This window comes from Pseudoduganella namucuonensis (assembly GCF_900116645.1).
GTDB lineage: Bacteria > Pseudomonadota > Gammaproteobacteria > Burkholderiales > Burkholderiaceae_D > Rugamonas > Rugamonas namucuonensis.
In genome coordinates, this window is record NZ_FPBO01000003.1 from 1 (window position 1) to 111,967 (window position 111,967).

The 111,967-nt window shown below is 67.6% G+C and carries 109 protein-coding genes, 1 tRNA gene and 1 pseudogene (1 of these 111 cut by a window edge); 51 read left to right on the forward strand and 60 right to left on the reverse strand.

Annotated elements, in window-relative coordinates; all coding sequences use genetic code 11:
• From BM436_RS03900 to BM436_RS03940, 9 genes are all read left to right on the forward strand, one after another.
• The coding region (locus BM436_RS03900) for a carboxyl transferase domain-containing protein (protein WP_307664207.1) at positions 1-930 on the forward strand (930 nt) is incomplete at its 5' end.
• Between the two features lie 12 nt (positions 931-942).
• Positions 943-1,728 carry an enoyl-CoA hydratase/isomerase family protein gene (locus BM436_RS03905; RefSeq protein WP_093553756.1) on the forward strand — a complete coding sequence of 262 codons (786 nt, stop codon included), beginning with the start codon at positions 943-945 and terminating at the stop codon, positions 1,726-1,728.
• A 34-nt stretch (positions 1,729-1,762) separates the two neighbouring features.
• Positions 1,763-3,112, forward strand: a complete 1,350-nt coding sequence (gene bioA / locus BM436_RS03910; RefSeq protein WP_093553759.1) for an adenosylmethionine--8-amino-7-oxononanoate transaminase — start codon at positions 1,763-1,765, stop codon at positions 3,110-3,112.
• A gap of 3 nt (positions 3,113-3,115) precedes the next feature.
• Complete coding sequence (bioF, locus tag BM436_RS03915) at positions 3,116-4,312, forward strand: 8-amino-7-oxononanoate synthase (protein ID WP_093553761.1); 1,197 nt, start codon at positions 3,116-3,118, stop codon at positions 4,310-4,312.
• Positions 4,302-5,168 carry a dethiobiotin synthase gene (bioD, locus tag BM436_RS03920; RefSeq protein ID WP_093553763.1) on the forward strand — a complete coding sequence of 289 codons (867 nt, stop codon included), beginning with the start codon at positions 4,302-4,304 and terminating at the stop codon, positions 5,166-5,168. Before bioF ends, bioD begins: the two co-directional genes overlap by 11 nt.
• 18 nt (positions 5,169-5,186) lie before the next feature.
• Positions 5,187-6,236 carry a biotin synthase BioB gene (gene bioB, locus BM436_RS03925; protein WP_093553765.1) on the forward strand — a complete coding sequence of 350 codons (1,050 nt, stop codon included), beginning with the start codon at positions 5,187-5,189 and terminating at the stop codon, positions 6,234-6,236.
• Positions 6,237-6,311: 75 nt separating this feature from the next.
• Positions 6,312-8,366, forward strand: coding sequence for an acetyl/propionyl/methylcrotonyl-CoA carboxylase subunit alpha (locus BM436_RS03930; RefSeq protein ID WP_093553767.1), 2,055 nt, complete (start codon positions 6,312-6,314; stop codon positions 8,364-8,366).
• Between the two features lie 10 nt (positions 8,367-8,376).
• The gene (locus tag BM436_RS03935; RefSeq protein ID WP_093553769.1) at positions 8,377-9,309 is read left to right on the forward strand and encodes a 2-hydroxyacid dehydrogenase; all 933 of its coding nucleotides are present in this window, start codon (positions 8,377-8,379) and stop codon (positions 9,307-9,309) included.
• Between the two features lies 1 nt (position 9,310).
• Positions 9,311-10,222, forward strand: coding sequence for a hydroxymethylglutaryl-CoA lyase (locus BM436_RS03940; protein ID WP_093553771.1), 912 nt, complete (start codon positions 9,311-9,313; stop codon positions 10,220-10,222).
• 15 nt (positions 10,223-10,237) lie between these two features.
• Here BM436_RS03940 and BM436_RS03945 read toward each other — a convergent pair whose 3' ends face one another.
• The 3 genes from BM436_RS03945 to BM436_RS03955 form a co-directional block, all read right to left on the reverse strand.
• The gene (locus tag BM436_RS03945) at positions 10,238-12,661 is read right to left on the reverse strand and encodes an ABC transporter permease (protein WP_229488974.1); all 2,424 of its coding nucleotides are present in this window, start codon (positions 12,659-12,661) and stop codon (positions 10,238-10,240) included.
• A gap of 121 nt (positions 12,662-12,782) precedes the next feature.
• Positions 12,783-14,066 (reverse strand): efflux RND transporter periplasmic adaptor subunit, encoded by a 1,284-nt coding sequence (locus BM436_RS03950; protein ID WP_229488976.1) that lies wholly within the window; start codon positions 14,064-14,066, stop codon positions 12,783-12,785.
• A 182-nt stretch (positions 14,067-14,248) separates the two neighbouring features.
• Positions 14,249-14,325: transfer RNA gene (locus tag BM436_RS03955), tRNA-Pro, on the reverse strand.
• 120 nt (positions 14,326-14,445) lie between these two features.
• On the opposite strand from BM436_RS03955, the gene BM436_RS03960 reads away from it, so the two are divergent.
• Positions 14,446-15,144, forward strand: a complete 699-nt coding sequence (locus tag BM436_RS03960; protein WP_093553773.1) for a hypothetical protein — start codon at positions 14,446-14,448, stop codon at positions 15,142-15,144.
• Positions 15,145-15,147: 3 nt separating this feature from the next.
• Here BM436_RS03960 and rsmI read toward each other — a convergent pair whose 3' ends face one another.
• Positions 15,148-16,053: a 16S rRNA (cytidine(1402)-2'-O)-methyltransferase gene (gene rsmI, locus BM436_RS03965; protein WP_093553775.1), complete on the reverse strand. Its 906-nt coding sequence runs from the start codon at positions 16,051-16,053 to the stop codon at positions 15,148-15,150.
• A gap of 10 nt (positions 16,054-16,063) precedes the next feature.
• Here rsmI and BM436_RS03970 point away from each other — a divergent pair, with 10 nt between their 5' ends.
• The 5 genes from BM436_RS03970 (at position 16,064) to BM436_RS03990 (ending at position 19,772) form a co-directional block, all read left to right on the forward strand.
• On the forward strand, positions 16,064-17,518 hold the full coding sequence (locus BM436_RS03970; protein WP_229488989.1) for a penicillin-binding protein activator: 1,455 nt from the start codon (positions 16,064-16,066) through the stop codon (positions 17,516-17,518).
• A gap of 21 nt (positions 17,519-17,539) precedes the next feature.
• Positions 17,540-17,890 (forward strand): YraN family protein, encoded by a 351-nt coding sequence (locus BM436_RS03975; protein ID WP_093553777.1) that lies wholly within the window; start codon positions 17,540-17,542, stop codon positions 17,888-17,890.
• 69 nt (positions 17,891-17,959) lie between these two features.
• Complete coding sequence (locus tag BM436_RS03980) at positions 17,960-18,556, forward strand: phosphoheptose isomerase (RefSeq protein WP_093553779.1); 597 nt, start codon at positions 17,960-17,962, stop codon at positions 18,554-18,556.
• Positions 18,549-19,181 carry a BON domain-containing protein gene (locus tag BM436_RS03985; protein ID WP_093553781.1) on the forward strand — a complete coding sequence of 211 codons (633 nt, stop codon included), beginning with the start codon at positions 18,549-18,551 and terminating at the stop codon, positions 19,179-19,181. Before BM436_RS03980 ends, BM436_RS03985 begins: the two co-directional genes overlap by 8 nt.
• Positions 19,182-19,253: 72 nt before the next feature.
• The gene (locus BM436_RS03990; RefSeq protein WP_093553783.1) at positions 19,254-19,772 is read left to right on the forward strand and encodes a TlpA disulfide reductase family protein; all 519 of its coding nucleotides are present in this window, start codon (positions 19,254-19,256) and stop codon (positions 19,770-19,772) included.
• A 39-nt stretch (positions 19,773-19,811) separates the two neighbouring features.
• Here the strand turns inward: BM436_RS03990 and BM436_RS03995 are convergent, their stop codons facing one another.
• The 7 genes from BM436_RS03995 to yfcF all read right to left on the reverse strand — a co-directional run bounded on the left by BM436_RS03995 (position 19,812) and on the right by yfcF (position 24,898).
• Positions 19,812-20,696, reverse strand: coding sequence for a DUF3034 family protein (locus tag BM436_RS03995; RefSeq protein WP_093553785.1), 885 nt, complete (start codon positions 20,694-20,696; stop codon positions 19,812-19,814).
• A 14-nt stretch (positions 20,697-20,710) separates the two neighbouring features.
• On the reverse strand, positions 20,711-21,184 hold the full coding sequence (locus BM436_RS04000) for a group I truncated hemoglobin (protein ID WP_093553787.1): 474 nt from the start codon (positions 21,182-21,184) through the stop codon (positions 20,711-20,713).
• Positions 21,185-21,273: 89 nt separating this feature from the next.
• Positions 21,274-21,696 carry a PaaI family thioesterase gene (locus BM436_RS04005; protein WP_093553789.1) on the reverse strand — a complete coding sequence of 141 codons (423 nt, stop codon included), beginning with the start codon at positions 21,694-21,696 and terminating at the stop codon, positions 21,274-21,276.
• 75 nt (positions 21,697-21,771) lie between these two features.
• On the reverse strand, positions 21,772-22,437 hold the full coding sequence (locus BM436_RS04010) for a uracil-DNA glycosylase (RefSeq protein ID WP_093553791.1): 666 nt from the start codon (positions 22,435-22,437) through the stop codon (positions 21,772-21,774).
• Between the two features lie 14 nt (positions 22,438-22,451).
• A complete protein-coding gene (lipA, locus tag BM436_RS04015) occupies positions 22,452-23,438 on the reverse strand; it encodes a lipoyl synthase (protein ID WP_093553793.1) in 987 nt (328 codons plus the stop codon).
• Complete coding sequence (lipB, locus tag BM436_RS04020; RefSeq protein ID WP_093553795.1) at positions 23,435-24,145, reverse strand: lipoyl(octanoyl) transferase LipB; 711 nt, start codon at positions 24,143-24,145, stop codon at positions 23,435-23,437. The genes lipA and lipB overlap by 4 nt, the downstream gene beginning before the upstream one ends.
• A gap of 126 nt (positions 24,146-24,271) precedes the next feature.
• The gene (gene yfcF / locus BM436_RS04025; protein WP_093553797.1) at positions 24,272-24,898 is read right to left on the reverse strand and encodes a glutathione transferase; all 627 of its coding nucleotides are present in this window, start codon (positions 24,896-24,898) and stop codon (positions 24,272-24,274) included.
• 100 nt (positions 24,899-24,998) lie between these two features.
• On the opposite strand from yfcF, the gene gcvA reads away from it, so the two are divergent.
• Positions 24,999-25,892, forward strand: a complete 894-nt coding sequence (gene gcvA / locus BM436_RS04030) for a transcriptional regulator GcvA (RefSeq protein ID WP_093553799.1) — start codon at positions 24,999-25,001, stop codon at positions 25,890-25,892.
• A gap of 53 nt (positions 25,893-25,945) precedes the next feature.
• Here the strand turns inward: gcvA and BM436_RS04035 are convergent, their stop codons facing one another.
• From BM436_RS04035 to BM436_RS04055, 5 genes are read right to left on the reverse strand one after another with little or no spacing between them, the layout of a single operon-like run.
• Positions 25,946-26,224: a DUF493 family protein gene (locus BM436_RS04035; RefSeq protein ID WP_093553801.1), complete on the reverse strand. Its 279-nt coding sequence runs from the start codon at positions 26,222-26,224 to the stop codon at positions 25,946-25,948.
• 31 nt (positions 26,225-26,255) lie between these two features.
• Complete coding sequence (locus BM436_RS04040) at positions 26,256-27,371, reverse strand: maleylacetate reductase (RefSeq protein WP_093553803.1); 1,116 nt, start codon at positions 27,369-27,371, stop codon at positions 26,256-26,258.
• A gap of 25 nt (positions 27,372-27,396) precedes the next feature.
• Positions 27,397-27,696, reverse strand: a complete 300-nt coding sequence (locus BM436_RS04045) for a Dabb family protein (RefSeq protein WP_093553805.1) — start codon at positions 27,694-27,696, stop codon at positions 27,397-27,399.
• Positions 27,693-28,580, reverse strand: coding sequence for an intradiol ring-cleavage dioxygenase (locus BM436_RS04050; RefSeq protein WP_093553807.1), 888 nt, complete (start codon positions 28,578-28,580; stop codon positions 27,693-27,695). Before BM436_RS04050 ends, BM436_RS04045 begins: the two co-directional genes overlap by 4 nt.
• 14 nt (positions 28,581-28,594) lie before the next feature.
• A complete protein-coding gene (locus BM436_RS04055) occupies positions 28,595-30,247 on the reverse strand; it encodes an FAD-dependent oxidoreductase (protein ID WP_093553809.1) in 1,653 nt (550 codons plus the stop codon).
• Between the two features lie 187 nt (positions 30,248-30,434).
• On the opposite strand from BM436_RS04055, the gene BM436_RS04060 reads away from it, so the two are divergent.
• Complete coding sequence (locus BM436_RS04060) at positions 30,435-30,947, forward strand: MarR family winged helix-turn-helix transcriptional regulator (protein ID WP_229489027.1); 513 nt, start codon at positions 30,435-30,437, stop codon at positions 30,945-30,947.
• 5 nt (positions 30,948-30,952) lie between these two features.
• On the opposite strand, the gene BM436_RS04065 is transcribed toward BM436_RS04060, so the two are convergent.
• The 17 genes from BM436_RS04065 to BM436_RS04145 form a co-directional block, all read right to left on the reverse strand.
• Complete coding sequence (locus BM436_RS04065; RefSeq protein ID WP_093553813.1) at positions 30,953-31,672, reverse strand: ABC transporter ATP-binding protein; 720 nt, start codon at positions 31,670-31,672, stop codon at positions 30,953-30,955.
• Positions 31,669-32,436, reverse strand: a complete 768-nt coding sequence (locus tag BM436_RS04070; protein WP_093553815.1) for an ABC transporter ATP-binding protein — start codon at positions 32,434-32,436, stop codon at positions 31,669-31,671. Before BM436_RS04070 ends, BM436_RS04065 begins: the two co-directional genes overlap by 4 nt.
• Positions 32,433-33,446: a branched-chain amino acid ABC transporter permease gene (locus BM436_RS04075; RefSeq protein ID WP_443094101.1), complete on the reverse strand. Its 1,014-nt coding sequence runs from the start codon at positions 33,444-33,446 to the stop codon at positions 32,433-32,435. Before BM436_RS04075 ends, BM436_RS04070 begins: the two co-directional genes overlap by 4 nt.
• Positions 33,446-34,369 carry a branched-chain amino acid ABC transporter permease gene (locus BM436_RS04080; RefSeq protein WP_093553819.1) on the reverse strand — a complete coding sequence of 308 codons (924 nt, stop codon included), beginning with the start codon at positions 34,367-34,369 and terminating at the stop codon, positions 33,446-33,448. Before BM436_RS04080 ends, BM436_RS04075 begins: the two co-directional genes overlap by 1 nt.
• Positions 34,370-34,378: 9 nt before the next feature.
• A complete protein-coding gene (locus BM436_RS04085; RefSeq protein ID WP_093553821.1) occupies positions 34,379-34,975 on the reverse strand; it encodes a flavodoxin family protein in 597 nt (198 codons plus the stop codon).
• 80 nt (positions 34,976-35,055) lie between these two features.
• A complete protein-coding gene (locus tag BM436_RS04090) occupies positions 35,056-35,811 on the reverse strand; it encodes a c-type cytochrome (RefSeq protein WP_093553823.1) in 756 nt (251 codons plus the stop codon).
• 3 nt (positions 35,812-35,814) lie between these two features.
• Positions 35,815-36,258: a DoxX family protein gene (locus BM436_RS04095; protein WP_093553825.1), complete on the reverse strand. Its 444-nt coding sequence runs from the start codon at positions 36,256-36,258 to the stop codon at positions 35,815-35,817.
• A 34-nt stretch (positions 36,259-36,292) separates the two neighbouring features.
• Positions 36,293-38,140, reverse strand: coding sequence for an amidohydrolase (locus tag BM436_RS04100; protein ID WP_093554356.1), 1,848 nt, complete (start codon positions 38,138-38,140; stop codon positions 36,293-36,295).
• Between the two features lie 108 nt (positions 38,141-38,248).
• The gene (locus tag BM436_RS04105) at positions 38,249-38,848 is read right to left on the reverse strand and encodes a nuclear transport factor 2 family protein (protein ID WP_093553827.1); all 600 of its coding nucleotides are present in this window, start codon (positions 38,846-38,848) and stop codon (positions 38,249-38,251) included.
• A gap of 28 nt (positions 38,849-38,876) precedes the next feature.
• Positions 38,877-39,869, reverse strand: coding sequence for an ABC transporter substrate-binding protein (locus tag BM436_RS04110; RefSeq protein WP_093553829.1), 993 nt, complete (start codon positions 39,867-39,869; stop codon positions 38,877-38,879).
• 43 nt (positions 39,870-39,912) lie between these two features.
• On the reverse strand, positions 39,913-41,010 hold the full coding sequence (locus BM436_RS04115; protein WP_093553831.1) for a porin: 1,098 nt from the start codon (positions 41,008-41,010) through the stop codon (positions 39,913-39,915).
• A gap of 102 nt (positions 41,011-41,112) precedes the next feature.
• Positions 41,113-42,282 (reverse strand): ABC transporter substrate-binding protein, encoded by a 1,170-nt coding sequence (locus BM436_RS04120; RefSeq protein ID WP_093553833.1) that lies wholly within the window; start codon positions 42,280-42,282, stop codon positions 41,113-41,115.
• A gap of 32 nt (positions 42,283-42,314) precedes the next feature.
• On the reverse strand, positions 42,315-43,262 hold the full coding sequence (locus BM436_RS04125) for a fumarylacetoacetate hydrolase family protein (protein WP_093553835.1): 948 nt from the start codon (positions 43,260-43,262) through the stop codon (positions 42,315-42,317).
• Between the two features lie 9 nt (positions 43,263-43,271).
• Complete coding sequence (locus BM436_RS04130; protein WP_093553837.1) at positions 43,272-43,649, reverse strand: YciI family protein; 378 nt, start codon at positions 43,647-43,649, stop codon at positions 43,272-43,274.
• Between the two features lies 1 nt (position 43,650).
• A complete protein-coding gene (locus BM436_RS04135; protein WP_093553839.1) occupies positions 43,651-44,577 on the reverse strand; it encodes a VOC family protein in 927 nt (308 codons plus the stop codon).
• A 12-nt stretch (positions 44,578-44,589) separates the two neighbouring features.
• Complete coding sequence (locus tag BM436_RS04140) at positions 44,590-44,904, reverse strand: NIPSNAP family protein (RefSeq protein WP_093553841.1); 315 nt, start codon at positions 44,902-44,904, stop codon at positions 44,590-44,592.
• Between the two features lies 1 nt (position 44,905).
• Positions 44,906-45,808, reverse strand: a complete 903-nt coding sequence (locus BM436_RS04145) for an NAD(P)-dependent oxidoreductase (protein WP_229489043.1) — start codon at positions 45,806-45,808, stop codon at positions 44,906-44,908.
• 126 nt (positions 45,809-45,934) lie between these two features.
• Between BM436_RS04145 and BM436_RS04150 the strand changes: the two genes are divergently transcribed.
• On the forward strand, positions 45,935-46,843 hold the full coding sequence (locus BM436_RS04150; RefSeq protein WP_093554358.1) for a LysR family transcriptional regulator: 909 nt from the start codon (positions 45,935-45,937) through the stop codon (positions 46,841-46,843).
• Positions 46,844-46,889: 46 nt separating this feature from the next.
• On the opposite strand, the gene BM436_RS04155 is transcribed toward BM436_RS04150, so the two are convergent.
• The 3 genes from BM436_RS04155 to BM436_RS04165 all read right to left on the reverse strand — a co-directional run bounded on the left by BM436_RS04155 (position 46,890) and on the right by BM436_RS04165 (position 49,381).
• Positions 46,890-47,654 carry a hypothetical protein gene (locus tag BM436_RS04155; RefSeq protein WP_093553845.1) on the reverse strand — a complete coding sequence of 255 codons (765 nt, stop codon included), beginning with the start codon at positions 47,652-47,654 and terminating at the stop codon, positions 46,890-46,892.
• 67 nt (positions 47,655-47,721) lie between these two features.
• Positions 47,722-48,504 carry a DUF2491 family protein gene (locus BM436_RS04160; protein ID WP_093553847.1) on the reverse strand — a complete coding sequence of 261 codons (783 nt, stop codon included), beginning with the start codon at positions 48,502-48,504 and terminating at the stop codon, positions 47,722-47,724.
• Position 48,505: 1 nt separating this feature from the next.
• Positions 48,506-49,381, reverse strand: coding sequence for a hypothetical protein (locus BM436_RS04165; protein ID WP_143132953.1), 876 nt, complete (start codon positions 49,379-49,381; stop codon positions 48,506-48,508).
• Positions 49,382-49,498: 117 nt separating this feature from the next.
• Here BM436_RS04165 and BM436_RS04170 point away from each other — a divergent pair, with 117 nt between their 5' ends.
• Positions 49,499-49,963 (forward strand): phage regulatory CII family protein, encoded by a 465-nt coding sequence (locus BM436_RS04170; RefSeq protein ID WP_229489045.1) that lies wholly within the window; start codon positions 49,499-49,501, stop codon positions 49,961-49,963.
• Between the two features lie 184 nt (positions 49,964-50,147).
• On the opposite strand, the gene BM436_RS04175 is transcribed toward BM436_RS04170, so the two are convergent.
• Positions 50,148-52,256 carry a DUF6600 domain-containing protein gene (locus tag BM436_RS04175; protein ID WP_177306947.1) on the reverse strand — a complete coding sequence of 703 codons (2,109 nt, stop codon included), beginning with the start codon at positions 52,254-52,256 and terminating at the stop codon, positions 50,148-50,150.
• A 136-nt stretch (positions 52,257-52,392) separates the two neighbouring features.
• Here BM436_RS04175 and blaOXA point away from each other — a divergent pair, with 136 nt between their 5' ends.
• Positions 52,393-53,199, forward strand: a complete 807-nt coding sequence (gene blaOXA / locus BM436_RS04180; protein WP_093553853.1) for a class D beta-lactamase — start codon at positions 52,393-52,395, stop codon at positions 53,197-53,199.
• Between the two features lie 9 nt (positions 53,200-53,208).
• Here the strand turns inward: blaOXA and BM436_RS04185 are convergent, their stop codons facing one another.
• On the reverse strand, positions 53,209-53,856 hold the full coding sequence (locus BM436_RS04185; protein WP_093553855.1) for a LysE family transporter: 648 nt from the start codon (positions 53,854-53,856) through the stop codon (positions 53,209-53,211).
• Positions 53,857-54,051: 195 nt separating this feature from the next.
• On the opposite strand from BM436_RS04185, the gene BM436_RS04190 reads away from it, so the two are divergent.
• Both BM436_RS04190 and yiaA read left to right on the forward strand, forming a co-directional pair.
• Positions 54,052-54,999: a DUF808 domain-containing protein gene (locus BM436_RS04190; RefSeq protein ID WP_093553857.1), complete on the forward strand. Its 948-nt coding sequence runs from the start codon at positions 54,052-54,054 to the stop codon at positions 54,997-54,999.
• 13 nt (positions 55,000-55,012) lie between these two features.
• Positions 55,013-55,435, forward strand: coding sequence for an inner membrane protein YiaA (gene yiaA / locus BM436_RS04195; protein WP_093553859.1), 423 nt, complete (start codon positions 55,013-55,015; stop codon positions 55,433-55,435).
• On the opposite strand, the gene BM436_RS04200 is transcribed toward yiaA, so the two are convergent.
• Positions 55,436-55,765, reverse strand: coding sequence for a TfoX/Sxy family protein (locus BM436_RS04200; RefSeq protein WP_093553861.1), 330 nt, complete (start codon positions 55,763-55,765; stop codon positions 55,436-55,438).
• Positions 55,766-55,870: 105 nt separating this feature from the next.
• On the opposite strand from BM436_RS04200, the gene BM436_RS04205 reads away from it, so the two are divergent.
• From BM436_RS04205 to BM436_RS04260, 12 genes are all read left to right on the forward strand, one after another.
• Entirely contained in the window at positions 55,871-57,958 is a 2,088-nt protein-coding gene (locus BM436_RS04205) for an EAL domain-containing protein (protein WP_093553863.1), read from the forward strand.
• A gap of 124 nt (positions 57,959-58,082) precedes the next feature.
• A complete protein-coding gene (locus BM436_RS04210) occupies positions 58,083-59,738 on the forward strand; it encodes a methyl-accepting chemotaxis protein (protein ID WP_093553865.1) in 1,656 nt (551 codons plus the stop codon).
• A gap of 20 nt (positions 59,739-59,758) precedes the next feature.
• Positions 59,759-61,195: an oxygen-independent coproporphyrinogen III oxidase gene (gene hemN / locus BM436_RS04215; protein ID WP_093553867.1), complete on the forward strand. Its 1,437-nt coding sequence runs from the start codon at positions 59,759-59,761 to the stop codon at positions 61,193-61,195.
• Between the two features lie 41 nt (positions 61,196-61,236).
• Positions 61,237-62,061, forward strand: a complete 825-nt coding sequence (locus BM436_RS04220; RefSeq protein WP_093553869.1) for a sulfite exporter TauE/SafE family protein — start codon at positions 61,237-61,239, stop codon at positions 62,059-62,061.
• Positions 62,058-64,727: a heavy metal translocating P-type ATPase gene (locus BM436_RS04225; RefSeq protein WP_093553871.1), complete on the forward strand. Its 2,670-nt coding sequence runs from the start codon at positions 62,058-62,060 to the stop codon at positions 64,725-64,727. The genes BM436_RS04220 and BM436_RS04225 overlap by 4 nt, the downstream gene beginning before the upstream one ends.
• A gap of 2 nt (positions 64,728-64,729) precedes the next feature.
• Entirely contained in the window at positions 64,730-64,888 is a 159-nt protein-coding gene (gene ccoS, locus BM436_RS04230) for a cbb3-type cytochrome oxidase assembly protein CcoS (RefSeq protein WP_093553873.1), read from the forward strand.
• 86 nt (positions 64,889-64,974) lie between these two features.
• A complete protein-coding gene (ccoN, locus tag BM436_RS04235; RefSeq protein ID WP_093554360.1) occupies positions 64,975-66,399 on the forward strand; it encodes a cytochrome-c oxidase, cbb3-type subunit I in 1,425 nt (474 codons plus the stop codon).
• Between the two features lie 15 nt (positions 66,400-66,414).
• Positions 66,415-67,029 (forward strand): cytochrome-c oxidase, cbb3-type subunit II, encoded by a 615-nt coding sequence (gene ccoO, locus BM436_RS04240; protein ID WP_093553875.1) that lies wholly within the window; start codon positions 66,415-66,417, stop codon positions 67,027-67,029.
• 1 nt (position 67,030) lies between these two features.
• Positions 67,031-67,201, forward strand: coding sequence for a cbb3-type cytochrome oxidase subunit 3 (locus BM436_RS04245; protein ID WP_093553877.1), 171 nt, complete (start codon positions 67,031-67,033; stop codon positions 67,199-67,201).
• On the forward strand, positions 67,194-68,162 hold the full coding sequence (ccoP, locus tag BM436_RS04250) for a cytochrome-c oxidase, cbb3-type subunit III (protein WP_093553879.1): 969 nt from the start codon (positions 67,194-67,196) through the stop codon (positions 68,160-68,162). Before BM436_RS04245 ends, ccoP begins: the two co-directional genes overlap by 8 nt.
• Positions 68,137-69,510: a cytochrome c oxidase accessory protein CcoG gene (ccoG, locus tag BM436_RS04255; RefSeq protein WP_093553881.1), complete on the forward strand. Its 1,374-nt coding sequence runs from the start codon at positions 68,137-68,139 to the stop codon at positions 69,508-69,510. The genes ccoP and ccoG overlap by 26 nt, the downstream gene beginning before the upstream one ends.
• 20 nt (positions 69,511-69,530) lie before the next feature.
• The gene (locus tag BM436_RS04260; RefSeq protein ID WP_093553883.1) at positions 69,531-70,064 is read left to right on the forward strand and encodes a FixH family protein; all 534 of its coding nucleotides are present in this window, start codon (positions 69,531-69,533) and stop codon (positions 70,062-70,064) included.
• Between the two features lie 16 nt (positions 70,065-70,080).
• On the opposite strand, the gene BM436_RS04265 is transcribed toward BM436_RS04260, so the two are convergent.
• Together BM436_RS04265 and BM436_RS04270 are read right to left on the reverse strand one after the other, a co-directional pair.
• Positions 70,081-70,599, reverse strand: coding sequence for an RNA polymerase sigma factor (locus BM436_RS04265; RefSeq protein WP_093553885.1), 519 nt, complete (start codon positions 70,597-70,599; stop codon positions 70,081-70,083).
• Positions 70,586-70,807, reverse strand: a complete 222-nt coding sequence (locus BM436_RS04270) for a YgaP family membrane protein (protein ID WP_093553887.1) — start codon at positions 70,805-70,807, stop codon at positions 70,586-70,588. The genes BM436_RS04265 and BM436_RS04270 overlap by 14 nt, the downstream gene beginning before the upstream one ends.
• Before the next feature lie 165 nt (positions 70,808-70,972).
• Here BM436_RS04270 and BM436_RS04275 point away from each other — a divergent pair, with 165 nt between their 5' ends.
• From BM436_RS04275 to BM436_RS04285, 3 genes are all read left to right on the forward strand, one after another.
• Positions 70,973-74,482, forward strand: coding sequence for a response regulator (locus tag BM436_RS04275; protein ID WP_093553889.1), 3,510 nt, complete (start codon positions 70,973-70,975; stop codon positions 74,480-74,482).
• 88 nt (positions 74,483-74,570) lie between these two features.
• The gene (locus BM436_RS04280) at positions 74,571-76,691 is read left to right on the forward strand and encodes a TonB-dependent receptor plug domain-containing protein (protein WP_229489049.1); all 2,121 of its coding nucleotides are present in this window, start codon (positions 74,571-74,573) and stop codon (positions 76,689-76,691) included.
• A gap of 181 nt (positions 76,692-76,872) precedes the next feature.
• Positions 76,873-77,817 (forward strand): LysR substrate-binding domain-containing protein, encoded by a 945-nt coding sequence (locus tag BM436_RS04285; RefSeq protein WP_093553891.1) that lies wholly within the window; start codon positions 76,873-76,875, stop codon positions 77,815-77,817.
• Here BM436_RS04285 and BM436_RS36925 read toward each other — a convergent pair.
• A complete protein-coding gene (locus BM436_RS36925) occupies positions 77,773-78,117 on the reverse strand; it encodes a DUF2917 domain-containing protein (RefSeq protein ID WP_177306949.1) in 345 nt (114 codons plus the stop codon). The two genes, BM436_RS04285 and BM436_RS36925, sit on opposite strands and share 45 nt — an antisense overlap.
• 178 nt (positions 78,118-78,295) lie before the next feature.
• Here BM436_RS36925 and BM436_RS04295 point away from each other — a divergent pair, with 178 nt between their 5' ends.
• Both BM436_RS04295 and BM436_RS38315 read left to right on the forward strand, forming a co-directional pair.
• Positions 78,296-79,501 carry an MFS transporter gene (locus BM436_RS04295; protein WP_093553893.1) on the forward strand — a complete coding sequence of 402 codons (1,206 nt, stop codon included), beginning with the start codon at positions 78,296-78,298 and terminating at the stop codon, positions 79,499-79,501.
• Positions 79,498-79,620: a hypothetical protein gene (locus BM436_RS38315; RefSeq protein WP_259741424.1), complete on the forward strand. Its 123-nt coding sequence runs from the start codon at positions 79,498-79,500 to the stop codon at positions 79,618-79,620. Before BM436_RS04295 ends, BM436_RS38315 begins: the two co-directional genes overlap by 4 nt.
• Before the next feature lie 25 nt (positions 79,621-79,645).
• On the opposite strand, the gene BM436_RS04300 is transcribed toward BM436_RS38315, so the two are convergent.
• The 7 genes from BM436_RS04300 to BM436_RS04330 all read right to left on the reverse strand — a co-directional run bounded on the left by BM436_RS04300 (position 79,646) and on the right by BM436_RS04330 (position 83,681).
• A complete protein-coding gene (locus BM436_RS04300) occupies positions 79,646-80,224 on the reverse strand; it encodes a nitrogen fixation protein NifQ (RefSeq protein WP_143132956.1) in 579 nt (192 codons plus the stop codon).
• A gap of 147 nt (positions 80,225-80,371) precedes the next feature.
• Positions 80,372-80,872 carry an arsinothricin resistance N-acetyltransferase ArsN1 family B gene (locus tag BM436_RS04305; RefSeq protein WP_093553897.1) on the reverse strand — a complete coding sequence of 167 codons (501 nt, stop codon included), beginning with the start codon at positions 80,870-80,872 and terminating at the stop codon, positions 80,372-80,374.
• Positions 80,873-80,880: 8 nt separating this feature from the next.
• The gene (gene arsN2, locus BM436_RS04310; RefSeq protein WP_093553899.1) at positions 80,881-81,357 is read right to left on the reverse strand and encodes an arsenic resistance N-acetyltransferase ArsN2; all 477 of its coding nucleotides are present in this window, start codon (positions 81,355-81,357) and stop codon (positions 80,881-80,883) included.
• Positions 81,358-81,416: 59 nt separating this feature from the next.
• Positions 81,417-82,130, reverse strand: a complete 714-nt coding sequence (gene arsH, locus BM436_RS04315; protein WP_093553901.1) for an arsenical resistance protein ArsH — start codon at positions 82,128-82,130, stop codon at positions 81,417-81,419.
• Entirely contained in the window at positions 82,127-82,861 is a 735-nt protein-coding gene (locus tag BM436_RS04320) for an aquaporin (RefSeq protein WP_093553903.1), read from the reverse strand. The genes arsH and BM436_RS04320 overlap by 4 nt, the downstream gene beginning before the upstream one ends.
• Positions 82,858-83,349: an arsenate reductase ArsC gene (locus BM436_RS04325; RefSeq protein ID WP_093553905.1), complete on the reverse strand. Its 492-nt coding sequence runs from the start codon at positions 83,347-83,349 to the stop codon at positions 82,858-82,860. Before BM436_RS04325 ends, BM436_RS04320 begins: the two co-directional genes overlap by 4 nt.
• Positions 83,346-83,681 carry an ArsR/SmtB family transcription factor gene (locus BM436_RS04330; RefSeq protein WP_093553907.1) on the reverse strand — a complete coding sequence of 112 codons (336 nt, stop codon included), beginning with the start codon at positions 83,679-83,681 and terminating at the stop codon, positions 83,346-83,348. Before BM436_RS04330 ends, BM436_RS04325 begins: the two co-directional genes overlap by 4 nt.
• Before the next feature lie 132 nt (positions 83,682-83,813).
• Here BM436_RS04330 and BM436_RS04335 point away from each other — a divergent pair, with 132 nt between their 5' ends.
• The 5 genes from BM436_RS04335 to BM436_RS04355 all read left to right on the forward strand — a co-directional run bounded on the left by BM436_RS04335 (position 83,814) and on the right by BM436_RS04355 (position 89,947).
• A complete protein-coding gene (locus tag BM436_RS04335) occupies positions 83,814-84,689 on the forward strand; it encodes a substrate-binding periplasmic protein (protein ID WP_093553909.1) in 876 nt (291 codons plus the stop codon).
• 239 nt (positions 84,690-84,928) lie between these two features.
• Positions 84,929-85,609, forward strand: coding sequence for an ABC transporter ATP-binding protein (locus tag BM436_RS04340; protein WP_093553911.1), 681 nt, complete (start codon positions 84,929-84,931; stop codon positions 85,607-85,609).
• A gap of 13 nt (positions 85,610-85,622) precedes the next feature.
• Positions 85,623-88,064: an FtsX-like permease family protein gene (locus tag BM436_RS04345; RefSeq protein ID WP_093553913.1), complete on the forward strand. Its 2,442-nt coding sequence runs from the start codon at positions 85,623-85,625 to the stop codon at positions 88,062-88,064.
• A gap of 176 nt (positions 88,065-88,240) precedes the next feature.
• The gene (locus BM436_RS04350; protein WP_143132960.1) at positions 88,241-88,606 is read left to right on the forward strand and encodes a hypothetical protein; all 366 of its coding nucleotides are present in this window, start codon (positions 88,241-88,243) and stop codon (positions 88,604-88,606) included.
• A 96-nt stretch (positions 88,607-88,702) separates the two neighbouring features.
• Positions 88,703-89,947 (forward strand): XylR family transcriptional regulator, encoded by a 1,245-nt coding sequence (locus tag BM436_RS04355; protein ID WP_093553917.1) that lies wholly within the window; start codon positions 88,703-88,705, stop codon positions 89,945-89,947.
• On the opposite strand, the gene BM436_RS04360 is transcribed toward BM436_RS04355, so the two are convergent.
• On the reverse strand, positions 89,863-90,819 hold the full coding sequence (locus tag BM436_RS04360) for a DMT family transporter (protein WP_093553919.1): 957 nt from the start codon (positions 90,817-90,819) through the stop codon (positions 89,863-89,865). The genes BM436_RS04355 and BM436_RS04360 overlap by 85 nt on opposite strands.
• Positions 90,820-90,913: 94 nt before the next feature.
• Between BM436_RS04360 and BM436_RS04365 the strand changes: the two genes are divergently transcribed.
• Positions 90,914-91,822 carry a LysR substrate-binding domain-containing protein gene (locus BM436_RS04365; RefSeq protein ID WP_093553921.1) on the forward strand — a complete coding sequence of 303 codons (909 nt, stop codon included), beginning with the start codon at positions 90,914-90,916 and terminating at the stop codon, positions 91,820-91,822.
• A 97-nt stretch (positions 91,823-91,919) separates the two neighbouring features.
• Here the strand turns inward: BM436_RS04365 and BM436_RS04370 are convergent, their stop codons facing one another.
• On the reverse strand, positions 91,920-92,966 hold the full coding sequence (locus tag BM436_RS04370) for an RNA-guided endonuclease InsQ/TnpB family protein (protein WP_093553923.1): 1,047 nt from the start codon (positions 92,964-92,966) through the stop codon (positions 91,920-91,922).
• Between the two features lie 155 nt (positions 92,967-93,121).
• On the opposite strand from BM436_RS04370, the gene BM436_RS04375 reads away from it, so the two are divergent.
• Positions 93,122-93,970: a 3-keto-disaccharide hydrolase gene (locus BM436_RS04375; RefSeq protein ID WP_093553925.1), complete on the forward strand. Its 849-nt coding sequence runs from the start codon at positions 93,122-93,124 to the stop codon at positions 93,968-93,970.
• A gap of 46 nt (positions 93,971-94,016) precedes the next feature.
• Here the strand turns inward: BM436_RS04375 and BM436_RS04380 are convergent, their stop codons facing one another.
• The gene (locus BM436_RS04380) at positions 94,017-95,570 is read right to left on the reverse strand and encodes a winged helix-turn-helix domain-containing tetratricopeptide repeat protein (protein ID WP_093553927.1); all 1,554 of its coding nucleotides are present in this window, start codon (positions 95,568-95,570) and stop codon (positions 94,017-94,019) included.
• A gap of 147 nt (positions 95,571-95,717) precedes the next feature.
• Between BM436_RS04380 and BM436_RS04385 the strand changes: the two genes are divergently transcribed.
• The 4 genes and pseudogenes from BM436_RS04385 to BM436_RS38790 form a co-directional block, all read left to right on the forward strand.
• A complete protein-coding gene (locus BM436_RS04385; protein WP_093553929.1) occupies positions 95,718-96,473 on the forward strand; it encodes an SDR family oxidoreductase in 756 nt (251 codons plus the stop codon).
• Positions 96,474-96,536: 63 nt separating this feature from the next.
• Positions 96,537-97,016 (forward strand): carboxymuconolactone decarboxylase family protein, encoded by a 480-nt coding sequence (locus tag BM436_RS04390; protein ID WP_093553931.1) that lies wholly within the window; start codon positions 96,537-96,539, stop codon positions 97,014-97,016.
• 464 nt (positions 97,017-97,480) lie between these two features.
• Complete coding sequence (locus BM436_RS04395) at positions 97,481-99,754, forward strand: nitric-oxide reductase large subunit (protein ID WP_093553933.1); 2,274 nt, start codon at positions 97,481-97,483, stop codon at positions 99,752-99,754.
• Positions 99,735-99,821, forward strand: a pseudogene (locus tag BM436_RS38790) (hypothetical protein); the annotation flags it as partial. The gene BM436_RS04395 and the pseudogene BM436_RS38790, both read left to right, overlap by 20 nt.
• A gap of 155 nt (positions 99,822-99,976) precedes the next feature.
• On the opposite strand, the gene BM436_RS04405 reads toward BM436_RS38790, so the two are convergent.
• From BM436_RS04405 to glmS, 8 genes are all read right to left on the reverse strand, one after another.
• Entirely contained in the window at positions 99,977-100,816 is an 840-nt protein-coding gene (locus tag BM436_RS04405) for a CPBP family intramembrane glutamic endopeptidase (protein WP_093554366.1), read from the reverse strand.
• 29 nt (positions 100,817-100,845) lie between these two features.
• Entirely contained in the window at positions 100,846-101,319 is a 474-nt protein-coding gene (locus BM436_RS04410; RefSeq protein WP_093553935.1) for a MarR family winged helix-turn-helix transcriptional regulator, read from the reverse strand.
• Positions 101,320-101,473: 154 nt separating this feature from the next.
• The gene (locus tag BM436_RS38660) at positions 101,474-101,719 is read right to left on the reverse strand and encodes a cation-transporting P-type ATPase (RefSeq protein WP_093553937.1); all 246 of its coding nucleotides are present in this window, start codon (positions 101,717-101,719) and stop codon (positions 101,474-101,476) included.
• A complete protein-coding gene (locus BM436_RS04420; protein ID WP_177306953.1) occupies positions 101,640-102,836 on the reverse strand; it encodes a ricin-type beta-trefoil lectin domain protein in 1,197 nt (398 codons plus the stop codon). The genes BM436_RS38660 and BM436_RS04420 overlap by 80 nt, the downstream gene beginning before the upstream one ends.
• Complete coding sequence (locus tag BM436_RS35950) at positions 102,763-103,203, reverse strand: alpha-amylase family protein (RefSeq protein ID WP_143132966.1); 441 nt, start codon at positions 103,201-103,203, stop codon at positions 102,763-102,765. The genes BM436_RS04420 and BM436_RS35950 overlap by 74 nt, the downstream gene beginning before the upstream one ends.
• Before the next feature lie 33 nt (positions 103,204-103,236).
• Positions 103,237-103,794, reverse strand: a complete 558-nt coding sequence (locus BM436_RS04430; protein ID WP_093553943.1) for an alpha-galactosidase — start codon at positions 103,792-103,794, stop codon at positions 103,237-103,239.
• A gap of 80 nt (positions 103,795-103,874) precedes the next feature.
• Positions 103,875-109,526 carry a discoidin domain-containing protein gene (locus tag BM436_RS04435; protein ID WP_093553945.1) on the reverse strand — a complete coding sequence of 1,884 codons (5,652 nt, stop codon included), beginning with the start codon at positions 109,524-109,526 and terminating at the stop codon, positions 103,875-103,877.
• Between the two features lie 388 nt (positions 109,527-109,914).
• Positions 109,915-111,744: a glutamine--fructose-6-phosphate transaminase (isomerizing) gene (gene glmS / locus BM436_RS04440; protein WP_093553947.1), complete on the reverse strand. Its 1,830-nt coding sequence runs from the start codon at positions 111,742-111,744 to the stop codon at positions 109,915-109,917.
• Positions 111,745-111,900: 156 nt separating this feature from the next.
• Between glmS and BM436_RS04445 the strand changes: the two genes are divergently transcribed.
• Positions 111,901-111,967: the start of an Lrp/AsnC family transcriptional regulator gene (locus BM436_RS04445; protein ID WP_093553949.1), read on the forward strand. The gene runs 407 nt beyond the window's last position; only the first 67 of its 474 coding nucleotides appear in the window; it begins with the start codon at positions 111,901-111,903; the stop codon falls past the right edge of the window.

Sequence of the window (111,967 nt, forward strand, 5' to 3'; positions counted from 1 at the left end):
GTGACGGCCGAGGACCTGGGCGGCGGCGACGTGCACACGCGCCTGTCCGGCGTGGCCGACCACCTGGCGCAGAACGACCTGCACGCGCTGTCGCTGGCGCGCACCATCGTCTCCAACCTGAACCGCGTCAAGCCCCAACAGGGCGCCTTGCGGGAGGCTGTGGAGCCGAGGTATCCGACCCAGGAGCTGTACGGCGTGATCCCGGTCGACACGCGCAAGCCCTTCGACATCCGCGAGGTGATCGCCCGCATCGTCGACGGCAGCGAGTTCGACGAGTTCAAGGCGCGCTACGGCGCCACGCTGGTGTGCGGCTTCGCCCACATCTACGGCATGAAGGTCGGCATCATCGCCAACAACGGCATCCTGTTCTCCGAATCCGCACTCAAGGGCGCGCACTTCATCGAGCTGTGCGCGCAGCGCAAGATCCCGCTGGTGTTCCTGCAGAACATCACCGGCTTCATGGTGGGCCGCAAGTACGAGAACGAGGGCATCGCCCGCAACGGCGCCAAGATGGTGACCGCCGTGGCCACCGCCGCCGTGCCCAAATTCACCGTCATCATCGGCGGCAGCTTCGGCGCCGGCAACTACGGCATGTGCGGCCGGGCCTACTCGCCGCGCTTCATGTGGATGTGGCCCAACGCGCGCATCTCGGTGATGGGCGGCGACCAGGCGGCCTCCGTGCTGGCGACCGTGAAGCGCGACGGCATCGAGGGCAAGGGCGGCCAGTGGTCGGCCGACGAGGAGGCGGCGTTCAAGCAGCCGATCAAGGACCAGTACGAGCACCAGGGCCACCCCTACTACGCCACCGCGCGCCTGTGGGACGACGGCGTGATCGACCCCGCCGACACCCGCATGGTGCTGGGCCTGGGCCTGTCCGCCGCGCTCAACGCCGAGATCCCGGACACGAAGTTCGGCGTGTTCCGCATGTAAGGAGAGACGACCATGACCTATGAAACCCTGCGGATCTCCATCGAAGGCAAACTGGCCACCGTGACGCTGAACCGTCCGGAAGTGCGCAACGCCTTCAACGAAAAAACCATCAACGAAATCACGCTGGCATTCGATGAACTGGGCGCCAGCGACGAGGTGCGCGCCATCGTGCTGGCGGCGAACGGCGCCGCCTTCTGCGCCGGCGGCGACTTGAACTGGATGAAGGCCATGGCCGGCTACACGGACGCGGAGAACACCGCCGACGCGATGCAACTGGCCGACATGCTGCGCACCATCTACCTGTGCCCCAAGCCGGTGGTGGCCAGGGTGCACGGCGACTGCTACGCCGGCGGCATGGGCCTGGTGGCCGCGTGCGACGTGGTGGTGGCGGCCGAGGCGGCCAATTTCTGCCTGAGCGAAGTGAAACTGGGACTGATTCCGGCTACCATTTCACCTTATGTGATCAAAGCCATGGGCGAAAACGCCGCGCGGCGCTACTTCCTGACCGCCGAGCGTTTCACGGCGGCGGAGGCGCACCGCGTCGGTTTCGCGCACGAGGTGGTGCCGGCGGCCGATATCGACGCGAAGGTCGCGGAGATCGTGAAGGCCCTGCTGGCCAACAGCCCGAACGCGGTCAAGGAGGCGAAGACGCTGGTGCGCGACGTGGCCGGCAAGCCGGTCGACGACGCCATGCTGGCCGACACGGCGCGGCGCATCGCGCAGATCCGCGCCTCCGAACAGGGCCGCGAGGGCGTGCGCTCCTTCCTGGAGAAGCGCAAGCCCTCCTGGCTGAATTAGCCGGCGAACCCGTGGCATAACGAATGGAGTACTTTTGGAACCGAACCGACAAAGCGATTGGGTAGCACGCAGCCTGCGTAGTGTGTGGCACCCGTGCACGCAGATGCAGCACCACGCCCAGGGGGACAACCATGTGCCGCTGATCCCGGTCAGCCACGGCCGCGGCGCCTGGCTGTACGACCACGAGGGCCGGCGCTACCTGGACGCGATCAGCTCCTGGTGGGTGAACCTGTTCGGCCACGCCAACCCGCGCATCAACGCCGCGCTGAAGGACCAGCTGGACCGGCTGGAGCACGCGATGCTGGCCGGTTTCACGCACGAGCCGGTGATCCAGCTGTCCGAGCGCCTGGCGGCGCTGACGGGCCACCAGCTGGGCCACGCGTTCTACGCCTCGGACGGCGCCTCCGCCGTGGAAATCGCCTTGAAGATGAGCTTCCATTCCTGGCGCAACAACGGCCGGGGCGACAAGCAGGAATTCGTCTGCCTCAAGGGCAGCTACCACGGCGAGACCATCGGCGCGCTGGCCGTGACGGACGTGGCGCTGTTCAAGGACGCCTACGGCCCGCTGCTGCGCGCCACGCAGACGGTGATGTCGCCGGACGCGCGCCAGGCCGCCGAGGGCGAGACCGCGCAGGACGTGGCCCGCCGCGCCGCCGCCGACGTCGAGCGCCTGTTCAATGAACGCGGCGACAAGATCGCCGCCATCATCATCGAACCGCTGGTGCAGTGCGCCACCGGCATGGCGATGCACGACCCGCTGTACCTGCGGCTGGTGCGCGACCTGTGCGACCGTCATTCGGTGCACTTGATCCTGGACGAGATCGCGGTCGGCTGCGGCCGCACCGGCACCTTCTTCGCCTGCGAGCAGGCCGGCGTGTGGCCGGACTTCCTGTGCCTGTCCAAGGGCATCAGCGGCGGCTACCTGCCGCTGTCGCTGGTGCTGTCGCGCGAGGAGGTCTACCAGGCCTTCTACAGCAACGATGTGACGCGCGGCTTCCTGCACTCGCACTCCTACACCGGCAACCCGCTGGCCTGCCGCGCCGCGCTGGCCACGCTGGACATCTTCGAGGAGGACAATGTGCTGGTGAACAACCGCGCGCGCGCCGGTCGCCTGGGCAAGGCCCTGGCGCCGCTGGCCGGCCACGAGCGCATCCGCAACGCGCGCAACCGGGGCATGATCTGGGCCTTCGACGCCGTCGGCGTGGACAGCGCCTTCTCGCGCCGCTACTTCGCCGAGGCCACGCGCCAGGAACTGCTGCTGCGCCCCATCGGCTCCACCATCTACCTGATGCCGCCCTACATCCTCGACGACGAGGAAATCGACGGCCTGGCGGCGCGCACGCTGGCCGTGTTCGAGGCGACGCTCGCGGGCCAGGGGGGATAGGCGATGGAACTGCTGGCCAAACTGCAAACACAACTGGACGACCTCGAGGCGCGCAGCCTGATACGCAAGCGCCGCACGGTCGAAACGCCCTGCGGCCCGCGGCTGCGGGTGGACGGCCGCGACATGCTGTGCTTCAGCAGCAACGACTACCTGAGCCTGGCGGGCCATCCGCGCGTGGCGGAGGCGCTGCGCGAGGGCGTGTCGCTGTACGGCGCCGGCAGCGGCGCCTCGCACCTGATCAGCGGCCATAGCCGCGCGCACGCCGAGCTGGAGGAGCGCCTGGCGGACTTCGTCGGCCCCTACCTGGAGTCGCCGCGGGCGCTGTACTTCTGCACCGGCTACATGGCCAACCTGGGCGTGTTGAACGGCCTGGCGGCCGGCGACAAGAACACCGAGATCTTCTCCGAGTCGCTCAACCACGCCTCGCTGATCGACGGCGCGCGCCTGTCGCGCACCGCCTTGAAGGTGTATCCGCACGCGGACGTGGCGGCGCTGGCCGTGCTGCTGGCCGACAGCACCGCGACCAACAAGATCGTCGTCACCGACAGCGTGTTCAGCATGGATGGCGACCTGGCGCCGCTGCCCGAGCTGCTGGCCCTGTGCGAACGGCACGGCGCCTGGCTGGTGGTGGACGACGCGCACGGCTTCGGCACGCTGGGCGAGAGCGGCCGCGGCGCGCTGGAGCACTTCGACCTGCGCTCGCCCCACCTGGTCTACATGGGCACCCTGGGCAAGGCGGCCGGCGTGGGCGGCGCCTTCGTCGCGGCGCACAAGGTGGTGATCGAAACGCTGATACAGAAATCGCGCCCCTACATCTTCACCACCGGCGCGCCGCCGGCGCTGGCGCACGCGCTGCTGGCCAGCGTCGACATCATCGCCGGCGACGAGGGGCGGGAACGGCGCGCGCACCTGCAGGCGCTGGTGGGCCAAATGGAACGCGGCCTGCAACTGGAGCGCTGGCGGCTGCTGCCGTCGCGCACGGCGATCCAGCCGGTCGTCATCGGCGAGAACGCCGAGACCATGCGCGCGGCCACCGCGCTGTACGCGCAGGGCCTGTGGGTGGGTGGCATCCGTCCACCCACCGTGCCGGTTGGCACGGCGCGCCTGCGCGTGGCGCTGGCGGCCGGCCACACCGCCGCCGAGGTCGGGCAACTGATCGCCGCTTTGAACGCACTGGAAAGGACCAACCATGAGTCTTGATGACATCACCTCCGCGGCCATCGCGCCCCACGCGGACGCGCCGGACGTGCTGGTGGCCGACGCCACCGGTGGCGCCGCCGCCGTCGGCGGGGTTGTGCCGGCGGCGCCGGCCACCGCGCCCGCCGCCGCCGCGGCGCCCGCCGGCTGGCCGCCGCGCTTCTGCTGCTTCGTGACGGGCACCGACACCGAGATCGGCAAGACGCTGGTCTCGTCCGCGTTGCTGCACGCGCTGGTGCAGCAGGGCGTGCGCGCCTGCGGCATGAAGCCGGTGGCCGCCGGCGCGGAATTGCGCGACGGCGCGCTGCGCAACGACGACGCCGACCAGCTGATCGCGGCCGGCAACGTCACCATGCCGCAATCGCTGACCACGCCCTACATGCTGAGGGAGCCGGCCGCGCCGCACATCGCCGCCGCCCTGGAGGGCGTGACCATCGATCCGGTGCCCATCCTGGCCGCCTACCTGGAAATCGCCGCCGCGTCCGACGCGGTGGTGGTGGAGGGCGTGGGCGGCTTCCGCGTGCCCCTGAACGACACCTTCGACACCGCCGACCTGGCGCAGCAATTGAACCTGCCGGTGATCCTGGTGGTAGGCTTGCGGCTGGGCTGCATCAGCCACGCCTTGCTGACGGTGGAAGCCATCGCCGCGCGCGGACTGAAGCTGGCGGGCTGGGTCGCCAACGAAACGCAAGCCGAAATGAACTTCGCCGACGAGAACGTCGACGCGCTGAAGCAGCGCATCGACGCACCGCTGCTGGGCCGGATACCGCGCCTGGCGCAGCCTGGCGCTGCCGCCGCCGCCGAATACCTGAATCTGGCCGGGCTGCCGAACTGGCCGTCCCGCCGCAACACCATTTGAATACAACGAGGAATCAACATGTCGCAAGCGAATCTGCAAGAACCGAAAGCCGTCGAACTGCACCGTCCCGCCAAGGCCATCACGCTGCCGGAGGCCGCCACCTGGCCACTGGACGACGTGATGGCGCTGTTCGAGCTGCCCTTCAATGAGCTGATGTTCCGCGCCCAGCAAACCCACCGGGCCAACTTCCCGGACGGCGACGTGGAACTGGCCACGCTGCTGTCGATCAAGACCGGCGGCTGCGAGGAGGATTGCGGCTACTGCCCGCAGGCCGCGCGCTACGACACCGGCGTGGAGGCCAAGAAGATCCTGGACCTGGACACGGTGCTCGACGCCGCCCGCCAGGCCAAGGACAACGGCGCGACCCGCTTCTGCATGGGCGCCGCCTGGCGCAGCCCGAAGGATCGCGACATGGACAAGGTGGAAACCATGGTGCGCGAGGTGAAGGCCCTGGGCCTGGAAACCTGCGCCACGCTGGGCATGCTGGAGGAGCAGCAGGCCGAGCGCCTGAAGGCCGCCGGCCTGGACTACTACAACCACAACCTGGACACCGCGCCCGAGTTCTACAACAACGTGATCTCCACCCGCGAATACCAGGACCGCCTGGACACGCTGGGCCACGTGCGCAACGCCGGCCTGAAGGTCTGCTGCGGCGGCATCGTGGGCATGGGCGAGACGCGTCTGCAGCGCGCCGGCCTGATCGCGCAGCTGGCCAACCTGAACCCCTATCCCGAGTCGGTGCCGGTCAACCACCTGGTGCAGGTGGAGGGCACGCCGCTGCACGGCATGGACCCGCTGGACCCGTTCGAATTCGTGCGCACCATCGCGGTGGCGCGCATCACGATGCCGAAGGCGCGCGTGCGCCTGTCCGCCGGCCGCCGCCAGATGGGCGAGGCGGTGCAAGCCATGTGCTTCCTGGCCGGCGCCAACTCCATCTTCTACGGCGACAAGCTGCTCACCACCGACAACCCGGAGGCGAACGACGACCGCGCGCTGCTGGCCAAGCTGGGCCTCTCCACCCGCGCCAACACGCTGGAGTCGGTGCAGAAGGAAAGCTGCGCCTGCTAAGGACGCGGCGGTGACGGGAAACACCGCACGAACACTCATAAAAAATACCGGCCACGAGCTGAATAGAGAGAGACCATGTTCAAGAAAATCCTGATCGCCAACCGTGGCGAGATCGCCTGCCGGGTGGCCGCCACCGCGCGCCGCCTGGGCATCAAGACCGTCGCCGTCTACTCCGAGGCGGACGCCAGCGCCAAGCACGTCGCCGTCTGCGACGAGGCGGTGCTGATCGGTTCCGCCGCCGCCAAGGAAAGCTATCTGCGCGGCGACAGGATCATCGCCGCGGCCCAGGCCACCGGCGCCCAGGCCATCCACCCCGGCTACGGCTTCCTGTCCGAGAACGCCGGCTTCGCGGACGCCTGCGCCGAGGCGGGCCTGGTGTTCATCGGTCCGCCGGCTTCGGCGATGCGCGCGATGGGCTCCAAGTCCGCCGCCAAGTCGCTGATGGAAAAGGCCGGCGTGCCGCTGGTGCCGGGCTACCACGGCGACGACCAGGACGCCGACTTCCTGCACGGCCAGGCCGACCGCATCGGCTATCCGGTGCTGCTGAAGGCCTCGGCCGGCGGCGGCGGCAAGGGCATGCGCGTGGTCGAGGACACGGCCGCGTTCAAGGACGCGCTGGCCTCGTGCAAGCGCGAGGCGATCAGCTCCTTCGGCGACGACAAGGTGCTGGCCGAGAAGTACCTGCAGCGCCCGCGCCACATCGAGATCCAGGTGTTCGCGGACACGCTGGGTAACTGCATCCACCTGTTCGAGCGCGACTGCTCGGTGCAGCGCCGCCACCAGAAGGTGCTGGAGGAGGCGCCCGCGCCGAACATGACGGACGAGCGCCGCGCCGCCATGGGCGCGGCCGCCGTGGCGGCCGCGAAGGCGGTGGGCTACGTGGGCGCCGGCACGGTGGAATTCATCGCAAACCAGGACGGCTCCTTCTACTTCATGGAGATGAACACCCGCTTGCAGGTGGAGCATCCGGTGACCGAGATGATCACCGGCACCGACCTGGTGGAATGGCAGCTGCGCGTGGCCGCCGGCGAGCCGCTGCCGAAACGGCAGGACGAGCTGGCGATACACGGCCACGCCATCGAGGCGCGCATTTACGCGGAGAACCCGGAGAAGGGCTTCCTGCCGTCGATCGGCACGCTGCGCCACCTGGAGACGCCGGACGCGGTCAATTTCGAACTGGGCGGGGTCCCGGGCCACCCTTCCGGCGTGCGCATCGATTCCGGCGTGCGCGAGGGCGACGCCATCTCGCCCTACTACGACCCGATGATCGCCAAGCTGATCGTCTGGGGCGCGGACCGCAAGCAGGCGCTGGCCCGCATGTCGCAGGCGCTGTCGCAATACCGGATCGTCGGCCTGGCGGCCAACATCGCCTTCCTGAAACGCCTGGTGGAGGGCGAGGCCTTCGCCACGGCGGACCTGGACACGGGCCTGATCGAGCGCCACCACGACACGCTGTTCCCGCCGCCGCGCCCCGCCGCCGAGGGCGCGCTGGCGCTGGCCGCCGTGGCGCTGATCGAGGCCGAGAAGGACGCGTCGGCCGCGCAGTCCGGCGCCAACGCCGGCGACCCGTGGGGGCAGGCGCTGGGCTGGCGCATGAACAACGCCTACACGCGCGGCCTGTCGTTCAGCGACGACTACGCGGCGGCCCTGCCGGCCAAGGCCTACGACGTGCGCGTCACCTACGACGGAGCGGACTGGCGCTTCGAACTGCCGGCCCGCCCCGGCCACGCGCCGCGCGCCTTGAGCCTGATGTCGCGCCAGGGCACGGACTTCAGCATCAAGCTCGGCGACACGGCCGTGCATGGCGGTGTGCGCCGCGACGGGGACGTGTTCCACGTCTTCACCGGCGGCGCGCACTACGCGCTGGACTACAACGACCCCATGGCCCACGCGGGCGAGACCGAGGCCGAGGGCGGCCGCCTGACCGCGCCCATGCCCGGCAAGGTGGTGGCCGTGCTGGCCGCGAAGGGCCAGGAAGTGAAGAAGGGCGACCCGCTGGTCATCATGGAGGCGATGAAGATGGAACACACCATCTCCGCTCCGCATGACGGCGTGGTCGAGGATGTGCTGTACGCGGTCGGGGACCAGGTGGGCGACGGCGCCCCGCTACTGGCCTTCAAGGCCGCCTGAGGAGGACGGGATGCGTATTTTGCTGCACAGGGCGGATGGCTCGCACGAGCCCTGGATCAAGGACTTCGGACGCCATCTGCCGGAGGCCGAGGTGCATGTCTGGAAGGAGGGCGAGCGCGCGCCACGCTGCGACTACGCGGTGCTGTGGGCGCCGCCGGAGGCGATGCTGCGCGACCTGGCCGAGGTGAAGGCCATCCTGCTCACCGGCGCCGGCGCGGACGCCATCATGAAACACGAGGCCCGGCTGCCCAGGCACATCCCCATCGTCCGCCTGGGCGACGCGGGCATGGGCATGCAGATGGCGGAGTACGTGACGCACGCGGTGCTGCGCTACTTCCGCCGCATGCACGAATACGAGGCGCAGGCGCGCGTGGGCGACTGGCTGCAGCTGCCCTACGGCCACAAGGAGGATTTCGCGGTGGGCGTGCTGGGCATGGGCGTGCTGGGCACCCGCGTGCTGGAGGCGTTGAAGACCTTCGGCTTCCCGCTGCGCGCCTGGAGCCGCACCGAGAAGTCCATGGAGGGCGTGCAGTGCTTCCATGGCGAGAGCGGCCTGGACACCTTCCTGCGCGGCTCGCGCGTGGCCGTGTGCATGCTGCCGCTGACGGCGGAGACCGGCAACATCCTCAACCGCGCCAACATGAGCAAGCTGCCGCAGGGCGCCTTCGTGATCAACGTGGCGCGCGGCGCCCACCTGGCCGAGCCGGACCTGCTGACGCTGGTAAAGTCCGGCCACATCGCCGCCGCCACGCTGGACGTGTTCCGCAACGAGCCGCTGCCGGCGCAGCACCCGTTCTGGCAAGAGCCCCGCATCACCATCACGCCGCACATCTCGGCCCTGACCTTGCGCCGCGAAAGCGTGCTGCAGATCGCCGGGAAGATCCGCCTGCTCGAGCTGGGGCGGCCGGTCGCGGACACCATCAACCGAGAGCAAGGATATTGAAATGAGCAGTCTGCCCAAGCAAGTGAAGATCGTCGAAGTGGGCCCGCGCGACGGCCTGCAGAACGAGAAGGAAACCATCTCCGCCGAGGTGAAGACCGAACTGGTGAACCGCCTCACCAGCGCCGGCTTCGCCAACATCGAGGCGGCGTCGTTCGTGTCGCCCAAGTGGGTGCCGCAGATGGCCACCAGCAAGGAGGTGATGGCCGCGATCGCGCGCAAGCCCGGCACCATCTATTCCGCGCTGACGCCGAACATGCAGGGCTTCGAGGCGGCGCTGGCCGCCAGGGCGGACGAGGTGGTGATCTTCGGCTCGGCCTCGGAGGCGTTCTCGCAAAAGAACATCAACTGCTCGATCGCGGAATCGATCGCGCGCTTCGTCGACGTGGCCAAGGCGGCCAAGGACAACGGCCTGCGCCTGCGCGGCTCGGTCAGCTGCGCGTTCGGCTGCCCCTACCAGGGCGAGGTGCCGCTGGACGCGGTGGCGGACGTGGTGGGCCGCATGCGCGACCTGGGCTGCGACGAGATCGACATGGCCGACACCATCGGCGTGGCCACGCCGCGCAAGACGCAGGCGGTGATGGAACGCGCCGCCGGCGTGTTCCGGCTGGATGGCCTGTCCGGCCACTTCCACGACACCTACGGCCAGGCGCTGGCCAACATCTACGCCAGCCTGGAGGTGGGGATCGCGATCTACCACTCGTCCGTGTCGGGCCTGGGCGGCTGCCCCTACGCCAAGGGCGCGACCGGCAACGTGGCCACCGAGGACGTGCTGTACATGCTGAACGGGCTGGGCATCGAAACCGGCATCGACCTCGACATCGTGGTGGACGCCGGCCAGTACATCTCCAGCGTGCTGGGCCGCAAAGGCTCCAGCCGCGCCGGCAACGCCCTGGCCGCCAAGCGCGCGGGCTAGGCACCCAAGCCGAGCTTAGTCGCGCAGCGCGCGCGCCGGCGCGATGCGCATCGCCGCCAGCGTATGGCGCGCGGTCGCCGCGGCCACCACCAGCGATGTCAGCGCCAGCGCCACCACCGGCGCCCACCCGCCCAGCGCCGAGCGCTCGGCGAACGGCGCCAGGTAGCGCTGTATCGCCAGCCACGCCGGGGGCAGCCCGGCCACCGCGGCGGCGGCCGTCAGCAGCAGGAATTCGCGTCCGACCAGCGCGCCGATGGCCCTGCGGCCCGCGCCATGCAGCTTGCGCAGCACGATCTCGCGCTCGCGCCGCTGCACGCTGTGCGCGGCCAGCACATGGATGCCGAAGGCCGCCAGCGCAAACACCACCACCGTCGCGCAGGCCAGCAGCCTGGCCAGGCGCACATCGTCGGCATAGGCGCGCCGGTAGTAACCGGCGGCGGCTTGCATCAGCGGTTCGCGGTCCGGGTAATAGCGGCTCCACGCGGCGGCGATGTCGCGCTGCAGCGAGGCCGGCGCGTCGGCGCGCATCCGCACGGTGAGCAGCCTGCTGTCGCGCGCCAGATCGTAGACGATGGGCCGCGCCGGATCGCGCAAGGTCTCCCAACGCAGGTCCGGCGCGATGCCGATGACGCGCTGCCGGGTGCCGTCGATGCGCTGGCCCAGCGCCTGCTGCGCCGATTGCCAGCCCAGCGCGCGCAGCGCCGCCATGTTGATCATCACGTTCTGCTCGCCGTCCTCCGCCAGCCGGTCCACGGCCGGATCGAAGCCGCGCCCGGCCAAGGCCCGCAGGCCGTAGACGCGGAAGAAATCCGGGCCGACCATCTGCACCGACAGCGCGACCTCGCTGCCGTCGACGCGCCTGGCGCTCTCGCTGCCGCGCGTGCCGGTGCCGTTGTCGCGTCCCGGCACCTCCCGGCTGTCCGCCACGCCCTCGACGCCCGGCAGTCGCGCCACCGCGTCGCGGAAGGCGGCGGCGACGGGCTCCGTCGCGCTCTCATGCAACTCCACCACCAGCAGCGGCGCCGGATCGAAGCCGGGCGGCGCGGCGGCGGCGAACCGCGTCTGCCACAGGATGGCCAGGGCCACGCTGGCCATCGCCATCGCGGCGGCGAACTGGGCGGCCGTCAGCAGGCGCCGCGTCCAGGCGCCCCCCGCGGTCTCGCCGCCGCGGTGCGCCAGCGTCTCGCGCACGTCGACGCCGCGCGCCAGCCAGCCCGGATACAGGCCGGCCGCGGCGCCGACCAGCACGCCGAACAGCAGGCCGGCGGCGGTCGCCTCCGGCGTGAACATGCCGGCCAGCTGGCGCTCCAGCAATTCGGACGCCAGCGGCAGCAGCAGCCAGGCCATCAGCAAGCCCAAGGCGGCGGCGGCCAGCGACAGCAGCACCGCCTCGGCCATGAACTGCCGCAGCAACTGGCTGGTGGTGGCGCCGAGCACCCGGCGCACGACGATTTCGCGCTGGCGCCGCAGCGTGCGCACCGTCGCCAGGTTGACGTAGTTGACCACCGCCAGCAGCAGGACCAGCAGCCCGGCCGCGCCGATCGCCAGCACCATGGCCCGGTCGCCGCGCTGGCCGGTGCCCATCGTATTGGCGACGCTGCGGTCGAAATAGGCGTCGGCCAGCGGGCCGAGGCCGATGTCGACCATCTTGCGGCCGCCCAGCGCGAGCTTCATTTCCGGCGCCGACAGATTCTGCCAGGGCGCGCGGTCGACCGCGTCCTGCAGCGCGGTTTGCAAGGCTCGCGGCGTCACGGTGGCGCCGGTCTTGACGTAGATGCGCCCGCCGATGCCCATCCAGTTGGACAGCGCGTCGAGGCGCTCGCGCTCCGGCCACAGCGCGCTGCCGGTTCCCACCAGGGCCGTGAACTGCACGGTACTGTTGGATGGACGGTCGGCCAGCACGGCGCGCACTTGCAGCGGCTGCCGGTCGATCTCCACGGTACGGCCCAAAGCGGCGGCCTCGCCGAACAGCCGCAACGCGGTTTGCCGTGTCAGCGCCAGGCCGTCCGGCCGGGTCAGGGCCTGCCGCAAATCGCCTTCCACGGCATGCAAGCCGGCGATGTCCTGGAAGGCGGGATCGACGGCGGTGACGTCGAACTCCAGCGGGCGGCCCCGCAGTTGCAGCGTGGCCTTGCGCGGCCACCATGCGCTTACCTGCAGCGGCAATCCGCTTTGCAGCGCCACGCCGCGCAGCGCGAACGGTGTGTACTCCATCCACTGCGGTTGCGGGATGAAGTTGAGGCGGTGCTTGATCACGAATACGCGCTCGCGGTCCGGCACGTCGCTGTCGTAGCTGAAGGAATAGTGGACAAATCCCAGCAGCAGGAAACAGACCGCAAAGCCGGTCGCCAGGCCGAGGATCTCCACCGCGGAATGCAGCGGCTGACGCAGCAGCAGGCGCCAGCCGACGCGAAAGTCGCACAGGTTCATGGCGTTCATGCCGCTTGCGGCGCGCGCGATCGCCACCCGCCGCCGCTGGCCAGGATATCCCCTGCCCGATGGATTTTGCCGATGCCGACGAATTTGAGCATGTGCGTCCCTTGTTGGTTGTGGTGTGAATTTACTGCGTAATTTGCAGCCTGGGCGAATTTCCGTAGGCCGCGTAGCTGGACAGGATGACCCGGTCGCCCGCGGCCAAGCCCTCCAGCACTTCGATCTGGCTGTTGCTGCGGCGGCCGACGCGCACCGCGCGCCGCTGCGCGCCGCGGCCCGTGGCGTCGAGCACATAGACCCACGCGCCGCCGCTGTCGTTGATGAAGGCGCCGTTGGGCAGCAGCAGCGCCCGTGCCGGCTCGCCCAGCGTGATGCGCGCGTCGAGGCTCTGGCCGGGATTGAGCACCGGCGGCTGGCCGTCCTTGAACACCAGTTCGATCCCGAAGCGGCCTTCCTTGATCTGCGGGTAGATGGCGCCAATGGCGACGGCATAGCCACGCTCGTCCTGTTTGACGCTGCCGGTGCGGCCGACGGCCATGCGGTTCAGGTAGTACTCGTCCACGCTGGCCGAAAGCTTGAAGCGCCGCGGATCGTCGATGCGCCCGATGTTCTTGCCGGTGGCGATGGATTCGCCCACCTGCAGGCGGAAGTTGGTCAGCCGGCCTTCGGCCGGCGCGCGCACGGCCAGCGCGTCAACGGTGGCGGAGACCAGCTTCAGGCCGGAACTCAGGCCGCGTATCGCGCCCTCCAGCTGCCGCTCGGCTTCGCGCCGCACGTCCGTCTCGGCGGCGGCCGCCTGCCGCTCCCGCGCCAGCGCGCGCTGCTGCTGGGCGAGCCTGTCCGCCGATTCCTCCAGCGCGACTTCGGAGATGTAGCCTTGCGCCGCCAGCCTGGCGTTGCGCGCGTGCTGCTTGCCCACCTGGTCGAGCGCGAACCGCAGGTCGTCCAGCCGCCGCCGGTGCTCGCTGACGCTGGCTTCCTGCGCGACGCGCAAATTGGAGAGGTTGAAAATGCTGACCGCGTGCTCGGACTGGCGCGCCAGCAGCTCCAGGTTGCGCTGCGGGTTGGAGATGCGGAATAGCAGCTGGCCTTTTTTCACCAACGCCCCGTCGGTCGCGAAGACTTCCTCCACGCGCCCCGATTCCACCGCGTCGAGGATCACGGCGTTGAGCGGTTCGGCGCTGGCGCGCACCACGATCTCGTCGACGAACACGCCCTGCGCCGCCTGGCCGATACGCAGGCCGGCGCCTTCGACCCGCAGCCCGCGCGGCATCCACGCCCACAGCGCGCAAGCGCAAACCGCCGTCGCCGCCAACGCGGCAAGCGCGATGGCGACGCCTTTGCCGCGTCGCCGCGGCAAAGCCGTGTCCATCGCCGCGCCGCTGGGGGGAATGTTTTTTTTGATGTGCATGCAGGCCTTACCGCAAAGGCCGTGCCATGCCGGAAACGGGATCGTCCGGGGGCGCGCGGACCGCCGGTGTTCATTTCCGGACGGTGGCGCATGTTCGCAAGCGGACAGTCGCCGCCCGGGCATCCGGGCGGCGGAATGGAAAAAGCCCGTGTGACGTTGCCATCACACGGGCTTTTAAATTTTGGTCGGAGTACAAGGATTCGAACCTTGGACCCCCTGGTCCCAAACCAGGTGCGCTACCGGGCTGCGCTACACTCCGAAGAAGCAAGATAATACTAGCCGGGTTTACCATCGTCAAGGGTTGGCCGGAAAAAACTTCGGAAAACCCGCTTTTTCCGGTTTGTGCGACACTATATGCAACATATTTAAGCAAAGCATCATGTCCGCGCTGAATTCAACCGTCCGCTATGGCGTGGCCAGGCCGTCCGGCATCACGACGGGCCTGCTGATCTCGCTGCTGCTGCACGCCATGCTGATCTATGGCTACCGTCTGGGCGGAACGTCCAGGGCGCCGGCGCTCGCGCCGCCGGAAACGATGACCGTGTGGCTGCGTCCGCCGCCGCCCGCCCCCCGGGAATTGCCGCCGCCTCCGCCTCCGCTGGCGGCACGGCCGGAACAGCCCGCGCCCGCGCCCGCCAAGCCGCGCAGGAAACCCGCCGACAGACCGGAAACGGCGGCGCCGGCCAGGCAGTCCGCGACGATGACCCTGGTGATGCCGCCGGCGCCGGCCGCGCGGGATCAGGAGCGGGAACGGGAAGAGAAACCGGACGCGAAACCGGACACCGCCGCGCGCGGCGACCCGCCCGATCCCTTCGCCGAGCCGGCGCCTCCGGCCGGCGGGAAATTCGATATCGAGGCCGCGCGCCGCACGGCGCGCAAGGTGGCCAACGAGCGCGACCCGGCCAAGGCGGGCACGGCGGTGAGCCAGTTCCCGGAAAAGCCTCTGGCCAGCGAGACCCCGCTGGCGCGCAGCATGGGCAAGGCCGCGCGCGCCGACTGCAAGGACGGCCTGCCGGGCGGCCTGCTGGCGCCGCTGCTGCTGTTGATGGACAAGAAGGACAGCGGCTGCAAATGGTAGCCGCTACGCGCCCGCTTTCAGTTGCAGCGCGCGGTCGTACAGCGCGTTCTTCTTGCGGCCGGTGATCTGCGCGGCCAGCGCGGCCGCCTGCTTGACGGGCAGCTCGGCCAGCAGGATGGACAATACCCGCTCGGCCTCCACGTCCTGTTCCTGCTCCGCCTCGGGCGCGCCCTCCAGCAGCAGCACGTACTCGCCCTTTTCCCGGTGCGCGTCCGCCGCCAGCCACCCGGCCGCCTCGGACAGGGGACAGCGGTGGATCTCCTCGAACAGCTTGGTCAGCTCGCGCGCGAACACCACCTGCCGCGCCGGTTCGAACGCCGCGGCCAGCGCGGCCACGCAGTCGACGATGCGGTGCGGCGCCTCGTAGAACACCATGGTCGCCGTCATGGCGCGCAGGCGCTGCAGCACGCCTTCGCGCTGCTTGGCCTTGGACGGCAGGAAGCCGACAAACAGGAACTGGTCGTTCACCAGGCCGCTGGCGGACAGCGCGGTCACGGCCGCCGACGGTCCCGGCAGCGGCATCACCCGCAGGCCGGCGGCGCGCACCGCGTCCACGATGCGCGCGCCCGGATCGGAGACGGCGGGCGTGCCCGCGTCCGACACCAGCGCGATACGCTCGCCCGCCCGCAAGCGCGCGATCAGCGTCTCGGCCACCTCGCGCTCGTTGTGCTGGTGGGCGGCGATCAGCGGCTTGTTCAGGCCGAAGCGGGTCAGCAGATGCGCGGTGTTGCGCGTGTCCTCGCAGGCCACCGCGTCGACCAGACTTAACACATGCAAGGCCCTCAGGCTTATATCCGCCACGTTGCCGATCGGGGTCGCCACTACATACAATGTTGCGATAGGATAGGTCTGACTGGCGGTCTCGCCCAGGACGGGCAGGGAGGCGATGCTGGTGGCTTGTGCTGTCATTGGAGGTAGGATGCTGCCTAAAAATGTGAAATTGCTGCTCGCGTGCCTGGCCGCCGGTTTCATCGGCGGCTGCGGCACGCCCTGCGGCGCGCCCGGCAGATTGTGCGCCCCCGTCACGTCAAACACAAGCACGCCCGCCCCCGCCCACCGCCAGGCGCCCGCCGCGGCGGATATGGCCGAGCCCGCATCAACCGCGCAAACCCACGCCATCGCCATGCCCGGCACGGCGGCCGGCGCGGGCATGTGGTCCGCCGGCCAATCCGGCACGCAGCCAACCGCCCAGGGCGGGGGCGCGCCGGACCCCGCCGCTCCTGCCGCCCCCGCATCCGCCGCTGCCGTGCCCGCCGCCTCCGCGGGCACGGGCGCCCAAGCTTCCGGCCAGCCCGGCCCGGCCGCCCCCGCCGCGCCGGCCGACGGCGCGGCGCCCTACCGCATCGGCCTGCTGCTGCCGCTGCGCTCGGAGACCCTGCGCCTGCCCGCCGAGGCCTTGCGCGCCGGCTTCATGGCGGGCTGGGAACGCGACCGCGAGGGCTACACCGTCACCGTGATCGAGACCGGCGACGCCGCGCCGGACGTGCTGTCGGCCTACGTCGCCGCGCTGGCGCAGCAGGACATGATCGTCGGCCCGCTGTCCCGCTCGGCCGTGACCGCCATCGCCGGCAGCGCGCTGGTGAACAAGCCCACCATCGCGCTCAACCATCCGGACGCCCGCGGCGAAACCGTGCTGCCGGCGCAGATGATGGTGATCGGCCTGTCCATCGAGGACGAGGCGCGCCAGACCGCCGAGTGGGCCGCGCGCGAACAGCCGGGCGCGGTCGCCTACGTGCTGGCCGGCAGCGCGCAATGGCAGCGCCGCAGCGCCAGCGCCTTCGCCGCGCAGTGGCAGAAGCTGGGCCACGCGGCGAAGGCGGTCGACCTGCAGGTGCTGAACGGCTACCTGAACGACGCCGAACTGGTGCAGCTGCGCGCCCGCCTGCAGGGCGAGTCGCTGATGATGCTGTTCGCCGCGCTGGACCCGGACCAGAGCCGCCAGTTGCGCGTGGCGCTGGCCGCGCCGCCGCTGGGCGACATTCCCATCTACGGCACCTCGTCGCTCAATCCCGGCAAGGCCAAGCTGGTGCCCGGCCCGGAAATGGACGGCGTGCGCCTGATGGACCTGCCCTGGCAGCTGCAGCGCGACCATCCGGCCGTGATGGTCTATCCCCGCTTGCAGGGCGGCGCGGACCGCAAGCCGGACGCCGACATGGAACGCCTGTACGCGCTGGGCATCGACGCCTTCCGCGTGGCGCGCGAGGTGGCGCGCGGCGCCGTCAAGCACGAGCCCGCCAAGTTCAAGCTGGACGGCGTGACCGGCCAGCTCAGCGTGCAGTTCGGCGACGGCCCGGCCCGTTTCGAGCGGCGCGCCCTGCCCGCCGTCTACAAGAACGGCGTGCCGGTGCCGGTGACCGCCCTGGTCCAGCCCTGAGAGGCTGAGAGGACGCCGCCCGTGCCGCAAACCCGCCACCAGCGCGACGGCCAGTCCGGCGAGGACGAGGCGCTGGACCATCTCCGATTGCACGGCCTGAGCCTGGTCGAGCGCAATTTCCGCTGCAAGGTGGGCGAGATCGACCTCGTCATGCAAGACGGCGACGGCCTGGTGTTCGTCGAGGTGCGGCGCCGCGCCGGCCTCAGCCACGGCGGAGCGGCGGCCAGCGTCACGCCGGCCAAGCAACGGCGCATGCTACGCGCCGCCCAGTTCTACCTGCTGCGCTACCGCCAACCGCCGCGCTGCCGTTTCGACGTGGTGGCCATCGACGGGCCGAATCTGAGCTGGCTGCGCAATGTGCTCGACGCCTAAGCCCAAGTGTAAGCATATTTAACAGCGCTTGTCCGGCCCGGCGGGGGACTGCACTATAATCCCCACACTATGAATACTCAACGCATCCTCTCCCACTTCCACGAAAGTGCCGAAATCAAGATCCAGTCCGCCACCGTGCTGGCGCAGCCGATAGGCCAGGCGATCGAACTGATGTTTTCGGCGTTGTCCAACGGTAACAAGATCCTGGCGTGCGGCAACGGCGGTTCCGCCGCCGACGCGCAGCACTTCGCGGCGGAACTGGTGGGGCGCTTCGAGCGCGAGCGCTTCCCGCTGCCGGCCATTTCGCTGGCGACCGACACCTCCATCCTGACGGCGGTGGCGAACGACTACAGCTACCGCGAAATCTTTTCCAAGCAGGTGCAGGCCTTCGGCCAGGCCGGCGACATCCTGCTGGCCATCTCCACGTCCGGCAACTCGGCCAACGTGATGGCCGCCATCGAGGCGGCGCTGGAGCGCGAGATGCGCGTGATCGCGCTGACCGGCAAGGGCGGCGGCGCCATCGGCAAGATGCTGACCGACGCCGACGTGCACATCTGCGTGCCGGCCGAGCGCACCGCTCGCATCCAGGAAGTGCACCTGGTGACCATCCATGCTTTGTGCGACGGCATCGACGTCGCATTGTTCGGAGGAGATGTGAATGAATAAAAATCGTGCAGTGTGGGTCCGCCCCGTGCTGATGGCTGTCGCGGGCGCGACGCTGCTGACCTCGCTGTCCGGCTGTGTCGGGCTGGTGGTGGGCGGCGCCGTGGCCGGCACCGTCGCCGCGTCCGACCGCCGCACGTTCGGCGCGCAGACCGAGGACAAGGCGATCGCCGTCAAGACCGAGCTCAAGCTGCCCAACCTGGTCGGCGACGCCGGCCACGTGAACGTGGCCAGCTTCAACCGCCGCGTGCTGCTGACCGGCGAGGTGCGCGACCAGGCCATGAAGGACCAGCTGGAAAGCGAAGTGCGCGCCATCGAGGGCGTGCTGTCGGTGACCAACGAGCTGGAAATCGCCGGCCCCGCCAGCTACACCTCGCGCTCGAACGACGCGCTGATCACCACCAAGGTGAAGGCCAGCCTGGTGGACGCCAAGGACATCTCGGCCAACTCCTTCAAGGTGGTGACCGAGCGCGGCAACGTCTACCTGATGGGCCGCGTGACCCAGCGCGAGGGCGCCCAGGCGGCCGAGATCGCGCGCGGCGTGGGCGGCGTGGCGAAAGTGGTCAAGGTGTTCGAGTACATCTCGGAAGACGAGTGGAAGCAATACCAGCCCAAGCCCCAGGGCTGAGGCCAGCCCGCTGCGGCGATCGGTGCGGCGTCATATAATGACCGCACCGTTTCGTCAGGGACCCGACACACCATGAGCACATCGACCTCCTCCACCGCCTGGATCAAGCCCGCGCTGGCCGCCGCCGTCATCGCCGGCTTGGGCGTGACCGCGTATTTCTCGTTGAACAGCCACAGCAGCGCGCCGGAGGTGACCTTCATCGGCATCAAGGGCGAGCGCATCACGCCGGCCAGCCTGCGCGGCAAGGTGGTGATGGTGAACTTCTGGGCCACCTCCTGCGCCACCTGCGTGAAGGAAATGCCGCAGATGGTGGAAACGTACAACAAGTACAAGGCCCAGGGCCTGGAATTCGTGGCCGTGGCGATGAAGGAGGACCCGCCGAACTACGTGGTGAACTTCGCCGAGACGCGCCAGTTGCCGTTCAAGGTGGCGCTGGACGTGAAGGGCGAGGCGGCCAAGGCCTACGGCAATGTGCAGATGACGCCGACCACCTTCGTCATCGACAAGGAAGGCCGCATCATCAAGCGCTACGTCGGCGAGCCGGAGTTCGCGGCGCTGCACAAGCTGCTTGAAAAGGCGCTGCAGGGATGAAACAAGGGACGCCGCGGCGTCCCTTTCCACATCCGGCCGTCAGAAGCCGGCCTGCAGCGACAGGTACCATCCCTTCTGCTTCTTCGGATTGAACACCGTGATGTCGCCCAGCGCCGCGTAGGCGGCCGTGAGCGACAGGTTGCGGTTGGGGAACCACGCCACGAAGGCGTCGTAATAGGCTTTTTCGTGGTCCACGCCCAGGTTGTGCGGCTTGTGGCGGTACTCGGCGCCCACGGCCAGCTTGCGCGTGAGCAGATAGGCCACCGAGGCCTCCGGCATCAGCTTCATGTTGTCGCCCTGGTCGCCGCCGAAGCCCAGGATGCCCATCTGGTTGGCCCGGGTGGCGCGCAGCGTGCCGTTCACCAGCAGGCTGTATTCGAACAGGATCTTGGTGGCGGACACGTAATAGTCGTAGCCGCTGTCGTCCTTGGCGCCCAGCTGCGTCACATTGCTCACGCCCAGCGCGCCCAGTCCGCCTATGCCCTTGTTTTTCTTGTACATGACGCCGACCGCCACCTGCGGCACCCACGTGTCCTGCTCGTAGACCGCGTCGCCCAGCAGGCGCACTTTCAGGCCGACGATGTCCTGCTTGATGCGCAGCTGGTCCAGTGGCGCCAGGTCGCCCTTGAAGTCCTGGCGCGCCAGCGACAGCTCCAGCCGGTCCGCGATGCCCACCGCCACGCCCCGCGTGGCCAGCGAATAGTCCTGCGTCTGGATGTGCGTGTAGTGCGCGTTGGCGCCCCAGCTGTCGCGCGAGCCGTAGCCGGCGATCAGCGCCCACGGCGTGAGGCCGCCGCCGCCCGCCCCCTCCACCTGGCTGACGCCGCCGGTGGCGATGAACTTGCCCATGTCCTGCCCGGACGCGGCGCCCGCCGTCATCAACGCGCACAGGACCGCCGCCAGCGTGCTTGCTGTTCTTTTCATGGTCGCATCCCGCTCTATTTGGTGACTATGTCGCGTTGCATCGGCGCGAGCTTGGCGATCAGCTTGTTCGACACGCTGGTCGGCACATGGTGCCGTTCCATCGCGATCTGCAAGTCCTCGGCCAGCGCGTTGAACTGGGCGTTGGTGATCTTCAGGTCGATGTGCACGGACTTCATGTCGCGCACGGTGCCCACGCCGTCCATGGTCTTGTCGCGGTATTTGCCGGTGTACTTGCACGGGCCGCCGCTGAACTCGCAGAACTGCTCCCGCAGCCGCAGGTTCAGCTGTTTCATGTCGAAGTCGGCGAAGGATTCCTTGATGCGGGGATCGGCCAGGACCAGCGTGATGAAGGTGTCGACGATCTTGCCGATACCCTCCTGGCCGCCGAGGCCGCGGTAGGTGGAGTCCTCGGTGTAGGGGGTTTGCGCCGTCGCCAATGCCGAGGCCAGCAGCAGCGCGAGCCCGGCGGTTTGGATGGTTTTCCTCATGTTGCTCCTTTGGAAAGGCCGTTCGTCATGGACAGAACCGCCCGCCAAATTTAACAGATCGCTCCGCGAAGCAACAATCGCCGCGCCGCTTATTTCGGATACAGGATCATTTGTGTGCAGCGGAACAACGCAATCGGCTTGCCGGTCGCCTGGTTGATCACGGTCGCGTCCCACACCTGGGTGGTGCGGCCCAGGTGCACCGCCTTGGCCGTCACCGCCACCACGCCGTCGCGCACGGTGCCCAGGTGGTTCGATTTGAGCTCGATGGTGGTGAAGTTTTCCGCTCCCTCGGGCATGTGGGCGTAGCAGGCGTAGCCGCAGGCCGTGTCCGCCAGCGTCACCACGCTGCCGGCGTGCAGGAAGCCGTTCGGCGCCAAGTGGTGGGGCGCCACCTCGAATTGCGCATCCAGTTCGCCTTCGCGGAGGGACAGGATCTGGATGCCCAGGTGGCCGGGCAGCTTGCCCTGGCCGCGCTGGTTCAGTTCGTCGACGGTGACTTTCGGAGTTTGCATGGTCGGTCTCTCAAGAAGGGGGAGCGACGATGATATCAATTTTTGCACGATCGTTCAGAAAGCCCTGCCGCGGGGTCAGGCCCAGGCGATCGGGGTCTTGCCTTTGGCGGACAGGTAGGCGTTGGCGCGGGAGAAGGGCTTGCTGCCGAAGAAGCCGCGATGGGCGGACAGCGGCGACGGGTGCGGCGAGGTGATCACGTGGTGCTTGCGGGTGTCGATCAGCGCCTTCTTGGCGATCGCGTAGCTGCCCCACAGGATGAACACCAGCTGGTCCCGCTCCCGCGACAGCGTGCGGATGGCGCTGTCGGTGAAGTGCTCCCAGCCTTTGCCGGCGTGCGATCCGGCCGTGTGGGCGCGCACGGTCAGCACGCTGTTGAGCAGGAACACGCCCTGCTCGGCCCAGTCGGACAGGTCGGTGCGGGTGCGCGCGGCACCGACGTCGTCGGCCAGTTCCTGGAAGATGTTTTGCAGGCTGGGCTGGGGACGGTTGCCGTCCGGGACCGAGAAGCAGAAGCCCATCGCCGCGCCGGGCGTGTGGTAGGGGTCCTGCCCCAGGATGACGACCTTGACGGCGTCGAAGGGCGTGAGGTCGAAGGCGCGGAAGATGTGCTTGCCGGGCGGGCAGCAGCGGCCCGCCGCGTACTCGGTCCGGACGAAGGACGTCAGGTTTTCCCAGTACGGCTGCTCGAATTCATCCTGGAGCCTGAGCTTCCAGGACGGTTCGATGCGGACCTCGGCCATGCGCGGCGCCGACCTTAGGCGTTTTCCAGGACCTTGTGCGCCTGTTCGTCCGCGTGGTACGACGAGCGCACCATGGCGCCGACGGCGGCGTGCTTGAAGCCCATCTTGTAGGCCTCCTCCTCGAACATCTTGAACACGTCCGGGTGCACGTAGCGGCGCACCGGCAGGTGGCTGTTGGACGGCGCCAGGTACTGGCCGATGGTCAGCATGTCGATGTCGTGCTCGCGCATGTCGCGCATCACCTGCAGGATTTCCTCGTCGGTCTCGCCCAGGCCGACCATGATGCCGGACTTGGTCTTCACGCCAGGGTACATGGCCTTGAAGTCCTTCAGCAGCTTCAGCGAGTGCATATAGTCCGAACCTGGGCGCGCCTCCTTGTACAGGCGGGGCACGGTTTCCAGGTTGTGGTTCATCACGTCCGGCAGGCCGGCGGCGAAGAGGTCCAGCGCCTTTTGCAGGCGGCCGCGGAAGTCCGGCACCAGCACTTCGATCTGGGTGTTCGGCGACAGTTCCTTGGTCTTGGTGATGCACTCGACGAAGTGCTGGGCGCCGCCGTCGCGCAGGTCGTCGCGGTCCACCGAGGTGATCACCACGTAGCTCAGGCGCAGCTTGGCGATGGTGTTGGCCAGGTTTTGCGGCTCGTCGACGTCCAGCGGGTCCGGGCGGCCGTGGCCGACGTCGCAGAACGGGCAGCGGCGGGTGCACTTGTCGCCCATGATCATGAAGGTCGCGGTGCCCTTGCCGAAGCATTCGCCGATGTTGGGGCAGCTGGCCTCCTCGCACACGGTGACCAGCTTGTTCTCGCGCAGGATGTCCTTGATCTCGTAGAAACGGGTCGAGGTGGAGGCGGCCTTGACGCGGATCCAGTCCGGCTTCTTCAGGCGCTCGATCTGCTCGATCGGCGTGATCTTGATCGGAATGCGCGAGGTCTTGCTGGCGCCTTTTTGCTTTTCGCTGGCGTTGTAAGCTGGGGCGGTGCTGGAGGTGGTCTCGGAGGTCATAGGCTGCTTGCCCTGGCGGGCTCTAAAGTTGATACGGTTGATGCGGCGTCCGGCTCGGTTGCGTGAAGCAGGTGTGCCAATTCGTTGGCCAGCGCCAGCTGCACATCGGCCAGCGGCGCCTCCACGCCCATAGAACGCATGTCTATGGTTTCCAGTCCGGCATAGCCGCAGGGATTAATCCAGGAGAACGGCGCAAGATCCATGCCCACGTTCAGCGACACCCCGTGGTAGGTGCAGCCGTTGCCGCGCACTTTCAGGCCCAGCGCGGCGATTTTCGCGCCCTTTTTCGGTCCGCCGGCGATGTAGATGCCCGGCGCGCCGTCCACGCGCTCACCGTCGAGATTATACGCCCGCAAGACGTTGATGATCGCCTGCTCGATTTTATGGACGAACTGGCGGGCGTACAGCTTGCCGCCCGGCTTGTTGCGGCGCAGGTCCATCAGCAGGTAGATCACGACTTGGCCTGGGCCGTGGAAGGTGACCTCGCCGCCGCGGTCGGTCTGCACCACGGGGATGCTGCTGGCGCCGGCCAGCAGGTGGCCGCGGTCGGCGCCCAGGCCCAGCGTGAAGACGGGCGGATGCTCGACGATCCACAGTTCATCGGGCGTATCGGCGGCGCGCGCGTCGGTGAACGCGCGCATCGCCGCGAAGATGGGTTCGTACTCGGCAAGGCCAAGCTGGCGTATCAGCGCCGGGGCAGTAGACATGGGCGGGACAGGGTTGGACAACCCCGCCATTATAAGTCAGTCCCGAATTACTTTCCCACCGTGCCTATTTTCTCAGCAGAACTGGCGAAAATTACCCCAGGGGTGTTTTCCGAAAATACCCCTGGGTTAATTTTGTGTTTTTAGCAGCTTCAGCCAGGATTGGACGGGGTCGCGCTGCCATTGGCCGGCGGCGTAGTCCTTCAGCTTTTGCGGGACCTCGTCGCCGTTCATGATGAGGCGGTTGAGCATCAGCGCCAGGTCGGTGTCGGCGATGCACCAGCGGGTGAACAGGTTGGGGCCGTCCACCAGCCTGTCCGCCGCGCGGATCAGCTTGTCGGCGGCGGCGCGCGCCTCGGCGCTGAGCGGCCCCGTGGCCTGGCCATAAAACACGCTCATGGTGCTGCGCTCGGCGCGGATCGGCATCAGGTCGCTGCGCAGCCAGGCCTGGATCTGCCTGGCTTGCGCGCGGCGCTGCGAGTTGCGGGGATAGACGGCGTGGTATTCGGGCGCGGGGAACACCTCGTCCAGGTATTCGCTGATGGCGCTTGATTCGGTCAGCACGAAACCGTCATGCACCAGCGCCGGCACGCGCGCCGTCAGCGCCAGGTCGCGGTAGGGCTGCGCCAGGTTGTGGCCGGCTTCCAGATCGATAGTCTCCAGCTCGAACGGCAGCCCTTTTTCCTTCAGGGTGACGAAAACGGACATGGCGTAGGGACTGCCGTGCAGGCTGTCGACGTAGAGTTTGAGGGTCATGGCTGCGCTCCGGCGTGAGTTGAAATCTGCTCACATGGTAATGCTTGTCGCAGTGCCATCATAACGATATATTTTGACTGTCCTTGTTAGTTCCATTCACATGAAACTGCCTAATTTTTCAGCGTTGCGCGCCTTCGAGGCGGCGGCGCGGCACCAGAACTTCTCGCGCGCCGCCGACGAGCTGCACCTGACGCACGGGGCGATCAGCCATCAGGTGCGCGCGTTGGAGGAGGAACTCGGCACGCGCTTGTTCGTCCGCAACGGCCGCCACGTGACGGTGACGGCCGACGGGCTGCGCTTCGCCCAGGTGCTGGGCAAGGCCTTCGCCGACATCGCGGCCGGCGCCGACGCCTTGCGGCCGGACCACGGCTGCCAGCGCCTGTCGATTTCCGCCATTCCCTCCTTCGCGGCGCGCTGGCTGGCGCCGCGCCTGGGACGCTTCATCGACTTGCATCCGGGCGTGGAGGTGTTGCTGCAGGCCAGCGGCCACCTGGAGGACCTGGAGCGGGCGGCGATCGACATCGGCATCCGCTTCGGCCGGGGACGCTATCCGGGCCTGGTGGCGCAGCGACTGATGGGCGACATCTATTACCCGGCCGTCAGCCCGTCCTACCGGGGCGGCGCCCTGCCGCGCACGCCGGCCGAGCTGGCGCAGGCCACGCTGCTGCGCTCGAACGAGCCGTGGACGCCCTGGTTCCGCGCGGCGGGCCTGCGCCTGCCCGAGCCGTCGGGCGGCGTGATGTACGAGGATTTGTCGATGCTGATACGCTCGGCCGTGGACGGCGACGGCGTGGCGCTGGTGCGCCATGTGGTGGCGATGCAGGAGATCGCGTCCGGCCAGCTGGTGCGGCTGTTCGACGTGGCCACGCCCAGTCCGGACGATTATTACTTCGTCAGCCCGCCCGCCGCGGCGGACAAACCGCAGGTGCGCGCGTTCCGGACGTGGATGCTGGCCGAGATCGCCCAGTTCGAACGGGAGTTGCGGCTGGGCTAGGGCGGCTGGGCAACGCGGCGAAAAAACCGCCGACACCGCCGGGAAGCCGCGTCCTACATGACGATCTTGACCATCGGGTGGCCGGACAGCTCGGTGTACAGCGCATCCAGCTGCGGACGGCTGGTGGCCAGCACGGTCACGGTCAGGCCGGTGTAATTGCCCTTGGCCGACGGCCGCACTTCCATCTTGCCTTCATGGAAAGTGGGATCGTGCTTGAGCACGACGGCCACGACGGCGGCCGCGAAGTCGTCATGGGTCGGCCCCATCACCTTGATCGGGAAATCGCTGGGATATTCGATGAGGGACTCGGAGGGCGGGATCGCTGGGGCCATGATATTTCCAATCGTTAAAACAGTTCAGGCTCTATTTTAACGTAGCGCCACGACCACCGTGCCCCGCCCCCGGCGATTCCTGGCCATCCATCCCGGGCGGCTCCCCGGCGTACGCGCGTTCGAGCAGACCGCGCAAGGCGGCGGCCTCCAGCGGCCGCGGATTGGGATAGGCGGCCGTCGTCGCCAATTCCACAGCCCGCGCCAAGTCCTCATGCCGCATGCCGATGTCGCGCAGCGCGACCGGCGCCCCCAGGCTCCGCGCCAGACGCCACATCCCGGTGGCGGCCTCCTCCGCGCCGATGGCGGTCGCGATACGCCGCATGACGGCGGGGACGGCGCGGGCGTTGTACGCCAGCGCGTGCGGCAGGATGACCGTGTGCGTTTCGGCGTGCGGCAGACTGAAGGCGCCGCCCAGCGTGTGGCAGAGCTTGTGATGCAAGGCCATGCCGACATTGCCCAGCACCGTGCCGCACAGCCAGGCTCCGTACAGGCATGCGTCGCGGCCCTCGGTGTGGTCCGGCTGGTCCTTCAGCCTGGGCAAGCCTTGCGCCAGCGCGCGGATGCCCTCGAGCGCGAGCAGGTCCATGATGGGATTGCCGTCCCGCGCATACAGCCCCTCGGCGGCGTGCGCGATCGCGTTGATGCCGCTGGTCACCGATAGCGCAAAGGGCAGCGTCGCGCTCAGCTCGGGATCGTAGAGCACGGTTTGCGGCAGCACGCGCGGGTCCTTGCCGGTTTTCTTGACGCCGGCCTCCGTGATGCCGTAGATCGGCGTCATTTCCGAGCCGGCGTAGGTGGTCGGTATCGCCAGGATGGGCAGGCCGGACTCGAGCGCGATGGCTTTGCCCAGCCCGATGGTGGAGCCGCCGCCGATGGCGACGGCGCAGTCCGCCCCGACGCGGCGCGCCTCGTCGCGCGCGGCGCGCGCCGTTTCGATCGGCACGTGCATGACCGCTTCGGCGAAGACGCCGGCGCAACGCGGACCCAGCTTTTCCGCCACCATCTCGGCCTGCGGCAGTTGGTCGGGCGTCGACAGCACCAGTGCCCTGGTGGCGCCGAGTAATTCCACTTCCCGTTGCAGGTGCCGCAGCGCGCCCCGCTCGAATATCACGCGCGGCATGCGGTTTTCGTAAGTGAACTCCAACATCTGGCTCTCCTTGAGTTGACGCTTGTTAAGCACCGTAGTCCACCTGGTGGCGGGCGATCCGCAGATCGCCCAGCGCCTCCTTGGCGCGCAGGTGTTCCGGGTGGGTGGCATAGGCGTCGAGCGCCTCCCGCGATTCGAATTCGCTGTACAGCACGACATCGCACGCGTAATCGACCCGGCTGGAATCGACGCCGATTTCGATGTGGCGCAGCCCTGGCACCTTGCCCTTCAGTCCTTCGAAGACTTGCTTGACCAGCGCGGCCGCCTCGGCCTTGTGCCGGGCGGTGTCGCCGCGCAGATTCCACATCACGATGTGCTTGATCATGCGCGGCCTCCGCGACTGGAGCCGGCCGCCGGATTGAGCACGAAGTCGTACTCCAGCGTGTAAAAGGGGATTTCCATCCGCGTACCGTCGGGCGCCTGCCCCGGCTCATGGCGTACCCAGTCGGCGATCAGCGTGGACCGGACCCCGAAAACGGCGTCCGAATCGAGATAGGTGCCGCCGCCGCGGAAGACATGGGTGATCAGGGTCTGGTAACCCTCCCGCTTGATCATGAAATGCAGGTGGGCGGGCCGCCACGGATGCCTGGCCGTTGCGCGCAGCATGTCGCCGACCGGACCGTCGTGCGGAATCGGATAGGGTTCGGCCACGATGGAACGGAAGTGGTAGCGCCCGTCCTGGTCGGCGAACAGGACGCCGCGCCCCTGGTGCTGGTCCAGTCCGGCGTATTGCACGTCATAGTATCCATCCTCGTCGGCTTGCCACACTTCGATGCGCGCATGCGGCAACGGCTCGCCGCCTATGCCGCGTATCACGCCGGACACGAAGCAAGGCTCGCCCTTTGCGCCGTTGGCGACGTCGGCGCCCAGCGCAAAGACCGGCGCGTTCTCGACATGGAAGGGACCGAACACGGTCGACTCCGTGCATCCCGGCGGCTTGCGGTTGTTCATGGCCATGGTCAGCGTCGACAAGCCGAGGGTATCGGACAGCAGGATGAATTCCTGGCGCTTGTCATTGCACATGTGGCCGGTCCGCGTCAGGAACTGGATCGCCGCCAGCCACTCGTCCTCGGACAACGCCACTTCGCGCGCAAAGCCGTGCAGATGCTGGACCAGGCTGGTCAGGATCCGCTTGAGCCGCGGGTCCGGCGTGTCGGCGATTTGGGCGATGACGGCTTGGGTAATCGTGTCTTCATTCAGGTTTTGCATGGACTCGCCTTTGCTCAGTTACCTAATATTTGATGGAATATCTCGGCCGCCGCGGCGCAGGAATTGCCGCGCCAGGCGACGATCTGGTCCGGCCGGATCAACGCGAAATCCGCCTCGTAAAGCTCCCGCGCCTCGGGCAGATGCGGCACCGCCACCTTCAAGTCGATCCTTCTCCGCCTGGCTTCCTCGACCATGGCGTTGCCATCGCCCGCCCCGGCGCCCAGGCACAGCAAGGTCCACTCGAAGCCGAAGGAGTCGTACAGCGAACTGCCGTCCGGCAGCCACAGGTGGGGCGGACGCCCTCCGGGGCAGGCGCTCGGGATGTATTCGTTCGCCTTGTCGGGCGGCGGCACGGTGCCGTCCGACACGATGGCCGGGGAGCCGTCATAACGGCCGCCGAACGTGACGCCGGGAATATTGAACTCGGCGCGGCCATGCGCCTCGAAATAGGGTCCCGCCTCTTGCCGGGCGCGGACGCCGGCCGGGCTGTCTTCCTCGATCTCCGGCACGGGCTTGAACAGCCCGAGGGAATCGGCGAAGGTTTTGGCGTAATTCGTGTTTCGTTTCGCGACCGGCCGGCGTTCCGCCTCATAGCTGTCGAGCAGCGTGGCCGAGGCCTGGTCCTTGATCACGGCGGCGAGTTTCCAGGCCAGGTTGACCGCGTCCTCGATCGCCGTGTTGTAGCCCAGCCCGCCGGCCGGCGTGAACAGGTGGGCCGCGTCCCCGCCGAGGAGCACGCGGCCCGAGCGGAAGTGGTTGCTGACCAGTGAATGGCCGGCCGTCCACGATCCGCGCGACAGGATTTCCACCTCCACCGGGGCGCCGGCGGCGGCCTGGAACATGCGGCGGGCATCGTCTTCGCTCACGTCCATTTCCGCTTCATGCGGCTTGAGTTGCGTGTGGAAGGCGAATTCGCCCTTGCCATCGACGGCCGCCATGAATGCCCTGCGCTCGGTGTTGAAGCAGACATTCATCCACGCCGGCGGATGCGGGCTGACACGGTACAGTTCCGGGCAGCGGGCATAAATCGCGTACATGCGCCCGCCCATGAAATCCCGGATGACGCCGGTCTCGCCGGTGTATTGAAAACCGAGTTCCTCGCGCGTCTTGCTGCGCGGACCGTCGGCGCCCACCATGTAGCCGGCGGTCAGGGTCTGACTAAACCCGTCCTCGACGCGTTCGACGTCGACCTCGACATGGCTGCCGAATTGCCGGAAGGCGGTCATGCGCCAGCCGTAGTTGACCGACACGCCGGGAAGCCGCTCGGCCTGCTTGCGCAACACCGCCTCGACGAATTTCTGCGACACGCGGTGGGGCAATTCGGCCGTGCTCCAGGAGCCCGCCAGGGAGTTGACCTTCTCCTTCGCCTCCTTGGCCGACGGCAGCTTGAACCTGGCGATTTCGTGCCCGCAGAAGCGGGTGAAGTAGGCGATGTCGGTGGGGTAGTCCGCCGGCAAGCCCAGGCTTCGTATGTCGTCGGCGAAACCGAGGCGCCGGAAATGCTCCATCGTGCGGGCCTGCGTGGCGTTGGCTTGCGGGTTGAAGGCGGTGCCGCGCTTTTCGTCCACCAATACCGTGTCGATCCCGCGCCGGCCCAACTCGTTCGCGAGCATCAGGCCGCAGGGGCCTCCTCCAACTATTACAACTGAACTTTTGACAGGCAGCATATAAACCTCTTTCCTTATCCGATGTGGAACGTCGCGTAAAGTAGTAAGGATTCCTTACTTAATTTGAATAGTAAGGTAGGCTGACCAAAATAGTCAAGAAGGTGTTGGGTTCGCGGCGCGGGTCATGCCCGGTCGCAAGCGGGTATGATGTGACCGGCCGGAACACCGGCCGGTTTCGACTCTCTCTATGAAAAAAATGACGGCAGCAAAAAAGAACGCGAAGACCATGGCATCCCCGGCCGACAGCGCCCAGGCGTATCAGTGGCGGCACGGTAACATCGGCCGCCTGCTGAACATGGCTGTGCAGCGGTTTGAAAAACGGGTGCTGGAAGTGATGGCCGAAGCCGGCTACGACGACGTCTCCTTGAGCCAGGTGGCGATCACCCGCAACCTGGACGCGGGCGGAACGCGCGCCACGGAGATCGCGAAGCGGGCCGGCATCACAAAACAATCGGTGGGCGAACTGATCGGACAACTGGAGGCGATCGGCCTGGTTGAACGCGTCCCGGACCCGGACGACAAGCGCGCCAGGATCGTGCATTTCACACCAGCCGGGCTGGCGTGGCTGAAAGCCTTTGAAATAGCCATCAAGCAATCCGAACAGGAAATGCGGGAGGAACTGGGCGCCACGACCCTGGAGCATCTCAAGCAAGGCCTGATGCGATACGGGTCGGGTGGGGACGCCTCGCGCGGCCACTGAACGGGCTAGACTCCCAGGTACTGGTGGATGATGTCGGGCTCCTGGCGCAAGGCGGCCGAATCGCCGCTCCACACCACTTTCCCCTTTTCCATCACGAAGTGCCGGTCGGCTAAATTCAGCAGCGCGCCGACGTTCTTGTCGATCACGATCTGCGACAGGCCTTCGCGTTTCAGCTCGCCCAGGGCGCGCCAGATTTCCGCGCGCATCATGGGCGCCAGTCCTTCGGTGGCCTCGTCCAGCACCAGCAGTGTCGGATTGGTCATCAGCGCGCGGCCGATCGCGAGCATCTGCTGCTCGCCGCCGGAAAGCTGCCATCCCAGGTTGCCGCGGCGCTCCCTCAGGCGCGGGAAGAAGCCGTACACCCGCTCCAGCGTCCACTCCCCGCGGGGCGATCCCCGGTCCCGGCCGGCGCGCGCCGTGGCCACCAGGTTTTCCTCAACCGTCAGATTGGGAAACACCTGGCGGCCTTCGGGAACCAGGCCCAGTCCCAGCCTTGCGATCCGGTGCGACGCGAGCGTATCGACAGGCTGCCCGGCGAACCGGATGCCGCCCGCCTTGACCGGCAACAGGCCGAACAGGCATTTGATGGTGGTGGAACGGCCCATGCCGTTGCGCCCGAGCAGCGTGACGACTTCGCCGGCCCTGACGTCGAGGGAGACGCCAAACAGCGCCTGCGCATGCCCGTAGGAGGCGTGCACATTCTGGATTTCGAGCAAAGTGGTCATGGGATGCATTCCTGTGTGCTTTCTTCACCGAGATAGATGGCCTTGACTTCCGGGTTCTCCCGGATCTCGTCGGGCGTGCCGGTGAACATCACGCGTCCGTAGACCAGCACGGTGATCCGGTCGGCCAGCGCGAACACCGCGTCCATGTCGTGCTCGATCAGCAAGATCGAATAGCGGCCCTTCAAGCCTTTCAGCAATTCGACGACCGCGCCCGATTCCTGCACGCTCATGCCGGCCATGGGCTCGTCCAGCAACAGGAACTTCGGTTGCGCCGCCAGCGCCATCGCCAGTTCCAGCTGCCGCCGCTGGCCGTAGGCGAGATCGGCCGCCGGTGTATCGGCGCGCGCCGCCAGGCCCGCCGCCCGCAGCGCCTCGTCGGCGGCCGCCACGGCCGCGTCGCGGCCGAGCATGGGGCGCCAGAAGCGAAACGCGTGTTCCTTCGCCCCCAGCGCGGCCAGCACCGCGTTCTCGCGCACGGTGAAGCCTTCGAAAATCGAGGTGATCTGGTAGGAGCGCAGCAAGCCCATCCGCGCGCGGCGGTGGATGGGCAGCGCCGTGACGTCCTTGCCGGCGAACACCACCTTGCCCTCGTTGGAAAACAGCTCGCCCGAGAGCTGGTTGATCAGCGTGGTCTTGCCGGCGCCGTTGGGGCCGATGATGGCGTGCAGTTCGCCCGGCCGGATGTCGAGCGAGACATGGTCGGTGACCAGCAGGCCGCCGTAGCGCTTGACCAGCGATTCGGTGCGCAACAGGGTGTCGGTCATGGCTGTTCTCCCGCGGTTTTCCGCACCAGCCAGACACCGCCGGCACGCCCGCGCGCCAAGCGGGCATCGATACCCGCCAGGAAGCCGGCGATGCCGGCCTTGCCCAGCAGGGCGATCAGCACGATCGCCGGACCGAAGATCGCCATCCAGTGCTCGGTGAAGTGCTTGATGGCCTCTTCCATGCCCATGAGGGCGGCGGCGCCCAGCAGCGCGCCATGCACCGCGCCGAGGCCGCCCAGCACCACCATGACGATCAGGTCCCCCGAGACGATCCACGACAAGGTACTGGGCGAGGCGAAGGCATTCAGGTTGGCCAGCAGCATGCCGGCGATGCCGCACAGGATGGCCGACAGCACGTAGGCGGACAGCAGGTACCGCCGCGCCGGCAGGCCGATGGCATTGACACGCCGCGCGTTCATTTTCGCGCCGCGCAGCACCATGCCGAACGGGGAAACGCGCAGCCGCGCCATCCACCAGGTGGCGAGCGCGAGCACCGTCAGCGCACAGGCATAGATGGTGTTCGGCTGCCCCAGGTCGCAGCCGAAGAATTTCGAGGTGGCCGAGATGGTGGTGCCGTCGTCGCCGCCGTAATGCTTCAGGCTGACGAAGACGAAATAGCCCATCTGCGCGAAGGCCAGCGTGATCATGATGAAGGCGATGCCCGTCGTGCGCAGGCTGATCGCGCCGGTCACCAGCCCGACCAGGCCGCAGGCGACGATGCAGACCAGCAAATGGATCCAGCCGTTGTCGATGCCGTAGAACGCCGGGATCGCGACGCTGTAGGCGCCTAGCCCGAGAAACAGCGCATGGCCGAAGCTGACCAGGCCGCCGTACCCCAAGGCGAGGTTGAGCGAGGTCGCGGCAACCGCATAGATGACGACGCGGGCCGTGAATACCACGTAGAAGGGTTGCTCCATCGCGTGCGCGACAAAGGGCAGCAGGATCAGCGCGCCGAACAGCGACAGCGGCAGCGCGACCGAGATCCGTAACAGGGATGGTTTGGTTTGCATCATGATTTCCTCCCTGCGGGGAACAAGCCTTCCGGACGGAACGCGAGCACGACCGCCATCAGTATATAGACCAGCATCGAGGCCATTGCCGGCCCCGCCGCGTTGGCGAGATCGCGGCTCATCAGTTCGCGCAGCAGGGTCGGCAGGAAGGCGCGGCCCAGGGTGTCGGCCACGCCGACGATCAGCGCGGCATAGAAGGCGCCGCTGACGGAACCGATGCCGCCGATCACGATCACGACCAGCGTCGTGATCAGCACCGGCTCGCCCATGCCGGCCTGGACCGACAGGATGGGCGCGGCCATCACGCCGGCCAGCCCCGCCATCGCCGCGCCCAGCGCGAACAGCAGCGCGTTGAGCAGCTTGATGTTCACGCCCAGCGCGCCCACCATCGCCGGGTTGACCGCGCCGGCGCGGATCAGCATGCCCAGCCGGGTGCCGTGCATCAGGTAATGGGCGCCGACCGCCACCGCCAGGCCGACGGCGATGATGGCGAAGCGGTAGGCGGGATAGGTGATGCCGAACAGGTCGACCGTGCCCTCGAGGGCGGCGGGCACCGGCAGGAAGTAGGCCTGCGGGCCCCAGATCATGCGGACGGCCTCGTTGAAGAACAACACCATGCCGAACGTCGCCAGCACATGGTCGAGGTGGTCGCGGCTGTACAGGCGCGAGACGGCCACCCGTTCAATCACCACGCCCAGCACGACGCAGCCGCCCACGGCCGCCAGCACGGCGGCCGTGAACGATGCGGTCAGGCTGTATGCCGTCGCCGCGAAATACGCGCCCAGCATGTACAGGGAACCATGCGCCAGGTTCACGAAACTCATGATGCCGAACACCAGCGTCAAGCCGGCCGCCAGCAGGAACAAAAGAATCCCGAACTGCAGCCCGTTCAGCAGCTGCGGAAGGATCAAGCCAAAACCCATGACGATCTCCTATTGCGCCGCGTACCTGGCGTGGCTGGCGTCGGCCAGCCGCTTCACCACCGCCGCGACGTTGGCGCCGAACACCTCGGCCGTTTTAAGGTCGCCGGGTATCATCTCCTCGACCGAGGCGTCGCCTGGCGTGGCCACCAGCAGGCCAAGATAGCCGCCGAGATGGTTGATGTCGTCGCGGGTCGACGATTTCTCGGCGGACGGGTGCATGTCGGTTCCGGTCCAGAGCATCTTGTGGTGGGCGGCGAAGGTCGACAGGTAGGAAATGGTCGAGCCCTTGTCGCCGTTCAGGCTGGCCGAATTGGTGAATCCGGCGGCGACCTTGCCTTTCCATTCCATTTTGAACCAGGTCTTGCTGGAGGCGTCGGCGAACTTTTTGAACTGCCAGGAGACGTTGCCCATGTAGGTGGGCGAGCCGAAGATGATGCCGTCGGCGCGCTTCAGCGTTTCCCAGGCGGCGTCGGGAATATTGCCCTCGCTGTCGATGGCGACGAGTTCGACTTTCGCATCCGCCGACGCGGCGCCGATCAGCACATGGTCGGCGACGCGCTTGGTATGTCCGTAGCCGGAGTGGAAGACAATAGCGATGGTGGTCATAGGAGTTCCTTTTGTTTGATGTAGAGATGTGTACGGGGCCGATGGCGGCGCGGTTTTGCGGGACGGAAGTGCGTTTGCCCTTAACGCGTGCTCTCGGGCTTCGCGGCGGTCAGTGTCGACGTGTACTCCGACACCGCCTTGATGTCTTCGCGGCTCAGATTCGTCAGAATGGCTTTCATCACATAAGCTTCCTGGATATGGAACTGCTTGGTTTTGAGAACGTCCAGCACGACTTCGAGATAGATCGGGGATTGACCGCCTATCCTGGGGAAAATCGACGAGGTCGCACCGCCGCCCGGACCATGGCACCAGGTACACGCCGGAATACCGCGCTTTAAATCGCCCTCCCGGTACAGTTTTTCCCCGTGCGCCAGCAGTTCCGCATTGGTGGACTCATAGGGCTTTCCCGGCGATTGCGACGCGTAATAGGCGGCCACATCCAGCATGTCGCCGGCGGCCAGGTTCGTCGCGATGGCATGCATGACGGGGCTGCGGCGCTGCCCTGTTTTGAAGAGCATCAGTTGCGAAGCGAGATAATTGGGCAATTGCGCGGAAAGACTAGGGAAAGCGCTGCTGACGGCATTGCCCTCGGCGCCATGGCATTGGGCACAGGCTTGCGTGGCGATCTGCTTGCCCCGAACCGCGTTTCCTTGCCGGTTCCCAAAGCTATCCTTGTGGAAGGCCGCAATGGTCTTGGTTTCCATGGCCGCCACATCGGTTCCGGCCATGACTGGATTGGCTGTCGTCGACACGGCAAGAACCGCAATCCACGGAAGAATACGTTTCATCCACGTCGACGATGTCTGCGCGTGAATATTCTTTGCCTTGTGCGCCATGGTTTATCCCTCCTGAATTGCTTTGAGTTGGGCATGGCGGCGATTCCGCCCAATGTAAAACTCACCAGGCCCGAAGGCCGCCAGATATGCCAGGCCGCCCAGCATCGCCAGCCCCTTCAGAAAGTGGTTCATTTCATTTTGAAAGGCATTCGCATCGGCGTTCCACGGCCCGTGGATGCCGGCAAGGACGGGAATGGTGAGCAGGAAAAGCACCGAAGCGGCAAGCCGCAAGCGCCAGCCGAGAATGACGCAGGCGCCGCCGACTAGCCACGCGAGGATGGTGAGGCCCAGGAACACCGTGGGTAGCGGTATGGCCTTGCCGGCCATCATCGCGGCGACGCCGTGGAACGATCCCAAGAGCCCGATGCCGTTCGCGATATAGACGATCCCGATAAGAACACGCCCCAATACGGCGCCGAATTTAGCGACGAAATCACTTTCTTTCATTTTCTTCCCTCTTCTCTTTTCGCTTTTCCCAGGCCTACACCACCATGCAATTGCAGCTCAGCGTCCACACGCCGGCATCGCCCTGGATCCAGCCGTGGTGATGGGTGACGCCGCCGCAGAAATCGCCGTTGCCGTGCGCGTGGCCGCAGCCATGCCTGCCGCTCTTCAGGGCCGTTCCCATGTACGCGCCCTCGTCGGCGCGGGCCACCGCGGCCGGCGACCACGCGGGGTCGTAGGGCAAGTCCGGCGGCGCCAGCGGCTTGAACGCGCCCTTCGCATGGACCACCTGCCCGTTCATGACGGTCAGCACCGATTCGATTTTCTTGATGCGCTCCTCCGGCACCGCGAAGTAATCCTCCGACAGCACGGCCAGGTCGGCGAACTTGCCCGGCTCCAGCGTTCCTTTCACTTTTTCCTCGCCGGAGAACCAGGCGCTTCCCACCGTGTAGCGGCGCAAGGCCTCCAGGCGGTCGAGGCGGTTGGAAACGCCGACCAGGGGCGCGCCGCCCGCGGTCTTGCCGCTGACGAACCAGTACAGCGAAATCCACGGGTTGTAGCTGGCGATCCGGGTGGCGTCGGTGCCCGCGCCGACCGGTACATCGGCCTTGAGCATGTCCATGACCGGCGAGGCGCGCCCGGCCGCGTCCGCGCCGTGGCGCCTGATGAAGCTCTCGCCCTGGAAGTACAGCCGGTCCTGCACCGCGATGCCGCCGCCCAGCGCCTTCACGCGGTCGATGTTGCGCTTGCTGATGGTTTCCGCGTGGTCGAGGATCCAGCGCACCTGGCCGAGCGGCGCGTCGCGGTTCACGTTCTCCAGCACGCTCAACAGACGCGTGATCGATTCGTCGTACGTGGCGTGGAAGCGGAACGGCCAGCCCTTCTCCACGAACAGGCGGATCACTTTCTCGAAATCCTTTTCCGCCGTGGGCCGCAAGTCGGGCCGGGGCAGGATGAAGTTGGCGGAATCGAAGGCCGAGAAGGTGAGGATCTCGCCCATGCCGTAGATCTTGTAGAAGGGGTCGTCGGTCAGCTTGACCTGCTTGATCCACGATTCGAAATCCTCGTATTCCTTGCCCGGCGAAAAGCTGAACATGCTGCACGCCAGGCGCACAGTCATGTGCCGGCCCTGCACCAGCTCGGTCATCAGCGCATAGTCGGCCAGGTTGTTGTCGGCGCCGCCGTCGCTCACGCTGGTGAGGCCCAGGCGGTTCAGCTCGCGCATGAACTGGCGGATCGAGTTCAGCCGAGCCTGGTGCCCCAGCTGCGGCGCGCGGCGCATGGCCGAATACACCGAGAACATGCTGGGCTTGGCCAGGATCACGCCGGTCGGCAAGCCCTGCGCATCCTTCACGATCTCGCCGCCGGCCGGCTGCGGCGTATCCTTGGTGTAACCGAGCGCCTGCACCGCGGCCTTGTTCAGCAAGGCGGTATCGTAGAAATGCAGCACCATGACCGGCACGTCCCCGGAGACGGCGTTGAGTTCCTCGATGGTCGGCATGCGCTTCTCGGCGAACTGGAATTCCGACCAGCCGCCCAGCACGCGCACCCACTGTCCCGGCGGCGTGCGTTCGGCCTGTTCGCGCAGGATGCGCAAGGCGTCGGCCAGCGAGGGCACGTCGTCCCAGCGGACTTCGAGGTTGTATTGCAGCCCGCCGTTGATCAGGTGCATGTGGGAGTCGTTCAGGCCGGGGATGGCGACGCGGCCGGCGAGGTCGACGACACGCGTTCCCGGCCCCTGGAACACCGCGGTGTCGGCGTCGGCGCCGACGGCGAGGACTTTGCCGTCTTTCAAGGCGATCGACGCTACGACGCTGTTGCGCGCATCGAGCGTATGTATCCTGCCGTTGCGCAGGATCATGCCGGCTTCGCTTGCGCCCCCCATGCTGGCGCACCCGGCGAAAGGAATGCCGGCGGCGACGGCCGAGGCCTTGAATAAAAATTCTCTGCGGTCCATATTGTCTCCCCGTTGGATATGGTCTTTTGCCGGGTGCTAGATGGCATCGCCGCGCAGCCAGGCCTGGCCGCGCCGGTACAGCGCCTCGACCTCGGGACCGGTGAGCTGCGGCATGTCGCGTTTGACGTCGTAGCCGATGCGGGTCTGGATGTAGGCCAGGTGCCGGTAGCCCGCCGGGAACTCCGCCAGGCGCGCGGCATCCAGCTCGAGCCTCGTTCCCGGCCGCAGCGGGTCGATGCGGTCCTTCTCGTAGATCGGCTGCCGCAGCACGACGCCCCAACGGCCGCCGCGCTTCTCGATGAAGTCATAGAAGCGGCCGGTGCACACGACATCGCACGGCACGCCATCCACGTCCGCGCGCTGCGAGATGGTCATCTTGGTCTGCACAATGGCGCGCTGGCCCGCCAGGTCGATCGTGGTCCCGCCCAAGAAATGCAGGATGCTCACGCCCTTGGCCCAGCCCTCTTTGGTCACGCGGATGAATTCCGTCGCCGGTCCCTGGAACCAGGTGGCCATCATCACGCCGTCGTCGTGCCAGACGGTGGCGAAGCGTTCCCAGTCGCCGGCGTCGCGCCACAGCGCCCAGTTTTCGACCAGATCGCGGATCGCCAGACGGTCCAACAATTCTTCGTTCATTGCGGTTCTCCTTTTTGATTGATAGGGGTCAGCGGCCGATGGCCCGGTCGTAATAACCGCGGTCGTAGTACGTCGACGGACTGCCCATGTCCTTCCTGGGCACGCCCCACTTGCCGCGCAGTTTCAACACCTGCTCCAGACCCGCCGGATCGAGCGCCGCCCGGCGCTGGAACCCGCTCTGCTCGTTCACCAGCACGCCGAACGCCGCCTCCGCCATCGCCGGATTGCTGTTGGGCACGCGATTCTGGAATATGCGCAGCGCTTCCTCCTTGTGCGCGGGGTCGTAGAGCCACTCGACGCCTTTCACATAGGCGCGAATGAAGCCCTCCAGCCGCGCCTGGTTTTGCCTCGCCCAGCCCTGGCGCACACCGGCGACCGCCCCCTGGTAGGCGCCCAGACTATCCGCCACCGATTCCAGCACCGTGAATCCGCGCGCCTGCGCCTGCAATTCGAACGGCGAGACCAGCATGGTGGCGGACTGCCTGCCTTCCATGAGCGCCTGAAAACGCTGCAGGACGCCGCCGGCGCGCTCGACCGCGTAATCCCCCTCGCGCAAGCCGCCGCGTTCAAGGAGCTCGAACAGGACCGCCGCGTACCCGGTGCTTTTCGCATCCACCGACACGGTCTTGCCGCGCAGGCCGGCGATGGATTGCACGCCGGGCGCCGCCACCAGCTTGAGAAAGCCGCGGTCCCCGCCCATGACCGCGACCAGGTCCGCGCCGACCTTGTCCGGCACTTCGCCCTGCCCTTCCCTGTATGCGACCAGGTTGTCGATGGCGGTCATGGCGATATCGAATTTTCCGTCGATCAGATTGGTCAGCTGGAAAACCGAATTGGGGGTGGGCGTCACGTTCACGGCCACGCCTTCCGCGGCAAAGAAACCTTTGTCCTGGGCGACCCACAGCGGCCAGTTGGAGCCGCCGGGGAAGATGATGAGTTCTATCGGCTTTTCCGCCGCCGCCGATACGCCGGCGACGCATGCCAGGACCAACGTCAGCGCGATTCTCTTGATGCGATTCATGGACAGTCTCCCTGGGGGCGTGCCGCCCCCGTTGCGCGGATTGTTAGAAGAAGTGACGCATGCCGACCATCAGGCCGGTCTGCGATCCCCCCGCCACCGGGTTGCTGCCCGCAGCGCCGCCGCTGACCGAGAGGTTGAGCGTGCCGCCGTTCGAGACATGGCCGGCGGTGACGTAAGCCGCGGTGCGCTTGGAGAGGTGGTAGAGGCCCCGCACGGCGAAGAGCGTCGCGTCGTTCGCGTTGCCCTTGGTATCGAGCCTGAACAGTTCCACCTCCACCGTGATTTCCGGGATGACGGGATAGGCGCCGCCGATGAAATACAAATCGCTCCTCGGCGCGGCGCTCGCCTCGTTGCTACGGCGGATCACGCCGCCGCCCAGCTTCGCCTGTCCGAACTTGACGTAACCGTTGATGGTGGCGCGGCTGTCGCCGAGGCCGCCGCTGGTCAGGCCCGCGAACGCGCCCGGCCCGCCGTTGATGCGGTCGTACGCGGCGGCGACGCCCCAACCGGCCGTGTCGTACTTCGCCATCAGGGACCACTCTCGGCAGGCCTTGCTGTCGGCCGCGTTTTCCCCCGCGCAGTTGGTTCCCGCCGGGCTCGGGCCGGCGTTGACCGCGTCGCGGCCGAAGCTGTAGGTGGCGCCGAGGGTCAGGCCGCTGAATGTGCCGCGATAGGCGACGGCGTTGTCGGCGCGCGCGTTGGGAATGTAGCTGTCCAGCCCGCCCGAACCGTAAATATTCGGGCCGAGGATGTCGCTGTCCAGAATGGACCAGAACAGCATGGTGTACTGGCGCCCGATGGATACGGTGCCCCAGTCGCCGGACAGGCCGACGAAGGCCTGCCTGCCGAACAGGCGTCCGCCCTGGGCCTGCGTTCCGGCATCCGGCGCCAGACCGTTTTCCAGCGTGAACACCGCCTTGAGGCCACCGCCCAGATCCTCCGTGCCACGGAAACCCAGGCGCGACGGCAGGGTGCCGGTCAGGGTCGGCATCCGGGTCAGATTGTCCCCGCCGGCTCCCACGTTCGTGACGTATTCCACGCCGGTGTCGATCAGGCCATAGACCGAGACGTTGCCGCCCTGTGCGTGGCTGGCGGTTGCGGCGGCGGCCATCAAGCCGGCGGCGATCATGTTCTTTTTCATTTTTTTGTCTCCATTGTTATAAAAATTCAGGCAAAAGCTTCCCCTTGGAGGGGGCCGGAAGGCCGCCTCCCCGGAACCGCGTGAGCCCGTTTCAGGCCTTACTTATTTGGGATTGCACTGCCCCGCGTAGGCGTCCGCATGCTCCTTGAGCACGTCCGCCGCCAGCAGCCTGGACTCCGGTTTGCCCGATGCGCCCTTGACGACTTGGTAGATGTGGTAGTTCTGCACCGGGAAGTTGTTCTTGCCGAACTTGAAGTCGCCCCGCACCGACTTGAATTGCGCGTTCTTGATCGCCGCCGTCAGCGCCGCGCGGTCGGCCGCATTGCCCTTGACGGTACGGATGGCCGCGTCGAGCAACATGGCCGCGTCGTAGCTGAACGCGGCGTAAGGCGAAGGCGTGCGTCCGTGGCGCTTCTCGAATGCCGCGACAAACTGCTTAGATTGCGCGTTCGGCGCGCCGGGCGCCCAGGTATCGCCGACGATGGCGCCTATCGCCGCCGCGCCCATCGCGTCGGCGGCGGAGCCTTCGATGGTATTGGAGGTATTGAGCGGAATCCTGGTCAGCAGCCCGGCCTGCTGGAACTGGCGGACGAAGGTGACGCCCAGGCCGCCCGGATAGAAGGCATAGACCGCGTCCGGCTTGGACGCGGACAATTGGGTCAGCTCGGCGGAAAAATCGAGCTGATTGAGCGGGGTGTAGATCTCGTCGACGATCTCGCCCTTGTAGAAGCGCTTGAAGCCCTGGACCTTGTCCTTGCCGCCGATGAAGTTCGGCGTCATCGTGCTGACGCGCTTGACGCCCTTGTCGTTGAGGTACTTGCCGACCACTTCGGCCGGCACGTCGCTTTGCCAGGACATCACGAACTGGTTCGGCTTGCACTGCACGCCCGCCACCGGCGAGGGACCGGCCACGGTGCCGATGAACGGCAGGTTGGTCGAGGCGATCCGGTTCTGCATCGCCATCATGATGTTGGCGAAGGTCAGCCCGACGATCACATCGGCCTTGTCCCGGTCGACCAGCTTGGCCAGCGCGTTCATCGCCACCTCGGGCTTTTGCTGGTCGTCCTCCTTGACCACCGTCGCCGCGACGCCGCCCAGCTTGCCGGACAGCTGGTCGAGCGCCAGGCTGAAGCCGTCGACCTGGTCGCGCCCGACATCGGCGGACGGCCCGGACAGCGTCGCCAGGAAGCCGATTTTGACGTCGGCCTTGGCCGCCGGGGCGGCGCCGGCGATCATCATTGCAACAAGCGCCCAATTCAGTTTCGTTTTCATGTCAGTCTCCCATTGTTTTTATCGTTGTTGAATCAGGCGACGGTGGTTTCCAGCTCGCCCAGTCCCGCGATCCATACCTTCATCACGTCGCCGCGCTTCAGGAAGATGCCGCTCTCCATGCCCACGCCCGCCGGGGTGCCGGTGAGGATAATGTCGCCCGGATACAGGTCGACCCGGTGGCTCAGGTAGGATATCTGGTCCGCCACGCCGTACAGGTGGTTGCGCGTATTGGAATCCTGCTTGATCTCGCCATTGAGCCACAACTTGATGTCGAGGTCTTCGGGGGATTCGACGAAGGCCGCCGGCGTCATGAAGGGGCCGATGGGGCAGGAACCGTTGAAGCTTTTATGTCCGATCCAGTCGAAGCGGAATGGCGAGCTGACGTCGACCTGCTCGCGCTTCAGGTTGTCGCGCGCCGACAAGTCGTTCGAGCAGGAGTAACCGGCGACGTAGCGCAAGGCGTCCGCCACGCCGACCTTGGAGGCGCGGCGGCCGATCACGACGGCCAGTTCCGCTTCCCAGTCCAGCATGCTGGTGTGGCCGGGGAAAGGCACGATCTCGCGGTGGCCCGCCAGGCTACCCTTGCCCGCTTTCAAGAAATGCCAGGGCGGAATGCCTTCGGCCTTCGGGTCCAGCACCAGTTTATGGTTGAGCGCGCGGCCCATGGCTTCCACATGGTCGCGATAATTGGCGCCGGCGCAATAGACCACGCCGGGTTGCGGCACCGGGGGCAGGAAATCGATGGCGCCCGCGTCCAGCAGGTAGCTGGCGTATTTGCCCGGAGCGGCGGCCAAAGCATCGGCGACAGCGAGCAGCCGGGCGTGGGCGGCGTCCCAATCCTCCAGCAACTCCATCACCGGTTTCCGGGCCAGCGGACCGCCCATGGCGACGCCCGCGAGATCGAACAGTTGCTGATTGACGGCGATACCCGCCCCTGCGGCCCCGTTCTTGTCCGCATACGTGAAAAGCTGATATTTCATTTTAGATTCCTATCTGAGTAGGTACGACTGGTCGGAGAACCGCAGCGTCACGGTGACGCCGCCCTCCATGAGGAGCCATTTCCGGATGGATGGCAGATACACCCCTTCCCTGATGAAGGGATCCCGTGCAAGGATTTGTTGCGCCTCCTCCATCGATGACGCGCGCACGATCGACATCCCGCCCAGCGCGCCCGGCGCGCCGCCCTCCTCCACGAACGGACCGGAGGCGAACAGTTCGCCGCGCTGCTCGGCGGCGATCGCCCACTGCAGGTGCGCCTCCAGCAACTCGCCAAAGCGCGACAGGTCGTTCGGCGTCCTGAGCGCGACGTACAAGGCCTTTTGCAGCATTTTCGCCAGCAGGCCGCGGGCGTTGTCGTTGATGTCCATGTCAGTCGGGAAGTTCGAAGTTCATCGGGAATTCCGGCGGCGGCGGCTCGCTGGCCCATACCGCGGTCAGCTCCTCCGGCGTGACGTTCAAGGGCACCCAGCCGCTGTCGTCCTCCGGAATGATGTCGATGTCCCAGAAGTACTCCGCCAGGCTGTTCCACGGATCGCGGATGTAATGGAAGTAGTTCGATCCGCCCACGTGGCGGCCGGGACCGAAGGCGCTCTTGTAGCCGGCGCGCGTCATGGTCTGCGCGCCGATCGCGATTTCGTCGAAATCGCCGACCTCGAAACTCAGGTGGTGCAAGCCCGTGTGCGTGCTTTTCGCGAACGCCAGCATATGATGGTCGCCGCCGCCCGTGCCGCGCAGGAAGGCCAGGATGTCCTGCGCGCGGTCGGACACCTTCATCCCCAGCACTTGCGTGTAGAAATCGGTGGAGCGGTCGACGTCGGGGCTGAACTTGATCAGGTGCCCCAGGCGGCGCGGCCGCGCCCGCTTTTGCATGGTCTCGACCCCGCACGCGCGCGTGCCGATGCGGCGATAGCGGCCGGGCGAATTGACTTCCGGCGGCGCCGCCATCAGCGATGGCGCCGCTTCCTCGACCTGCACGTTGACCCAGTCGCCGTGCGGGTCCTGGAACCAGATGCCGCCGAAGGGCACGCGGAACGGGGCGTCGGCGATGGCCACGCCGGCGCGCTCCAGATTGCCTTTCAAGGCTTGCATTCCCGCCGCGTTGGTGCCGAGCGAGATATAGCTCAGGCGCTTCTTCGGCCCTTCGATCAGGCGCACCTGGTCTTGCGCCCGATCCGGGCAGCGAAACACCAGGTCGTTCCCGGAGGCGTGCGCCTCCAGGCCGAACAGTTCGTAAAAAGCGCGTCCGATTTCGAGGTCGGGCACGGTCATGCCGACGTGTAGCAGCGAGCGGATCATGGCGGTGTCGTCCTATTTGAGGGGGGAGAACGGCGTCGGCGTGAGCAACTCGTTTTCCTGGTTGACGACCATGCCGCCCGCCTTGCCGAGATAGGCGCGCCATTCCGGTTTGGCCGACAAGGCCGCGCGGCGCCGCGCGCGGTCCTCGAAACTGTCGAAGCTCCACAGCTGCACGACACGGTTGAGTTCGCCCACTTCCGATACGAAATAGCCCAATAGCCGGCCCAGGGTTTCGCTCTGCAGCTTCAGCCCCTCGGCTTCGTAGATGTTCAGAAACTCGGGCATGGCGCCGGGCCGCAGCTGATAGGTGCGCTTCTCGATGATCACGTTACTCTCCTTGGTGTGTGTTCTGTTGCGACTCCGCCTCCAGCAGCTTGATGACGGCCGCGGCGTCCTCGTCGCGGATATCGCTGTCGATGGCGCGGTAAAAATACGATGCCGCCGCCGAAAACAGCGGCGAGGCGGCGCCCAGCTCGTCGGACATGTCGCGTCCCAGGTCCAGGTATTTCTTCAGGGTGACGAACGGGCCGATCGCCGGCGTGAAGGCGCGCTCCGCCATCATCGGCGCGCGTATCGTGAACATGGTCGAACTGCCGGCGCCGTGCTTGATCACTTCGGCAACCATCCGCGGGTCGAAACCGGCCATGGCGCCCAGGTTCATCGCCTCGGCGGCGGCCAGAATGTGGATGGAGAGCAGGTAGTTGGCGATCAGCTTCATGGCGACCGCCGAGCCGAATTCGCCGATGTGGAAATGGTTGGCGGTGATGGCGTCCAGCACCGGCTTGCACTCCTCGATGAGCGACGCGGAACCGCCCAGGTAGAGCGAGGCCTTGCGCTGCGCCACCATCGGCGGCGAACCGCTGACCTCGGACTCGAGCACGCGTCCGCCGCGTTCCTCGATGCGTTTGGCCTGTTCCAGCTTGAACGCCTTGCCGTAGGTACTGAGTTCGATGACGATCTGGCCGGGCTTGAGCGCCGCCAACACGCCGTCGGGGCCCTCGAGGACGTCCAGCTGCGCCTGTTCGCTGGGCAGGCACAGCAGCAGGATATCGGCTTGGCGGGCGACGGCGGCCGGGCTTGCGAGCGCGTGGCCGCCGCGCGCGGCGAACTCCTCCCGGCCGGTGCGGCGGAAACCGGCCACCTGGTAGCCGGCCTGGATCAAATTGGTGGCGATCGGCAGTCCCAGCTGGCCGATGCCGATCATGCCGACGATCTGTGAGGGTGCGTCCACGTCTGTCTCCCCGTTAATGTTTTGAAGTATTCTAGCGACGCGGCTTTCGTTAACCTATATCGATTCAGTGAATCAGCAGTATTAACGGCATTTATAGTTTCATAGGCATCAACACATCGGAGAATGATGAAAGACCTCAACTTGCTATTTGTCTTCGAGGCATTGTGGCGCGACCGGTCGGTGACGGGGGCGGCGGAGAACCTGGGGCTGACGCAGGCGGCGGTCAGCAGCGCGCTGAAGCGGATGCGCCTGGAGCGCGGGGACAAGATGTTCACGCTGGTGGGCCGGCGCATGGAACCGACGCCCTACGCCACCGCCATCGCCCAGCAACTGCTGGACGCCCTGGCGATGATACGCAACACCTCCGCGGAAGAGGCGAAATTCGACCCGGCCACGTCGCGCCGCCTGTTTACCGTGCGCACGCGCGATATCGGCGAAGTGGTGGACCTCCCTCCGCTGATGCGAAAGCTGGAGACGGAAGCGCCCCACATCAAGCTGCGGACCGTGTTCAAACCGATCGATGAAACGCTGAGTGGATTGGCGAGCGGCAGGATCGATTTCGCGATGGGCTTCCTGCCCGCGCTCGAAACCGGCATTCACCGCCGCCAGCTGTTCAAGCAGCACTACGTCTGCGTCATGCGCAAGGGGCATCCGCTGGAGGACCGGGAATTGACCGTTGAACGCCTGCGCGAGCAGCAGCATTTGCTGGTGGAGTATTCCGGCAGCGGCCACCAGGTCCTGGAGAAGGCATTGATCGACGCCGGCGCGCGGCATCAGATCAAGGTGCGCCTGCCGCAATACCTGTCCGCGCCGCATTTCATCATCGGTTCGGACCTGTTATGGTTCGCGCCCGCCATCCTGGTCAAGACGCTGACGCCGCATTTTGACCTGGTCACGAAACCGGTGCCCCTGGAACTGCCGGAATTCGATATCGGCCTGTACTGGCACGATCGGTATCACCGCGATCCGGGAAACAAGTGGCTGCGGGACTTTATCGTCGCGCAGACGGCCGAGATGCTGGCGGAAGGGGATTGAACAATGATCACGGCGGGCCGGCGGGCGCCGGCCCGCTGCGCGCCGCTTAGGCGGCGGTCTTGCCGGACAGGCGCTTGAGGCGGTCCAGCGCCGATTCGCCGGCGGTGCCCGGGTTGGCGGCGGACCTGCGGATGGCGTCCAGCTCAGCGGCCTGGTCCAGCGGACGCTGGCCGATGTCGGCGACGATCTTCATGCCGGCCGCCTCGTTGCTGACGTTCTGCGCGCGGCGCGTCAGCGCGTTCAGCGCGCTGGAGTTGCCCTGCAGGCCGCGCAGGCCGTTCAGCTGCTCCTGGCGCTCGGCGCGCACGTGCTGCAGGTCGCGCTGGGCGTTGGCGGTGGCCAGGGCCTGCATCGCCTTCTTGGCGGCGGCGTCGAAGTCGGCCAGCTGCTTGGACAGCGCGTCGACGATCTTCTGCAGCTCGGACATGTACTCCTCCGCGTCCGCCGCCTCCTGCTCCTCGGTCGGCAGGCGCGCCTTGTTGGCCTCCAGTTCGTCGCAGAACAGGTTGATGGTGGACTCCGAGATCTTGCCGGCGGCCAGTCGGTCGCCCAGCGTCTCGGCGGCGCGCTCGTCGCTGGCGATCAGTTCGCGCAGCTTGACGACGTCCTGGCGCTCCTTTTCAAAGGAGGAGCGGGCGGCGGCGAGCTTCTGGGCCGTGCCGCGCAGCGTGTCGGCCAGGCGGTCGCGGTCGGCCTCGGTCGCCGTCTCGGGATCGAAATTGGCGATCGCTTCGGACACGCGGTCGCCCAGGGCGCCGAAGTGTTTGGAAATCAGGCGCGCGGTCAAGCCCCAGCCATTCGAATTGCTCATAATGTCCTTCCTTTCGTTGAGATAGAACTGCTCTGCACTGCTCGTTTGTACCTACTGCCTGCGGACGTCACTGGATGACGATCCGTTCCTGCTCCACCGGTATGCCGATGACGAAATCGACATGGATGCCGCGTTTGTTCGCGTCGCCGTTCACGCTGCGGAGGATCTCCGTCGTGATCAGCAGGAATTCCGGCCCCGCGCCCGGCAGCTCGCGCACATAGGGCATGAAATACAGGTCCTGCTTCATGCCCTGCACGCCGGCCGCGTCGTCGATGCGGGTTTCGCTGCCCGTGTAGGGCTGGACGAACTCGGCGTCCGCGTTGCCCGCGTCGCGCCGGTAGTCGACGCCCTCCTCCTGGCCGAACACCAGGTCCAGGTCGGCCTCGTCCAGGCCGTAGTCGCCCAGTTGGGCGCGCCACAGGGTGTAGCTGCGGTCGCCCAGGCCGTAGCCCAGTTCACCCGTGTAGGCCTGCTGGTCCTCCACCGTTTCCGGGATCACCCGCGCCAGCTGGGTGCAATACATGACCTCGGCCACCTCGCCCTGCGCGTTCACGTACACCTGCAGGAACTTCTCGTCGGCCTGGTCGTCGCCGGTGTCCAGGTAGTAGCGGTAGACGCTGCCGGACAGGTTCAGCTTGAGCCGCGAAATCGCCAGGATGCGGGTGTCGGCGCCGGTCGGCGGCTGGATCAGCGAGCCGGCCGTGCTGGCGCGCAGCAGCGAACCCTGCTGCATGGTGACCACGCTGCCGATACGGGCGCCCAGCGGCAGTTGCTGGTCCGCCGGCGCCTCCGTCATGCCGCGCTTGCCGGCCGCGCCCTTCACGTACTCGAATGCATCCTTCCAACCCATGTCAATCTCCCAGAGAGTAATTGGCACCGCGCTTGGCCACCTTGCGGCGGGTGAGCAGGCGGTACAGTCCAAAACCGATCAGCGCCAGCATCGCCCAGCCGAACCAGCCGATGCCGGACGACTCCTTGCGGGCGGCCGGCGCCTCCACGGGCGCGGGCTGGCGCTGGTCCTGCGCGGCCGGCGTGGCCGCCATGCCCGTGGTGGCGGCGTCGGCCGCCGGGTCGACCGGGCCGATGGCGCCGATGTCGGCCGGCACATTGCCCGGCAGCGGCGCCTGCTGTTGCTGCTGCTGGCCGCCGTGGCCGGCGTTGGCCTGGCCGGACAGCACGCTGCCCAGCACCGCGCCGGCGGCGGCCGCGCCCGCCGTGCCCCAGCCGCTCGGCCGGTTCTCGTAACGACGGTTGTCGTAGCGGCCGTTGTCGTAGCCCGGGTTGTTGTAGCCCGGGTTGTTATAGCCAGGATTATTGTTGCCGTAGCCGGACTGCGGCGGCGGCGCCTGGCGCGGCATCACCGGGTCCAGCGGCGGCAGCGGCTGCGCGTTGCCGGCGCGGCGGCTGTCCATCGAGCGCACCGCGTTGTCCCGCGCGGCGCTTTCCGACATGTCGCGCGACATGGCCGAACGGTTGCTCCCGGAGGACGGCGGCGGCGCGGCGTCCTGCGCGCGGCGCGAGCCGAAACTGCCGAACGACGGGTTGCCGCCGCGCGAAGGCTGGCTGGCGCTGGAATTGTTACTTCTTGCCGTATTGCTCTTTTGCGAAGAGAATCCGCTCTTGTACGAGCCGGAACTCTGGGTCGGCCTCGCTTCGGCGAGCACCGGGCCCACCGCCAGCGACAGCGACAACGCCAATACGACTGCAGTGCGGAGAGGCTTCATCATTTCCCCTGGGTTGGTATAAGTTGATATAAGTTGAATAAATAACAGCATAATATCCGTCACGGATCAATGCATCGGTAATAAAAGGCCAGCTTTACCATGACACGTAAATACTCTGACATGAATCAACACGACGCCCTCTACACGGTGGCGCGGAATTACCCTGGCGGCATCGAGGCATTGTCGCAGTGCATGGGAATCTCGGTGAACGTATTGCGTAACAAATTGTCACCCACCATCGCCTCGCATTACCCTTCGTTCGAGGAGGTGTCCACCATCATCGAACTTTGCCAGAAAGCGGGCGTGCAGGACGCCGTGTTGCCCTTGCACGCACTGCTCAACCGGCACGGCATGGCGGCGTTCGTCGTGCCGGTGCCGGAAATCGTGGCCAAGGACGACTTGTCGCAGACCGTATGCCGCGTGATGAGCCAGATCGGCGACGTCGCCGAGGCGGTGTCGCAATCCTTGTTGGACGGCAAGATCACGGCCAGCGAGGCCGACCTGATCGAGCGCGAGTTCCACGACGCCCTGTCCGCGCTGGGCGAGTGGCGCGAACGCATACGCGGCCTGGCGCCGGGCAAATAAAAAAAAGCCAGCCGTTTCCGGCTGGCTTGAACACTTTTTCATTGGGAGGAAGAAAGTGGTGGGAAAATCACAGCAGGCTTCACTGTAGGGAAGTGAATGCCCGGCGGTCATCGGTTTACGACGAACTGCACGATTCCGGGCCTGAACTACCAAAATCCGGGCCTGGCCCGCGATCCCTCCCCGCCTATTCCTGATTCTTGCGGCCCCGGTTCTCCCTTTGCTCCTGGCGCTGATTGCGCGCTTCCGGCGTGTTGGCCTGCCCGCCCGGCGTGACCAGGGGACGCTCGGGCGGCGCCTGGCGAGCCTGTGGTTGCGGCTGGGCTTGCGGCTGCGGCTGGGCTTGCTGCATTTGCGGCTGTGGACGGGGTTCCGGACGGGGTTCCGGACGCGGCTGTTGGAAGGCGGGCTGCTGCCGTTCCTGGCGCGGCTCGCGTTCCTGGCGCTGGTCCGAACGCTCCTGGCGCTGCTCCGGATGCGCGGCCGGGGCCTGCTGCATCACCGGCTGCGGCTGCGGCTGGTGTTGCGGCTGAGGCTGCGGCTGAGGCTGCGGCTGGGCCTGCTGCTGGCGGAACACCTGCTGCGCGCCCTGCTGCACTGCTTGTCCCTGCGGCGCCGGCATCGGCGCCGTCTGGCGCTGCTGGTTCCAGCGCTCGCGCGCTTCCCGGTCGTTGCGCTCGTTGCGGTCGCGCTCGGCGCGTTCGCGTTCGTTGCGGTCGCGGCGCTCGCGGTCCCGTTCGGCGTCGTCGTTGCGGCGCTCGGCGCGGCCGAAGCGCTCGTCCTGCACCGCCACGCCCGGCTGCGGCACGGGCTGCCCGGGCTGCGCGGCGGTTTGCGGCGCCGGCGCGCGCTGCTGGCCGGCCGGCTGCTGGCCAAGCTGCTGCACCGGCTGCTGACCCGGCTGCGACACACGGCCCGGCTGTTGCGGATTCACCAGCACGGAACCGCGCGGCGCCTCGTCGCGGCGGCGCTCGCGCCAGTCGTCGCGGTTACGCCCGGTCTCGATCACGCGGCCCGGACGCACGCCGGTCGGCAATTGCGCGGTCGGCAGGGGCGCCGTGGTCAGCGGCACATTGCGCACCTCGCCCGGCGCCATCGTCACGCGCGGCGCGCCGCGGCCCACATTGACGGTGCGGCGCGCGTCGAACTGCTCGCGCGGCAGCACGGTCACGCCGTCGCGGCGGCCGTCGTTGCGGCCGTCGCGGTCGCGCCATTTGACGTTGCCGCGGTGCTGCCACTCCAGCCGGCGGGCATGGTCCGGCGACACGCGGTAGTTCGGCACGAAGCGGTCGCGCGGCGTCAGCGGATACCAGCCCAGGCCGGGACCGGCGTGGCGGTTCGAGAACGTCACGCTCCAGCCGCCGCCGCCCACCCAGCCCACCAGCGCCGGCGCCCACACCGGACGCCCGTCGAAGCGCCCCGGCGCCCAGTACCAGCGCTGATTGACCGTCACCCAGCGGCCGTAGTGCGACGGCGCGTAGCCCCAGGGCGCGTCGTCGACCCAGGTCCAGCCCCAGGGATCCACCCAGGTCCAGCGGCCGTCGCGGTAGGGCGCCCAGCCGGCCGGCACCACGCGCGGCGACCACAGCGGGCCGTACTCGGGGTCGTCGCGCCAACTGCCGTAATGGTCCAGTTCCTCGTAGCCGGTGACGTCGGCGGTCAGGTAGCGCAGCGACTGCGAGTTCTCGTCGCGCTTGTCGCGCGCCTGCGCCCAGTCGTCGAAGGCGGTGCGCTGGGCCAGGCCGGTGCTGATGTCGTCGCCGCGCACCTCCATGCGCTTGCCGGCGCGCAGCGCCAGCGTGGTGCCCGCGCCATCGACGCGCGCCGCGCCGGACAGCACGGTGACGACGGTGGTGTCCGGCTGGCGCTCGGCGTCGATGCGCACCCAGCCGGGGTCGGTCATCGTCACGCGCGCCTGGGCCGTGAGCAGTTCGAAGCCCTCCAGCTGGTCGGCCTGGCGCAGGCGCACGCTGGCGGTGCCGTAATCCAGGCGCAGGCGCAGGCTGTTGTCGTCCAGCTCCATGACCTCGATGCTGGAATCGCCGTCCAGCCGCACGGCCGCCGAGCCGACGCGGAATTCCATGCGCGCGCCGCGGGCGGCGGTGATGCGGCTGTCCGACACCACCGGCCAGTTCAGCAGGCTGCCGCCCGCCTCCTCGCCGTCGGACTGCACGGTCACCTCCCCTTCGGCGCTGGAGATGCGGCCCACGCGGGCCGGCAGGTCCTGCGCCAGCGCGAGCGAACTGACGGCAACCAGCGCGGCCAGGATGATTAAATGCTTGAGTTTGCGGTGCATGACGGACTCCGGGGTTTGATCTGCCTATTAAACGCCTCAACTCCGTTACGGACGACGGCGGTTACACATTTTTTCACATTGTAGGAAATTGCGGCGTATAAAATAGCCAGCCACGTAATCTTGCAAGGAAATCAATATGAAAAAATACGCCGTCGCGCTGCTGCTTTCCGCCTGCGCGCTGGCCCGCGCCGCCGACTGGAAGGACGACGCCGGGCTGGACCAGTTGTTCAAAAAGGAAGGCGTCACCGGCACCTTCGTGCTGCACGATGTGGCGGCCGACCGCTACATCGTCCACAACCGCAAACGCGCGGACGTGGGCTACTACCCCGCGTCGACCTACAAGATCCCGAACAGCCTGATCGGCTTAAGCGAGGGCGTGGTGGCCAATGTGGACGAGGTGCTGCCCTATGGCGGCAAGCCGACCCGGCGGCCCGAATGGGCCAGGGACATGTCGCTGCGCGACGCGATCAAGGTGTCCAACGTGCCGGTCTACCAGGGGCTGGCGCGCAAGATCGGCATGCGGCGCATGCGCGAGGACCTGCGCAAACTCGACTACGGCAACATGCAAACCGGCGAGGTGGTCGACACCTTCTGGCTAGAGGGGCCGCTGAAGATCAGCGCGGTGCAGCAGACCCGCTTCCTGGACAAGCTGGCGCAGGACCGGCTGCCGTTCCCGAAGCCGGCGATGGCCGGCGTGCGCGAGATCATGCGGCAGGACGCCGACGCCGACGCCAAGGCGGAGTTGTACGCCAAGACCGGCTGGACCGGCACCGCGGACAAGGACGTGGACATCGGCTGGTGGGTGGGCTTCGTCAGGAAGGACGGCAAGCTGTACACCTTCGCCCTCAACCTCGACATCCGGAACGACGAGGACGGCGCCAAGGCGGCAGCCAAGCGCGTCCCGCTGGGCAAGGCCAGCCTGAAGGCGCTCGGGCTGCTGTGAAGCCCGGACTCAGGCCTGGCTGCCGCCGCGCTTGACGAAGAACAGCGCGGCGCCGACCGCCATCAGCAGGCCGCCGAACACGCGGTTCTGCGCCCTCAGCGCCTTGGCGTCGCGGAAGAAGCGCTGCATGGAGGAGGCCAGGAAGGCGTAGCTGTGCATGACCACCAGGTCGATGGCGCACATGGTGGCCGCCAGGATCAGCAGTTGCGGCAGCAGTGGATGGTCCTTGGCGATGAACTGGGGCAGCACCGCCACCATGAAGATGATGCCCTTGGGATTGGTGGCGTTGGTGAGGAAGCCGGTCAGCACGCGCTTGCCGAACGACGGCGCCGCGGTGCGCGCCGGCGCGTTGTCCTGGCCCGCCACCGGCCCCACCCTGGCGCGCCACTGGCTCAGGCCCAGCCAGATCAGGTACAGCGCGCCGACGACCTTCACCACGTTGAACGCCACCTCGGACGCCAGCAGCAGCGAGCCCACGCCGGCGCCGGCGATCGCCAGCACCAGCAGCAAGCCGGCCTGCAGGCCGAGGATGGTGCCGCTGGCCTTGCGCACGCCGTACGACAGTCCGTGCGACATCGACAGCACCGCGCCCGAGCCGGGCGAGACGGCGATGATGCAGGCGGCGATAACGAAGGTGATCCAGGTGGCGAAGGTCATGGCGCGGCTCCTTACGGTAGAGCCGGCCATTCTATCGCGCCCGGCGCGGCCGCGCTGGCCGCGCCGCTTGCGTCGTCGTAGGCGAGCTGTTGCATATGCGGTAAGATTGCCGCTGGACCCACTACGCCCACACCGCCATGACCCCTATCCCCGCCTTCCCCCAGCCCTCCCCGTCCACCCTGGAGGGCAACTGACATGGCCGGCACCAGCCTGTTGGCGCTGATCGACGACATCAGCACCATCCTCGACGACGTCGCCGCGATGAGCAAGGTGGCGGCCAAGAAGACCGCCGGCGTGCTCGGCGACGACCTGGCCCTGAACGCCCAGCAGGTGGCCGGCGTGAACGCCGACCGCGAACTGCCGGTGGTGTGGGCGGTGGCGGTCGGCTCCATGAAGAACAAGGCCATCCTGGTACCGGCCGCGCTGGCCATCAGCGCGTTCGCGCCCTGGGCCATCACGCCGCTGCTGATGCTGGGCGGCGCCTACCTGTGCTTCGAGGGCTTCGAGAAGATCGCCCACAAGTTCCTGCACAGCGAGGCCGAGGACGCGGCGCACCACGCCGAACTGGCGGCCGCGGTCGCCAACCCGGCGGTGGACATGGTGGCGCTGGAGAAGGACAAGATCAAGGGCGCCATCCGCACCGACTTCATCCTCTCGGCCGAGATCATCGTGATCGCGCTGGGCACCGTGTCGGGCGCGCCGTTCGGCCAGCAGGTGGCGGTACTGGTCAGCATCGCGGCGGCGATGACGGTGGGCGTGTACGGCATCGTGGCCGGCATCGTCAAGATGGACGACGCCGGCCTGTACCTGAGCCAGCGCCCGGACGCCAGCGGGCCAGTCAAGGCCTTCGGCCGCTTCCTGCTGGCCGCCGCGCCCAAGCTGATGAAATTCCTGTCCATCGCCGGCACGCTGGCCATGTTCATGGTGGGCGGCGGCATCCTGACGCACGGCATCCCCGCCGCGCACGACATCATCCACCACGCGGCCGAGGCCGTCGGCGGGGTGGGCGGCGTCGGCCCGCTGCTGCACGCCATCACCCCGTCGGCGCTGGACGCGGTGGCCGGCGTGATCGCCGGCGCCATCGTGCTGGCGGTGGTGACGGTGGCCGGCAAGGTGCTGGGCGCGTTCAAGCGCAAGGCTTAACCAAGGAGGCAATATGAACAAACCGCAAACCCAGCGCCCGACCGGCGCCTTCATCGGCGCCTCCTGGGCCGCCCTGCTGGTGGGCGCCGTCACCTACCTGAGCGGACTGTGGAACGCCGCCATGCCGCTCAACGAGAAGGGTTATTACTTCACCATCCTGGCCTACGGCCTGTTCGCCGCCGTGTCGCTGCAAAAATCGGTGCGCGACCGGATGGAGGGCATACCGGTGACCAATCTGTACTTCTCGCTGTGCTGGGTGTCGCTGCTGCTGTCGCTGGGGCTGCTCACGGTGGGCTTGTGGAACGCCACCATCGCGTCCAGCGAGAAGGGCTTCTACGCCATGTCCTTCGTGCTGAGCCTGTTCGCGGCGGTGGCGGTGCAAAAGAACGTGCGCGACAGCGCGGGCGCCGCCCCCGCCCCGGGCGACGCCGGCTGATCACTTCCTCTTTTTCCTGGCCGCCGGCGGCGGGAGTTCAGCCGCCGTGCGCCGCGCCAGTTCCGCCAGCCATTCCCGGTCGTCCCAGTGGTCGCCCGCCACCACATACCAGGGCTTGGCCTGCGGATATGGCGGCGCCTCCATCGGTTCCCCCAGCCAGGCCTTGGCGGCGGCGGTCGGCTTGATGAACAGCCGGTCGTCGCAGACCAGCGCGAACATTTTCCCGTCGCAGTAAATCGCGTACTCGCCAAACATCTTGCGCGCGGACACCACGCCCGCCGCCGCGAACTGGTCCACCAGAAAATCCACCGTGCCTTGTTGCGATGCCATGCCGTCCCTCCCGTGTTCGCCACGATGCTAACACCGCCGCGCCGGCGGGGGAACTTTTGCTTCCGCCCGCTGTCACATGGGGACGCTAGTTACCGGGAGTGCGAAATGAGAGACCTCCAACGCCGCCTGAACATGGCCATGAGCGCCGCCCGCATGGCCATCTGGGATTCGCTCGTCGTCAACGGCAGGGTGGACGAGGGCACCGTGCACTGGTCGGCCGACGGCGCCGCGCTGCTGGGCCTGCCCCGGCGCGACTTGACGCAGCCGTTCAAGACCTTCATCGGCCACGTGCACCCCGACGACCGCGACGCGCTGCTGACCAGGCTGCAGGAGGCCGCCGAACGCTGCGCCAGCTACGAGGTCGATTACCGGGTCTGCCTGCCGGACGGCTCCACGCGCTGGCTGGCGGCCCACGCGCAATGCTTCTGCAGCGAGCAGGGCGTGGCCGAACGCACGCTGGGCATCATCTGGGACACCACCGAGCGCAAGCACCAGGAATTGCGGCTGGCCGAGCAGAAGGAGCTGGCCGAGGTGACGCTGGCCTCGATCGGCGACGGCGTGATGACCACCGACGCGCGGGGCCGCACGCGCTACCTGAACCGCGTGGCCGAGCAGCTGACCGGCTGGAGCGCGGAGCTGGCGCACGACCAGCCCATCGAACAGACGCTGCGGCTGGAGCACGAACAGGGCGGGGCGCCCGCCGAGCACGTGGCGTTGCGCTGCCTGCGGCTGAAGCAGTCGATCGGCCTGTCCGACAGCAGCCAGCTGGTGACGCGGGACGGGCGGCGCATCGCCGTGGAGGACTCGGCCGCGCCGATCTGGTCCAGCGGCGGCGACGTGCTGGGCGCGGTGGTGGTGTTTCGCGACGTCAGCCACGAGCGCAAGCTGAGCCAGCAGCTGACCTGGTACGCCAGCCACGACACGCTGACCGGGCTGATCAACCGGCGCGAGTTCGAGCAGCAGATCGCCAACGCGCTGCACAGCTCCAAGCACGAGGGCCACGTGCACGCGCTGCTGTACATCGACCTGGACCAGTTCAAGGTCGTCAACGACACCTGCGGCCACAGCGCCGGCGACGTGCTGCTGCAGATGCTGGCCAAGATGCTGCAGACCCAGATGCGCGACAGCGACATCCTGGCGCGCCTGGGCGGCGACGAGCTGGGCGTGCTGCTGCCGCACTGCCCGCCGGACCAGGCGCTGCTGATCGCCGACCAACTGCGCCAGTCCATCAAGCAGTTCCGCTTCGCGTGGGACAGCCGCAGCTTCGAGATCGGCGCCAGCATCGGCGTGGCCGAGGTCAACCACGACAGCAAATCGGTGACGGAGTTGATGATGGCGGCCGACCAGGCCTGCTACCTGGCCAAGGAGCAGGGCCGCAACCGCGTGCACTTCTACCAGGAGTCCGACCTCAAGCTGGCGCAGCGGCAGGGCGAGATGCAATGGGTGGCGCGCCTGAACGAGGCCTTCGAGCGCGACTTCTTCCGCCTGTTCGCGCTGCCCATCGTCAACCTGGAGGAACCGGCGCAGGCACACGACGAGGTGCTGATCCGCATCGAGAACGCGAAGGGCGACCTGATCCTGCCGGGCGCCTTCATCCCCGCCGCCGAGCGCTACGACCTGATGGTGGCGATCGACCGCTGGGTGATCCGCGCCGTGTGCGACCACGTGCGCCGGGCGCGCGAACACAACCACCCGCACGGCGCCGCGCCGGCGCAGTACTCGATCAACCTGTCCGGCACCTCGCTCAACGACGAGGGGCTGCACGACTACATCCTGGCGCAGTTCAGCGAGCATGGCGTGAGTCCGGCCAGCATCTGCTTCGAAATCACGGAGACGGCGGCCATCGCCAACCTGCCGAAGGCGCAGGCCTTCATGACGCGCCTGAAGGCGCTGGGCTGCAGCTTCTCGCTGGACGACTTCGGCAGCGGCCTGTCGTCGTTCGCCTACCTGAAGGCGCTGCCGGTGGACTTCCTGAAGATCGACGGCATGTTCATCCGCGACATCAAGAGCAACGCCATCAACTGCGCGCTGGTGAAGGCGATCAACGAGGTCGGCCACGTGATGGGCATGCGCACCGTGGCCGAGTACGTGGAGGACGACGAGACGCTGACCCTGGTGCGCAACCTGGGCGTCGATTACGCCCAGGGCCTGGCGGTGGGCGGCCTGCGGCGGCTGAGCGCGGAGCTCGAATAGGACGCCGCCACCGCCACGGGCCAATCCGGGCGTTTTTGATCCACATCAATAAAATTGCGGGGCGCACTCCTTACACTGGACCCAGTTTTGCGATACAGCAATAACCGTCCAGCAGGAGAGCGCCATGCGCAGCAATCTACCCGTCACCAACCGCGAAATCGAACTCGCCGACGACCAGGCCATCGTTTCCAAGACTGACCTGAAAGGCAACATTGTCTATGTGAACCCCTATTTCACGCAGGTGAGCGGGTTCAGCGAGGCCGAACTGCTGGGATCGCCCCAGAACATCGTGCGCCACCCGGACATGCCGCCGCAGGCCTTCGCCGACCTGTGGCGGTCGATCCAGGCCGGCACCCCGTGGACCGGGCTGGTGAAGAACCGCTGCAAGAACGGCGACCACTACTGGGTGCGGGCCAACGTCACGCCCATCCGCGAGAACGGCCGCACGCTGGGCTACATGTCGGTGCGCACCAAGGCCGCGCGCGCCCAGGTGGAGGCGGCCGGCGAGGCCTACCGCAGGATAGCCGAGGGCGACACCAGGCTGCGCATCAAGAACGGCCAGATCATCCACACCGGGCCGGCCCACCTGCTGGCGCGGCTGTCGCACATGTCGCTGGCCACGCGCATCTGGGCCGCCACCAGCGGCGTCAACGTGCTGCTGATGGCGGTGTGCGCCGCCGGCCTGTTCGGCGACGGCGCGTCCGCGCTGACGCGCGACACCATCGTCGCCGCCACCCTGGTCGGCCTGCTGGTCAACGTGTTCCTGTGGCACACGCTGCGCACCGGCATGCTGCGGCCGCTGGCCCGGGCGCTGGACGGCGCGCGCGCCATCGCCGCCGGCGACCTGTCCAGCTCCTTCGACACGCAGGCCACCGACGAGGTGGGCCAGCTGCTGCGCGCGCTGCAGCAGATGAACAGCAACCTGATCGCCACCATCCGCGACGTGCGGGTCAACGTCGAGACCATGGCGGTGGCCACGCGCCAGATCGCCACCGGCAACGCCGACCTGTCCGGCCGCACCGAGTCGCAGGCGGCCAGCCTGGAGCAGACCGCCTCCAGCATCGACCAGTTTTCGGCCACCGTGAAGCAGAACGCGGACAACTCGGTGCAGGCCAACCAGCTGGCGCTGGCCGCGTCCGGCGTGGCCGAGGAGGGCGGCGCCATCGTCGCCGAGGTGATCGCCACCATGGACGACATCAACACCTCGTCGCGGAAGATCGTCGACATCATCGGCCTGATCGAGGGCATCGCCTTCCAGACCAACATCCTGGCCCTGAACGCCGCCGTGGAGGCGGCGCGCGCCGGCGAGCAGGGCCGCGGCTTCGCGGTGGTCGCGGGCGAGGTGCGCAGCCTGGCGCAGCGCTCGTCGGTGGCGGCCAAGGACATCAAGCAGCTGATCGACGCCTCGGTCGGCAAGGTCAGCGCCGGCATGGAGCGCGCCAACCGCGCCGGCGCCACCATGGAGCAGGTGGTCGGCTCGGTGCGGCAGGTGACGGCCATCATGCGCGAGATCTCGACCGCCTCGCGCGAGCAGAGCATCGGCGTGGACCAGGTCAACCAGGCCATCGCCCATATGGACCAGGTGACCCAGCAGAACGCCGCGCTGGTGGAGGAGGCCGCGGCGGCGGCGTCCAGCCTGGCGGACGAGGCGGGCCAGCTGCGGCAGGCGGTCAGCCTGTTCAAATTCGGCAAGGCCGCCCTGCCGCCGGCGCGCGCCGAGGCGCGCCCCGTCCGTCCCGTCAGCCCCTCCGCGCCGGCCGCGAAGCGCCTGGCCGCCTGACCCCATCCCGAAGACCCATCATGTCCCCACTCGTCCCCACCATCGCGCCGGCGGTCCAGTTCGACGCCGCCATCATCCGCAAGCTGAGCAACTCCGGCCCGCGCTACACCTCCTATCCCACCGCCGACCGCTACACGCCGGACTTCGGCCACGGCAGCTACCTGGAGGCGCAGGCGGCGCTGCGCATGCGCGGCGGCGGACGCGGGCCGCTGTCGCTGTACGTGCACATCCCGTTCTGCGACACCGTCTGCTATTACTGCGGCTGCAACAAGATCGTCACCCGGGACCACGGCAAGGCCGCCGTCTACCTGGACTACCTGAAGCAGGAGATCGGCATGCAGGGGCGGCTGTTCTCCGGCATGAACGAGGCCGCGCAGCTGCATTTCGGCGGCGGCACGCCGACCTACCTGAGCGACCGCCAGCTGCAGGACCTGATGGCGCACCTGCGCGCCAACTTCGCCTTCGCGCCGGACGGGGAGGGCGAGTACTCGATCGAGATCGACCCGCGCACCGTGTCGCCGGAGCGCGTGCACGCGCTGCGCATGCTGGGCTTCAACCGGATCAGCCTGGGCGTGCAGGATTTCGATCCCGAGGTGCAGAAGGCCGTGAACCGCATCCAGCCCGAGGAGGAAACGCTGGCCGTGATGGCGGCCGCGCGCGAGGCCGGCTTCCGCTCGGTCAGCATCGACCTGATCTACGGCCTGCCGCGGCAGACCATGGAGTCCATGGAGCGGACCCTGGCCAAGGTGATCGCGGCCGACCCGGACCGCATCGCGCTGTACAACTACGCCCACCTGCCGCACCTGTTCAAGCCGCAGCGCCGCATCGCCGAGGAGGACCTGCCGCCGGCGAACGTGAAGCTGGACATGCTGGCGCTGTGCATCGACCGCCTCACGGCCGCCGGCTACGCCTACATCGGCATGGACCATTTCGCCAAGCCGGGCGACGACCTGGCGGTGGCGCAGCGCCAGGGCCGGCTGCACCGCAACTTCCAGGGCTATTCCACGCACGCCGAGGCGGACCTGGTGGCGGTGGGCGTCTCGGCCATCAGCGCGGTGGGCAACACCTACAGCCAGAACGAGAAGACGCTGGAGGGCTATTACGAGCGGCTCGAGCAGGGCCGCCTGCCGGTGGCGCGCGGCATCAAGCTCGGCACGGACGACTTGCTGCGGCGCTACATCATCCAGATGCTGATGTGCAACTTCGAACTGTCCATACCCGCCATCGAGCAGGCCTATCCGATCCGCTTCCGCGACCATTTCGCGCTGGAGCTGGCGCAACTGGAGGAACTGGCGCGCGAGGGCCTGATCGTCATCGACGACGGCTGGCTGTCCGTGACACCGCGGGGACGGCTGCTGATACGCAATATTTGCATGGTTTTCGACCGTTATCTGCGCCAGCCGCCGGCCGCCGGAAGCGCCACGGCCCAGCCTCTGCGTTATTCAAAAACGATATAAACCGTATATTTCATATAAACTAAATAAACCGTATAAATAATATGAGCACGGGTGTGAATCTGCTGGCGGTATTTTCGGTCGGGCTGGCCGGCAGCGTGCATTGCGCCGGCATGTGCGGCGGCATCGTGGGCGCCCTTTCGGCGCCAATCGGCAAGGCCCGCGCGCACAACGCCGGGCCGCGCGTCATTCCCATCGCCACGGCCGCCGCCGCCTTGCCGTGGGCGGCGGATTCCGTCCCGCTACGCGTGGCCGCCTACAACACGGGCCGCATCGCCAGCTACATGGCCGCCGGCGCCATCGCCGGCGGACTGGCCGGCGGGGCCGCCAGCCTGGTGCGCATCGCCGCGTGGCAGTCGGTCGCGTACTGGCTGGCCAATTTGATGCTGGTGGCGCTGGGCCTGTACCTGATGGACGCCTGGCGCGGGCTGGGCCATCTGGAGGCGGCCGGTGGCGCACTGTGGCGCCGCCTGCTGCCGCTGCTGCGCCCCCTGATGCCGATGGACACGCCGTGGAAGGCGCTCGCCGTCGGCGGCCTGTGGGGATGGCTGCCCTGCGGCATGGTGTACAGCGTGCTGCTGACGGCCATGCTGAGCGGGTCCGCGCCCGCCGGCGCGGCGGTCATGCTGGCGTTCGGACTGGGCACGCTGCCCATGCTGGTGGCGCTGGGGCTGCTGGGAGGGGGGGTGCGCAGGCATCTGCAGCGGCGCGCGGTGCGCACCGCCTGCGGGTCGGTGGTGCTGGCCTTCGGCCTGATCGGGCTGTTGCGCGCGAGCGGGGGCGCCGCGCCATTGCTGGCGTCTGTCGGCCTGCTCGGCGGCGCGGCGTCGGGATGGCTGGACGTGCTCTGCGTCGGGGCGCGGCCATGAACGCGGCCGGAAAGGCGGCTCCCGCCAGCGATTCGTTCGCATCCGCATTGGCCGGCTCCGCCACGGCGGAAAGCGAGCGGACACGCGGCGCGACCCAGCGCCAGGTCCGCGCTGTTCGCGGGCCTGGTGCGTTGGCCACCGCCGCCGAACTGGCACCTGGCCCGCGTGCCGCGAACCAGGCGCTCGCCGAGTCGGCGACGTATCACGCGGTGAAGGGCTGCTTTCATTGCGGGCTGCCGGTGGCGCGCGACGCGCGCTGGAAGGTCGCCATCGGCGGCGCCGAGCGCGCGATGTGCTGCCCCGGCTGCGCGGCCGTGGCCGAGGCGATCGTCGGCGCCGGCCAGGACGACTATTACCTCAACCGCGACGGCTACGCGGCCACCGCCACGGACGCGCAACTGGTGCCGCCCGAGCTGGCGCTGTACGACAACGCCGACGCCCGCTTCGCCTGCAACGACACCGACCGCGAGGCGATCCTGCTGGTGGAGGGCATACGCTGCGCCGCCTGCGTGTGGCTGATCGAGCGCCGGCTGCTGCGCCTGCCCGGCGTCCTGCAGGCCAGCATGAACGTCGCCACGGAACGGCTGCGCGTGCGCTGGCGCGAGGACGCCTGCCATCCGGCTGCCATCCTGGCCGCGCTGCGCGGCATCGGCTACACGGCCTGGCCCTATGACGCCGCGCGCCACAGCAGGCAGCTGCAACAAGCCGGCCGCACGCTGGGCCGCCAGCTCTTCGTGGCCGGGCTGTCGATGATGCAAGTGATGATGTACGTGGCCCCCGCCTACCTGGCCGACGACGGCACGCTGGACGCCAACATGGAGGCGCTGATGCGCTGGGCCAGCCTGCTGCTGACGCTGCCCGCCGTCTGCTATTCGGCGCAACCGTTCTTCCGCGGCGCGTGGGCCAGCCTGCGCGCCCGCGCGCCGGGCATGGACGTGCCGGTGGCGCTGGGCATCGGCGCCGCCTTCATCGCCAGCTGCGCGGCCACCTGGACCGCAAGCGGCGAGGTGTATTTCGACTCGGTGACCATGTTCATCTTCCTGCTGCTGTGCAGCCGCTATCTGGAGCTGGCGGCGCGCCGCAAGGCGGCCACCGCGCTGGAGCGCATGCGGCACGGCCTGCCCGCGTCGGCCGCCAGGATGCGGGGCTGGCCGGCGGACCGCGCCTGCGACACCGTGCCGGCGGCCGCGCTGCGCCCCGGCGACCTCATACTCGTGAAACCCGGCGAGGCCATCGCCGCGGACGGCACCATCGTCGAAGGGGAAACCTCGGTCGACCTGTCGCTGCTGACCGGGGAAAGCGCGCCGCAGCGCCGGGCCGAGGGCGACAGCGTGCCCGGCGGCGCGATCAACGCCAGCGCCGCGGTGGTGCTGCGCGTGGCCAGCGCCGCCGGCGACAGCACGCTGGCCGGTCTGCTGAAACTGATCGAGCGCGCGGGCCGGGAAAAGCCGCGCATCGCGCAATGGGCGGACCGCGTGGCCTCCGTGTTCGTGGCCGCGCTGCTGCTGTTCGCGCTCGCCGCCTTCGCCTGGTGGCACTGGCACGACGCCGCGCGCGCCTGGCCGGTGGCGATCGCCGTGCTGGTGGTGTCCTGCCCGTGCGCACTGTCGCTGGCCACGCCTTCCGCGTTGGCGGCGGCCACCGACGGCCTGCTGGGCAGGGGTGTCATGATCGTGCGTCCCCACGTGCTGGAGACGCTGCACCGCGCCACGCACGTGGTGTTCGACAAGACCGGCACGCTCACCGAGGGCAAGCCCGCCGTGCAGGCCATCGACACGCTGGGCGCGGTGGCATCCGGCGCGGCGCTGCGGATCGCTGCGGCGCTGGAGGCGGGCAGCGCGCATCCGATCGGGCGCGCCATCACCGAGGCCGCGTCGCTTGCCGGTGGATTCAGCCGCTGGCAAGCGGAGCAGGTGCGGGAGCTGCCGGGGCAGGGCTTGGAAGGAGTGGTGTTCGGGCGCCGCTACCGGCTGGGCAGCGCGGCGTTCGTGGCGGGGATTGCGGGGGCGCCCGCGGCGGAGCCGCATGACTTGGATCCCCGCCTGCGCGGGGATGACGGCGGGGCGCGCGCGGGCATCGGCGGAACGCCGGTCTATCTGGGCGGCGACGCCGGCTGGATCGCGCGCTTCATGCTGAGCGACGCGGTGCGCGCCGACGCCCTGGCCACCGTCGACTGGTTCCGCGCCCACGGCAAGCAGGTGCTGCTGCTGAGCGGCGACGAGCAGGCGCTGACACTGCGGGTCGCGCGCGGCCTGGGCATAGCCCACGCCATGGGCGGCCAACTGCCCGAACACAAGCTGGCACACGTGCGGCGGTTGCAGCGCGAGGGCGCCATCGTCGCCATGGTGGGCGACGGCATCAACGACGCCGCCGTCCTCGGCGGCGCCGACGTCTCCTTCGCCATGGGCGGCGGCGCCGCCATCGCGCAGGCGCACGCCGACGCGGTGCTGCTGAACGGCCGCCTTGGCGCCGTGGCCGACACCGCGCGCGCCGCGGCCCGCACCATGCGCGTGATCCGCCAGAACCTGGCCTGGGCCACGCTGTACAACGCCGTCGCGATTCCCGCCGCCGCCCTCGGCTATCTGAACCCGTGGCTGTCCGGCGCCGGCATGGCGCTCAGTTCCGCCGTGGTGGTGCTGAACGCCTTGCGCCTGCGGGGAGCCTGACCATGGAAGCCTTGTATCTGCTGGTGCCCTTGAGCGTGGCGACGGTGTTCGGCGCGCTGTGGGTCTACTTCCGCGCCAGCGACGACGGCCAGTTCGACGACCTGGTCGGCCCCGCCCTGCGCGTGCTGCAGGACGACGACACCACGCACAACCCATCCTGAGAATTTTGATCCACATCAAGGTTTTTTGGCTCCCCGGCACGTAACCTTTGATCAATATCATCAAAGCGTTCTCGGGAGAACATCAAGTGGAACAAGCACAATACAACTACAGGATCGTGAAGCAGTTCGCGGTCGCCACGGTGGTGTGGGGCATCGTCGGCATGCTGGTGGGGGTGGTCATCGCCGCCCAGCTGGCCTGGCCGGCGCTGAACCTGGACGTGCCCTGGCTGACCTACGGCCGCCTGCGCCCCCTGCACACCAACGCCGTGATCTTCGCCTTCGGCATTTGCGGCCTGTTCGCCACCTCTTACTACGTGGTGCAGCGCACCTGCCAGGTGCGGCTGTTCTCCGACAAGCTGGCCGCCTTCACCTTCTGGGGCTGGCAGGCGGTGCTGGTGGGCGCCGTGGTCACGCTGCCCATGGGTCTCACGCGCGGCAAGGAATACGCGGAGCTGGAATGGCCGCTCACCATCCTGATCGCCGTGGTGTGGATCGCCTACGCCATCGTCTTCTTCGGCACCATCGTCAAGCGCAAGGTGGAGCACATCTACGTCGCCAACTGGTTCTTCGGCGGCTACATCATCGCCGTCACCCTGCTGCACGTGGTGAACGGCATGAGCATGCCGGCCACCCTGTGGAAATCCTATTCCGCCTACACCGGCGTGCAGGACGCGATGATCCAATGGTGGTACGGCCACAACGCGGTGGGCTTCATCCTCACCGCCGGCTACCTGGGCATGGTGTACTACTTCATCCCGAAACAGGCCGAGCGCCCGGTGTACTCCTACCGCCTGTCCATCGTGCACTTCTGGGCGCTGATCTTCACCTACATGTGGGCCGGCCCGCACCACCTGCACTACACCGCGCTCCCGGACTGGACGCAATCGATCGGCATGGTGTTCTCGCTGATCCTGCTGGCGCCGTCCTGGGGCGGCATGATCAACGGGATGATGACCCTGTCCGGCGCCTGGCACAAGCTGCGCACCGACCCCATCCTCAAGTTCCTGATCGTCTCGCTGTCCTTCTACGGCATGGCCACCTTCGAGGGCCCGATGATGTCGATCAAGACCGTCAACGCGCTGTCGCACTACACCGACTGGGGCATCGCCCACGTGCACGGCGGCGCCCTGGGCTGGGTGGGCTTCATCACCATGGGCTCGATCTACTACCTGCTGCCGCGCCTGGCGGGGCAGAAGGCCATGTGGAGCACGAGGCTGATCGACCTGCATTTCTGGGTCGCCACCATCGGCATCGTGCTGTACATCGCGGCGATGTGGATCGCCGGCGTGATGCAGGGCCTGATGTGGCGCGCCGTGAATCCCGACGGCACGCTGACCTACACCTTCGTCGAGAGCGTGAAGGCCACCTACCCCTACTACGTGGTGCGCTTCGGCGGCGGCCTGCTGTACCTCTCGGGCATGTGCCTGATGGGCTACAACACCTGGATGACGCTGCGCGGCCGCCGCGCAGCCACGGCCCGCATCCCCGCACTGCATCCCGCCCACGCCTGACACGGAGAAAAGGACATGAAGTTTTCGCATGAATGGATAGAGAAAAACCCCTGGCTGCTGATCGCGCTGGTCACGCTGGTGGTGTCGGTGGGCGGCGCGGTGGAAATCGTTCCACTGTTCTTCCAGAAGTCCACCACCGAGCCGGTGGCGGGCCTGAAACCCTACTCGCCGCTGCGCCTGGCGGGCCGCGACGTGTACGTGCGCGAGGGCTGCTACAACTGCCACTCGCAGATGGTGCGGCCGTTCCGCGCCGAGACGGAGCGCTACGGCCACTATTCCGTGGCGGGAGAGTTCGTGTACGACCGGCCGTTCCAGTGGGGCTCCAAGCGCACCGGCCCGGACCTGGCCCGCGTGGGCGGCCGCTACAGCGACGAGTGGCACCGCACCCACCTGGTCAACCCGCGCGACCTGGTGCCGGAATCGAACATGCCCAACTACCCGTGGCTGGCGCGCACCGCGCTCAAGCCGGCCGACATCGTGCCCCGGCTGCGCGCGCTGCAACGCCTGGGCGACCCATACTCGGACGCCGACATCGCCGCCGCGCCGGCCCAGCTGGACGGCAAGACCGAGGAAGACGCCCTGATCGCCTATCTGCAAGGCCTGGGCACCCAGATCAAGAACAGGAACTGACATGGAACAGATATTCGACAGCGCCAGCAGCGTGATGACGGTGGTCTCCTTCATCACATTCATGGGCATCGTCGCGTGGGCCTACGCGCGGCGCAACCAGCCCGGCTTCGCGCGGGCGGCGCAACTGCCGTTCGCCGACGATTCCGCCGACGGGGAGGACCGCCATGTCTGACTTCACCAACGGCTTCTGGGACTTCTACATCGTCGTGCTCACGCTGCTCGGCGTGCTCGGTTGCGGCGTGCTGCTGTATTCGCAGTCCACCCACAAGAGCAAGACCGGCAAGGCGGGCGAGACCACCGGCCACGTGTGGGACGAGGACTTGACGGAGCTGAACACGCCGATGCCGCGCTGGTGGATGTGGCTGTTCTACATCACCATCGTGTTCGGCCTGGCCTACCTGTTCCTGTATCCCGGCCTGGGCCAGTACGCCGGCAAGCTGGGATGGAAATCCAGCGGCCAGTACAAGGAGGAACTGGTGAAGGCGGAAACCGACTACGGCCCGCTGTTCAACAGCTACCTGAGGCAGGACCTGAAGACGGTGGCCGCCGATCCGCAGGCGCGCGCCATGGGCGAGCGCCTGTTCCTGACCTACTGCGCCCAGTGCCACGGCTCGGACGCGCGCGGCAACAAGGGCTTCCCCAACCTGGCCGACAGGGACTGGCTGTACGGAGGCGCGCCGGACGTGATCAAGACCACCATCATGCACGGCCGTAACGGCGTGATGCCGCCCATGGGTGCGGCGCTCGGCTCGGACAAGGACGTGGAGAACGTCGCCCACTACGTGCTCAGCCTGTCCGGCGGCACGGCCGACCCGATCAAGGTGGTGTTCGGCAAGAGCAAGTTCGCCGCCTGCATGGCCTGCCACACCGGCGCCGGCACCGGCAACCAGGCGCTGGGCGCGCCCAACCTGGCCGACAAGATCTGGCTCTACGGCGGCAGCGCCGAGACCATCATGGAGACCATCCGCAAGGGCCGCAGCAACACCATGCCGCCGTTCGCCGACTTCCTCGGCGAGGGCAAGGTGCACGTGCTGGCCGCCTATGTGTGGAGCCTGTCCAATGAACCGAACCGCCTGGCCGACACCGCCGAGGCCGGGAACAGCAGCCATGAACGCGCCGGAACAAGTCATTAGGATGTACGCGGCCCGCGAGGAGATTTATCCCCGCGAGACCAAGGGCCGCTACGCCAGCCTGCGCTGGACGTGCGTCTGGCTCACGCAGCTGGCCTTCTACGGCCTGCCCTGGCTGGAATGGAACGGCCGCCAGGCCTTGCTGTTCGACCTGATGACGCGCAAGTTCTATATCCTGGGCCTGGTGCTGTGGCCGCAGGACTTCATCTACCTGGCCGCGCTGCTCATCATCTGCGCCTACCTGCTGTTCATGGTGACGGCCATCGCCGGCCGCGTGTGGTGCGGCTTCGCCTGTCCGCAAACGGTGTACACCGAAATCTTCCTGTGGATAGAGCGCAGGTTCGAGGGCACGCGCGGCGCGCGCATGCGCCTGGCGAAGGAGGGCGCCAGCTTCAACAAGATCTGGCGCAAGACCGGCAAGCACCTGGCCTGGGGCGCGGTGGCGCTGTGGACCGGCTACACCTTCGTCGGCTATTTCACCCCCATCAAATTGCTGGGCGCGGAGGCGCTGCGGCTGGACTTCGGCCCCTGGGAATGGTTCTGGGTGCTGTTCTACGGCTTCGCCACCTACGGCAACGCCGGTTGGCTGCGCGAGCAGGTGTGCAAATACATGTGTCCCTACGCCCGCTTCCAGAGCTCGATGTTCGACCGCGACACGCTGATCATCACCTACGACGCCAGGCGCGGCGAGCCGCGCGCGCCGCTGGCGAAAAACAGCGGCGGCGCCTGCATCGACTGCTCCATGTGCGTGCAGGTGTGCCCGACCGGCATCGACATCCGCAAGGGCCTGCAGTACGAGTGCATAGGCTGCGCCGCCTGCGTGGACGCCTGCGACGGCGTGATGGACAAGATATCCCGTCCGCGCGGCCTGATCCGCTACAGCACCGACCACGCGCTGGCCGAGGGCTACACGCCGCGGCAGATACGGCGCCACGCGCTGCGCCCGCGGGTGCTGGTCTACGGCGCCATCCTGCTGCTGATCATCGGCGCGGTGGGAACGGCGCTGTGGCTGCGCACGCCCCTGAAGCTGGACGTGATACGCGACCGCGGCGCGATGGGCCGCGAGGTGGACGGCGGCTTGATCGAGAACGTGTACCGGCTGCAGATCATGAACACGTCCGAGCGGCCGCACACCTACCGTATCCGCGCCAGCGGCATCGACACGCTGGCGCTGGCGACGGCGCGCGAGGTGGCCGTGGGCCCGACCGAAACGCTGGCCGTGCCGATGCGGTTGCGCGCCGCGTACGGCGCCGGCAACAAGGGGTCGAATCCGATCGAGATCGAACTAACGGCGCTGGACGATCCGCGCCTGCGTGTCAAGGAAAAAGCGGTGTTCATCGTGCCGCGTTAGTAAGCAACTTTGAGGTCATCATGTCTGAATCACTGCGCGTTTCCCCGGCCCCCTGGTGGGGGCACCGCTGGCCATGGCTGCTGATGCTGGGGCCTTTCCTGGTGCTGCTGGCCGGTTGCTACACCGGCTGGCTGGCGTTCTCGCATCCGGACGCGCTGGTGGCCGGGGATTATTACAAGAAGGGCAAGGCCATCAACCAGGACCTGCGGCGCGACCGCGCGGCCGGGGCGCTGGGGCTGTCGGCCGCGCTGCGCTACGACGCGGCGCGCGGCGTGCTCGCCGGCAGGCTCGATAGCGCCGGGGCGGTCCCGCCGTCGCTGGCGCTGCGCCTTTCGCACGCCACGCAGCCGGACAAGGACGTGCGCCTGGAATTGCGGCCCGCGCCGGACGGCGCGTTCGTGGCCGCGCTGCCCATGCTGGAACGCAGCCGCTGGCAGGTGCTGATCGAGGGAGAGGACCGGTCCGGCGGCGCCGCGCGCGCCTGGCGCCTGGAGGGCGGCTGGCACTGGCCGGGGCAGCGCGAGGTGACGCTGCGGCCGGCCGGCGCCGAATAACCACAGTGAGCGAAGCCTACCCGATCAGGTACTCGCGCGCCATCGTGCGCGCCCTGTGCAGCCGGCTCTTGGCCGCCGCCACGGTGAGGCCCAGTTCCGCCGCGATCTCGGCCATGCTCATCTCCTCGAAGTCGCGCAGCAGGATCACGTGGCGGTGGTCGGCCGGCAGCGATTCCAGCGCGCGCACCAGGTCCTCGCGCAGGCCGGCGGTGTCCCTGCCAACCAGCCAGCGCTCGGCGCGCTCGTCGTCGTAGGGATCGTAGTTCAGCGCGCGTCGTCCAAGGCGGCGGCACTCGCGCTGCACCACCTTGAACAGCCAGCCGGAGAAGGCCGCCAGCGCGCGCACCGACCGCACGCGCCGCGCCAGCACCAGCAGCGACTCCTGCACGGCGTCGTCGACGTCGGCGGCCATGCAGGAGCGGTGCGCGTAGCGGCGGATATCGGGCTGGCACAACTGCAGCAGGCGCGCCAGCGCCGTCGGATCGCCGCCGTGGGCGGCGTCCAGCACCGGCAAGTGTTGTTCAGAGAGCGCCATGCTTTTTCGCTTTATCGAGACGGCGGCCGGCCATCGCGCACATTGGACAAAAACCGAACAGGCCGGAGGCCACGATGCCGGCCGCCGACGCGGCCAGCAGCACGCCGGCCGTGCCGCCCACGGCCAGCAAGCCGGCCGCCGCGGCCAGCGAACCAGCCACCACGCGCAGCACGCGCTCGCCATTCGGTACGTTTTTCACATATAACATTGTCGCTCTCCTTTGGGTTGACGAGGAAGCCCTCGGCCACTAAGAGGCGGGCCGGGGCGGAAAGGATTCGCGCATCCGCAAATATATTTTTGTTGTCAGCCTGCCATTATCTTGCCAATCCCGGGCTTTGATAGGAGAATTCCTAGGCGCCCTTCAAAGGACCCCATGAAACCGCTCGGTATCAAAGTCAAGGTTGCCCTCGCAGCCAGCATCACGTCCGCCGCCATGGTCGCGCTGGTAATGGTGGTGCAAATGCGACACATGAAGGAGGATTTCACGCGCGTGCTGTTCGCCCAGCAAACGGCGCTGATCAACCGCACCGCCGAGGAGCTGGACGACAAGCTCAACATGCTGCTGGGCATCATCGCCCTGTCCGCCAGGAACCAGCCGCCCGCCATCGCCGGCGACGTCACCGCGCTGCGCGCCTACTACGCCGACCGCGCGGTGCTGTCCCTGTTCGACGACGTGCTGGTGCTGGACCCCAGGGGCGAGGTCATCGCCGACCTGCCGGTGGTGGCGAACCGGGTGGGCGTAAACGCGGCCGACCGGGTCTACTTCCAGCGCGTGATGGCCACCCGCCAGCCGCTGATCGCCGAGCCGGTGATCGGCCGCACCGGCAAGCAGCCCATCGTGCAGATGGCCGCGCCGGTGCTGGACGAGAAGGGCGAGGTGCGGGCGGTGCTGATCGGCGTGCTGCGGCTGTACAAGGACAACGTGCTGGGCCACCTGCGCACGGCCAAGGTGGGGCGCACCGGCTACTATTTCGCGCTGACCCGGTCCGAGACGCCGCTGTACGTGCTGCACCCGGAACTGGAGCGCCTGCTCAAGCCGCGCCAGCCGAACGCCAACCCGGCCACCACGCGCGCGCTCAACGAGGGCTTCGAGGGCACGGTCAGGAGCGTCAACAGCGCCGGCGAGCGCGCGCTCAACAGCTACAAGGCGCTGAAGTCGGTGGACTGGGTACTGGCCGCCTCGCTGCCGGAGCGGGAGGCGTTCGCGCCCTTCGAGGACATGCTGTTCCGGCTGGCCGTCTGGAGCGCGCTGGCGTCGCTGGCCACCGCCGCCCTGATCGGCTGGCTGACGATGAAACTGCTGTCGCCGCTGGAACGCCTGCGCCGCGCCATCCAGGGCATGCGCGCCGACGCCGGCGCCTTTGCGCCCATCCCGGTGGCCAAGCAGGACGAGGTCGGCGAGCTGACCGTCGCCTTCAATGAGCTCATGGGCCAGCGCCATGCCGCCGACGCGCGCCTGGGCGACCTGATCGAGCTGGCGCCGATCGCCATCGTCGTGGTGGACGGGGAAGGGCGCATCGAGACCTTCAACCGCGAGGCCGAGCGCCGCTTCGGCCACGGGAGGGACGAGGTGCTGGGGCGGGCCGTCGAGATCCTGGTGCCGGCCGAGCTGCGCGCCACCCACCAGCAGCTGCGCCAGGGCTTCTCGTCGACGCGGCTGACGCCCGAGCCGGTGCGCATGGGCGAAGGGCGCGACCTGTACGGCCTGCGCAAGGACGGCGGCGTGTTCCCGGTGGAGATCAACCTGAGCGCGATCCGCGGCGGCGACGGCGTCAAGGTGCTGGCGATGATCGCCGACATCACCGAACGGCACCGCCTGCGCGGCGAGGTGGAGGCGCGCGCGGCCGAGCTGGAACAGGCGCGCGACCGCGCCGAGGCGGCCAACCGCGCCAAGAGCGATTTCGTGGCCAACATGAGCCACGAGATCCGCACCCCGATGAACGCCGTACTGGGCATGGCCTACCTGCTGGGGAACACGCCGCTGACGGCGCAGCAGCGCAAATTCCTGACGATGGTGCAGGCCTCGGGCCAGACCCTGCTGGCGATCCTGAACGACGTGCTGGACTTCTCCAAGATCGAGGCGCGCCGCATGGAGCTGGCGCCGGTCGATTTCGACCTGGACGAGACCATGGGCACACTGGCCACCACCATGAGCATGAACGCCGGCGAGAAGGAACTGGAACTGGCCATCGCCGTGCAGCCGGACGTGCCGCGGCTGCTGCACGGCGACGCGCTGCGGCTGCAGCAGATCCTGGTGAACCTGGCCAGCAACGCCATCAAGTTCACCGAGCATGGCGAGGTGGTGGTGCGGGTGGGCGTGGAGCGGCGCGACGAGGCCAGCTCGGAGGCGGTGCTGCGCTTCGAGGTCAGCGACACCGGCATCGGCATCGGCCAGGCGCAGCAGGCACAGTTGTTCAACGCCTTCTCGCAGGGCGACGAGAGCATCACGCGCCGCTTCGGCGGCACCGGCCTGGGGCTGGCCATCACCAAGCGCCTGATCGAGCTGCTGGGCGGCGAGATCGCCGTGCGCAGCGTGGCCGGCGAAGGCACCCGCTTCTGGTTCAGCCTGCCGTTCCGCGTGCTGCCGGCGGCCGGGCCGGCGCGCAGGCCCGCGCCCGGCCCATTGCGCGCGCTGGTGGTGGACGACAGCGGCACCAGCCGCGAACTGCTGGGCAAGCTGATACGCGCCTGGGGCTGGGAGGTCGACGAGGCGGCGTCCGCCGAGGAGGGCCTGGAGCGCTACCGCGCGCGGCTGGCGGCGCAACGGCCGCACGACGTGGTGCTGGCCGACTGGCACCTGGACGGCCTGGGCGCGCGCGCGCTGGCGCGGGAGGTGCGCGCATCGGCCGGCGCCCATGCGCAACCGGTGGTGATGATGGTGAACGCGTTCGCGCGCGGCCGCCTGGAGCAGATCTCCGGCGCGCCGGAGGCCGACGTGGTGCTGGTCAAACCGATCACCGCCTCCAGCCTGTTCGACGCGCTGCACCAGGCGCTGGCGGCCAAATCCGCCGGCGAGGACGGCGCGGCCGCGCCGCGCGGCGTCGCGGGCCGCTTGCGCGGCGCGCACTTCCTGCTGGTGGAGGACAACCTGCTGAACCAGGCGGTGGCGCGCGGCATCCTGGAGCACGCCGGCGCCACGCTGGACGTGGTGGGCGACGGCCAGCAGGCGGTCGACGCGCTGCGCGCCGACGCCCGGCGCTACGACATCGTGCTGATGGACATGCAGATGCCGGTGCTGGACGGCTTCAGCGCCACCGCCACGCTGCGCCGCGAACTGAAACTGACGCTGCCGGTGATCGCCATGACGGCCGGCGTGCTGGCCTCGGAGCGCGACCGCTGCGTGGAGGCGGGCATCAGCGACTTCATCGCCAAGCCGGTCGTGGTGGAGGAGATGCTGGCGGTGATCGAACGGCACCTGCCGGCACACGGCAAGGCCGGCGCGGCCGGAGCGGTCCCCGAGGCGGCGCCGGTATCCCCGCCCGCGCCGGCCACGGTGGCGCCCGTCGGCGCCGAGCCCGTGTTCAGCATGGACAGCCTGATGCGCGTGATGGGCAAGGATCCCAAGGGCCGCGCGGTCATGTTCAAGATGGTGCGCGGCGCGCTGGCCGGCGGCATGCAGCCGGCCAACGAGGTCGACCAGGCGGTGCGCGAGGGCCGCCTGGTCGACGCCGCGAAGATCCTGCACGGCCTGCGCGGCGCCATCGGCGTGCTGGGCGCCAAGCGCCTGATCCGCGCCACGCTCAGCGCCGAAGAGGCGATCGCCGCCCAGCGCGACGCCGAGCTGCCGGCGCTGGTCGCCGAAGTGCGCGCGGTGCTGGAACTGACGCTGCGGGAAGCCACCGACTGGCTGGAGCGGGAAGACGACGAGGCGAGACAGACCTGACATCCACCGGCCGGCGCTCGTCCCGCGCCGGCGGCCGTTCGTCACACGCGTGCTGCGCGGCGGCGGGGCGATCGCTACACTCGCCGCCATGAAAACCACACTGATACCCCTGGCCTGCGCGCTGTGCCGCGCCGCGCACGCCGCCGACGGCCCCGACATGCCGCGCGTGGAAATCGCCGGCCCCGGCGCGCTCGCCATGCGCGCCAACGACACCGCCGGAAAGATCGTCGTCGGCCGCGACGAGCTGCTGCGATATGGCGACGGCGCCTTGTCCGGCGCGCTGAAACGGCAGCCGGGTCTGACCGTCTCCGGCGGCGAATTGCGCATGCGCGGCCTGGGCGCCGGCTACACGCAAATCCTCGTCAACGGCGACCCCGCGCCGCCGGGATTTTCCATCGACGCGCTCGCGCCCGAGCTGGTCGAGCGCATCGAAATCATGCGCAGCGCCAGCGCGGAATTCAGCGCGCAGGCCATCGCCGGCAGCGTCAACGTCATCCTGAGAAAAGGCGTCGTCCGCGACCGGCAGCGCGACCTCAAACTGGGCCTGGAGCGCGACCAGGGCCACTGGAATCCATCGGCCACTTTGCAGGCGGGCGGGCGCGATGGCGGCCGCTCGTACACCGTCGCGGCCACGCTGGGCAGCAGCGGCTACGACGGCGCGCAGCGGGTGACGGAAAGCCTGTCCGACGCGGGCGGCGAAGTGCGCACGCTGCGCGTCTTCCGCGAGCGCTACGGCGCGCGCATCCACAAGGCCGGCCTGGCCCCGCGCCTGAACTGGACGCTGGAGGGCGGCGGCACCGTCACCTGGCAAAGCCTGCTGGACCTGACGCGCGCCACCAACCACGGCGAGTCCCATGAATCCACCCTGCTGGGCGGCGCCACGCGCTCGCCCGAATCGCGCTGGCGCTCCAGCACCGGCAACGACGCGCTGCGCAGCGACCTCGCGTGGACGCGCGCGCTGGCGGGCGACGGCAAGCTCGCCGCCAAGGCCGGCGTGAACGCCAGCCGCCGCCGCGTGGCGTATCTGTTCACCGGCGCGGACCACGCCGGCGCGCCCACGCTGCTGCGCGCGGTGCGCTCCAGCGCCAGCGACGACGGTGCCACCAGCGGCGGCAAATACAGCGCCCCGCTATGGCCGGGCCACAACTTGGCCGCCGGCTGGGACGGCAGCTACACGCGCCGCCGCGAAACGCGTTCGCAGCGCGACAGCGCGCCATCGGCCGAGGCAGCGCCGCCACTGGACCAGGACTACACGGCGGACGTGAAACGGCTGGCGCTCTACGCGCAGGACGAATGGGACGTCGCGCCGCGCCTGCAGGCCTATCTCGGACTGCGCTGGGAAGGCCTGGACACCGCCACCACCGGCCGCGCGATGGCGCGCGCGGGCAACAGGTCCAGCGTATGGAGTCCGGTGGCGCAAGTACTGTGGAAGCTGCCGGAGCGGCACCAGCTGCGGGTCGCGCTGTCCCGCACCTACAAGGCGCCGCTGACGCGCAACCTGGTGCCGCGCCGCTACACCGCCAACAACGGCAACGGCCCCACCAACCCCGACGTGCAAGGCAACCCCGGCCTGCGGCCGGAACTGGCGTGGGGCGTGGACGCGGGCTACGAGCGCCATATCGGCGAGAGCGGCATGGTCGGCGTCTCCGCCTATGCGCGCCGCATCGCCGACGTCACGGTGCAGCGGCTGTTCGAGGAGCGCGGCGTGTGGGTGGGCACCCTGGCCAACGAGGGCCGCGCCAGCGCGCGCGGCATCGAATTCGACGCCCGCCTCCCGCTCGGCGCCCTGCACGCGAAGGCGCCCGCCATCGACCTGCGCCTCAACGCGGCGCGCCACTGGTCGCGCGTGGACCACGTGCCCGGGCCGCGCAACCGGCTGGCCGAGCAGACGCCGTACAGCGTGAACGCCGGCCTCGACTACCGCGCGGCGCAATGGAGCGCCGGCTGGAACTTCAATCTGCAAGGGGGAGGCCAGGCGCGGCTCACGCCCTTCCTCGTCAGCGACAGCGGTCCCGCGCGGATGCTGGACGCCTACGCGCTATGGAAACTGCCGCGGCGCGGCCAACTACGGCTCGGCATCGCCAACGCGCTGAAGCAAGACCGCCCCAGCTCCCTGCGCCACGCCAGCCACGAAGGCATCACCGCCCGCGACACCTTGGCGCCCAGCACCACCGCCCTGCGCCTCCACTACGAACAGCCCTTCCAATAGTTATCACAATAACATCGGTGTCAGGCGCGACATTCGGACAAAACGTGCGCTATGCGCCCAAAATGTCCGAATGTCGCGCCTGACACCGATGTAGGTGGGGTAACTTTTCGGGCTTGGTTGCGGGGGGCGGGGTGGGTACACTAGGCGTTCGATCGCGTGCCCACCTTTTTGCGGAGTCTTCATGCAGAACCGCTTACTCAACCTGCCTCCGTTGGACGCGCTGCGCGGCTTCGTGGCCGCGGCGCGGCGCATGAGCATCACGGCGGCGGCCGGGGATCTGTGTCTGACGCAGTCGGCCGTGAGCCGGCAGATCCAGGCGCTGGAGGAGCGGCTGGGCGTGCCGCTGTTTGTCCGCGGTAACCGCAGCATCGCGCTGACGGAGGCGGGCGAGCAGCTGTTCGCGCTGGCATCGCCGTGGATGGACCGGCTGGCGGACCTGGCCGACGGCTTGCAGCGCAACGCGCGCCTGCGGCCAGTGACGGTGTCGGCCAGCATCGGCGTGGCGGCGCTGTGGATCCTGCCGCGCCTGGGCGCCTTCCAGGCGGCCCATCCGCACGTCGATATCCGGGTGGCGGCCAGCAACCGGCTGCTGGATCTGCAACAGGAGGATGTGGACCTGGCGATACGCTACAGCGGCGCGGCGCAAGCGCCGCCGGGCGCGCTGCGGCTGTTCGAGGAGGCGGTGGTGCCGGTGGCCAGCAAGGCGGTCGCCGCCAGCGCCTTCGCCGAGCCGGACGCGCTGCTGCGCCATGTGCTGCTGGACCTGGACGACCGCGGCCATCCATGGCTCCACTGGGCGCATTGGCTGCAGTCGCGTGGACTGGAGCAGCGCCAGGCGCGGGGCTTCCTGCACTTCAACCAGTACGACCAGGTGGTCCAGGCGGCCATCGAGGGCCATGGCGTGGCGCTGGGCCGCCTGGCCCTCGTCCTGCCGATGCTGAGGGATGGCCGCCTGGTGGCCCAGATGGACCAGCGCATGCGGGTGGACGGCCATGGCTATTGGCTGATCGACGCCACGCCCCAGCCGCGCCGCGAGGTGGCGCTGTTCCGCGACTGGCTGGCCGGGCAGATGGCGCTGACCTCACAGCAGATGGCGCAGCCGCTCCAGCAGTCCGCCCAGGGCTGACCGGGCGGACCGGACGCCCGGCACCGGCGGCGCCACTCCCAGCCACGACACGCGCGAGACACCGGCCGTCTCGAGCGCCACCGGCGCGCTCAGCTCGAACGCCGCCGGTCCGGCCGCGCCCAGGCTGGACAGGTAATGCCGCTGCCCCGCCGGCAAGTCCGCGCTCTCGCCGGCGGCCAGCAGGCGGTCCGCGCCGTCGCGCTGGCCAACCAGCCACAGCAAGCCAGTCACGCAGTGCAAGCGGGTGGCGCGCGCCGGCGCCAGGGCGGCGGCTTCCCGGGGATCCAGTATGTAACGCATGGCGGTCTCCTTGAACGCATGATCTGTACGCAGTCTGCGCCTCTCCCGCGGCGACAACAAACGCGGACTTTTCATCCCATCCATGCGTGCGGCGCATGGATGGGATGCGAATTGAGCGTTGGCGCGGCGCCCCTCCTCCTGACTATCCTTGCCCCATTGGACAAACGGGGAGAACGCGATGAGGTTGTTGAAAACGCCGCTGGCGGCCGTGCTGTGCGGCGGCGTCATCATGGGCCTGGCGCTGGGCGTGCGCCACGTGCAGGGCTTGTTCATGCTGCCGATGACGTCGGCGCGCGGCTGGGGCAGGGAGGAGTTCGCGCTGGCCATCGCGCTGCAAAACCTGGTGTGGGGCCTGGCGCAGCCGCTCACCGGCATGGTGGCGGACCGCTACGGCTCGCGCCGGGTGCTGTTCGGCGCCTGCGCGCTGTACGCGCTGGGCCTGTACCTGATGGCGCACGCGGCCACCAGCATGGAGCTGGCGTTGACGGGCGGTGTGCTGATCGGCATGGCGCTGTCCGGCACGGCCTTCGGCACCGTGTACGGCGCGCTCAGCCGCATCGTGCCGCCGCAACGGCGCGGCTGGGCGCTGGGGCTGGCGGGCGCGGTGGGCGGCGTGGGCCAGTTCGCCATGGTGCCGGCGGCGCAGGGGCTGATCACCGCCCATGGCTGGATGGCGGCGCTGGCCGCGATGGCGTGCGCGCTGGCGCTGGCGGCGCCGCTGGCCTGGACGCTGAACGACGGCGCCGCCGTCGGCGCGGCCTCGTCCCGGCAGGCGGGCCAGTCGATGCGGCAGGCGATCCGCGAGGCGCTGGCGCATCCCGGCTTCTGGCTGCTGAACCTGGGCTTCTTCGCCTGCGGCTTCCAGCTGGCCTTCATCGCCGGCCACCTGCCGGCCTATCTGCTGGACAAGGGCTATTCGGCGCGCACGGGCGTGACGGCGCTGGCCATCGTGGCGCTGGCCAACGTGGCCGGCACCTACGCGTGCGGCCAGATGGGCGCGCTGTACCGCCGCAAGCGCCTGCTGGCCTATCTGTACCTGATACGCTCGACCGCCATGCTGTTGTTCTTCGTCATGCCGATCAGCAGCGCCAGCATCTATCTGTTCGCCGGCGCGATGGGACTGACCTGGCTGGGCACGGTTCCGCTGACGAACGGCCTGGTGTCGCAGGTGTTCGGCGTGCGCTACATTTCCACGCTGTTCGGCCTGGTGTTCGTGGGCCACCAGCTGGGCGGCTTCCTGGGCGTGTGGCTGGGCGGCGCGCTGTACGACGCCACCCGCTCGTACGAGCCGATGTGGGCGGCCTCGGTGCTGGCCGGGCTGGTGGCGGCCATGCTGCACTGGCCCATCGACGACCGCGCCATCGCGCGCGCGCAGCCGGCATGAGGGCGCGCGGCGCCGTCGCGCTGCTGTGCGCGCTGGCGGCCCTGTGCGCCTGGGCCGTGCACAGCCTGCTGCTGCCGGAGAATGTGCTGGCCGCCGCCGCGCTGCTGTCGCTGTGCTGAGCGGGGCCGGGCCGCGTGCGCCGGCTCAGCGGCCGGTGAGGTAGCAGGCCGTGAACTGGCCGCAGCTGGCGCATCCCGGCGGCCGCAGGTCCTGGTTGCCGTGCTGCGAGCCCAGCTCCAGGTACAGGAAGCGCTTCCACTTCAGGTCCGTGGTGTTGCGCTTGTATAGCGGGTGGAAATAAAGCTTCATCAGCGCGGTGATTTCGTGGCGGCCCGCCAGCCCCAGGTCTTGCCACAGGAAGCGCCGCCCCAGGCTGGCCGCCGCGAAGGCGCGCGCCAGCCAGTCCACGTGCCGCGCGTCCGCCTCGGGCGTGCGGCGCGCCATCATCATGGCCACCAGGTCGCTGAACATGCTGGGCACGGTGCCGACGATGGCGGCGTATTTCGATTCCGGGATCGGCGTCTGCGCGTCGCGGCCGGGCAGGCAGCAAGCCCGCGCGGTCATCAGCTCGGACTGGGGCAGGCCCAGCGTGCGCGCGAACGGCGGCAGCGCGCCCTCGTTGGCGTGGCGCAGCGCGCCGGCCACCGCCTTGGTCAACAACTCGTAGCCGGAACGCATGGGGGACAACTCGGCCGACGGCCACATGGGGAAAGTGGGGCTCACGCGGCGCCCTCCACGGCGGGGGGCGCGGTCAAAACGGCTTGCTTCATGCTACTCCTTCGGTGAACCAGATATACACAAGAGCCTTAGTACTTTGGCAAATTATTGATGCCCGCTCAGGTGCCTCATATCGGTTGCACAAGATAGCAACTATGGCGGTGGATCGGTATCGAGGCGCAATTCCCAGTATCCCACGTCGACCCAGCGCTCGAATTTCCAGCCGACCTCCTTGAAGTGCGCCACCTTGACGAAGCCCACCGACTCGTGCAGCGCCACGCTGCCCTCGTTGGGCTGGGCGATGCCGCCGATCACCATGTGGATGCCGCGCGCGCGCAGCTCCTCGATGAGCGCCAGGTACAGGCGCTTGCCCACGCCTTGGCGCGGGTGGTCCGGCGACACGTAGACGCTGCTTTCCACCGAATAGCGGTAGGCGCTGCGCACCCGCCAAGGCGTGGCGTAGGCGTAGCCCTTGACGGCGCCGTCACGCTCGCACACCAGCCACGGCAGCCTGGCCGTGACGCCGGCGATGCGTTCGGCCATCTCCGCCTCGCCGACCGGATGCTCCTCGAAGGAGATGGTGGTGGTCGCCACGTAGTGGTTGTAGATGGCGGCGATGGCCGCGGCGTCGGCGGCGGTGGCGGGTCTGATCATGGCGTGCCTCAGTTGGGTTGGCCGCCGCGGTCGAGGCACAGGGACATGACGACCGCGCTGTCCGGGCAGACGCCCTGGAACTGGCTGGACTGGCGCACCGCAAGCGGCACGCGCGAGCGCGTGGTGACGGCGAAGCCCGCCGTCTTGAAGTAGTCGACGGCGGCGGTGGTGAGCAGGTAGAAGCCCGTGATGTCCAGCCTGCGGCCCTGCTCGAGCAGGCGGGCCAGCACGCGCTTGCCGAGGCCCAGGCCGCGCGCGCCGTCCGCCACCACGACCGAGCGCAGCAGGGCGAAGGCGCCGTGGCGCTCCATGCCGCCGGCGCAGACCAGGCCATCGGCGCCCTCGCCGACGACGAACAGGGACGGGTGCGCGTCCGCGCCCGGCGACGGCAGGCCGGCGCCGGCCAGCAGGCGTTCGATGCCCGGCAGGTCGTCCGCCGTGGCTGGGCGCAGGTCGATGGTGGCTGGCGCGACGATGGCGTTCATGGCGTTCGGACGAAGATGAAAACCATAGCTTAATGCAATTTCGGCAATGCCGCTGGGCATCAGATTTTTTGCAGCTGGCGGTCGATGGCCTTCGCGGCGCGCTCGTTGCGCTCACTGTAGCGGTCGGTCAGATAGTCCGTGCGGCCGCGCAGCAGTAGCGTCATTTTGAATAGTTCCTCCATCACGTCCACCACCCGCTCGTAGTAGGCGGAGGGACGCATGCGGCCGGCCTCGTCGAACTCCTTGTAGGCCATCGGCACCGACGACTGGTTGGGGATGGTGAACATGCGCATCCAGCGCCCCAGCAGGCGCAGGGTGTTGACCACGTTGAACGATTGCGAACCGCCGCACACCTGCATCACGGCCAGGGTGCGGCCCTGGCTGGGACGCACGGCGCCCTGTTCCAGCGGTATCCAGTCGATCTGGTTCTTCATCACGGCGGTGACGGCGCCATGGCGCTCGGGGCTGCACCACACCTGGCCCTCGGACCACAGCGACAGCGCGCGCAGCTCCACCACCTTGGGATGCGTCTCGGGCACGCTGCCGGCCATCGGCAGCTCGGTGGGATCGAAGATCCTCACCTCGGCGCCGAAATGGGCGAGGATGCGCGCCGCCTCCTCGGTGAGGAAGCGGCTGAACGAGCGCTCGCGCAGGGAGCCGTACAGCAGCAGGATGCGCGGCGGATGGCTGAAGTCGCCGACCGGCTCGAGCCTGGCCAGGTCCGGCGTGTCCAGCAGTTCGGCCTTGATGTTGGGCAGGGAAGGAATGCTCATGGGGTCTCCTGTCGTTGCTCATGCGCCGGCGCGAAATCGCCCGGCGCGACAGTGCCGCCGACCGTGGCCCCGGCGGGCGCCGCCGGGTACAGCCAGCAAAACACGATGGTGGCCAGCGCCGCGCCCACCAGTTGCGCGGCGATGAAGCCGGGCGCGTCGGCGGGCCGGATGCCGGCGAAGGTGTCGGTCGCGGCGCGCGCCAGGGTGACGGCGGGGTTGGCGAACGAGGTGGACGAGGTGAACCAGTACGCCGCCGTGATGTAGGCCGCCACCGCGAACGGCGTCACGGCCGGGCGGCTGCGCGAGCAGCCGATGATGACGGCGATCAGCCCGAACGTGGCCACGCATTCGCTCCACCATTGCGCCGGCCCGGTGCGCGCGTGGCTGGAGGCGTGGAACAGCGCCTCGCCGAACATGCCGTGCGCGGCCGCCACGCCGGCGAACGCGCCCGCCACCTGGGCCGCCAGGTACAGCGGCACTTCGCGCGCGGGCACGTTGCGCTGCCAGGCCTCGGACAGCGTGACGACCGGGTTGAAATGGGCGCCCGAGACGGGTCCGAACACCAGGATCAGCGCGACCAGCCCGGCGCCGGTGGCGATGGCGTTGGCCAGCAACGCGATGGCCACGTTGCCGCCGGCCAGGCGCTCGGCCATGATGCCCGAGCCGACCACCACCGCCAGCAGCATGGCGCTGCCCAGGCCCTCGGCGACGAGACGGCGCGACAGGGTCATGGCCGCGCCGCCGCGTGCAGGCCGCCGATGCGGTCCAGCTCCGCCTTCAGGCGCGCCCGGTCGCCCTTGAGCTCTTCCAGCGGCAGCGCGAGGAAGGCCTCGATGCGGGCGCGCAGCACGCGGTAGGCCAGCATGAAGGCGGCGTCGATCTCCTCCTCGGTGCCGGTGGCGTGGGCGGGGTCCTCCACGCCCCAGTGGGCGCGCGTCACGTCGCCCAGATAGGCGGGGCAGGTCTCGCCGGCCGCGCTGCCGCAAACGGTGATGACGATGTCCGGCGTCACCGGCAGCCCGTCCCACGATTTGCTGTGGCAGCCCTCGGTGGAGATGCCCTCGCGGGCCAGCAGCGCCAGGGATCGCGGGTGGACGTAGCCGGCCGGCTTGCTGCCGGCGCTGATGGCGCGCCAGCCGGCCGGGGCCAGATGGTTGAAGGTGGCCTCGCCCAGGATCGAGCGGCAGGAGTTGCCGGTGCAGAGTATCAGTACGTTCATTGTGCTTCCGTGGTGGTGGGGGTGCATTTCGCGGAGGGCAGGCAGCCCTGGCCGGCGCAACAGTTGTCGGTGAGGAAGGACAGCACGCCGTTCATGGTGTCGAAGTTGGCGCTGTAGATGACGAAGCGCCCATCCTGGCGCGCCGTGACCAGGCCCGCGTGGGCCAGCTCCTTCAGGTGGAAGGACAGCGACGACGGCGCCATGTCCAGCTCCTCGGCGATCCTGCTGGCCGCCAGCCCCCGCGGGCCGATCTGCACCAGCAGCCGGAACGCGGCCAGCCTGGATTCCTGCGCCAGCGCGGCCAGCGCGGCCAATACCGCTTTCGTTTCCATGAGAATCATCCTGAAGGTTCTATATTTCGATAATAGTCGAATTATCGAATCAATGCAACGGCGATTGCCCAAGGGCAGCGCGCGGCGTATAAAATGGCCTTGGGAAGCTGCTACATACACGTGGGGGCGCGCATGCGTGACATTCTGCAGGCGGTGGGAAGGGCATGGGCGGCGGCGCTGTGCGCGGCGGCCTGCCTGGGCCACGCGGCGGCGGCCGCTCCGGCCAATGCCGCCCCCGGCGGCGACAGGCCAATCCGCATCGGCCTGCAGAACGCGATCGCGCCCTTCGTCATGCCCGGCCACCAGTCCGGCATGCTGGTGGACGTGATGCGCGCAGCCCTCGCCAGCCAGCGGGTGCGCGCCGAATTCATCTACCTGCCCCATGTGCGCATGGAACAAGCCCTGCGCGACGGCACGGCCGACATCAGCACCTCCGCCAAGCCGGAGACCAGCGGCCCGGGCGCCGTGCTCAGCCGCTGGCCGGTGACCTACTTCCGCAACGTGGCCATCGCCGTGCGCGCGCGCGTGCCCGCGCTGTCCGGCCTGGACGACCTGGCGCGCCTGCGGGTGACCGCCTTCCGCCGCGCGCACGAGGTGCTCGGCCCGGCCTACCGCGCCGCCATGGCGGGGAACCCCAACTACCGCGAGGCGGAGGCGATGCCGTCGGCGTCGCTGTTCATCGAACGCACCGACGTGATCGTCTCGCAGCGCGACATCTTCCACTACTACCTGAGCAGGCAGATGCCGGACTGGCGCGCGCGCCAGCGGGAGCTGGTCTACCACGACGTGCTCGGCCCCGGCAATATGTACTGGATGGCGTTCCGCACCGAGGCCCAGCGCGACATGTTCGAGCGCGGCCTGGCGGCCATCTACGCCTCCGGCGAGATCGACCGCATCATCGAGCGCTACCGCGACGAGCACGGCACCACGCGCGACTTCTTCCTGGCGCTGGATTGCCACTTCCGTCCCGCCCATCCCAAGGCTTGCCGCGAGTTGACCGGGCGCTAGAGGCCCACTGTCCGGAAACGCACACCCGCCGCGTCCGCTATCGGACAGCCGGCGGGCCCGCGCCGTCCGATCCGGCGCGATCGGGCGCGATCGGCGCGTGGCATGGAAGTTGCGATTCAAGCAGTCATCGAATCGGCCATGCCGGCCCGGCCCGGCGCGATTCACCAAATAAGATTTTCATTGATACGGACCCGGAGATGATAATGGCCCCAACATCGCTATCCCAACAGAGAAACGGCATGCTCAAGCTTTCCAACGTCTGCAAGACCTACCAGGGCGGCGAAGTCCGCACCACCGCGCTGGACCGCATCAACCTGGAGATCGAGGCCGGCGAGTACGTCGCGATCACCGGGCCGTCCGGCTGCGGCAAATCCACGCTGCTGGCCATGCTGGGCATGCTCGACAGCCCCGACAGCGGCGAGTACTGGTTCGACGGCCAGAACGTGGCCGGCTGGGGCGAGGCGCGGCTGAACCAGCTGCGGCGCGGCCGCGTCGGCTTCATCTTCCAGGGCTTCAACCTGATCGAGGAATTGACGGTGGCCGAGAACGTGGAGCTGGCGCTGGAATACATGGACGTGCCGCCCCGCGAGCGGCGCGAGCGGGTGGCCGCCATGCTGGACAAGCTGGGCGTGGCGCACCGCGCCAAACACCGGCCGTCGCAGCTGTCCGGCGGCCAGCAGCAGCGCGTGGCGATCGCGCGCGCGCTGGTGGCCAACCCCGCCATGCTGCTGGCCGACGAGCCGACCGGCAACCTGGACACGGCGCACGGCGACGAGGTGATGCGCATCCTGCGCCAGATCAACGCGGACGGCACCACCGTGATCATGGTGACGCACTCGCCGGCCCACGCGGCGCAAGCCTCGCGCACGCTGCGCCTGCTGGACGGCCGCATCCTGGTCGACGCCCTGCAAGCCGCCTGACCGGGAAGCCCACGTGAAACCGCGGGACTTCCGTATCGGCTGGCGCACCCTGGTGCAGGAACCGGCCTACTCGCTGGTCGTCGTTGGCGGCCTGGGCCTGGGCTTCGCGGCGGCGCTGCTGCTGTTCGGCTTTGTGCGCTATTCGTGGCAGTACAACCACCACGTGCCCGACGTGGACAATGTGTACGTGGTGAAGCAGCGCTACAACGTCGATCCCAAGGCGCCGTGGTTCGACCAGGCGCCCATGCTGCTGCACGCGGCGGCGGCCGGCGCGCCCGGCGTGGCCGGGGCCACGCTGTACCTGCCGTCGCGCCCGCAAGGGATGGGCCTGACCGCCAGCGTCGACGGCCGCTTGCACAGCCTGGCCAGCCAGACCGTGCTGCCGGGCTTCGCGTCCATGCTGGGCGTGCGCGCGCTGCGGGGCGACCTGAAGGCGGCGCTGGAGCGGCCGGAGGGCATCGCCATCACCGGCGAGCTGGCCGAGCGCCTGTACGGCGGCGCCGACGCGCTGGGCCGCACCATGCTGGTGGAGGGCAAGACGCTGCGCGTGGACGCCATCCTGCGCACGCCGCCGGCCAACACCACCATCCCTTTCGAGGCGCTGATCGGCGTGAACTCGTCGCTGGCGGCGGACGTGCGCGAGGAGATGCTCACCGGCCAACAGGGCTGGTGGGGCAAGGTGCTGATCCGCGTCCACCCCGGCGCCTCGCTGCCCGCCATCACGGCGGCCCTGCAGCGGGCGGTGGACGAGGCGCCCGCGCTGCGCAAGCAGGCGCCCGAGGTCAAACAGCGCCTGGGCGGCCGCAAGGCGATGGATATCGCGCTGGGGCCGCTGGGCGAGGCGTATTTCGACACCGGCGTCACCGCCAACTTCATCGACGGCGCGGGCCGGCGCGCCAATCCGGTGGCGGTGGCCGGCCTGGGCGCGATCGCCGTGCTGATCCTGGCGCTGGCGGCCGTCAACTACATCAACCTGGCGGCGGTGCGGGTGTTGCGGCGCCAGCGCGAGGTGGCCATGCGCAAGGTGCTGGGCGCCAGCGTGCGCCGGATCGTCGCGCAGCTGCTGACCGAATCCATGCTGGTGTCCATGCTGGCCACGCTGATCGGCCTGCTGCTGGCGTGGATGGCCCTGCCGCTGTTTTCCGCGCTGGTCGACCGCAGGCTGGACGGCATGCTGTCGGCCCAGAACATCGCCGCGGCGCTGGCGCTGGGCGTGCTGCTCGGCCTGCTCACCGCCGCCTACCCGGCCTGGATCGCGGCGCGCGTCCCGCCCAGCAAGGCGCTGGCGGGCAGGGGCGGCGCCGAATCGGCCGGCGGCATGCGGCTGCGCCGCGTGATGACGGTGCTGCAAGTGGCCACCGCCATGGGGTTCGCCAGCGTCACCCTGGCCATCGCCTGGCAGACCGCCTACGCCATGCGCGCCTCGCCGGGCTTCGACCCCTCGGCGCTGCTGATCATCGACCTGCCGGAGCCGTCCAGGTACGGCGCACAGGCGCGCGGCTTCGTGGCCGCGCTGCGCGCGCGGCCCGGCGTGGACGGCGTCGCCATCCTGCAGGACGCGGTGGGCCGCAACACCGACGTCTGGTTCCGCGAGCTGAAGCGCCCCGGCGGCGCCAGCGTGCCGATGGAAATGAAGCTGGTGAGCGCCAACTTCTTCGAGCAATACCGCATCCGGCCGGAATCGGGCCGCCTGTACGATCCGCGCCTGGACCGGGAGGACGATCCGGTGCCGCTGATCCTGAACGCCATCGCCGCGCGCGAACTGGGCTTCAGCAATCCCACGGCGGCGCTGGGGCAAACCGTGTTGTTCACCGGCTTCGACAACAAGGTCGTGCACAAACGCGTGATCGGCATCGCGCCCGACCTGCGCTTCCAGTCGCTGCGCGAGCCGCAACGCGCGATGGCCTACGAGCTGGGAACGGGCGGCACCACGCTCAGCGTGCGCGCCGCCGGATCGCCGGCGCGGCTGGAGGCGGTGGTGCGCGAGGTGTGGCCCCGATACTTCCCGGACGCGATCCTGAAGACGCACGGCGCGGCCGACATCCTGGCCGCCAACTACGCCGAGGACGCGCGCATGGCCAGGCTGCTGGCGCTGGCCACCGGCATCGCGCTGGCGATCGCCGCCTTCGGCACCTATGTGCTGTCGGCCCACACGGTGCAGCGGCGGGCGCGGGAAATCGTGCTGCGCAAGCTGCACGGCGCGGGGCGTGGCGCCATCGGCCTGCTGGTGGTGCGCGAGATCGGCGCGCTGACGCTGGTGTCGGCCGCGATCGGGCTGCCGCTGGCGGCGGTGGCGATCCGGCGCTACCTGGCCACCTACGTCGAGCACGCGCCCATCGGCCACTGGACCTTGCCGCTGGCGCTGGCCTGCACGCTCGCCATCGCCTTCCTGGCGGTGGCGCGGCACGCGTGGATGGCGATGGGGATGAAGCCGGCGGAGGCGCTGCGGGGCTAGCCTCCACGGGTGGCCGTCCGGCAACCGGACGACGCGGTTTCCACGGCGCCGATAAACTCTTTTGCAAGTACGGTTGACCAGCGAACTGGTTTTTGACGCGGTTTCGACTTAGTATGGAATCGCGCCTGGAATCTCAGCGGGGCGCTTCGGATGGGCTACCAACCACGGGAGTGAACATGACGACCGACGCGCCGCTGCCAGGGGGGCAGGACAGCAACGTTCCTGAAATGAAATTCCGGACCCTGCTCTACCGCTTCATGTTCTTCGACTGGCTGTTCGCCGACGTGAGCGCGGCGCGCAATCTGTTCGAACGCCACGCGGCGGTCCAGCACAACCGGCGCATGAGCCGCTACCTGCCGGTCTACCTGCGGCGCTGGTCCGTGCTGGCGGCGTTCGATTTCGGGCTCGGCTTCCTGTTCGAGCGCATCCTGCAGGCCACCATGCTGTCGGCCTGGTTCTTCACCTGGTCGTGTGTGACGATCACGGGCATGGTGGTCATCACCGTGGCGTGGGTGCTGCTGGCTTTCGCGCGCCTGCCTTGACGGAAGCAATTATTTTGGCCTGTCCAGAAACTTGTTGCGGCCTGACCACATTTAAATCGGACTGACCGATTTACAATGCTCCACCACCACAGGGGGATGGAGCGAATGCCGACGACAAAGACACATCGTATCGCGCTGCTGTTCAACGCGAACAAGATATTCGACCGCGAGGTGCTCGCCGGCGTCGCCAGCTACCTGAGCGGCAACCGCATCTTCTGGGACTTGTTCCTGGAGGAGGACTTCCGGCTGCGCCTGTCCGGCATCGAGCAGTGGCGGGGCCACGGCATCATCGCCGACTTCGACGATCCGGCGGTGGCGGCGGCGCTGGCGAGCTGCCGCGTCCCCGTGGTGGCCGTGGGCGGCTCGTACGAGGACGCGGCGGACTATCCGCCCGGCGTGCCCTACGTGGCCACCGACAATTTCCAGCTCGTCAAGCTGGCCTACGAGCACCTGATCGATTCCGGGCTGCGCAAGCTCGCGCTGTTCAGCCTGCCCGAAGCGCCGGAGAACCGCTGGGCGCAGGAGCGCGAGAAGGCCTTCCGCGCGCTGCTGCGCGGCGACCGGATGGAGCCCGAGGTCTTCCGCGGCCAGTGCACGCGCGCGCCGTCGTGGGACGCGGCGCTGGAGCGGCAGGTGGCGTGGTTGCGCGGCCTGCCCAAGCCGGTCGGCGTCATCGCCGTCACCGACGCCCGCGCGCGCCAGCTGATGCAGGCGTGCGCGCTGGCCGGCATCGCCGTGCCGGAGCAGGTGGCGGTGATCGGCATCGACAACGACCCGATGGCGCGCATGCTGACCCGCATTCCCATGAGCTCGGTGATCCAGAATGGCCAGGAGATCGGCCGCGCGGCGGCGCAACTGCTGACCCGCATGCTGCACGGCGCGCAGCTGCGCGACACGCGCATCCTGGTGCCGCCGGCGGGCATCAACGCGCTCGCGTCCTCCCGCCACGAGCCGGCCAGGCACCCGCACGTGATGCGGGCGCGCCACTACATCCGCCAGTTCGCCTGCCTGGGCATCAAGACCGGGCAGGTGGCCGAATACGTCGGCATATCGCGCTCCTCGCTGGAAAGCCATTTCCGCCAGGAGCTGGGCCACAGCGTGCACGACGAGATCCTGCGCATCCGGCTCGACGCCGCCACCGCGATCCTGGAAACGGGCGACTGCAAGCTGGCCGACGTGGCGCGCAAGTGCGGCTTCACCTCCAGCCACTACATGCACTCCGTGTTCAAGCGGGAGCTGGGATGCTCGCCGCGCACCTACCAGGCGCGCCTGGGCGAAGCCGCCGGCGCCGGCTTCAACCGCGACACGCCATACATCACCAGCGCCAGCCCGCCGATCTGAAACACCGACAAGGTTTCGCCCAGCAGCGCCCAGCTCGCCAGCACCGTCAACACCGGCCCCAGGCTGCCGACCGCCGCCGCCTGCGCGGCCCCCATGCGCTGGATCGCCAGGGCCATCCAGTAGATCGGCAGCGCCGTCGACAGCAAGGCCATCAGACTCGCGTTCAGCCACACGCCGGAGGGCAGGGCGGCCAGTTCCGACGGCCTGCCCGCGACCAGGTAGTGCGCCAGGACCAGGACCGAGGAGGCGCCGCCGGCCAGGCCGGACAGGCGCATGGAGCCGAGACGGCTCACCATCGCGCCGGTGCCGAGGTAGTACAGGGCGTAGGTGACGGCGCTGGCGAACACCCAGGCCGCGCCCGTCATCACCTGCGTCCCGTGGCTGGCGAAGCTCACGTCGTGGACGAAGGCGATGCCCAGGCCCGCGTAGCAGACCGCCATCGCCTGCGCCACGCGGACCGAGGGCCATTTGCGCAGCGCGATGGCCTGGAACACCAGCACCAGCGTCGGGTAGAGGTACAGGATCAGGCGTTCAAGACCCGCGCTGATGTATTCCAGCCCATAGAAATCGAACAGGCTCGACAGGTAGTAGCCGAACATCCCCAGCAGCACGATGCGCGCCATGTCCATGCCGCAGAGCGGGGCCCGCGCCTTGTCCCGGCTGAGCCACACCAGCCAGGCGAACAGCGGCAGGGCGATTCCCATGCGCATGGCGAGCAGCGTGAGGGCGTCCACCGGCCCGGCCGCGTAGCCCAGCTTGACGAACACCGCCTTGAGGCTGAAGCCGGCGGCGGACAGCACGGCGTACAGGCGGCCGTCCGTGGCCCATTGTTGGAAAGGTAAGCGCGCGAGGTTCATGGGCGTGAGGTTCATGGTGTGGTTTCCCGGGTGAGGCCTTATTCTGCCGCGAAGCGAAGCGGGCTAGAATGCTTGTTTTATATACCTAGCCTTCGCGGTAAGAGAAACCATGCATTTCGACCTCGTCGACCTCCGCCTGCTGGCCGCCATCGCCGACGCGGGCAGCCTGAGCAAGGCTGCCGCCGGCTTCCCCATCGCGCTGTCGGCGGCCAGCAACCGCCTGCGCAACTTCGAGCAACGCTGCGGGCTGGCGCTGTTCACCCGCAACGCGGACGGCATGGAGGTGACGCCGGCGGGCCGCCTGGTGCTGGACCGCGCCCGCCACGTGCTGGGCGAGACGGAGCGGCTCAAGGAGACGCTGCGCGACCTGGCGGGCCAGCGCAGGATCACCTTGCGGCTGGCGGGCACCACGGTGGCGAACAGCACCTTCCTGCCGGCAGCGCTGGGCCCGTTCCTGGCGGACTACCCCGAGATCGACCTGCAGCTGGTGGAGCAGAACAGCTCGGACGTGCTGCTGGCGGTGCAAGCGGGCGAGGTGGACATCGGCGTCCTCGATGGCAACCTGGCCACCAGCGGCGTGACCTCGCTGCCGTTCCGCCACGACAGGCTGGTGTTGCTGGTGCCGAGCGGCCACGCGCTGGCCGGGAGCGGCGCCGTGCAGCTGAAGGACGCGCTCGGCTTCGCCTTCGTCTGCCTGCCGCCGGAGCGGGCCATGCAGCGCTTCGTGGAGGAGATGGCCATGCAGAGCGCCAGGCCGTTGAAGATACGGGTGCGGGCGCCGAGTTTCTCCGCCATCGCCCAGCTGGTCGCCGAAAGGGCCGGCATCGCCATGCTGCCGGAGGCGGTGGCGTCGCGCCACGTGCGCGAGCTGCCGGTGACGATGGTGGGGCTGGAGAACGCGTGGGCGACGAGGGAACTGCGCATCTGCATCCGCGAGTGGGCCGGCTTGTCCACCCATGCGCGGCAATTGGTGGGCTACCTTTCGCAAGGAGAGCCACAGCGGAAAAGCAGTGGTTGACCCATTGAAATGACGCTGGGTCTCCCGCAGCAGGGAGACGTTAAGATAATCATCCTTTTTTTCCTTAGCGGACCAACCCATTGACGTCCTCTCCGCCCTAAAGGACGGAGATTCCTACAGCCAGCGTCGCACGTCCGCGACGGAGAATGTTTAACGCAGCATTGAGATCACGATCATGTCCGGCACCGCAATCACCACATCGCCATTCTCTTACTCCAAGGTCCGCGATACCTTTCGGCCTAGACTCCGGCAAAGTGCCGCAGTTCGAGCAGACCTGGGTGGTGAAACGTTCGTCCACTTCCTCGAACCAGACGCCATGCCTAACAGCCTTGTACGCCAGTTGATTGCGGAAGCACGACCAGCCCGCGTCCAGCACCGACTTCGCCATGCGGGTTTTGGCCAGCGCGGCGGCTTGGACATTGCCGACCACGATGTAGTCGAAGTCGCGCACCATGCGGGTGGAACACTTGTGAAGGAAATCGCGCCGGCGATTGGCGATCTTCGCATGGATGGCCGTTACCCGCCGCCGCTTGCGGGCGCGCTGCGCCACCGCCAGCGCCGCTTCGGCTTCGCGGTAAATCCGTGGCGCTTCGATTTTTTCGCCATTGGACAGTGTGGCCAATTCCTTCAGGCCCAGATCGATGCCAACCCCACGCACCGGCGTCCTTGCGGGCGGCTCCGCGACTTCCAGCACGATGTTCAGAAACCAGTTTCCACGGCGGTCGCGGGAAAAGTTGGTGCCGTCCAGGATTTTCCCTGCAGGCAGCGGTCGCGAGTAAAACACGCGGAAGGTGTCGCCGGCGAAGCGGAAGGCATTGCCTTCCCGCTTCAACTCGCGGCCCTTGAGCGGCACCCAGCCCAGCGATTTCCGGCCACGGAAACGCAGATAGGGACGGCGCGACTGGCTGCGCGATTTGGCGTACTGCTGGCACACGTCGTTGACCGTGCCCGAATGCAGTCCAAGCTCCTTGCTGCAACCGGTGGTCAGTTTGATCAGGTCGAAACCGGAGTGCCAGCGGCGGTTGAAGCGCAGCGCATCCTTCTGCCTCTCATTGCAGTAGTTCCACACGAAGTTGACCGCCCGTGCTTTCTTGTTCAGCAAGCCGGTCAGCGATTTCACACGATAACGGTAGACCAGTTTCATGCTTGTTTGACCACCAGAGCTGGAACTGGTTCCCATTTTCGCGAGTTCGACTGCTTCTGGCATGGCTTTTCACGGGGCTCGAATTGCCATGCAATTCGCAGTCGGCTCCTTTCACTCCCCGTCCTGAAGGACGAGGTTTCTCGGAGCAAAATAAGATGAAAACCATAGTATGGATCGGCGCACTGACCGCCTTCTTCTCGATCTGCAACGGCGCCGCGGCTTCAGGTACGCAAGCTGATCCCGCTGCAACCGAGGTGTGGAACCCCGAGCCAGCGTTAGTCGCGCCGGGCGACTCCCGCACCGCGCCGTCCGATGCCATCGTTCTTTTCAGTGGAAACGACCTGAAGGAGTGGACCGGCGCGAACGGGCAAGACAGCCCCGCCGGGTGGCGCGTGTTCGATGGGGTCATGAAGGTCGTCAGCGGGGCCGGGCATATCCAAACCCGTCGTCTCTTCAGGGACTATCAATTGCATCTCGAATGGCGCACCCCATCCGACGCCCTCGGGACGGGGCAGCATCGCGGCAACAGCGGAGTTTTTCTCGCGGCGACAGGTCCCGGTCCCGGTCCACGCGGTTACGAAGTGCAGATACTGGATTGTTTTCACAATCGAACCTACGCAAACGGCCAGGCATCAAGTGTTTACAAGCAGTTCATTCCACTAGTCAACGCATGCAGGCCCAATGGCGAATGGCAGAGCTATGACGTGCTATGGTCGGCGCCCCGCTTCCGCGCCGACCACAGCCTCTTGTCCCCGGCCCGGCTCACCGTCCTGCACAACGGCATCCTGGTTCAATGGAATGTCGAACTCGGCGGCGAAACTGTCTATGCCGGCACGCCACGCTACGCCGCACATGGACCCGCCCCGATTTTGCTACAGGATCATGGCGACAAAGGCGCCGGCGTCGAATTCCGGAATATCTGGGTCCGAGAACTCAACCGTGTCGAACCCGGGTCACCCGCTCAGGACTCAAGCAAGGCGACGCAGCCAAAGTCCGCGGAGTGACCCAGCCGCGCGTCCCCGATGCCGCCGCCGGCCCGGCGTGCATCGTTTATTCCGGCAGCCCCGCCCTGCGCAGGCCGTCCAGCAAGATGGCGAGATCCTGGGGACGCTGGATCGGCAGCCACTCCGCGATATTGGAGAGGCGCAAGCCGGGGTCGAGCCGGCGCAGATGATCCATCGCGGCCCGCGCTTCGGCCACGCGTCCGGCCAGCGCGTGGCTGGCGGCGAGGATGGCGGCGGCCAGCAGGAAACCCGGCAAGTCCCGGAACCCCCGCTCCGCCCATGACGACGCCGTGTCGAAGCGCCCCATGAACAGATGCGCGACCGCCATGCCGACTTGCATGCGGTACAGTTCCGGGTCCAGTGGACTCAAACGCATGGCGCGCGCAAAGTGTTCGATGGCGGCATCGGTTTCGCCGCGCCACAGCCTGAGGAAGCCGCCGAGAAATATCGCCGCCGCGAGGTTGGGGTTCAGCACGAGCGCCTTGTCCAGCAAGGCGATGCCGCCCTCGAGGTCGCGGGCCAGATAGGCGATCGCGTGGCCGCTTCTGGTGAGCGCCACCGCGTCGCCCTTGTCCAGCTCCATGGCGCGGCGGGCCAGCCGGATGCCCTCCGCGATCTCGCCGGGGCGATCGGTCATCCAGCCGTTGATCTTGCGCCAGCAATGGCACCATGCCGCCATCGCGTGGGCCGACGCGAAATCCGGATCGGACTCGATGGCCCGGTGGAAGAACGACAGCGCCGGACCTATGGTCTCCCTGCTGCCATGATGCAGTTCGGCCACGCCGCGCAGATAGTAGTCGTAGGCGTCGAGGCTTTCGGTGGGCTTGTGCTTCGCGCGTTCGATTTCCGCCCGTTCGAGTTCCGGCGCGATGGCGCCGACCACGCTTTCGGTGATCCGGTCCTGCAGCGCGAAGATGTCCCCCAGCACGCCTTCGAAGCGGCCCGCCCAGTGGTGCGCGCCGGTGGTCGCGTCGATCAGCTGGCCCGTGATGCGCACGCGGTCGTTCGCCTTGCGCCAGCTGCCTTCCAGCACGTAGCGCACGCCCAGTTCGCGGCCGACCTGCTTCACGTCCACCGCGCGGCCCTTGTAGGTGAAGCTCGAATTGCGCGCGACGACGAACAGCCAGCGATACTGCGACAAGGCGGCGATGACGTCCTCCACCACGCCGTCGGCCAGATAGTCCTGCTCCCGGTCCCCGCTCAAGTTCACGAACGGCAGGACGGCGATGGACGGCTTGGCGGGCAGCGCGGGCGCGGGGGGCTGCGCCGACGGGTGGCCATCGTGGGAATCGACTTCCCTGGCTTCGGCCACGAAGCGGAAGCCCTTGCGGGCCACCGTTCGAATCACGCGCTGCTGCCCGCCGCTGTCGCCGACCGCCTTGCGCACCGCGTTGATGTGGCTGGCCAGGGTCGATTCCGAGACGATGCGGCCGGCCCATACCGCGGCGATCAGATCGTCCCTGCTGACGACGCGCTCGCGGTTGCTCGCCAGGTAGACCAGCAGGTCGAAGACCTGGGGCGCGGTGGCGACCACCTGGGACGCCCGCAGCAGTTCGCGCCGGTCCAGGTCGATCACGCAGTCGTCAAACATTAAGGACATTCACGGCTCCCTGTTCCGTGGACCAATTTCCAAGCCAAATCCAAGGAAAACCCAAGGTCTTGGCAAAGTCTTCCGCCCGGCCGAAACGCATACTGGGCACTCGATCGCTGCACTGAAGATGATAAACACTGAATCGAGGAGCGGAACATGAAAATAGTTGTGATTGGTGGTAGTGGCCTTATCGGGTCAAATATTGTAACCCGGCTACGTTTGAATGGTCACGAGACCGTGGCGGCATCGCCCGGCACCGGCGTGAACACCCTCACCGGCAAGGGGCTGGCCGAGGCGCTCGCCGGCGCCCAGGTGGTGGTCGACGTGGCGGGCGCCCCCACGTTCGAGGACAAGGCCGTGATGGAGTTCTTCCAGACCTCCACCCGCAACCTGCTCGCCGCGGAGGCCGAGGCCGGCGTTGAGCATCACGTCGCGCTCTCCATCGTCGGCAGCGACCGCCTGCCGGACAACGGCTACTTCAGGGCCAAGGTCGCCCAGGAAAACCTGATCAAGGCGTCGAAGCTGCCCTACACCATCCTGCGCTCGACGCAGTTCGCCGAGTTCATCGAGGGCATCATCAATTCGAGCGCCGACGGCGACACGGTCCGCCTTTCACCCGCCCTGATCCAGCCCATCGCGGCGGACGACGTGTCGGCCGCGATGGCCGATCTCGCGGTCGGCGCGCCGGTGAACGGCACCGTCGAAGTGGGCGGCCCCGACCGCTTCCCGCTCGACGAGCTGGCGCGCAAGTTTCTCGCCGCGCGCGACGACAAGCGGCAGGTCATCGCCGACGTGCACGCGCGCTACTTCGGCAGCGAACTGGACGACCGGTCGCTCGTCACCGGCGAGCACGCGCGCATCGGGGCTACACGTTTCCACAACTGGCTCAGCCGCTCGTCGGCGCGGGGATGAGCCTGTGATTCACGGGCCGCGCCGGCCCGCCACCCACTTTTTTTCCGACACAGAGGAGCCATCATGAGCCAACGCATCGATTACCAAAAACAATCCCCCGAGCTGTTCAAGAAGTTCGTCGAGTTCAGCCTGGCCTTCAAGAATTCCGCCGTCGAGCAGCCGGTCCGCGATCTGGTGGATATCCGGGCCTCGCAGCTCAACGGCTGCGCCTTCTGCCTGGACATGCACATCAAGGAAGCCACGATCCATGGCGAGCGGCCGCTGCGGCTGCATCACGTCGCCATCTGGCGCGAGTCCACGCTGTTCAGCCCGCGCGAGCGCGCCGCCCTGGCGTGGACCGAGGTCCTGACCCAGATTCCCGCCCAGGGCGTGTCCGACGAGGTCTACGAGCGCGTGCGCACGCAACTGTCCGAGAAGGAGTTGTCCGACCTGACCTTCCTGGTGATGTCGATCAACGCCTGGAACCGCGTCAACGTGGCCTTCCGCATCGTGCCCGGCACGTATGACAAGGCGTTTGGCGTCGACAAGTCCGGCCTGGCCTGACAGGCCCCTCCTGGCGCCGGCGCGCGAACGCCGTACAGGCCGCCGGCGCCGACGTTCCCTCCCGGCGGTGGACCTTGTTCAACGACGCGGTATTGACCGATCTGCAATCGCGTGCGCAGGCGGCAACCGCGCCCAGCAGCGGGCCGGCGGCCAGTTCGCGCGCCACGCCCTGGGTCGCCAGCGCGGTCGGTTGCCGTTTTTCGACGCGGCGCATCGAAATATTGTCCGGCCATTTCGCGATAGTGCGAATTCAGCCAGATCACGCAACACATTGGGCCGGGCGGGGAAGGCGCACGGCGTAAGATGGTCCTTGTCCACAAGAAGCCATCCATGCGCAAATCGTGGACGTTGCGATCCATGCTGCGCGCATCCCTGAAACATCACTGCCGCGGCAAAGGAGGCGCTATGCGAAAAGTGCTGGTCGAGTTTTACGATCACCCGCCGTCCACCGGGGAACAAAGCCAATGAACAGCACAAGAAGGCTTTGGCTCTGCCTGGTGTTGCTGCTCGCGGCGTCTTTTGGAACCCTGCTGTGGACCGGCGATGAAATCCATCGCCAAGCTCCTCCCATGCCGGAACGCGTGGTGTCGACCGATGGCAAGGTCCTTTACACGCGCGCCGACATCGAAAAAGGGCGTCAAGTCTGGCAGTCCTTCGGCGGCATGCAACTCGGTTCGATCTGGGGTCACGGTGGCTATGTCGCGCCCGACTGGAGCGCCGACTGGCTGCATCGCGAGGCGATGACCCTGCTTGACCGCTGGGCGCTGCGGGAAGACCGCGGGAATTACGACAGTCTATCCGCGGAACGGCGGGCCGCCTTGCGCGGCAGGCTGGAAGCCGGCATGCGCCGCAACACATATGATCCCGCCCGGCGCGCGATCACCGTGGACCAGGATCGCGCCGCGGCGATCGCTTCCGTGTCGGGCCATTACCAAAGCCTGTTCGGCAACGAAGCCGCCACGGCCGGCCTGCGCGAAGCCTACGCGATGAAAAACGACACGGTGCCCGACGCGCGGCACCGCGAGGCGCTCTCCGCCTTCTTCTGGTGGACCGCCTGGGCGACCGTGACGGAACGCCCGGACAGCGGGATCAGCTACACGAGCAACTGGCCGAGCGAACCGCTGGTGGGTAACAAGCCTCCGGCCAGCACCTTTGTCTGGTCGGCCTTCAGCGTGCTGTTCGTGATCGCCGGCATCGCCCTGCTGGGCTGGCATCACGCGGTGTCGGATGGCCGCCGGGAGGAACATCTTCCCCCCGAGACCGACCCCATGCGCGCCCTGGTGATCACGCCTTCGATGAAAGCCGTAGGCAAGTACTTCTGGCTGTTGCTCGGCATGTTCCTGCTTCAAATTCTACTCGGCAGCATTACCGCCCATTATCAGATCGAGGGACAGCGGCAGTACGGCATGAATCTATCCGAAGTCCTGCCCTATGCGCTCACACGGACCTGGCACACGCAACTGGCCGTGCTGTGGATAGCCACCGCCTGGCTGGCGACCGGCCTCTATATGGCGCCGGCCATTTCAGGGCACGAGCCTCGCTTCCAGCGACTGGGCGTCAACATCTTGTGGGTCTGCCTGCTGCTCATCGTGGTGGGCGCCTTTAGCGGGCAATGGTTTGCCGTCATGCAAAAGCTGGGACTCGAACACAACTTCTGGTTCGGCCACCAGGGCTGGGAATACGCCGACATGGGCCGATTCTGGCAATGGTTTCTCTTCATCGGCCTGCTGCTGTGGCTGACGTTGGTCGGCCGCTCGCTGTGGCCGGCCTTGCGCGAAGACCACCCCTCGCGCTCCATCGTCGCGTTGCTGTTCCTGGCTACCGTCGCCATCGGCCTGTTCTACGGCGCCGCACTGATGTGGGACGAACATACGTCGCTCTCCATGGTCGAGTATTGGCGCTGGTGGCTGGTGCACTTGTGGGTGGAAGGATTTTTCGAGGTCTTCGCTTCGGCGGTGCTGGCCATCATCTTCGTGCGGCTCGGCCTGATGCCGGTGAAAACAGCCACCACGGCAGTCCTGTTCGCCACCATCATTTTCATGGCGGGCGGCGTGCTTGGCACGCTCCATCACCTGTACTTCAGCGGTACACCAACCGCCGTCATCGCGATAGGCGCGAGCTTCTCGGCGCTGGAAGTGGTGCCGCTCGCCTACCTTGGCTTCGAAGCCTATCACCACTATCGTCTCGGGCATGCGACGCCATGGATGCGGCGCTACCGCTGGCCCGTGATGTTTTTCCTCGCGGTCTCGTTCTGGAACCTGGTGGGCGCCGGCCTGCTTGGCTTTCTCATCAACCCGCCGCTGTCGCTCTACTATATGCAGGGCTTGAACCTGACGCCACTCCATGGCCACACCGCGCTGTTCGGCGTCTACGGCATGCTTGGCATCGGCCTCGTGCTTTTCTGCCTGCGCGGCCTGAAGCCCGCCCTGGTCTGGAACGACCGCCTGCTTCAGATCAGCTTCTGGTCCTTCAACATCGGACTGGCGCTGATGGCGGTGCTGACCCTGCTACCCATCGGCACACTGCAACTGCTGGCCGCGGTGAACCACGGCTACTGGTACGCGCGCTCGGCGGAATTCATGCAACGGCCGCTAATCGATACGCTGATATGGATGCGCGTGCCGGGCGACGTGGTTTTCACCATAGGCGCGATCACACTGACGTGGTTCGTCGCGAGCCTTTGGATCAAGCCAAACAGGGGGGACGGCGAAGTTGGCGATGATTCGGGGCCAACTTGACGATTTACGCAGCGACCCTTGCCTCATAGTGTATTTGGACAGGATACTGGTCGTCCTGGCGCGCTGCTGCCTGCGCGAGGACTTCAGGATTTTCCGCGTGGAGCGCATCACGGCGGTGGACACGACGGGGGCAGCTTTCGACCGCGCCGTGCCGCCTTGCCGCGGGCGTATTTGGCGCAGCTCGATGCTGAATCGGAGGAGCGCGGTCGAACCGCGGCATGCTCACCGCCCCCTGTTCATAAGGTTTGGCCCCCGGCGCAGCCAGAACGCGGCGGCGGCGGCGATCAGCAGCAGGGTGACCAGCGAGCCCTCCACGCCGAACACGCCGCCGGTCAGCATGGCGTTGCCCACCAGTTCGCCGCGCAGCAGGCCGTCGGTGGCGGCGTGGCCCGAGACGGTCGAGGAAAACACCTGGCTGACGCAGTAATTCCACGCGACGTGGGTGCCGATGCAGATCCACAGGCGGCGCGTCTTCATGTAAAGCGCGGCCTGCAGCACGCCATAGGCGGCCAGGGCGCCGACCGCCGGCACCGACAGGCCCTCGTTCGGCAGGTGGGCCAGGCTGAACACCAGCGCCGAGATGGCGACGGCGGCCTTGCCGCCCAGCGAGCGTTCGGTGACGCCGAAGATCACGCCGCGGAACATCATCTCCTCGGCCATGCCGACCAGCACCAGCTCGGCCAGCGGCAACAGTATCGCCAGGCCGGGCGAGTTGACACCGCCGAAGCGGTAGACGCCCAGCGCCGCCAGCACGGCGAAGGTGAGCGCCACCAGCCCCGCGCCGAGCAGCAGGCCGGTGGCCAGCTCGCGCCCCATGCCCTGGGTCGCCAGTTCGGTGGGCTGCCGTTTTTCGACGCGGCGCACATAGAAGCGGTAGCCGAACCACACCAGGACGGCGGCCAGCAGCTGCGGCCACGCCACGCGGTACGGCTTTTCGACCAGCTTGGAGGCGACGATCATCGTCAGCGGCACGGCGGCGAAGGTCAGCACCATGCCGAGCACGATGCGGACCAGCGGATGCGCCATCAGGCGCGATGCCAGGGCGGGTTTGTTCGTTGCCATGCTCAGCGTATTGTCCATAGTCGCTTTCATCAGGGGGTTGGTGGTGTTTGCTTGCTCTCGGCGCGGATGCGCTCGCCGAAGGAGCGCCGCTCGAGCACGGCGATGGCCTGCGCCAGGCACTCCGACAGGGGAAACGCCAGTTCCGCGTCCAGGCCGTCCGCCGCGCGCTTGGTGGCCTGCCAGCACGCCTGCAGGCGGGGCAGCATCGCCTCGCCCCGCGGGCTCAGGCGCACCACCCGCTGCCTGCCGTCCTCGCCGCCGGCGGCCACCAGCAGCAGGCCTTCCTTCTTCATCAGCGCCACCGTTTGCGTGGCCGCCGGCTGCGTGATGCCCGCCAGTTCGGCCAGCTGGCCGATGGTCGCGCTTTGCCGCTGCGCCAGCACCCGCATCACCGGCGTGTAGCGCGGCCGGTAATCCAGGCCCGCGTCCACATAGGATTGCTGGACCGCGCCATCGAGCAGTTCGATCAGGTGCCGCAGTTGGGTTCCGAGTCCTTGTTTCATGTGGCTATATTAGCATCTTTTATATAAGTGCTTATATAAATATTTTATATCGCATCGTGTGCCCCTGGAAGGCGCGCTTTCGCTTGGCGGTGGCCAGGACGGGGGCGTCGTTGCCCCCTTTCCAGCGGCGTCCGGGGCTCCCCGGCCCCCTCGGTCAGCCGCGCGATGCCTCCCACTGCCGTATGGTGCCGGTGGCCGTGACCAGCGCGGCGGCGGCGAACAAGATATGGATCAGCGGGCTTCGAAACTGGCGCAGCAAAAGCAGAAGAATCGAGCGCTTCTCCGGCGCACCGCGCGTGTGCGCCGCCCTGGTGCTGCGCTTACTGACTGAACAGCCATTGCTGAGTCTGGCTGTTGGCATCGCAAACCGCCAACTCGGGCTGGCCGTTGGCCGGCACATCCAGGCACAGGCCGTTCATGGTCATCGTGCCATTCGCGGCAAATTCCCACTTCTGCTTATTGCTGCCATTGCATTCTCCAATGCCGAGCCTGGCCCCAACGATAGGCGTGGCGCCCAATGCGTCGAGGCAGCGGTTGCCGTAGACCACCAGTTCACTGCGGGCAGTGCGTGCGAAAGTTTGGTTCTGGCCGCCATGGCAATACCCCAAGCCGGCCTGAATACCCACGCTGGCATTGTTGTTGGGCAGGCCGACGCAGCGGCCGGATGGCGCCGAAACCAGCGTGCCGCCGTTGGCGCCGGCGATTTCCTGGATCACGACCGCATCGAAGTCGGGCGCCTGGCCGCTTGCATTGCTGAAAGTGATCGTGTTGGCCACACCCTTGGCCAGCGACAGCATCACCGACACCGAACCGATATTGTCCCGGCCGCCGGTGGACGGGAAGGCCACCATGGTCGGGGTCTGGCCGTTGACCTGCATGCTGGCGCGCCGCACCTCGGTTTCACTGTTGCTATAGACGATGTTGGCCAGCTTCAGCCCGGCCGTGGCTGCCTTCACGTCCTTGATCACCAGCGTCGCGCCGTTCCCGACGCCGGCGACTTTGCCGGTGTTCGAGCACCTTGCGCAGTTCACGCGCGCGGCATTGCCGCCAAGTGTGTTGGCGCTGGCTTCGGCTTCATACACGCGGCTGTCGCCCTCGCGGCCGCTGACACGCAGCAGCACCGAGCCCTTGGCCGGCACTGTCGCCGTGTACGACGCGGCAAAGCTGCCCAGGTTGGCCTTGGCCCATACGTCGCGCACGCTGGCGGTGGCGGCGGCGAGGCCGGTGTCGGCCCAGCGCACTGTCATCGATGCGCGCTGTCCCGTGCGGTTGAGCAGCATGACAGCGCGCTTGCCGCTGCCGCTCAATACTTTGCTGTAGACCTGGAGGCCGGCGCTGTCTTCGGCCACTTTCACGCCTTGCAAACCACGTCCGTCCTGATTGATTGCCAGCACTTCCGCATTCGTCACGATGGCTTTGGTAGCCTCGTTCATCGTCGTCAAGTCATTGCCCAGTAGAAGAGGCGAGCCAGCGATCACCCACATCGCCATGTGCGTGCGGCTTTCCGCCTCGGTCAAGGTCGACGCCGCCCGCGCCCCTTGCCACGCCATTGCCGACGATCATCATGTCGAGATCATTGACGAAGCCGGTATGGTGGGCGGCCGGATGCAGTCCCTTGTCGAAGTTCACCATGGTCTTCCATAGCGCTGGCTTGAGTATCATCCTGTCGAGCGGGACGGCGGTACCGCCCGGCGTGCCCGCCGGCTTTTCCCAGAAGATGACGTCGTCGCTGGTGCGCCACATCGGCGCAAGGCCCGGCGCCCAGTTCCATGGCTCGTCACGGCCCCACTGGCACATCGACAGAGTCATCGCGCGGCCGCTTGTCGCACTGGCCTGCGCGATCGCCTCGCTGATCGTGGTATACGCTTCCCGCGCGTCGAGCACTGTCTTCTGGTAGCCGAAGCCGCCGCCGCCGCACTAGTCGACCTTGACGAAATCAAAGCCCCAGTTCTGGAATTGCTTGGCGTCGCGCAATTCATGGCCGCGCATGCCGGCCGTCATGCCGTCCGATTGCGGCCGCGTCGTATTCAGGTAGCCGCAGCCGCTCGCGCCCGCGTCCGTATAGATGCCGGCCTTCAGACCCTTGCTGTGGATATAGTCGGCGACAGCCTTCATGCCGCCCGGCCATTCCGTTTCGTTGACGACCATATTGCCGGCCGCATCGCGCGCACCTTGCCACCAGCCGTCGTCCAGGTTGAAGTAGGTGTAGCCGGCATCCTTCAAGCCGCCTGGGGCGGCGTAGGCATCGACCTGCGTCTTCAAGATCTCGAAATTTATGCTGCTGGCAAATGCGTTCCAGCTCGCCCAACCAAGCACGGGTGCCGGAACCTTGATTTGCGGGGCGCTCGCGGCAACGCTTGGCGCGGCGGTGGCCTCGCCACCGAAAACGGTCAATGCCGTCGCAGCCGTCAAAATTCTCGCGATCATTGCCGCTCTCGACAGCGGCCTCTTGTGTGTTGCGTGCTTCTTTTTCATTTTTCAATAACTCGCACGACCTTGCGGCCGTGATTATATGAGGGGGAGCGAACGGTATTGTCTTGCCCTCCCCCTCAACTTCAGTTGGGTTGCACCGCGCCGTGGAAGCGCACTTCCGACAGATTGCCAAACCAGGCGCCACCGTTGTAAATCCGGATGTAACGATATGGCACGCCGCCGGTGACCGGCAGGGTTTGCCAGTCCATGGTCGATGCCGCCGGCGCGGTCAGTGCGCTCCAGTTGGTATTGTCGTTCGAGCCCTGGATCACCACGCCGTTGGCGCGCGTGTAGTAGTTGTCCTGCCGTGCGGCCAGTTCCACGCTGGTCAGAATGGCCTCGTTGCCCGTGAAGTCGAACGTGACATAGGCGCCGTTACCCGCGTTGTTGGTGCCGGTGCGGAAGTCGGAGATTGTGCCCAGGTTGCCGTCAAACAGGTTGTTGACGATGGCGGCCGTGGTCGCCGCCGGGCGGTTGACGGTGGAGTCGATCAGGGTCGCGAGGGTGGACAGATTGCGGATCACGTCCGACTCATCGACCAGGTACAGCGCGGTGCCATCGGTGGTGGCGGTGGTGGTGACGCCATTCATGCCGCTCTGTAGCTTGTAGTTGACGGCGAATGTCACCGCGCCCGGCGCCACGCCCTGGGGCAGGGTCGCGGTGGCGGTGAAGTTGACGTTGTCGGTCGTGGTCACGGCAGCCGCCTGGCCCTGGATCGTGGCGCTGACATTGTTCACGGCTTCCTTCGCCGTGAAGGCCAGTTGGACGGTGTTGCCCGGCACAACGCGGTTGCGCAGCGATTGCGGCGAGTTGATCGACACCGTGGCGATCCTGTTGGACTGGGCCGCGCCGCGCAGTCGCAGCTCGGCGATGTTGCCGAACCAGTTGCCGCCATTGTAGATCCGGATGTAGCGGTAGGGCTGGGGATTGATCGCCAGCCGCTGCCATTCGGCCGACGAGACGGCCGCGCCCGAGATCGTGGTCCAGCTGGCGTTGTCGTTGGAGCCCTGCACCACGGTGCCGGCGATGCGGGTGTAATACTGGTCCTGGCGGCCGAGCAGGTCCACGCCGGTCAGCGTGGCGCTGCCGTCCTCCTTGAAGTCGAAGATGATGTAGGCGCCGTAGCCCGAGTTGGTGGTGCCGGTGCGGAAATCCGAAGCGCTGGCCAGCCCGTCGAACATGTTGTTAACCGTGCTCAGCGTGACCGCCGCGCTCCGGTTGACGGTGGAATCGATCAGCGTGGCGATCGCGGGGACGTTGCGGATCACATCGGATTCATCGGCCACGTACAGCGTGGTGCCGTCGGTGGTCGCGGTGGTGGCGACGCCGTTCATGCCGCTCTGCAGTTTGTAGTTGAGGGCGAATGTCACCGTGCCCGTCGCCACGCCCTGGGGCAGGGTCGCGGTGGCGGTGAAGTTGACGTTGTCCGCCGTGGCCACGGTGGCCGCCTGGCCCTGGATCGTGGCGCTGACATTGGTCACCGCTTCCTTCGCCGTGAAGGTCACTTTGACGGAATTGCCCGCCGCGATGCGGTTGCGCAGCGATTGCGGCGAGCCGATCGACACCGTGGCGATCCTGTTGGACTGGGCCACGCCACGCAGCCGCAGCTCGGCCATGTTGCCGAACCAGTTGCCACCATTGTAGATCCGGATGTAGCGGTAGGGCTGGGGATTGATCGCCAGTTGCTGCCACTCGGCCGACGAGGTGGCCGCGCCCGAGATCGTGGTCCAGCTGGCGTTGTCGTTGGAGCCTTGCACCACGGTCCCGGCGATGCGGGCGTAATCCCCGTCCTGCCGGCTGAGCAGGTCCACACCCGACAACGCGGCGCTGCCGCCCTCCTTGAAGTCGAAGGTGATGTAGCCGCCGCTGCCCGAGTTGTCGGCGCCGGTGCGGAAATCCGAGACGCTGCCCAGGGCGCCGTCGAACAGGGCGTTCACCTGCGTCAGCGTGGCCGCCGCCGTGCGGTTGACGGTGGAGTCGATCAGCGTTGCGATGGCGGGCACGTTGCGGATCACATCGGATTCGTCGACCAGGTACAAGGTCGTGCCGTCGGTGGTCGCGCTGGTGGTGATGCCGTCCATGCCGCTCTGCAGCTTGTACTTGATGGCGAAGACGACTGGGCCCGTCGCCACCCCCTGGGGCAGAGTCACGCTGGCGGTGAAGTTGACGTTGTCCGTCGTGGCCACCGTGGCCGCCTGGCCCTGGACCGTGACGCTGACATTGTTCGCCGCTTCCTTGGTGGCGAAGGTCAGTTTGACGGCGTTGCCCGGCACAATGCGGCTGCGCAGCGATTGCGGCGAGCTGATCGACACCGCAGCCATCTTCTGGGACCGCGCCACGCCGTGCAAGCGCAGCTCGGCCATGTTGCCGAACCAGTTGCCGCCATTGTAGATCCGGACGTAGCGGTAGGGCTGGGGGTTGCTGATCGCCAGTTGCTGCCACTCGGCCGACGAGACGGCGGCGCTCGACATGGTGGTCCAGCTGGCGTTGTCGTTCGAGCCTTGCACCACGGTGCCGGCGGCGCGTCCAACCTGGTCCTGGCGGGCCAGCAGTTCCGCCCGCGACAAGGTGGCGCTGCCATCTTCCTTGAAGTCGAAGGTCAGGTAGCCTCCGTACCCGCTGCCGTTGACGCGGAAGTCGGTCGCCGAGTTGATATTGCCGTCGAACAGCAGATTCGCCACCGTCCTCACGTCGGTCGCGTTCCTGCCGCTGGAATCGGTCAATGCCGCGATGTCCAGGTTGCCGAGGTAGTTGGTCTGGTCCGAGATGAACAGCGCGCTGCCGTCCGTGGTGAAGTAGGTGGTGTCGGCGTCGAAGCCCTCGGCCGTCTTGTAGTCGAGCACGAACTTGACGTTGGTGATGTCGGCAGTGGCCGATGCGACCCAGGACGCGGTCCAGTTCAGGTTGTCGGCCGTGGTGACGGCCACCGGCTGGCCCAGCACGGTGAGGCGCAGGTTGTTGATGGGGGCGACCGCCGTGATGGTCACCTTCACGGTGTTGCCCGGCACAATGCGGGTCTTTATGCGTTGGTCCGAGCCGATCGACACGGCCGACAACTTGTTGACCGCCTCGTGGCGCGCGCCGAAAATCCTGAATTCAGACAGCTCCAGCATTTGGTTGCTTGACCCGAACTTCTGTATCCTGATAAATCGGAATCTTTTTTCCTTGAGGTCGTCCTGCACCTCCAGCGTCTGCATATCCTCGGTGTCCACCGTCACGCCGGGCGTCAGCCGGGTCCAGGTTTCATTGTCGTTGGAACCGAACATCGCGGCATTGCCGATGCGGGTCGGGAAGCTGGCGCGCACCTGCACCTGGAAAGAACTGGCCGAGACCCGGTAGCCGGCGCCAAAGTCCAGGGTATGGGCCAGGTTCTGGGCGAGAAAATACCCGATGAAGGTGTCGGGCGCGTTGTCCAGCGCATTCGAGACGCCCGAGCCGAAGGTGGACGAGGCCAGCATTTTGGAATAATCCAGGCTGCCATCGTCAATCACCGGGGTCAGCGGTTGCAGGCCGGCGACGGCATTGCCGAGCGCCGTCAATCGGGCGGCGAAGGTATCGTCCGTGGCGCCGTTGATGGCGGCCACGGCATCGGCGTGGGCGGCGTAGTAGGCCGACAGCGACGCGCTGATGTACGTGGTGCCGGCCTGGAAGGCGGCGTTGGCGGCCGCGACAGCCGATTGGCGGTCGGCCGTCACCACCACCTTCACCAGCCTGGTGCTCACCGTGGCGCCGTCGGTGGCGGTGATGGCGAAGGTGTAGGTGCCGGCCTGCGACGGCTTCCACGAGAACGCCCCGGTGCCGGTGTTGAATGTGGCGCCCGCCGGCATGTTGTCGATCTGGTAGCTGACGACATCACCCGCGTTGGCGTCGGTGGCGGCGAAGCTGCGGTTGATGGTGCTGGTGGAGGCGGCATAGGTGTACAGGTTCAGGTCGGCGTCGCCCTCGGCGAAGACCGGAGCCGTCAGCGCGGTTCCCGGCTGCAGGTTGATGTGGTCCAGGTCGACGGTGGTGCCCGCGCCCTTGACGGTGATATGGAACATGTCGCCTATCCCCTGGTACGCGTTGAGCGCATAGGTCACGTAGCGCCACTGGCCCTTGGTGTCGGGCAGCGCGATGCTGTCGCCAAACGCTTCCAGGGTGGCGATGCCATTGGTCCTGACCCGGAACGCGACGTTCTTGCTGGAGTTGGCGTAGCTGGTCAGCGCGATCGTGCTGCCCGCGGCAGTGGCCGTCACGCGCGCGTAACCCACCGTCGCCTCGCGGATCACGGTGGAATTGCCGTCGAGCGCGGTGGCGCGGTCCTCGATTTCGCGCAGTGGATCGACGATGGGCCGGACCAGGAATTGCGCCCCTTCGGCCTCGGCCGCCGCCGCCGGTATGTAGAACCAGAATTCGCCGCCCCCGTCGACGTTATCCCAGTTATAGCTGGGGCGGCGCCTGTATGCCTCGGTGAGGTAGGGCGCGCGCTGGTCCATGTTGAAACCGCGGGCGTACTTGTAGTAGTAGTACGATCCCCATGAGTTCTGCGTCAGGCGGCCACGGTAACCGCTGGAGAGCGTCTTGTACACGATTCTGGGCGTACCGTCCGCATTGGCGTAGGCGACGGTGGGGACCCATGGCGTCTCGTAACCGAGCATGAAACGGCCCCAGTAATCGGCCGTGTCCAGGATGCGGTCGTTCAGGAATTCGTAAGGGCCGACCGCATTGGCGGCGGTCGATGGCGTGCCGTTCACCGGATCGACCTTGGTGCCCTGCGCCATCAGCTGGCGCGAGAGAATGTCCACATTCACCAGATCACCCGAGCTATGGGCCTGGTCGCGTCCCATCTCCACCAGCTGCACCACGGGCGTGACCGGCTCGCCGGTCAGGTCGTTCGTGTCAACCAGCCGGAACAAACGCTTGATGGCGCCGTTCACCCCTTGGTCCACCGCGGTCGCGTTGACGGTGAACCATTCCACGCCCTCGTTGTAACGCGCGCGGTTGCCCGTGAAGATGTAGCCCGCCATGGAACCCATCAGCGGATACAGGTGCTGGTTCATGAAGCGCCAGTTGGTGTGATTGAAGGTGTCCGTGGCCGGGACGATCAGGTTGTTCGTCAGGTTGGCGGTGTCCGCGTCGGTCCATTGCAGCGCCGGCGTCTGGTAGCTGGTGTAGCGCAGGATTTCGGCGGCCATCATCATCCGGTACATGGGCACCCCGGTGTGGATGTGCGCGTCATTGAAGTACGTGTACTGCGCCGGATCCATCTGGGCCCAGATGCGCAGGATGGCCAGGGCGTTGGCGCGGTAGATCTCGTCGCCGGTCACGTAGTACAGGATGGCTTGGGTAAAGGCCTTCTGGCCGTCCGCGATGAAGCGCCCATTGAAGCTCTGGCTGTTGAAGGCGTAGCTGAGGGGCTTGGTCGGGTCGCTGCCGCGGTTGCTGGAGACGGCCGTCCTCGACGCGGAGGAGGACAGCAGCATGTTGTTGAAATTCGTGTTCCAGGGCTCCTTTTGCGCCCGTATCTGGGTCCGCAGGTTTTCAAGGATGGGCTTGGTCAAGCCGACGCCGGGATGCTTGAAGCCGCTCGCGTCCGTGGTTTCCTGGATCGTTGGCTGGTAGCTGGTGGCCAGCGTCAGTATCGTGTCGGCGGCCGCGGCCGGGGGTGGCGACAGCACGGCCATGCCCATCAATGCCGCGAAGAATATCGATGCCACGGTACGCGTGCGCGTATTGCCATACTTGGATAACTTCATGTTCCTCCCGCTGTCCGCCGGTCGTTATCGATAACATTTCCGTGCGGGCAAATAGTGAATTGATGCTAAGGCGTCATGCGTTCGGCTACCCGAGCAAGCTTTTGTCACGGGAATATATGCTCACTGACAATTCGGTGCAACAAGTTATTGCTAGGGCACCACAGGATATCGTTAACCTTGCAATTGCTTGTTTTTGGAACAACCGATCAGCGGTTTGGGTCAATTTGGCGTCAGCACTAACATTCCTGGACCTCAGCAATAAAAAAGCCCATGAGGCCATATCACGGCACACATGGGCTGCTGAGCTAAAAAGCTTTGTGTCGAACTTTATTGTTTTGTGTCCGACTTTACTGTTCGTCCACAGTTTTCTGTCAATGGCGGCCGAGCATCACTCCACCGTCACCGACTTCGCCAGATTGCGCGGCTTGTCCACATCGGTGCCGCGCGCCAAGGCGGAGTGGTAGGCCAGCAGCTGCAGCGACACCACGTGCAGGATCGGCGACAGCTGCCCGTAGTTTTCCGGCATGCGGATCACGTGCACGCCGTCGCCCGAGGTGATGCGGGAATCGGCGTCGGCGAACACGTACAGCTGGCCGCCGCGCGCGCGCACCTCCTGCATGTTCGATTTCAGCTTCTCGATCAGCGTGTCGTTCGGGGCGATCGTCACCACCGGCATTTCCTCGGTCACCAGCGCCAGCGGGCCGTGCTTCAGCTCGCCGGCCGGGTAGGCCTCGGCGTGGATGTAGGAGATCTCTTTGAGCTTCAGCGCGCCTTCCAGGGCGATCGGGTAGTGCATGCCGCGGCCCAGGAACAGGGCGTTTTCCTTGCGGGCGAAGTCGTCGGCCCAGGCGATGATCTGGGGCTCGAGCGCCAGCACGGCGGTGATGGCGGACGGCAGGTGGCGCATCGCCTTCAGGTGGTTGCTTTCCTCCTCGTCCGTGAGGCGGCCGTTCACTTGCGCCAGCGTCAAGGTCAGCAGGAACAGCGCGGCCAGCTGGGTGGTGAAGGCCTTGGTGGACGCCACGCCCACTTCCACGCCGGCGCGGGTGATGTAGGCCAGCTTGCATTCGCGCACCATGGCGCTGGTGGCGACGTTGCAGATGGTGAGCGTGTGTTCCATGCCCAGCGAGCGCGCGTGCTTCAGGGCCGCCAGCGTGTCGGCCGTCTCGCCGCTTTGCGAGATGGTGACGACCAGCGTTTTCGGGTCGGGCACGGAGTCGCGGTAGCGGTATTCGCTGGCGATCTCGACGTTGACCGGCACCTTGGCGATGGATTCGATCCAGTACTTGGCGGTGAGGCCGGAGTAGTAGCTGGTGCCGCAGGCCAGGATCAGCACCTTGTCGATCTGCTTGAAGACCTGGTAGGCGCCGTCGCCGAACAGTTCCGGCATGACGCCGGTGACGCCTTCGAGCGTGTCGCCGATGACGCGCGGCTGTTCGAAGATTTCCTTCTGCATGTAGTGGCGGTACGGGCCCAGCTCGGCCGCGCCGGTGTGGGCGTGCACGGTCTTGACCGCGCGCTCGGCCGGCCTGCCGTTGACGTCGACGATCCAGGTGCGGCCCAGTTGCAGGTCGACCACGTCGCCTTCCTCGAGGTAGATGATCTGGTCGGTGGTGCCGGCCAGCGCCATGGCGTCGGAGGCGACGAAGTTCTCGCCCTGGCCCAGGCCGACGATCAGCGGCGAGCCCTGGCGGGCGGCGACCACGCGGTGCGGCTCCTCGCGGCAGAACACGGCGATGGCGTAGGCGCCGTGCAGGCGCTTGACGGCCTGCTGCACGGTGTCGAACAGGTCGCCCTGGTACATGTGGTCGACCAGGTGGGCGATCACCTCGGTGTCGGTCTGGCTCTGGAACACGTAGCCCAGCGCGGTGAGTTCGGCGCGCAGCTCGTCGTGGTTCTCGATGATGCCGTTGTGGACCAGCGCGATGCGCGCGTTGTCCGAGTTCGGCGAGAAGTGCGGGTGGGCGTTGTGCGAGGCGGGGGCGCCGTGCGTGGCCCAGCGGGTGTGGGCGATGCCGGTGAAGCCGTCCAGGCCGACCTCGGCCAGCTGCTTTTCCAGGTCCGCCACGCGCGAGGTGCTGCGCGAGCGCTCCAGCTTGCCGTTCACATGCAGGGCGACACCGCAGGAGTCGTAGCCGCGGTATTCCAGGCGCTTCAGGCCTTCGACCAGGATGGGGGTGATGTTACGTTGCGCGACCGCGCCAACAATACCGCACATGTGAGCCTCTTCTAGGGAAATTGATTAAAAATGAATTATCTGATCCATAGTAGAGCAGCGCATATGAAATAAGCTTTCTAAATTCAACCGTGCATGGAATTTTCTTTCATCGGAGTATGATGGTGAAATATTATTCCATTATTCCTACAATTGTTTATGAATATTCCGACAGTAGAGCTGGACGAGGTGGACAGGCGCATCCTCAACGCGCTGCAGGCCGACG

Excerpts from the sequence above, each read along its gene's own strand:
- BM436_RS04365 (WP_093553921.1), top strand. The coding sequence starts at position 90,914 with ATGCATTTCGACCTCGTCGACCTCCGCCTGCTGGCCGCCATCGCCGAC.
- BM436_RS04410 (WP_093553935.1), bottom strand. The coding sequence starts at position 101,319 with ATGAAACAAGGACTCGGAACCCAACTGCGGCACCTGATCGAACTGCTC.
- BM436_RS04285 (WP_093553891.1), top strand. The coding sequence starts at position 76,873 with ATGCAGAACCGCTTACTCAACCTGCCTCCGTTGGACGCGCTGCGCGGC.
- BM436_RS04090 (WP_093553823.1), bottom strand. The coding sequence starts at position 35,811 with ATGGCGCACAAGGCAAAGAATATTCACGCGCAGACATCGTCGACGTGG.
- BM436_RS04135 (WP_093553839.1), bottom strand. The coding sequence starts at position 44,577 with ATGATCCGCTCGCTGCTACACGTCGGCATGACCGTGCCCGACCTCGAA.
- arsN2 (WP_093553899.1), bottom strand. The coding sequence starts at position 81,357 with ATGAACGCCATCGTCGCGCCAGCCACCATCGACCTGCGCCCAGCCACG.
- ccoP (WP_093553879.1), top strand. The coding sequence starts at position 67,194 with ATGTCTGACTTCACCAACGGCTTCTGGGACTTCTACATCGTCGTGCTC.
- BM436_RS03930 (WP_093553767.1), top strand. The coding sequence starts at position 6,312 with ATGTTCAAGAAAATCCTGATCGCCAACCGTGGCGAGATCGCCTGCCGG.
- yfcF (WP_093553797.1), bottom strand. The coding sequence starts at position 24,898 with ATGACCCTCAAACTCTACGTCGACAGCCTGCACGGCAGTCCCTACGCC.
- BM436_RS04360 (WP_093553919.1), bottom strand. The coding sequence starts at position 90,819 with ATGAACCTCACGCCCATGAACCTCGCGCGCTTACCTTTCCAACAATGG.
- BM436_RS04035 (WP_093553801.1), bottom strand. The coding sequence starts at position 26,224 with ATGGCCCCAGCGATCCCGCCCTCCGAGTCCCTCATCGAATATCCCAGC.
- BM436_RS04210 (WP_093553865.1), top strand. The coding sequence starts at position 58,083 with ATGCGCAGCAATCTACCCGTCACCAACCGCGAAATCGAACTCGCCGAC.
- BM436_RS04185 (WP_093553855.1), bottom strand. The coding sequence starts at position 53,856 with ATGACCTTCGCCACCTGGATCACCTTCGTTATCGCCGCCTGCATCATC.
- lipA (WP_093553793.1), bottom strand. The coding sequence starts at position 23,438 with ATGACCTCCGAGACCACCTCCAGCACCGCCCCAGCTTACAACGCCAGC.
- BM436_RS04050 (WP_093553807.1), bottom strand. The coding sequence starts at position 28,580 with ATGCAAAACCTGAATGAAGACACGATTACCCAAGCCGTCATCGCCCAA.
- BM436_RS03990 (WP_093553783.1), top strand. The coding sequence starts at position 19,254 with ATGAGCACATCGACCTCCTCCACCGCCTGGATCAAGCCCGCGCTGGCC.
- BM436_RS04175 (WP_177306947.1), bottom strand. The coding sequence starts at position 52,256 with ATGCACCGCAAACTCAAGCATTTAATCATCCTGGCCGCGCTGGTTGCC.
- BM436_RS04115 (WP_093553831.1), bottom strand. The coding sequence starts at position 41,010 with ATGAAAAAGAACATGATCGCCGCCGGCTTGATGGCCGCCGCCGCAACC.
- BM436_RS04055 (WP_093553809.1), bottom strand. The coding sequence starts at position 30,247 with ATGCTGCCTGTCAAAAGTTCAGTTGTAATAGTTGGAGGAGGCCCCTGC.
- rsmI (WP_093553775.1), bottom strand. The coding sequence starts at position 16,053 with ATGACAGCACAAGCCACCAGCATCGCCTCCCTGCCCGTCCTGGGCGAG.
- ccoS (WP_093553873.1), top strand. The coding sequence starts at position 64,730 with ATGGAAGCCTTGTATCTGCTGGTGCCCTTGAGCGTGGCGACGGTGTTC.
- BM436_RS04385 (WP_093553929.1), top strand. The coding sequence starts at position 95,718 with ATGAAAATAGTTGTGATTGGTGGTAGTGGCCTTATCGGGTCAAATATT.
- BM436_RS04205 (WP_093553863.1), top strand. The coding sequence starts at position 55,871 with ATGAGAGACCTCCAACGCCGCCTGAACATGGCCATGAGCGCCGCCCGC.
- BM436_RS03980 (WP_093553779.1), top strand. The coding sequence starts at position 17,960 with ATGAATACTCAACGCATCCTCTCCCACTTCCACGAAAGTGCCGAAATC.
- BM436_RS04405 (WP_093554366.1), bottom strand. The coding sequence starts at position 100,816 with ATGGCAACGAACAAACCCGCCCTGGCATCGCGCCTGATGGCGCATCCG.
- BM436_RS03970 (WP_229488989.1), top strand. The coding sequence starts at position 16,064 with ATGCTGCCTAAAAATGTGAAATTGCTGCTCGCGTGCCTGGCCGCCGGT.
- yiaA (WP_093553859.1), top strand. The coding sequence starts at position 55,013 with ATGAACAAACCGCAAACCCAGCGCCCGACCGGCGCCTTCATCGGCGCC.
- BM436_RS04355 (WP_093553917.1), top strand. The coding sequence starts at position 88,703 with ATGGAGCGAATGCCGACGACAAAGACACATCGTATCGCGCTGCTGTTC.
- BM436_RS04435 (WP_093553945.1), bottom strand. The coding sequence starts at position 109,526 with ATGAAGTTATCCAAGTATGGCAATACGCGCACGCGTACCGTGGCATCG.
- BM436_RS38315 (WP_259741424.1), top strand. The coding sequence starts at position 79,498 with ATGAGGGCGCGCGGCGCCGTCGCGCTGCTGTGCGCGCTGGCGGCCCTG.
- BM436_RS04335 (WP_093553909.1), top strand. The coding sequence starts at position 83,814 with ATGCGTGACATTCTGCAGGCGGTGGGAAGGGCATGGGCGGCGGCGCTG.
- BM436_RS04330 (WP_093553907.1), bottom strand. The coding sequence starts at position 83,681 with ATGGAAACGAAAGCGGTATTGGCCGCGCTGGCCGCGCTGGCGCAGGAA.
- BM436_RS04375 (WP_093553925.1), top strand. The coding sequence starts at position 93,122 with ATGAAAACCATAGTATGGATCGGCGCACTGACCGCCTTCTTCTCGATC.
- BM436_RS04350 (WP_143132960.1), top strand. The coding sequence starts at position 88,241 with ATGACGACCGACGCGCCGCTGCCAGGGGGGCAGGACAGCAACGTTCCT.
- BM436_RS36925 (WP_177306949.1), bottom strand. The coding sequence starts at position 78,117 with ATGCGTTACATACTGGATCCCCGGGAAGCCGCCGCCCTGGCGCCGGCG.
- BM436_RS04395 (WP_093553933.1), top strand. The coding sequence starts at position 97,481 with ATGAACAGCACAAGAAGGCTTTGGCTCTGCCTGGTGTTGCTGCTCGCG.
- BM436_RS04320 (WP_093553903.1), bottom strand. The coding sequence starts at position 82,861 with ATGACCCTGTCGCGCCGTCTCGTCGCCGAGGGCCTGGGCAGCGCCATG.
- BM436_RS04340 (WP_093553911.1), top strand. The coding sequence starts at position 84,929 with ATGCTCAAGCTTTCCAACGTCTGCAAGACCTACCAGGGCGGCGAAGTC.
- BM436_RS04070 (WP_093553815.1), bottom strand. The coding sequence starts at position 32,436 with ATGACCGACACCCTGTTGCGCACCGAATCGCTGGTCAAGCGCTACGGC.
- ccoG (WP_093553881.1), top strand. The coding sequence starts at position 68,137 with ATGAACGCGCCGGAACAAGTCATTAGGATGTACGCGGCCCGCGAGGAG.
- BM436_RS04170 (WP_229489045.1), top strand. The coding sequence starts at position 49,499 with ATGAATCAACACGACGCCCTCTACACGGTGGCGCGGAATTACCCTGGC.
- ccoO (WP_093553875.1), top strand. The coding sequence starts at position 66,415 with ATGAAGTTTTCGCATGAATGGATAGAGAAAAACCCCTGGCTGCTGATC.
- BM436_RS03950 (WP_229488976.1), bottom strand. The coding sequence starts at position 14,066 with ATGCACATCAAAAAAAACATTCCCCCCAGCGGCGCGGCGATGGACACG.
- BM436_RS04200 (WP_093553861.1), bottom strand. The coding sequence starts at position 55,765 with ATGGCATCGCAACAAGGCACGGTGGATTTTCTGGTGGACCAGTTCGCG.
- BM436_RS04265 (WP_093553885.1), bottom strand. The coding sequence starts at position 70,599 with ATGGCGCTCTCTGAACAACACTTGCCGGTGCTGGACGCCGCCCACGGC.
- BM436_RS04095 (WP_093553825.1), bottom strand. The coding sequence starts at position 36,258 with ATGAAAGAAAGTGATTTCGTCGCTAAATTCGGCGCCGTATTGGGGCGT.
- BM436_RS04105 (WP_093553827.1), bottom strand. The coding sequence starts at position 38,848 with ATGAACGAAGAATTGTTGGACCGTCTGGCGATCCGCGATCTGGTCGAA.
- BM436_RS04295 (WP_093553893.1), top strand. The coding sequence starts at position 78,296 with ATGAGGTTGTTGAAAACGCCGCTGGCGGCCGTGCTGTGCGGCGGCGTC.
- BM436_RS04190 (WP_093553857.1), top strand. The coding sequence starts at position 54,052 with ATGGCCGGCACCAGCCTGTTGGCGCTGATCGACGACATCAGCACCATC.
- BM436_RS03960 (WP_093553773.1), top strand. The coding sequence starts at position 14,446 with ATGTCCGCGCTGAATTCAACCGTCCGCTATGGCGTGGCCAGGCCGTCC.
- glmS (WP_093553947.1), bottom strand. The coding sequence starts at position 111,744 with ATGTGCGGTATTGTTGGCGCGGTCGCGCAACGTAACATCACCCCCATC.
- BM436_RS04000 (WP_093553787.1), bottom strand. The coding sequence starts at position 21,184 with ATGAGGAAAACCATCCAAACCGCCGGGCTCGCGCTGCTGCTGGCCTCG.
- bioF (WP_093553761.1), top strand. The coding sequence starts at position 3,116 with ATGGAACTGCTGGCCAAACTGCAAACACAACTGGACGACCTCGAGGCG.
- gcvA (WP_093553799.1), top strand. The coding sequence starts at position 24,999 with ATGAAACTGCCTAATTTTTCAGCGTTGCGCGCCTTCGAGGCGGCGGCG.
- BM436_RS04155 (WP_093553845.1), bottom strand. The coding sequence starts at position 47,654 with ATGAGCAATTCGAATGGCTGGGGCTTGACCGCGCGCCTGATTTCCAAA.
- BM436_RS38660 (WP_093553937.1), bottom strand. The coding sequence starts at position 101,719 with ATGTGCCGGCCAACGGCCAGCCCGAGTTGGCGGTTTGCGATGCCAACA.
- BM436_RS04005 (WP_093553789.1), bottom strand. The coding sequence starts at position 21,696 with ATGCAAACTCCGAAAGTCACCGTCGACGAACTGAACCAGCGCGGCCAG.
- BM436_RS03985 (WP_093553781.1), top strand. The coding sequence starts at position 18,549 with ATGAATAAAAATCGTGCAGTGTGGGTCCGCCCCGTGCTGATGGCTGTC.
- lipB (WP_093553795.1), bottom strand. The coding sequence starts at position 24,145 with ATGTCTACTGCCCCGGCGCTGATACGCCAGCTTGGCCTTGCCGAGTAC.
- BM436_RS04165 (WP_143132953.1), bottom strand. The coding sequence starts at position 49,381 with ATGATGAAGCCTCTCCGCACTGCAGTCGTATTGGCGTTGTCGCTGTCG.
- BM436_RS03945 (WP_229488974.1), bottom strand. The coding sequence starts at position 12,661 with ATGAACGCCATGAACCTGTGCGACTTTCGCGTCGGCTGGCGCCTGCTG.
- BM436_RS03995 (WP_093553785.1), bottom strand. The coding sequence starts at position 20,696 with ATGAAAAGAACAGCAAGCACGCTGGCGGCGGTCCTGTGCGCGTTGATG.
- BM436_RS04305 (WP_093553897.1), bottom strand. The coding sequence starts at position 80,872 with ATGATCAGACCCGCCACCGCCGCCGACGCCGCGGCCATCGCCGCCATC.
- BM436_RS04045 (WP_093553805.1), bottom strand. The coding sequence starts at position 27,696 with ATGATCAAGCACATCGTGATGTGGAATCTGCGCGGCGACACCGCCCGG.
- BM436_RS04430 (WP_093553943.1), bottom strand. The coding sequence starts at position 103,794 with ATGAAAAAGAAGCACGCAACACACAAGAGGCCGCTGTCGAGAGCGGCA.
- BM436_RS03935 (WP_093553769.1), top strand. The coding sequence starts at position 8,377 with ATGCGTATTTTGCTGCACAGGGCGGATGGCTCGCACGAGCCCTGGATC.
- BM436_RS04370 (WP_093553923.1), bottom strand. The coding sequence starts at position 92,966 with ATGAAACTGGTCTACCGTTATCGTGTGAAATCGCTGACCGGCTTGCTG.
- BM436_RS04245 (WP_093553877.1), top strand. The coding sequence starts at position 67,031 with ATGGAACAGATATTCGACAGCGCCAGCAGCGTGATGACGGTGGTCTCC.
- BM436_RS04270 (WP_093553887.1), bottom strand. The coding sequence starts at position 70,807 with ATGTTATATGTGAAAAACGTACCGAATGGCGAGCGCGTGCTGCGCGTG.
- BM436_RS04080 (WP_093553819.1), bottom strand. The coding sequence starts at position 34,369 with ATGGGTTTTGGCTTGATCCTTCCGCAGCTGCTGAACGGGCTGCAGTTC.
- BM436_RS04280 (WP_229489049.1), top strand. The coding sequence starts at position 74,571 with ATGAAAACCACACTGATACCCCTGGCCTGCGCGCTGTGCCGCGCCGCG.
- BM436_RS03905 (WP_093553756.1), top strand. The coding sequence starts at position 943 with ATGACCTATGAAACCCTGCGGATCTCCATCGAAGGCAAACTGGCCACC.
- bioB (WP_093553765.1), top strand. The coding sequence starts at position 5,187 with ATGTCGCAAGCGAATCTGCAAGAACCGAAAGCCGTCGAACTGCACCGT.
- arsH (WP_093553901.1), bottom strand. The coding sequence starts at position 82,130 with ATGAGCATTCCTTCCCTGCCCAACATCAAGGCCGAACTGCTGGACACG.
- BM436_RS04380 (WP_093553927.1), bottom strand. The coding sequence starts at position 95,570 with ATGTCCTTAATGTTTGACGACTGCGTGATCGACCTGGACCGGCGCGAA.
- bioD (WP_093553763.1), top strand. The coding sequence starts at position 4,302 with ATGAGTCTTGATGACATCACCTCCGCGGCCATCGCGCCCCACGCGGAC.
- BM436_RS04010 (WP_093553791.1), bottom strand. The coding sequence starts at position 22,437 with ATGGCCGAGGTCCGCATCGAACCGTCCTGGAAGCTCAGGCTCCAGGAT.
- BM436_RS04040 (WP_093553803.1), bottom strand. The coding sequence starts at position 27,371 with ATGTTGGAGTTCACTTACGAAAACCGCATGCCGCGCGTGATATTCGAG.
- BM436_RS04120 (WP_093553833.1), bottom strand. The coding sequence starts at position 42,282 with ATGAAAACGAAACTGAATTGGGCGCTTGTTGCAATGATGATCGCCGGC.
- BM436_RS04260 (WP_093553883.1), top strand. The coding sequence starts at position 69,531 with ATGTCTGAATCACTGCGCGTTTCCCCGGCCCCCTGGTGGGGGCACCGC.
- BM436_RS04225 (WP_093553871.1), top strand. The coding sequence starts at position 62,058 with ATGAACGCGGCCGGAAAGGCGGCTCCCGCCAGCGATTCGTTCGCATCC.
- BM436_RS04220 (WP_093553869.1), top strand. The coding sequence starts at position 61,237 with ATGAGCACGGGTGTGAATCTGCTGGCGGTATTTTCGGTCGGGCTGGCC.
- BM436_RS04325 (WP_093553905.1), bottom strand. The coding sequence starts at position 83,349 with ATGAACGTACTGATACTCTGCACCGGCAACTCCTGCCGCTCGATCCTG.
- BM436_RS04150 (WP_093554358.1), top strand. The coding sequence starts at position 45,935 with ATGAAAGACCTCAACTTGCTATTTGTCTTCGAGGCATTGTGGCGCGAC.
- BM436_RS04130 (WP_093553837.1), bottom strand. The coding sequence starts at position 43,649 with ATGGACATCAACGACAACGCCCGCGGCCTGCTGGCGAAAATGCTGCAA.
- blaOXA (WP_093553853.1), top strand. The coding sequence starts at position 52,393 with ATGAAAAAATACGCCGTCGCGCTGCTGCTTTCCGCCTGCGCGCTGGCC.
- BM436_RS03940 (WP_093553771.1), top strand. The coding sequence starts at position 9,311 with ATGAGCAGTCTGCCCAAGCAAGTGAAGATCGTCGAAGTGGGCCCGCGC.
- BM436_RS04065 (WP_093553813.1), bottom strand. The coding sequence starts at position 31,672 with ATGACCACTTTGCTCGAAATCCAGAATGTGCACGCCTCCTACGGGCAT.
- BM436_RS04075 (WP_443094101.1), bottom strand. The coding sequence starts at position 33,446 with ATGCAAACCAAACCATCCCTGTTACGGATCTCGGTCGCGCTGCCGCTG.
- BM436_RS04100 (WP_093554356.1), bottom strand. The coding sequence starts at position 38,140 with ATGGGGGGCGCAAGCGAAGCCGGCATGATCCTGCGCAACGGCAGGATA.
- BM436_RS04390 (WP_093553931.1), top strand. The coding sequence starts at position 96,537 with ATGAGCCAACGCATCGATTACCAAAAACAATCCCCCGAGCTGTTCAAG.
- BM436_RS04085 (WP_093553821.1), bottom strand. The coding sequence starts at position 34,975 with ATGACCACCATCGCTATTGTCTTCCACTCCGGCTACGGACATACCAAG.
- BM436_RS04110 (WP_093553829.1), bottom strand. The coding sequence starts at position 39,869 with ATGAATCGCATCAAGAGAATCGCGCTGACGTTGGTCCTGGCATGCGTC.
- hemN (WP_093553867.1), top strand. The coding sequence starts at position 59,759 with ATGTCCCCACTCGTCCCCACCATCGCGCCGGCGGTCCAGTTCGACGCC.
- BM436_RS04160 (WP_093553847.1), bottom strand. The coding sequence starts at position 48,504 with ATGGGTTGGAAGGATGCATTCGAGTACGTGAAGGGCGCGGCCGGCAAG.
- BM436_RS04060 (WP_229489027.1), top strand. The coding sequence starts at position 30,435 with ATGAAAAAAATGACGGCAGCAAAAAAGAACGCGAAGACCATGGCATCC.
- BM436_RS04125 (WP_093553835.1), bottom strand. The coding sequence starts at position 43,262 with ATGAAATATCAGCTTTTCACGTATGCGGACAAGAACGGGGCCGCAGGG.
- BM436_RS04275 (WP_093553889.1), top strand. The coding sequence starts at position 70,973 with ATGAAACCGCTCGGTATCAAAGTCAAGGTTGCCCTCGCAGCCAGCATC.